This is a genomic window from Bradyrhizobium sp. JR4.3 (genome assembly GCF_040547695.1).
GTDB classification, from domain to species: Bacteria; Pseudomonadota; Alphaproteobacteria; order Rhizobiales; family Xanthobacteraceae; genus Bradyrhizobium; species Bradyrhizobium canariense.
In genome coordinates, this window is sequence record NZ_JBEPQF010000002.1 from 450,972 (window position 1) to 550,389 (window position 99,418).

General features: G+C 63.7%; 91 protein-coding genes, 1 other RNA gene and 2 pseudogenes (1 of these 94 running past the window's edge). 51 read left to right on the plus strand and 43 right to left on the minus strand.

The features are described from left to right. The 5 genes from ABIB91_RS05420 to ABIB91_RS05440 all read right to left on the minus strand — a co-directional run. On the minus strand, positions 1–602 hold the 5' portion of the coding sequence (locus ABIB91_RS05420; protein ID WP_354159975.1) for a TetR/AcrR family transcriptional regulator. Its footprint begins 7 nt before the window's first position; only the first 602 of its 609 coding nucleotides appear in the window; it begins with the start codon at positions 600–602; the stop codon falls past the left edge of the window. An 87-nt stretch (positions 603–689) separates the two neighbouring features. Further along, entirely contained in the window at positions 690–1,832 is a 1,143-nt protein-coding gene (locus tag ABIB91_RS05425) for an OpgC domain-containing protein (RefSeq protein ID WP_354159437.1), read from the minus strand. Positions 1,833–2,010: 178 nt separating this feature from the next. Then, a complete protein-coding gene (locus tag ABIB91_RS05430) occupies positions 2,011–2,466 on the minus strand; it encodes a hypothetical protein (RefSeq protein WP_354159435.1) in 456 nt (151 codons plus the stop codon). A 76-nt stretch (positions 2,467–2,542) separates the two neighbouring features. After that, positions 2,543–2,914, minus strand: a complete 372-nt coding sequence (locus tag ABIB91_RS05435; RefSeq protein ID WP_007599824.1) for an ElaB/YgaM/YqjD family protein — start codon at positions 2,912–2,914, stop codon at positions 2,543–2,545. A 78-nt stretch (positions 2,915–2,992) separates the two neighbouring features. After that, positions 2,993–4,105, minus strand: a complete 1,113-nt coding sequence (locus tag ABIB91_RS05440; protein ID WP_354159433.1) for an AI-2E family transporter — start codon at positions 4,103–4,105, stop codon at positions 2,993–2,995. Positions 4,106–4,314: 209 nt separating this feature from the next. Between ABIB91_RS05440 and ABIB91_RS05445 the strand changes: the two genes are divergently transcribed. Next, a complete protein-coding gene (locus ABIB91_RS05445; RefSeq protein ID WP_007599830.1) occupies positions 4,315–5,145 on the plus strand; it encodes a L,D-transpeptidase in 831 nt (276 codons plus the stop codon). 17 nt (positions 5,146–5,162) lie between these two features. Beyond that, a complete protein-coding gene (locus tag ABIB91_RS05450) occupies positions 5,163–5,816 on the plus strand; it encodes a DUF2865 domain-containing protein (RefSeq protein ID WP_354159431.1) in 654 nt (217 codons plus the stop codon). A gap of 164 nt (positions 5,817–5,980) precedes the next feature. Here ABIB91_RS05450 and ABIB91_RS05455 read toward each other — a convergent pair whose 3' ends face one another. Beyond that, positions 5,981–8,074, minus strand: a complete 2,094-nt coding sequence (locus ABIB91_RS05455) for a methyl-accepting chemotaxis protein (protein ID WP_219682894.1) — start codon at positions 8,072–8,074, stop codon at positions 5,981–5,983. A gap of 274 nt (positions 8,075–8,348) precedes the next feature. On the opposite strand from ABIB91_RS05455, the gene ABIB91_RS05460 reads away from it, so the two are divergent. Next, the gene (locus ABIB91_RS05460) at positions 8,349–8,504 is read left to right on the plus strand and encodes a Thivi_2564 family membrane protein (RefSeq protein WP_007599832.1); all 156 of its coding nucleotides are present in this window, start codon (positions 8,349–8,351) and stop codon (positions 8,502–8,504) included. A gap of 152 nt (positions 8,505–8,656) precedes the next feature. Here ABIB91_RS05460 and ABIB91_RS05465 read toward each other — a convergent pair whose 3' ends face one another. The 3 genes from ABIB91_RS05465 to cysD all read right to left on the minus strand — a co-directional run bounded on the left by ABIB91_RS05465 (position 8,657) and on the right by cysD (position 13,923). Then, a complete protein-coding gene (locus tag ABIB91_RS05465) occupies positions 8,657–10,822 on the minus strand; it encodes a malate synthase G (RefSeq protein WP_354159428.1) in 2,166 nt (721 codons plus the stop codon). A gap of 370 nt (positions 10,823–11,192) precedes the next feature. After that, a complete protein-coding gene (cysC, locus tag ABIB91_RS05470; RefSeq protein WP_354159426.1) occupies positions 11,193–13,109 on the minus strand; it encodes an adenylyl-sulfate kinase in 1,917 nt (638 codons plus the stop codon). Between the two features lie 19 nt (positions 13,110–13,128). Further along, on the minus strand, positions 13,129–13,923 hold the full coding sequence (cysD, locus tag ABIB91_RS05475; RefSeq protein WP_026232781.1) for a sulfate adenylyltransferase subunit CysD: 795 nt from the start codon (positions 13,921–13,923) through the stop codon (positions 13,129–13,131). A 245-nt stretch (positions 13,924–14,168) separates the two neighbouring features. On the opposite strand from cysD, the gene cysG reads away from it, so the two are divergent. The 12 genes from cysG (at position 14,169) to ABIB91_RS05535 (ending at position 25,398) form a co-directional block, all read left to right on the plus strand. After that, positions 14,169–15,605, plus strand: a complete 1,437-nt coding sequence (cysG, locus tag ABIB91_RS05480; protein ID WP_354159424.1) for a siroheme synthase CysG — start codon at positions 14,169–14,171, stop codon at positions 15,603–15,605. Then, the gene (locus ABIB91_RS05485; RefSeq protein WP_354159422.1) at positions 15,602–15,919 is read left to right on the plus strand and encodes a DUF2849 domain-containing protein; all 318 of its coding nucleotides are present in this window, start codon (positions 15,602–15,604) and stop codon (positions 15,917–15,919) included. The genes cysG and ABIB91_RS05485 overlap by 4 nt, the downstream gene beginning before the upstream one ends. 11 nt (positions 15,920–15,930) lie before the next feature. Continuing rightward, positions 15,931–17,586: a nitrite/sulfite reductase gene (locus tag ABIB91_RS05490; RefSeq protein ID WP_354159419.1), complete on the plus strand. Its 1,656-nt coding sequence runs from the start codon at positions 15,931–15,933 to the stop codon at positions 17,584–17,586. Beyond that, positions 17,573–18,088 carry a DUF934 domain-containing protein gene (locus ABIB91_RS05495; RefSeq protein WP_354159417.1) on the plus strand — a complete coding sequence of 172 codons (516 nt, stop codon included), beginning with the start codon at positions 17,573–17,575 and terminating at the stop codon, positions 18,086–18,088. The genes ABIB91_RS05490 and ABIB91_RS05495 overlap by 14 nt, the downstream gene beginning before the upstream one ends. Beyond that, positions 18,085–18,816, plus strand: a complete 732-nt coding sequence (locus ABIB91_RS05500) for a phosphoadenylyl-sulfate reductase (protein ID WP_354159415.1) — start codon at positions 18,085–18,087, stop codon at positions 18,814–18,816. The genes ABIB91_RS05495 and ABIB91_RS05500 overlap by 4 nt, the downstream gene beginning before the upstream one ends. A 108-nt stretch (positions 18,817–18,924) precedes the next feature. Then, positions 18,925–19,938 carry a sulfate ABC transporter substrate-binding protein gene (locus tag ABIB91_RS05505; protein ID WP_354159413.1) on the plus strand — a complete coding sequence of 338 codons (1,014 nt, stop codon included), beginning with the start codon at positions 18,925–18,927 and terminating at the stop codon, positions 19,936–19,938. 87 nt (positions 19,939–20,025) lie between these two features. Next, complete coding sequence (gene cysT / locus ABIB91_RS05510; protein WP_007599849.1) at positions 20,026–20,811, plus strand: sulfate ABC transporter permease subunit CysT; 786 nt, start codon at positions 20,026–20,028, stop codon at positions 20,809–20,811. Between the two features lie 10 nt (positions 20,812–20,821). Continuing rightward, positions 20,822–21,733, plus strand: a complete 912-nt coding sequence (cysW, locus tag ABIB91_RS05515) for a sulfate ABC transporter permease subunit CysW (protein ID WP_354159412.1) — start codon at positions 20,822–20,824, stop codon at positions 21,731–21,733. Further along, positions 21,723–22,760 carry a sulfate/molybdate ABC transporter ATP-binding protein gene (locus tag ABIB91_RS05520; protein ID WP_007599851.1) on the plus strand — a complete coding sequence of 346 codons (1,038 nt, stop codon included), beginning with the start codon at positions 21,723–21,725 and terminating at the stop codon, positions 22,758–22,760. The genes cysW and ABIB91_RS05520 overlap by 11 nt, the downstream gene beginning before the upstream one ends. Before the next feature lie 90 nt (positions 22,761–22,850). After that, on the plus strand, positions 22,851–23,354 hold the full coding sequence (locus ABIB91_RS05525; protein WP_219682889.1) for a CAP domain-containing protein: 504 nt from the start codon (positions 22,851–22,853) through the stop codon (positions 23,352–23,354). A gap of 78 nt (positions 23,355–23,432) precedes the next feature. Then, entirely contained in the window at positions 23,433–24,608 is a 1,176-nt protein-coding gene (locus tag ABIB91_RS05530; RefSeq protein ID WP_354159409.1) for a DUF3734 domain-containing protein, read from the plus strand. A gap of 1 nt (position 24,609) precedes the next feature. Continuing rightward, a complete protein-coding gene (locus ABIB91_RS05535; RefSeq protein ID WP_106941870.1) occupies positions 24,610–25,398 on the plus strand; it encodes a 3-hydroxybutyrate dehydrogenase in 789 nt (262 codons plus the stop codon). Positions 25,399–25,534: 136 nt separating this feature from the next. Here the strand turns inward: ABIB91_RS05535 and ABIB91_RS05540 are convergent, their stop codons facing one another. The 5 genes from ABIB91_RS05540 to ABIB91_RS05560 all read right to left on the minus strand — a co-directional run bounded on the left by ABIB91_RS05540 (position 25,535) and on the right by ABIB91_RS05560 (position 29,646). Then, positions 25,535–26,359, minus strand: coding sequence for a sulfite exporter TauE/SafE family protein (locus ABIB91_RS05540; protein WP_007599859.1), 825 nt, complete (start codon positions 26,357–26,359; stop codon positions 25,535–25,537). 230 nt (positions 26,360–26,589) lie between these two features. After that, positions 26,590–26,904 (minus strand): type II toxin-antitoxin system RelE/ParE family toxin, encoded by a 315-nt coding sequence (locus ABIB91_RS05545; protein WP_354159407.1) that lies wholly within the window; start codon positions 26,902–26,904, stop codon positions 26,590–26,592. After that, complete coding sequence (locus tag ABIB91_RS05550; protein WP_219682885.1) at positions 26,901–27,137, minus strand: hypothetical protein; 237 nt, start codon at positions 27,135–27,137, stop codon at positions 26,901–26,903. Before ABIB91_RS05550 ends, ABIB91_RS05545 begins: the two co-directional genes overlap by 4 nt. 53 nt (positions 27,138–27,190) lie before the next feature. Next, positions 27,191–28,558 (minus strand): flippase, encoded by a 1,368-nt coding sequence (locus ABIB91_RS05555; RefSeq protein WP_354159403.1) that lies wholly within the window; start codon positions 28,556–28,558, stop codon positions 27,191–27,193. A 251-nt stretch (positions 28,559–28,809) separates the two neighbouring features. Next, positions 28,810–29,646 (minus strand): protein-disulfide reductase DsbD domain-containing protein, encoded by an 837-nt coding sequence (locus ABIB91_RS05560; protein WP_354159401.1) that lies wholly within the window; start codon positions 29,644–29,646, stop codon positions 28,810–28,812. A gap of 142 nt (positions 29,647–29,788) precedes the next feature. Between ABIB91_RS05560 and ABIB91_RS05565 the strand changes: the two genes are divergently transcribed. After that, positions 29,789–30,433, plus strand: a complete 645-nt coding sequence (locus ABIB91_RS05565; RefSeq protein WP_354159399.1) for a YqgE/AlgH family protein — start codon at positions 29,789–29,791, stop codon at positions 30,431–30,433. Between the two features lie 154 nt (positions 30,434–30,587). On the opposite strand, the gene ABIB91_RS05570 is transcribed toward ABIB91_RS05565, so the two are convergent. Both ABIB91_RS05570 and ABIB91_RS05575 read right to left on the minus strand, forming a co-directional pair. Next, positions 30,588–31,475: a TauD/TfdA dioxygenase family protein gene (locus ABIB91_RS05570; RefSeq protein ID WP_007599867.1), complete on the minus strand. Its 888-nt coding sequence runs from the start codon at positions 31,473–31,475 to the stop codon at positions 30,588–30,590. A 190-nt stretch (positions 31,476–31,665) separates the two neighbouring features. Next, positions 31,666–32,445, minus strand: a complete 780-nt coding sequence (locus tag ABIB91_RS05575) for an SDR family NAD(P)-dependent oxidoreductase (protein WP_354159397.1) — start codon at positions 32,443–32,445, stop codon at positions 31,666–31,668. A 98-nt stretch (positions 32,446–32,543) separates the two neighbouring features. On the opposite strand from ABIB91_RS05575, the gene ABIB91_RS05580 reads away from it, so the two are divergent. Further along, positions 32,544–33,281 (plus strand): SDR family NAD(P)-dependent oxidoreductase, encoded by a 738-nt coding sequence (locus ABIB91_RS05580; protein ID WP_354159395.1) that lies wholly within the window; start codon positions 32,544–32,546, stop codon positions 33,279–33,281. A 73-nt stretch (positions 33,282–33,354) separates the two neighbouring features. Beyond that, positions 33,355–33,729 carry a CsbD family protein gene (locus ABIB91_RS05585; RefSeq protein WP_007599877.1) on the plus strand — a complete coding sequence of 125 codons (375 nt, stop codon included), beginning with the start codon at positions 33,355–33,357 and terminating at the stop codon, positions 33,727–33,729. 161 nt (positions 33,730–33,890) lie between these two features. On the opposite strand, the gene ABIB91_RS05590 is transcribed toward ABIB91_RS05585, so the two are convergent. Together ABIB91_RS05590 and ABIB91_RS05595 are read right to left on the minus strand one after the other, a co-directional pair. After that, on the minus strand, positions 33,891–35,573 hold the full coding sequence (locus tag ABIB91_RS05590) for an SGNH/GDSL hydrolase family protein (protein ID WP_354159393.1): 1,683 nt from the start codon (positions 35,571–35,573) through the stop codon (positions 33,891–33,893). Positions 35,574–35,744: 171 nt separating this feature from the next. Beyond that, a complete protein-coding gene (locus ABIB91_RS05595; RefSeq protein WP_354159391.1) occupies positions 35,745–37,142 on the minus strand; it encodes a lytic murein transglycosylase in 1,398 nt (465 codons plus the stop codon). 203 nt (positions 37,143–37,345) lie between these two features. Between ABIB91_RS05595 and ABIB91_RS05600 the strand changes: the two genes are divergently transcribed. Further along, positions 37,346–38,221: a UTP--glucose-1-phosphate uridylyltransferase gene (locus ABIB91_RS05600; RefSeq protein WP_007599884.1), complete on the plus strand. Its 876-nt coding sequence runs from the start codon at positions 37,346–37,348 to the stop codon at positions 38,219–38,221. A 171-nt stretch (positions 38,222–38,392) separates the two neighbouring features. Here the strand turns inward: ABIB91_RS05600 and ABIB91_RS05605 are convergent, their stop codons facing one another. Continuing rightward, positions 38,393–39,889, minus strand: a complete 1,497-nt coding sequence (locus ABIB91_RS05605; protein WP_354159389.1) for a sensor domain-containing diguanylate cyclase — start codon at positions 39,887–39,889, stop codon at positions 38,393–38,395. A 144-nt stretch (positions 39,890–40,033) separates the two neighbouring features. On the opposite strand from ABIB91_RS05605, the gene ABIB91_RS05610 reads away from it, so the two are divergent. Next, entirely contained in the window at positions 40,034–40,306 is a 273-nt protein-coding gene (locus tag ABIB91_RS05610; RefSeq protein ID WP_007599886.1) for a DUF7662 domain-containing protein, read from the plus strand. Between the two features lie 109 nt (positions 40,307–40,415). On the opposite strand, the gene ABIB91_RS05615 is transcribed toward ABIB91_RS05610, so the two are convergent. After that, positions 40,416–43,292, minus strand: coding sequence for an EAL domain-containing protein (locus ABIB91_RS05615; RefSeq protein WP_354159387.1), 2,877 nt, complete (start codon positions 43,290–43,292; stop codon positions 40,416–40,418). Positions 43,293–43,446: 154 nt separating this feature from the next. Next, positions 43,447–44,445, minus strand: a complete 999-nt coding sequence (locus ABIB91_RS05620; RefSeq protein ID WP_354159385.1) for an NAD(P)H-quinone oxidoreductase — start codon at positions 44,443–44,445, stop codon at positions 43,447–43,449. 111 nt (positions 44,446–44,556) lie between these two features. Here ABIB91_RS05620 and ABIB91_RS05625 point away from each other — a divergent pair, with 111 nt between their 5' ends. Both ABIB91_RS05625 and rcdA read left to right on the plus strand, forming a co-directional pair. Next, entirely contained in the window at positions 44,557–44,748 is a 192-nt protein-coding gene (locus tag ABIB91_RS05625; protein ID WP_354159383.1) for a DUF1192 domain-containing protein, read from the plus strand. Positions 44,749–45,324: 576 nt separating this feature from the next. Next, entirely contained in the window at positions 45,325–45,834 is a 510-nt protein-coding gene (rcdA, locus tag ABIB91_RS05630; protein WP_007599893.1) for a protease adaptor protein RcdA, read from the plus strand. 200 nt (positions 45,835–46,034) lie between these two features. Here the strand turns inward: rcdA and rpmE are convergent, their stop codons facing one another. Then, on the minus strand, positions 46,035–46,262 hold the full coding sequence (gene rpmE / locus ABIB91_RS05635) for a 50S ribosomal protein L31 (protein ID WP_007599895.1): 228 nt from the start codon (positions 46,260–46,262) through the stop codon (positions 46,035–46,037). A 212-nt stretch (positions 46,263–46,474) separates the two neighbouring features. Here rpmE and ABIB91_RS05640 point away from each other — a divergent pair, with 212 nt between their 5' ends. The 3 genes from ABIB91_RS05640 to ABIB91_RS05650 all read left to right on the plus strand — a co-directional run bounded on the left by ABIB91_RS05640 (position 46,475) and on the right by ABIB91_RS05650 (position 49,515). Next, entirely contained in the window at positions 46,475–48,301 is a 1,827-nt protein-coding gene (locus tag ABIB91_RS05640) for an ABC transporter ATP-binding protein/permease (RefSeq protein ID WP_354159380.1), read from the plus strand. A gap of 512 nt (positions 48,302–48,813) precedes the next feature. Then, positions 48,814–49,179: a GNAT family N-acetyltransferase gene (locus tag ABIB91_RS05645; RefSeq protein WP_157158624.1), complete on the plus strand. Its 366-nt coding sequence runs from the start codon at positions 48,814–48,816 to the stop codon at positions 49,177–49,179. Between the two features lie 162 nt (positions 49,180–49,341). Then, a complete protein-coding gene (locus tag ABIB91_RS05650; protein ID WP_354159378.1) occupies positions 49,342–49,515 on the plus strand; it encodes a hypothetical protein in 174 nt (57 codons plus the stop codon). Positions 49,516–49,846: 331 nt separating this feature from the next. On the opposite strand, the gene ABIB91_RS05655 is transcribed toward ABIB91_RS05650, so the two are convergent. The 4 genes from ABIB91_RS05655 to ABIB91_RS05670 all read right to left on the minus strand — a co-directional run bounded on the left by ABIB91_RS05655 (position 49,847) and on the right by ABIB91_RS05670 (position 52,678). Further along, positions 49,847–50,068, minus strand: coding sequence for a hypothetical protein (locus tag ABIB91_RS05655; protein ID WP_027570257.1), 222 nt, complete (start codon positions 50,066–50,068; stop codon positions 49,847–49,849). Between the two features lie 111 nt (positions 50,069–50,179). Further along, the gene (locus tag ABIB91_RS05660; protein ID WP_354159376.1) at positions 50,180–50,626 is read right to left on the minus strand and encodes a GNAT family N-acetyltransferase; all 447 of its coding nucleotides are present in this window, start codon (positions 50,624–50,626) and stop codon (positions 50,180–50,182) included. Continuing rightward, positions 50,626–51,654, minus strand: a complete 1,029-nt coding sequence (locus tag ABIB91_RS05665; protein ID WP_007599914.1) for a peptidoglycan -binding protein — start codon at positions 51,652–51,654, stop codon at positions 50,626–50,628. The genes ABIB91_RS05660 and ABIB91_RS05665 overlap by 1 nt, the downstream gene beginning before the upstream one ends. A gap of 4 nt (positions 51,655–51,658) precedes the next feature. After that, a complete protein-coding gene (locus ABIB91_RS05670; RefSeq protein WP_354159374.1) occupies positions 51,659–52,678 on the minus strand; it encodes a flagellar motor protein MotA in 1,020 nt (339 codons plus the stop codon). Positions 52,679–52,912: 234 nt separating this feature from the next. On the opposite strand from ABIB91_RS05670, the gene ABIB91_RS05675 reads away from it, so the two are divergent. The 4 genes and pseudogenes from ABIB91_RS05675 to ABIB91_RS05690 all read left to right on the plus strand — a co-directional run bounded on the left by ABIB91_RS05675 (position 52,913) and on the right by ABIB91_RS05690 (position 60,107). Then, positions 52,913–53,932: an SAM-dependent methyltransferase gene (locus ABIB91_RS05675; RefSeq protein ID WP_354159372.1), complete on the plus strand. Its 1,020-nt coding sequence runs from the start codon at positions 52,913–52,915 to the stop codon at positions 53,930–53,932. A gap of 231 nt (positions 53,933–54,163) precedes the next feature. After that, positions 54,164–55,357: an efflux RND transporter periplasmic adaptor subunit gene (locus ABIB91_RS05680; RefSeq protein ID WP_354159371.1), complete on the plus strand. Its 1,194-nt coding sequence runs from the start codon at positions 54,164–54,166 to the stop codon at positions 55,355–55,357. 161 nt (positions 55,358–55,518) lie between these two features. Continuing rightward, positions 55,519–58,671, plus strand: coding sequence for a multidrug efflux RND transporter permease subunit (locus ABIB91_RS05685; RefSeq protein WP_354159369.1), 3,153 nt, complete (start codon positions 55,519–55,521; stop codon positions 58,669–58,671). A gap of 298 nt (positions 58,672–58,969) precedes the next feature. Continuing rightward, positions 58,970–60,107 (plus strand): annotated as a pseudogene (locus ABIB91_RS05690) (AAA family ATPase). A gap of 33 nt (positions 60,108–60,140) precedes the next feature. Here ABIB91_RS05690 and ABIB91_RS05695 read toward each other — a convergent pair. The 8 genes from ABIB91_RS05695 to tkt all read right to left on the minus strand — a co-directional run bounded on the left by ABIB91_RS05695 (position 60,141) and on the right by tkt (position 69,697). Further along, a complete protein-coding gene (locus ABIB91_RS05695) occupies positions 60,141–60,926 on the minus strand; it encodes an inositol monophosphatase family protein (protein ID WP_007599929.1) in 786 nt (261 codons plus the stop codon). A gap of 85 nt (positions 60,927–61,011) precedes the next feature. Continuing rightward, positions 61,012–62,097 (minus strand): tetratricopeptide repeat protein, encoded by a 1,086-nt coding sequence (locus ABIB91_RS05700; RefSeq protein WP_354159367.1) that lies wholly within the window; start codon positions 62,095–62,097, stop codon positions 61,012–61,014. 8 nt (positions 62,098–62,105) lie between these two features. Next, on the minus strand, positions 62,106–62,795 hold the full coding sequence (locus ABIB91_RS05705; protein WP_354159366.1) for a thiamine phosphate synthase: 690 nt from the start codon (positions 62,793–62,795) through the stop codon (positions 62,106–62,108). Between the two features lie 3 nt (positions 62,796–62,798). Then, the gene (locus tag ABIB91_RS05710; RefSeq protein WP_354159365.1) at positions 62,799–63,824 is read right to left on the minus strand and encodes a class I fructose-bisphosphate aldolase; all 1,026 of its coding nucleotides are present in this window, start codon (positions 63,822–63,824) and stop codon (positions 62,799–62,801) included. Between the two features lie 253 nt (positions 63,825–64,077). After that, positions 64,078–65,145: a class II fructose-bisphosphate aldolase gene (fba, locus tag ABIB91_RS05715; RefSeq protein ID WP_007599942.1), complete on the minus strand. Its 1,068-nt coding sequence runs from the start codon at positions 65,143–65,145 to the stop codon at positions 64,078–64,080. Positions 65,146–65,212: 67 nt separating this feature from the next. After that, the gene (locus tag ABIB91_RS05720; protein WP_354159362.1) at positions 65,213–66,409 is read right to left on the minus strand and encodes a phosphoglycerate kinase; all 1,197 of its coding nucleotides are present in this window, start codon (positions 66,407–66,409) and stop codon (positions 65,213–65,215) included. 148 nt (positions 66,410–66,557) lie between these two features. Then, the gene (gene gap / locus ABIB91_RS05725; RefSeq protein ID WP_007599946.1) at positions 66,558–67,565 is read right to left on the minus strand and encodes a type I glyceraldehyde-3-phosphate dehydrogenase; all 1,008 of its coding nucleotides are present in this window, start codon (positions 67,563–67,565) and stop codon (positions 66,558–66,560) included. A 146-nt stretch (positions 67,566–67,711) separates the two neighbouring features. Beyond that, positions 67,712–69,697, minus strand: coding sequence for a transketolase (tkt, locus tag ABIB91_RS05730; RefSeq protein WP_354159360.1), 1,986 nt, complete (start codon positions 69,695–69,697; stop codon positions 67,712–67,714). Positions 69,698–69,984: 287 nt separating this feature from the next. Between tkt and ABIB91_RS05735 the strand changes: the two genes are divergently transcribed. The 5 genes from ABIB91_RS05735 (at position 69,985) to ABIB91_RS05755 (ending at position 72,503) form a co-directional block, all read left to right on the plus strand. Then, entirely contained in the window at positions 69,985–70,305 is a 321-nt protein-coding gene (locus tag ABIB91_RS05735; protein WP_026232773.1) for a DUF4164 domain-containing protein, read from the plus strand. Beyond that, the gene (locus ABIB91_RS05740) at positions 70,302–70,685 is read left to right on the plus strand and encodes a cell division protein ZapA (RefSeq protein ID WP_007599950.1); all 384 of its coding nucleotides are present in this window, start codon (positions 70,302–70,304) and stop codon (positions 70,683–70,685) included. The genes ABIB91_RS05735 and ABIB91_RS05740 overlap by 4 nt, the downstream gene beginning before the upstream one ends. 48 nt (positions 70,686–70,733) lie before the next feature. Then, positions 70,734–70,893, plus strand: a non-coding RNA gene (ssrS, locus tag ABIB91_RS05745) — 6S RNA. Between the two features lie 211 nt (positions 70,894–71,104). Further along, positions 71,105–71,701 carry a 5-formyltetrahydrofolate cyclo-ligase gene (locus tag ABIB91_RS05750; protein WP_354159357.1) on the plus strand — a complete coding sequence of 199 codons (597 nt, stop codon included), beginning with the start codon at positions 71,105–71,107 and terminating at the stop codon, positions 71,699–71,701. Next, positions 71,679–72,503, plus strand: coding sequence for a TIGR00282 family metallophosphoesterase (locus ABIB91_RS05755; protein ID WP_007599952.1), 825 nt, complete (start codon positions 71,679–71,681; stop codon positions 72,501–72,503). Before ABIB91_RS05750 ends, ABIB91_RS05755 begins: the two co-directional genes overlap by 23 nt. A gap of 158 nt (positions 72,504–72,661) precedes the next feature. On the opposite strand, the gene ABIB91_RS05760 is transcribed toward ABIB91_RS05755, so the two are convergent. From ABIB91_RS05760 to ABIB91_RS05780, 5 genes are all read right to left on the minus strand, one after another. After that, on the minus strand, positions 72,662–74,005 hold the full coding sequence (locus ABIB91_RS05760; protein ID WP_354159355.1) for a c-type cytochrome: 1,344 nt from the start codon (positions 74,003–74,005) through the stop codon (positions 72,662–72,664). After that, on the minus strand, positions 74,002–76,179 hold the full coding sequence (locus tag ABIB91_RS05765; RefSeq protein ID WP_354159353.1) for a xanthine dehydrogenase family protein molybdopterin-binding subunit: 2,178 nt from the start codon (positions 76,177–76,179) through the stop codon (positions 74,002–74,004). Before ABIB91_RS05765 ends, ABIB91_RS05760 begins: the two co-directional genes overlap by 4 nt. 8 nt (positions 76,180–76,187) lie before the next feature. Beyond that, positions 76,188–76,652 (minus strand): (2Fe-2S)-binding protein, encoded by a 465-nt coding sequence (locus ABIB91_RS05770; RefSeq protein ID WP_354159351.1) that lies wholly within the window; start codon positions 76,650–76,652, stop codon positions 76,188–76,190. A 448-nt stretch (positions 76,653–77,100) separates the two neighbouring features. Beyond that, a complete protein-coding gene (locus ABIB91_RS05775) occupies positions 77,101–78,990 on the minus strand; it encodes a sensor histidine kinase (protein WP_354159349.1) in 1,890 nt (629 codons plus the stop codon). A gap of 266 nt (positions 78,991–79,256) precedes the next feature. Continuing rightward, positions 79,257–79,592, minus strand: a complete 336-nt coding sequence (locus ABIB91_RS05780) for a hypothetical protein (protein ID WP_245285968.1) — start codon at positions 79,590–79,592, stop codon at positions 79,257–79,259. Between the two features lie 178 nt (positions 79,593–79,770). On the opposite strand from ABIB91_RS05780, the gene ABIB91_RS05785 reads away from it, so the two are divergent. Then, positions 79,771–80,034 carry a hypothetical protein gene (locus tag ABIB91_RS05785; RefSeq protein ID WP_007599963.1) on the plus strand — a complete coding sequence of 88 codons (264 nt, stop codon included), beginning with the start codon at positions 79,771–79,773 and terminating at the stop codon, positions 80,032–80,034. 109 nt (positions 80,035–80,143) lie between these two features. Then, complete coding sequence (locus tag ABIB91_RS05790; RefSeq protein WP_007599964.1) at positions 80,144–80,392, plus strand: hypothetical protein; 249 nt, start codon at positions 80,144–80,146, stop codon at positions 80,390–80,392. A 690-nt stretch (positions 80,393–81,082) separates the two neighbouring features. On the opposite strand, the gene ABIB91_RS05795 is transcribed toward ABIB91_RS05790, so the two are convergent. Further along, a complete protein-coding gene (locus ABIB91_RS05795; protein WP_354159346.1) occupies positions 81,083–82,507 on the minus strand; it encodes a methyl-accepting chemotaxis protein in 1,425 nt (474 codons plus the stop codon). A gap of 109 nt (positions 82,508–82,616) precedes the next feature. Continuing rightward, entirely contained in the window at positions 82,617–84,365 is a 1,749-nt protein-coding gene (locus ABIB91_RS05800; RefSeq protein WP_354159344.1) for a methyl-accepting chemotaxis protein, read from the minus strand. A 206-nt stretch (positions 84,366–84,571) separates the two neighbouring features. On the opposite strand from ABIB91_RS05800, the gene ABIB91_RS05805 reads away from it, so the two are divergent. The 9 genes and pseudogenes from ABIB91_RS05805 to ABIB91_RS05845 form a co-directional block, all read left to right on the plus strand. Continuing rightward, entirely contained in the window at positions 84,572–85,318 is a 747-nt protein-coding gene (locus ABIB91_RS05805) for a YebC/PmpR family DNA-binding transcriptional regulator (protein ID WP_007599968.1), read from the plus strand. 70 nt (positions 85,319–85,388) lie between these two features. Beyond that, complete coding sequence (gene ruvC / locus ABIB91_RS05810; RefSeq protein ID WP_007599969.1) at positions 85,389–85,916, plus strand: crossover junction endodeoxyribonuclease RuvC; 528 nt, start codon at positions 85,389–85,391, stop codon at positions 85,914–85,916. Continuing rightward, positions 85,913–86,530: a Holliday junction branch migration protein RuvA gene (ruvA, locus tag ABIB91_RS05815; protein WP_354159341.1), complete on the plus strand. Its 618-nt coding sequence runs from the start codon at positions 85,913–85,915 to the stop codon at positions 86,528–86,530. The genes ruvC and ruvA overlap by 4 nt, the downstream gene beginning before the upstream one ends. A 50-nt stretch (positions 86,531–86,580) precedes the next feature. Continuing rightward, the gene (locus ABIB91_RS05820) at positions 86,581–87,057 is read left to right on the plus strand and encodes a hypothetical protein (protein ID WP_354159339.1); all 477 of its coding nucleotides are present in this window, start codon (positions 86,581–86,583) and stop codon (positions 87,055–87,057) included. Continuing rightward, the gene (gene ruvB / locus ABIB91_RS05825; protein WP_354159337.1) at positions 87,054–88,106 is read left to right on the plus strand and encodes a Holliday junction branch migration DNA helicase RuvB; all 1,053 of its coding nucleotides are present in this window, start codon (positions 87,054–87,056) and stop codon (positions 88,104–88,106) included. Before ABIB91_RS05820 ends, ruvB begins: the two co-directional genes overlap by 4 nt. Before the next feature lie 129 nt (positions 88,107–88,235). Then, entirely contained in the window at positions 88,236–89,153 is a 918-nt protein-coding gene (locus ABIB91_RS05830; protein WP_354159335.1) for a metallophosphoesterase, read from the plus strand. A 50-nt stretch (positions 89,154–89,203) separates the two neighbouring features. Next, the gene (locus ABIB91_RS05835; protein ID WP_007599974.1) at positions 89,204–89,395 is read left to right on the plus strand and encodes a type II toxin-antitoxin system VapB family antitoxin; all 192 of its coding nucleotides are present in this window, start codon (positions 89,204–89,206) and stop codon (positions 89,393–89,395) included. Further along, a complete protein-coding gene (locus tag ABIB91_RS05840) occupies positions 89,392–89,763 on the plus strand; it encodes a type II toxin-antitoxin system VapC family toxin (protein WP_007599975.1) in 372 nt (123 codons plus the stop codon). Before ABIB91_RS05835 ends, ABIB91_RS05840 begins: the two co-directional genes overlap by 4 nt. Next, positions 89,760–89,852 (plus strand): annotated as a pseudogene (locus ABIB91_RS05845) (4-hydroxybenzoyl-CoA thioesterase); the annotation flags it as partial. The gene ABIB91_RS05840 and the pseudogene ABIB91_RS05845, both read left to right, overlap by 4 nt. Here the strand turns inward: ABIB91_RS05845 and ABIB91_RS05850 are convergent. Together ABIB91_RS05850 and ABIB91_RS05855 are read right to left on the minus strand one after the other, a co-directional pair. Beyond that, complete coding sequence (locus tag ABIB91_RS05850; RefSeq protein WP_354128646.1) at positions 89,831–91,477, minus strand: recombinase family protein; 1,647 nt, start codon at positions 91,475–91,477, stop codon at positions 89,831–89,833. The pseudogene ABIB91_RS05845 and the gene ABIB91_RS05850 sit on opposite strands and share 22 nt — an antisense overlap. Beyond that, complete coding sequence (locus tag ABIB91_RS05855; RefSeq protein ID WP_279683519.1) at positions 91,455–91,676, minus strand: hypothetical protein; 222 nt, start codon at positions 91,674–91,676, stop codon at positions 91,455–91,457. The genes ABIB91_RS05850 and ABIB91_RS05855 overlap by 23 nt, the downstream gene beginning before the upstream one ends. An 888-nt stretch (positions 91,677–92,564) precedes the next feature. Here ABIB91_RS05855 and ABIB91_RS05860 point away from each other — a divergent pair. The 6 genes from ABIB91_RS05860 to ABIB91_RS05885 all read left to right on the plus strand — a co-directional run bounded on the left by ABIB91_RS05860 (position 92,565) and on the right by ABIB91_RS05885 (position 99,172). Then, on the plus strand, positions 92,565–93,008 hold the full coding sequence (locus ABIB91_RS05860; protein ID WP_354159332.1) for a YbgC/FadM family acyl-CoA thioesterase: 444 nt from the start codon (positions 92,565–92,567) through the stop codon (positions 93,006–93,008). A gap of 193 nt (positions 93,009–93,201) precedes the next feature. Next, the gene (locus ABIB91_RS05865; RefSeq protein WP_354159330.1) at positions 93,202–93,423 is read left to right on the plus strand and encodes a hypothetical protein; all 222 of its coding nucleotides are present in this window, start codon (positions 93,202–93,204) and stop codon (positions 93,421–93,423) included. A 62-nt stretch (positions 93,424–93,485) separates the two neighbouring features. Beyond that, positions 93,486–93,686 carry a hypothetical protein gene (locus ABIB91_RS05870; protein ID WP_354159328.1) on the plus strand — a complete coding sequence of 67 codons (201 nt, stop codon included), beginning with the start codon at positions 93,486–93,488 and terminating at the stop codon, positions 93,684–93,686. A gap of 908 nt (positions 93,687–94,594) precedes the next feature. Continuing rightward, positions 94,595–95,755 (plus strand): anti-phage 6A-MBL system MBL-fold protein, encoded by a 1,161-nt coding sequence (gene mblB / locus ABIB91_RS05875; RefSeq protein ID WP_354159326.1) that lies wholly within the window; start codon positions 94,595–94,597, stop codon positions 95,753–95,755. Continuing rightward, positions 95,752–97,995, plus strand: coding sequence for an anti-phage 6A-MBL system cap2_3 protein (cap2-3, locus tag ABIB91_RS05880; protein ID WP_354159324.1), 2,244 nt, complete (start codon positions 95,752–95,754; stop codon positions 97,993–97,995). Before mblB ends, cap2-3 begins: the two co-directional genes overlap by 4 nt. A gap of 34 nt (positions 97,996–98,029) precedes the next feature. Next, complete coding sequence (locus tag ABIB91_RS05885; RefSeq protein ID WP_354128640.1) at positions 98,030–99,172, plus strand: patatin-like phospholipase family protein; 1,143 nt, start codon at positions 98,030–98,032, stop codon at positions 99,170–99,172. The last annotated feature ends 246 nt before the right edge of the window (positions 99,173–99,418 follow it).

The following is a 99,418-nucleotide window of genomic DNA, read 5'->3' on the forward strand; positions in this document are numbered from 1 at the left end:
TTCGGGCGCAGCACGAGGTCAACCAGAGTCCGCGCGTAGGCCGGCGTGATCGGCGCGATGCCGAAGACGTAGCGGTAGAACAGGCTGCCATAAATCGCGTCGTAGAGATCCTGGGGCGGCGCTTCCGCAAGAATGCTGCCGTCGTTCTGGCCTGCGGCGATCATCTCGATCAGTGCGTCGCGGCGGAATTGCAGGTAGCGGGCGTAGAACAGCTCCGCCGAGCCGGTCTTGGAGATGCATTCGGAGATGACGGCGAGCTGGACCTTGCCGAACTCGCCCTGGAGCGCTTCGGCGTAGGCCGCGGCATGGCGGCGTGCGCGCGCGGCGGGGCTGCCCGAGCTTGCAGGCGGCAGCGGCAGCATCTGCGCGGCATGGTGAAGGAAGGCGTCGATCAGCAAGGCTTCGCGGGACGGCCACCATTTGTAGATCGTCATCTTGGAGACGCTGGAGTGGCGCGCGATTGCGTCGATGGTGGTGGCGGCAAGGCCGGTGGTGGCCATCAGCGCATAGGCGCTTTGGAGAATGGCGTTGCTGGTCTCGATCGACCTCGGCCGGCCGCGCCGGGGCGCGCTGTCGGCTCCCTCACTCCCGCCATTCGCCATCACCACGCCGGCCTCCTCGCGCAATCCGCTGCCGCTCCGCATAGCCCAGCCGTGACGGCCGGCCTAGCGGAATCGGAAGGTGTCGAGCTAGGCCTGCTGCCGCAAGGCCGCGGGCAGGTCCTGCCGCTTCGACCAGCCGATGTAATATGCGACCGCGGCCATCGCCGCGAAGCCGGCCAGACTCACGGCGATCTGCATCACCACCAGATTGGCGCCGGTGATCAGGACGAGATGGCCGGCGAGGGACAGGAACACGCCGACGCAGAACACCGCGAGCCATTCCTCGCCGCATCTGATGACCGCCCGTAGCGATCTCCATTGCAGGGCGGGATGATCGGCCGGGACGAGATATGTCGCGAGGAAAGCGAGCGCGAGGAAGTGGACCACGCGATAGGGTGCGAGGTTTTCCTTGTCGGTCGGCGTGATATTGTCGAGCACGATGTTCGGCAAGTAGGCGGCAAGCTCCGGCGAGTGGCGCATCAGCGTGATCGCCATTGCGAATACGAGATAGGCGCCCGCAAGCACGCGCAGCCAGGACAGGCCATGCAGCGCGCGGCCCGACGCACCGGTCACGGCGAACCAGCCGCCCAGCACCATCAGCATCTGCCAGCAGAACGGGTTGAAGGTCCACTCCTGGTCCGGATAGACCCGGAAATTCCAGTCGAACCAGCGCGCCGCAACGTACAGCGCGACCGATGCCGCAAGCATCAGGTTCGGACGCCGCAACAGGCCCCACAGCGCGAACGGAAAGAAGGCCATCAGCGGGATCATCAGCTGTAACAGGTCGAGATTCAGCGGCTCCTCCTGGAGCACGAGGCCACGCACCAGGATGCGCAGCGGGTGCTCGAGAATTCCTGATATGTTGTATTCGTGGATGATCTCGGGCGCCTTCGATTGCGAGGCGACATAGGCGATGGTGTCGATATAGATCACGAACAGCACGACATAGGCGGCGTACAGCCGCCAGACGCGGCGAAAGATGCGCGTAGCCGCGACGACGTAGCCGCGCTCCAGTGCGATCCTGCCGTGAATGATCGCGACGCCATAGCCCACCACGAACACGAACAAGTCTGCGGCGCCGCTGAAGCCGAAATTGCGCAGCGTCAGCAAATTGACGACGTTGTTCGGGATGTGGTCGACGAAAACCGACCAGTTGGCGATGCCGAGCGTCAAATAGAGACGAGGGTCGTGATGGAATGCGGCGAGGTTCGCCTGGACGGACGGTTTCATCGAAAAAATGGCTTTTTGGAATCAGGGGCGCTGCTTTTAGCGGCAACCGCATGCCTATCCGAGTAGCGTTTGCGTGATGGCGCAGGCAACGGCGCAAAATCGGCGCGGGGCCACTGGTGCCGATTCGATAGATGCGTTCGCGGGACTTCTGACGAAATTTTCTAACCCGCCGTAGCTGCTACTCGGCAGGTTCGGCCGAGGCCTCGTCGGGTACGCCGGCGCGGCTCGCCATGATTCCGAGGGCGACACCGCCGATCGCCAGGATCGGCAACAGCCGCTTGATCCCGATGGCGCGAACGATCTGGAGACCGGTGGCGAGCAGCATGGGGTCCGCGAGCATGCTCGAGGCCGCCGACTTCGTGGCGCGCTCTGCCGCGACATAAGCTTGCTTGCGCAACTGCCGTTTGTAGACCCAATAGCTCACCGCCGCGGTCAGGGTCAGGAGAAAGAAAACGCCGGCACCGGCAAGGCAGGCCTGCACCGGACCATATTTATCGAGCACCGAGATGAACGCCGCCGCGCACAGGAAGCACGTGGTGATGAAGAGTGCGAACGCCGCGCCTGCCGCCAGCGAGGTCAGCCGCACAGCGCTGCCGGTGGATGCGCTGATCCCGTCGATGATGCGCTGAAACATGGTCTTGCTCCTCAGATCCCCACAAGCCGGCGCCGGCGGCGCCGCTGCGCCACCGTCTCGATACCCATTCGCGACCTCAGCGGCGCCAGGCCGCGCCGATCAGAAAGCCGATGCCGAGCGCGAGCCCGACGGTCGCGAGCGGCCGCTGGCTGATCGCGTCCTCCAGCGTCTCCTCGATCGAGCCGTAGGCTTCCTGTGCCGCGCCCATCATCGCGCTGCCGCGCTCCGACATGTCGTCGATCGCGGAATCCACGTTTTCGCGCGCTTGGCGATAGCCGCGGCGGGCCTGCTTGCCGGAGGAGTTGGCAAAAGTATTGAGCGCGTCGGTGATCTGATCGGTGAGGGCGGCGATATCGCTTTTCACGGCTGCTACATCCTTCTCGAGGCGTTCTCGGGTGGCTTTGTCGGTCCAGTCTCTCATCCCGGCTTCGGCATTGGTGGTGGACATCGGGGGCTCCGAGCTGTTGACGGTTGAGACAGCCGGGAAACGTTTCGTCGTCGGGTAAGTTCCGTTCACGGAAACCGGTCAGTCCTGCGGGAGCTGCGGCGAATCCTGCGGCAGCAGATGCTCCTTCAGGATCAGGGCGACGATCAGCAGCGGCGACGACAGGAACGCGCCCATCGGGCCCCACAGCCAAGTCCAGAACGCCAGCGCCAGCAGCACCGCGAGCGCATTGAGCGCCAGCCGCCGGCCAATGATGGTCGGCGTGACGAAATGTCCCTCCAGGAAGGTGATGCCGCCAAAGGCGAGCGCCGCCATCAGGCCGCCGCTGACGGTCGGGAAGGTGACCAGTCCCACCACGACCAGAATGGCGAACATGGCCACCGGTCCGATGATCGGAATGAAATTGAGGGTGGCCGCGAGCGCGCCGAGGCCAGCCGGATTGGGCATTCCGGTGAGGGCGCAGACGACGCCGGCGGCGACGCCGACGCCGACATTGATGAGAGTCACGGTCAAAAGATAGTTGCCGAGATGGACCTCGATCTCGTTGAGGATGCGAAGCGTGCGCAGCCGTGCCTCATGATCGCTGAAGGTCATGATCATCGCCCGTCGCAGGTCCCGCCAGCTGGCGATGAACAGGATCAGCGTGACGAAGAACAGCAGGAATTCGGTAAAGGTCGGTGACAGGAATTCGATCGTCGGCTGCACCCAATCGAATTTCGGCATCTGGAAGCTCGGCAATCCCTCCGAGCCGCCGAGCATCGTCTGCAGCTCTCGCCACAGCGCCAGCGGCCGGTCGAACACGTGGACCTTGTCTTTCAGCTGGGCGCCGAGTTCGGGCAGGCGCGAGCTCCATTCCATCGCCGGCGAGGCGATCAGCGCGACGATGAAGCCAACCACGGCGGTCACCGCGAACACGATCAAGACGGCGGCAAGCCCGCGCGGCACTTTCCGGTTCTCCAGAAAGGTCGCTGCCGGCGAGAGCATCGTGCCGGTGACGAACGCCATCACGACAGGCAGGAAGAACGCCTTACCGACATAGAGTACCGCGACGATTGCGATGAGGAGCAGCCCGGCGAGCGAGAAGGCGACGAGCTCTGTGCGGCGGATCACCGGGGGGAGTTCGCCGCGGCTCTCGGGAAGCGGAGTGCCTTCGCCGTTGCCGGGAATTATACGTTCACTGGGAAGGACGCGCACAATACCTCTCCGGCACGGAGTCTTCGGTCCTCGCGCCTGTGATCAGGGGAGAACGTCCAAGCGCCCTGCGGGTTCCATCGCGGCTTCGTGAAGAGGTGCTCGCTTGACTGTGACGTCGCTGCTGCATCCCGCAGCGGAACTTGTATCGGCTCGGCCGCGTTGATCGAACCAGCGCATCACCCTGATGCAGGCATCCAACGGGGCAGCACATGACGAAGTTCTCTGCAGTCCGACGCCGCATATCGCCGCGCCGCATCACCGCATTCGCGTTCGCAACCGCTTTGCTGGCAGTGCCGTTCGGCGCCGCAAGCGCACAGACGCTGGGCTACACCTATCCGCATCAGCCCTACCCGCAGGACCAGGGCTATTCGCAGGGTTATGCGAGCCAAGGGTATGCAAACCAAGGCTATGCGAACCAAGGCTATGCGAATCAGGGCTATGCAAGCCCGAACGCGCAGGCCGCCGACGAGGATGCCGCGCTGCCCGATCGCCTGCGCAGGCAGATTGTCAGCTTCGACCGCAGCGAGCCGGCCGGTACCATCGTCATCGATACCAACAATACTTATCTCTATTACGTGCTCGGCCAGGGCCGCGCCATCCGTTATGGCGTCGGCGTCGGGCGCGAGGGTTTTACCTGGTCGGGCGTGCAGAGCGTCAGCCGCAAGGCGGAATGGCCGGACTGGCATCCGCCGGCTGAGATGATTGCGCGACAACCTTATCTGCCTCGCTTCGTCGCTGGCGGCCCCGGCAATCCGCTCGGCGCGCGTGCGATGTATCTCGGGTCGAGCGAATACCGCATCCATGGCACCAACGATCCCACCACGATCGGCAAGTTCGTCTCGTCCGGCTGCATCCGCATGACCAATGAGGACGTCACCGACCTGTTCGGCCGCGTCAATGTCGGCGCCAAGGTCGTCGTGCTGCCGAAGAACGCGCCGCTGATGGCGAAAGGTAGCGATTCCGTGCGCAAGCGCCCGGCCGTGACGGCGCTGCCCTCGGGCCGGCAGGCGCTGAACGTTTCGAATTCGGCCGTGAACTAAGGATCGTGTGAGGTCACATGAAGAGACGTTCGATCGGCAAACTCGCCGGTGGCGCGGTGGCGTTCGTCGCCGTTGCCTCCGTCGGCCTCGCGCTGACGCCATCGGCCCATGCGGAGGACTTTTTCTCGGCGCTGTTCGGCGGCTTCCGCGGGCGACCGGCGCCCGAGATTCGCATGCCGTTCCAGACCGATGACACGCCACGCTACGACACGCCGCGTCCGCGGGCGTCCTATGGCGGCGGCACGGCCTATTGCGTGCGCGGCTGCGACGGACGTTATTTCCCGGCGCAGGGAAACGATTCCGAGAGCAAGGCGCAATCCTGCAAGAGCTTCTGCCCGGCCTCGGAGACTTCGCTGGTCCATGGCGGCAACATCGACGACGCGACGACGGAGAAGGGGAAATCCTATTCCGACCTGCCTAACGCGTTCCGCTATCGCAATGAGATTGTCGCAGGCTGCACCTGCAACGGCAAGGATCCGGTCGGGCTCGCTCAGGTCAAGGTCGACGACGATCCCACCCTGCGCAAGGGTGACATCGTCGCGGGCGCCGACGGCCTGGTGGTCGCCAGCCGCAATGCCAACGACCGCCGCGGTGTCGCGATGAATTTCTCCCCGCTGCCGGATTCGGTGCGCGCAAGATTCCGCCAAGTGCCGGTGGTGGCGAAGGAGTAAACATCCTCCAATGTCGTCCTGGCGAAAGCCAGGACCCATTACCCCGAATGCCGATGTTGCCCCACACCGCTAACCACCGGCCTGCCTATTGCGAACGCCGGTGGTTATGGGTCCTGGCTTTCGCCAGGACGACATCGAGGCCTGTGTGGATCTAGATACCCACCCTACGCTGCGCGAATCTTGCCGAGGAAGTCGCTGACCTCATGGCCGAGCTGGCGGCTCTGGCTCTCCAGCATCTCGGAGGCATGCTTCACGTTGTCAGCGGCGGCGGCAGCGGCGTCAGCATCGGATTTGACGCCGGTGATGTTGTCCGAGACGTTCTTGGTGCCCTGCGCCGCAAACTGAGTGCTGCGGGTGATCTCTTGCGTGGCCGCACCCTGCTCCTGCACGGCGGCAGCGATTGCGGTCGCGACCTCGTTCACTTCGCCGATGATGCCACCGATGGTCTGGATCGCGCTGATGGCGTCGCCCGCGACCTTCTGGATGTCGGCGATCTGCTCGGAGATCTCCTCGGTCGCCTTGGCCGTCTGGCTCGCCAGCGACTTCACCTCGGAGGCGACCACGGCAAAGCCACGCCCGGCTTCTCCGGCGCGGGCGGCCTCGATCGTGGCGTTGAGCGCGAGCAAATTGGTCTGCTGCGCAATGGTGTTGATCAGGCCCACGACCTCGCCGATGCGACCGGCCGACTTCTGAAGTCCCTGCACCGTGCCGTCGGTCTCGCGTGCCTGGGTCACGGCGCGGCTGGCGATACCCGCGGCATGCGCGGCCTGCTGGCTGATGTCGTTGATCGAGGCGCTCAGCTCCTCGGCTGCGGCGGCGACGCTGTCGACGCTCATGGAGGCGTCATTGGAGGCCTTGCCGGCGACCTGCACGCGGTCGTTGGTCTGCCGCGACACCGCGGAGAGATCGCCCGAGGTCTTGCGCATCTCGCCGGAGGCTTCGCTCAACTCGCCGAGCGTCTTGCGCACCGCGCCCTCGAACTCGCCGACATAGGTCTCGACGGCGCGCTGGCGCGCGGAGGCGCCCGCATTGCGTTCGCGCTCCTGCGCCTCGATCGTGAGCTTCTCGTTGGCCTGCTGCTTGAAGGTCTCCAGCGCGCCGGCAAGCGCGCCGATCTCGTCGTTGCGATCGAGATAGCCGCTGTCGACGGCAAGGTCGCCGCCGGCGACCTTCAGCATGGCGTCGCGGATGGTGTTGAGCGGAGTGATGACGCGGCGGCTGACCAGCATGATCGCGCCGACGGCAAGCCCCACGGCGAGCGCCAGCAGCGTAAGCTGTACGATCAGTGCGCGCTCTGCGGCGCCGCGCTGCTCCTGCGTGTGGATCTTGGCAGCATCGAGCGCACCTTCTGCCACTGCGACCGCGCTCGCCATCCGGCCGACCGTGAGCGGACTCCATTGGTTCGCCGTCATCTCGGGCTTCTCACCCTTGACCAGCGCGTCCGCGAGACGGTCGCGCAAGGCCAGATACTGCGGCTCGAAATAGGAGGTCTTGGCGGAGGCCATCGCGGAGGCGAGCCCCGCCGGCAACTGCATGCCGGCCGTCGACAACTCCAGCGCCTTCCACATCGCGCTCGTGCCGCCGACATGTTGGGTATAGGCGTAGCGGCCCTCCGGCGTGATCTTGCCGGCGGCCAGCCCGGTCGAGACGATCAGCGAAGCTTCGCCTGCTGTGTTGCGGAGCAGCCAGGCGTTCTGTTTGATCGACAGCAACTGGTCGATCGCGGCGTCCAGGTGATTGACGGTGGCGGCCAACGTGTTCGAGAGCTTGTCGAGCGTGTCGAGCAGGCCCTGCGTCGTTTCCATGTATTCCTTGGGCAGGCTGGCGCGGCGCTGGTCCTTCGGCTTGGCGACATCCTCCCAGAACTGCTTCTGCTCCTCGATCAGCAGCTTATAGAGGCGCGCGAGCTCCGGTACCAGAGTGCCCGATTGCGGAAAGTCCATGGCCGGCAGCAGCGCAAGCGCGCGCGCCATGGCGGGCATTTGGGCATCGCGCAGGGCGCGCAGATATTTCTCGATTTCGCCGTCCATCGGCTCGGTCGCGTTCAGCAGGCGGACCGTGGTCGAGCGGTCGGTGCGCAGATTGTGCATCGCCTTGAACAGATCGGCGGACGTGTCGGCGATCTGCGAGATGCGATTGGCGGTCTTCAGGCGATCCCAGGACTCGTAGGCGGTAAGGGAGAGCACGATCACCACGCAGACCGACGTGATCGCGATCACCGCCTTCAGCAGCGCGGATACGGTCAGACGATTCAGCATCGAAGTCCCCCCAATTCCCAATACAAAGTTCGTGAAGTCGCCCCGGCAACAACAGAAAAAGGGGCCCGTAAGACGAGGCAATCGCATGCCGTTTGCGGCTCACGGCCCAAACGGTTTCCGCATCTCAAAGGAAAAGGGTAAAGTTTTAGGCCGGCCGGCTGATCGTAGAAGTACGTATTTACTAGAAGTTGCAGAGGGTTGCGTCGATGGAACCAAGCCGGGAGTTGCGCGTTAGGAGAGGGTCAGCAATTTTGCCTAAAGGGGGGTCCTAGCGATGCTGGTCGGCGTACTCGTCACCTTTCTCGTCGTCATTCTCGTACTTTATCTCATCAACATGCTGCCGATGGACGGCCGCGCCAAGCAGATCGCGCGCGTCGTCGTCATCATCATCGGCATCGTGTCGCTACTGAAATATCTGGCCGTGTTCTAGCCGCGCTTTCGTAGCCCGGATGGAGCGCAGCGCAATCCGGGTCTTGCCCCAATCGATAGCGGCTTCGGATTACGCTCCACTCCATCCGGGCTGCTGCGCCAACAAAAAAGCCCCGGCGTGAGCCGGGGCTTTTGGTGCTCGCCTATTCGGGCCTATCCCGCCCCTTTGGCCTCGCGGCGGCGGGCGGTGAGGATGTATTCGGTGTAGCCATTCGGCTGCTCGCGCCCCTTGAAGATGAGGTCGCTAGCCGCCTTGAAGGCTGTGCCGTCGAAGCCGGGCGCCATCGGCTTGTAGATGGGATCGCCCGCGTTCTGCTTGTCGACCACGACCGCCATGCGCTTGAGCGATTCCATTACCTGGGCTTCGGTGATGACGCCCTGGTGCAGCCAGTTGGCGAGGTGCTGGCTGGAAATGCGCAAGGTGGCACGATCCTCCATCAAGCCGACGTCGTGGATGTCAGGCACCTTGGAGCAGCCGACGCCCTGGTCGATCCAGCGCACGACGTAACCGAGGATGCCCTGGCAGTTGTTGTCGATCTCCTGCTTAACGTCGTCGGGCGCCCAGTTCGACTTCGACACCGGGATGGTGAGGATGTCGGAAAGCTTTGCGCGTGGGCCGCCCTTGGCGAGCTCCTGCTGGCGCGCGGTGACGTTGACCTGGTGGTAGTGCAGCGCGTGCAGCGTCGCGGCGGTCGGCGAGGGCACCCAGGCGGTGGTGGCACCGGCCTGCGGATGGGCGAGCTTCTGCGCCAGCATGTCCGCCATCTTGTCCGGCGCGGCCCACATGCCTTTGCCGATCTGGGCATGGCCGGGCAGGCCACAGGTCAGGCCCATATCGACGTTCCAGTCCTCATAGGACTTGATCCAGGGCTGCGCCTTCATCTCGTTCTTGCGGATCATCGGACCCGCCTCCATCGAGGTGTGGATCTCGTCGCCGGTGCGGTCGAGGAAGCCGGTGTTGATGAACATGATGCGCTTGGAGGCGCGCTGAATGCAGGCCTTGAGGTTGACGGTGGTGCGCCGCTCCTCATCCATGATGCCGACCTTGAGCGTGTTCTCGGGCAGCGACAGCATCTTCTCGACGCGGTCGAAGATCTCGCAGGTCAGCGACACCTCGTCGGGGCCGTGCATCTTCGGCTTGACGATATAGGCAGATCCCGTGCGGCTGTTCTTGACCTTGGAGTTGCCTTTCAGATCATGGACAGCAAGAAGCCCGGAGACGGCTGCGTCGAGCAGGCCTTCCGGAATCTCCTCGCCCTTTTTGTCCAGCACCGCGTCGGTGAACATGTGGTGACCGCAATTGCGCATCAGGAGCAGGCTGCGACCGTGCAATTTCACTTCGCCCTTGCCGTCAGGCGTCTTGTAGCTGCGGTCGTCGTTGAGCGAGCGCGTCAGCGTCTTGCCGCCCTTCTCGAAATCGGCCGAGAGCGTGCCGTTCATCAGGCCGAGCGTGTTGCGATAGACCAGCACCTTGTCCTCGGCATCGACGGCCGCGACCGAGTCTTCCATGTCGAGAATCGTGGAGACCGCGGACTCCATGACCATGTCCGCGACGCCGGCCGGATCCTCCTTGCCGATCGCGCTGCTGCGGTCGATCTTCACCTCGACATGCAGGCCGTTGTTGGCGAGCAGCACCGCGCTCGGTGCGGCCGCATCGCCCTGGAAGCCCGCGAATTGCGCGGCGTTCTTCAGCGCCGTGGCATTGCCGCTCTTCAGCTTCACCGCGAGTTGGCCCGCGACCACGCTATAGGCGGTAACATCGGTATGGCTGCCGGTCGCCAGCGGCACGGCGGCATCGAGGAACGCTTTTGCTTTTGCGATGACCTTGTCGCCGCGCGCCTTGTTGTAGCCCTTGCCGCTCTCGGACGGATCGTGCGGGATCGCGTCGGTGCCGTAGAAGGCGTCATAGAGCGAACCCCAGCGCGCATTCGCCGCGTTCAGCGCGTAGCGTGCGTTGGTCAGGGGCACGACGAGCTGCGGGCCGCAGATCGTGCCGATCTCCTCGTCCACATTGGCGGTCTCGACCTTCTGCGTCGCGGGCTCCGGGACGAGATAGCCGATCTCCTTCAGGAAGGTGGTATAGGCGTTGAGGTCGAACGCCTTGCCCTTGTTGGCGCGGTGCCAGTCGTCGATCTTGGCCTGTAGCGTGTCGCGCACCGCCAGCAACGCGCGGTTCTTCGGCCCCAGCTCCTTGATGATGGCGGCGAGCCCGGCCCAGAACGCATCCGGCGCGATTCCGGTTTTCGGGGCCGCTTCCTTGGCGATGAAATCGAACAGGACGGGAGCGATCTTCAATCCGTGGGCGTCGACGCGTTTCATGATGGGCTTTCTTGTTGGAAATGGCTGTTTTTGGCTGCTTTTGACCCGACAGCAGCAAAATGCGCTCCAAGGAGCGGCTTTCGGGGTCTTATTAGCCCCAAAATCGGGGCCGTGAGAAGGCCCCCAAAAGTTGTCAAAATGTCAAGGCGAGGTGGGGAGCGCGGACGCGCCGTGCCCTTGATGCCCGCTGCTGAAGCATTCGGCGCGATCTCTCCCCGGCGTCGTCCTGGCGAAAGCCAGGACCCATTACCCCAGGGAGGAGTTAGGCGAAGACTCGTCCCGGTACTGCTGCCGTCCCAACCGATAAATCACGCGGTATGGGTCCTGGCCTTCGCCAGGACGACAGCACGGGTCGGGGCAGCAGCCCGGCTCAAATATTCGCGGCGAGGTCCACGAGTTCGTCGAACAGCACGCCGGTCGTCTTGAGCATCCGTTCGATCTCGTCCGCCGCCTCGGCAACCGTCCGCGTCGAGGTGTCGATCACGAGCTCAGCGGCTTGCGGCGCCTCGTAGTCGTTGCCGATGCCGGTGAACGACGCGAGCGTGCCGGCGCGGGCCTTTTTGTAGTGGCCCTTGGGATCGCGCTCCTCGCAAATTTCCGCAGGCGTCGCGACGTGGATCTCGCGGAACGAAGTGTCGGCGATGCGGCGCGCGGTGGCGCGGTCCTCGCGGGCGGGCGAGACCGCGGCGACAATGGCGATGTGGCCGTTGCGGGCGAGATGCGTCGCGACTTCGGCGAGACGGCGGATGTTCTCGCTGCGATCGGCGGCCGAGAAGCCGAGATCGCTGTTGAGCCCGGCGCGTAGCGTATCGCCGTCGAGCAGGATCGGCGAGCCGCCATTGCTGAACAGCCGCCGCTCCAGCGCTTTTGCGAGAGTCGACTTGCCGGAGGCGGGCAGGCCGGTGAGCCAGACCACGGCGCCATTGTGACGATAGCGCGCGGAGCGCTCGTCGGGCCGCAGCGCGGATTCCACCGGCACGATGTCGACGGGCAGAGCGCGCTGACCGGCGTCGACCGACAGCACGAGACCGCCGCCGGCGATGCGCCCGGACACCTCGATCACGAGACGGCCGGTGCGGGGATTTTCCGTGTAGGGATCGGTGGCAATCGGATTCGAAAGGGAAATGTCGATCTCGCCGACATGGTTGCGGCCGATTGCCTTGTTCTCGACGCTCGACAGCTCGCCGGGATCGACCGCCTTCTCGATCGCGACGACAGTGGCACGGCTTTCCTTCGGCCCGCAGCGAACCAGGAGCTGGTCGCCCTTGGCCAGCGGCTTGTCGTGCAGCCAGAAGATTCGCGCGCGCAGCCGTCGCGTCTCGCGCGGCGCGCTGTTCGTATGCGCGATGATGTCGCCGCGCTCGAGGAACAATTCGCGGTCGAGCGTGATGCCGACCGAGCGGCCCGCACCCTGGCGGTCTGCGACCGGCGTCACCGGCCAGCTCTCGACCGTCTTGATCCTGGCGATCTTGCCGGCCGGCATGATCACGATTTCGTCGCCGGCAACCAGGCTGCCGGATTCGATCCGGCCCGCAACAATGCGGCGATCGTCGAATTTGTAGATCGCCTGCACCGGCAGGCGCAGCGCCAGCGCTTCCAGCGGCCGCGCCGGCTCGAGCCGGTCGAGCGCCTCGACCACGGTCGGACCCTTGTACCAGTCGATGCGGTCGGTGCGCTCGGCGACGCCGTCGCCGTCACGGGCGGAAATCGGGATCACGGCCGTGGGCTTCACGCCGAGGCCTTGCAGATGCGCCGAGATCTCGTCGCTGATCTCCTTGAAGCGCTCTGCTGAAAAGTCGACGCGGTCCATCTTGTTGACGACGACAGCGACCTGCTTCACGCCGAGCAGATGCAGGAGATAGCCGTGCCGCCTTGTCTGGTCACGCACGCCTTCGAGCGCATCGATGATCAGCACTGCGCCGTCGGCCTGCGAGGCGCCGGTGATCATGTTGCGCAGGAATTCAGCGTGGCCAGGTGCGTCGATCAGCACGATGTCGCGCGAATTGGTGCGGAAGCGGATCTGCGTGGTGTCGATGGTGATGCCCTGGTCGCGCTCGGTCTGGAGCGCGTCGAGCAGGAACGACCATTCGAACGGCATGCCGCGCCGCGCGCTGACGGCCTTGAGCATCTCGAGCTTGCCGTCGGGCAGGCTGCCGGTCTCGTGCAGGAGGCGGCCGACCAGCGTCGACTTGCCGTGGTCGACATGGCCGACGATGACGATGCGGACCTGCGGACGCGTGGTGCCGTTCGGAGTGGCGGGCGATGCGGGGGTGACGATCATGTTCATACGACGCTCGCGTCCTTGATCAGAGATAGCCGGCGACGCGCAGGCGCTCGAAAGCGTCCTCGGTCTCGTGGTCGAGCGCGCGGCCGGAACGTTCCGGCACCTTGGTCTGCTCGAGTTCGATCAGGATCTCGTCGATAGTCGACGCGTTTGAGGCGACCGGATTGGTGATGTCCTGATCACCCAGCGAGCGATAGCGCTTGCCGTTTTGCGACAGATACAACGGGATGATCGGGATGTTCTCGCGCTTGGTGTAGGCCCAGATATCGGACTCGGTCCAATGCAGGATCGGATGGATGCGCAAATGCGCGCCCTGCGGCGGCGAGGCGTTAAAGTGGTCCCAGAACTCCGGCGGCTGGTCGCGCACGTCCCAATTGCCTTCGAGCCCGCGCGGCGAGAATACGCGCTCCTTGGCGCGCGTTGCCTCCTCGTCGCGGCGAATGCCGGCGATCAGGCCGTCAAAACCGTATTTGGCGAGCGCCATCTTGAGGCCCTCGGTCTTGCGCGCGGCGGAACGGGCAGCCGGCGGCAGCGTTGGGTCGACGGCATCAATCGGCGGGCAGGGCTCGACGCGCAGATCGAGATCCCATTCCTTGCCGTAGTGATCGCGGAAGCGATACATCTCCGGAAACTTCTTGCCGGTGTCGACATGCAGGGCCGGGAACGGCAGACGGCCGAAGAACGCCTTGCGCGCCAGCCAGATCATGACGTTGGAGTCCTTGCCGAGCGACCACAGCAGGGCAATCTTCTTGAGGCGGCCGAAGGCTTCGCGGAAGATATAGATGCTCTGGGCCTCGAGCTGGTCGAGATGGTCCATGCTCGGTGCCAGGTCGGCAGAAAATTCTTGCGCGGGCACGCGCTCGGCGAGAGCGAGGCTGCTCAGCCCGCCAGCAGTGGAATTGTCCTTGAGAAGATGCATCTCTGCCACTTTGCGTTTGGAGGCGAAAATTCTATAGTTGCGGTGCAAGAGAGAAGAAAAAATTTTCTCTTTGCGCGCTAGAAACGACACATATATAGAAAATAATTCCAGTCAACCCCGGATCTGGGGGGAGCGAGTATCGTATGCGGTTCTTGCCGGTGTTCCTCGATCTCAAGGCCGGTCCGGTGGTCCTCATCGGTGCGGGTGAGCTTCTGCGCGCCAAGCTGCGCGTTCTGGCCGCTGCCGGTGCGCGCATCCGCGTGCATGCGATCGACGGCAATCAGGACCTGGGTCTGAGCTCCGAGGACGCGGCGCGTATCAACATCGCGGCCGCCGACCCGCTGACCGCCGATCTCTCGGGCATCATCGCCGTCGTTTGCGCCGGCGCCGGCGATGTCGGCGTGGCGATGTCGGCCCGCGCCAAGGCACTCGGCCTGCCGGTCAATGTCATGGACGATCTCGAGCATTCGAGCTTCATCTTCCCGGCGATCGTCGATCGCGGCGATGTCGTCGTCGCCGTCGGCACCGGCGGCACGTCGCCGGTGGTGGCGCGGCGCGTGCGCGAAAAGATCGAGGCGCTGCTGCCGGCGCGCATCGGCGAGGTGGCCGAATTCATCGGCGGCTTCCGCAAATCCATCAACGAACGTATTGCCGAGTTTCCGCTGCGCCGCCGCTTCTGGGAGCGCATCATCGACGGCCCGATCGGCGCCGCCGTTCTGGCCGGCCGCAAAAGCGAGGCGGACGCTGCGCTCAAGGCGATCTCCGATCCATCCGCGTTCGCGCGGGCCGACAAGCCGGAAGGCTCGGTCGCGCTGGTCGGCGCCGGTCCGGGTGATCCGGATCTGCTCACCATCAAGGCGCTGCGCGCGCTCCAGGACGCCGATATCGTCTTCCATGACGAGCTGGTCTCGCCCGAGATTCTCGATCGCATCCGCCGCGACACCACGCGCGTGCCGGTCGGACGCCGCGTCGGCAAGCCCGGCATCGGGCAGGACGCCATCAACAAGCGCATGATTGAGGCCGCGCAATCCGGCCAGCGCGTGGTGCGGCTGAAGGGCGGGGATCCCTTCGTGTTCGGTCGCGGCGGCGAAGAAGTCGAAGCCCTGCGTGCCGCCGGCGTTGCCTATTCGATCATTCCCGGCATCACCGCAGGGCTCGGCGGCGCCGCCGATTTCGAGGTGCCGCTCACCTACCGTCATGAAGCCACCCGCATCACCTTCCTCACCGCGCACAAGGCGCGCGACGCGGAAGTCGTGGACTGGTCGACGCTGACCGACACCAGGATGACCGTCGTGGTCTACATGGGCATGACGGCTGCGCCGGCCATACGCGCCGGTCTCCTGGCCGCCGGCCGTTCGCCGGAGACGCCCGTCGGCGTGTTCGCCCGCGTCACGCGTCCCGATGCGCAAGGCGCGATCGGCACGCTGCGCGACCTGCCTGAGCTGGTCCGCCGGACCAACGGCGGTCCCGCCATTCTCATCATCGGCGACGTGGTCCGGCATGCCGGCTCGCTTCGCCGCGAAACCCCCGAGAAAACCCCAAAGCAAATCATCTCTGACCTATTGGATGCAGCCGAATGACCTCCCCGCTTGAACAGAAGAAGATCAAAATCGCCGGCCCCTCGGTCGTGACCGCCAATCGCACCTGGGACGGCATCGTGGTTTACCGCACCGGCGCCAAGAGCTGGTCCGCGGACCTGTCGGAAGCTGCGATCGTGCGCAACTCCGACGAGGCGAAAGCGTTGCTTGCCGAGTCCGTCGCCGATGACGTCGGCGCGATCGGTCCCTATATCGCACCGGTACAGGTCGGTGCCGACGGCAAGATCGAACCCGGCAATCTGCGCGAACAAATCCGCCGCACCGGCGTCACCATCGGACAGCCGGTTCAGGTTTAAGGCGCTTTCTTATGTATGCTTACGATGAAATCGACCGCACGCTCGTCAACGAGCGCGTCTCGGAATTCCGCGACCAGGTCAAGCGCCGCCTCTCCGGCGAGCTCACCGAGGACGAGTTCAAGATCCTGCGGCTGCAGAACGGCGTCTATCTGCAACTGCACGCCTACATGTTCCGGGTCGCGATCCCCTACGGGACGCTGGCGTCGAACCAGTTGCGGGCGCTCGCCCACGTCGCACGCAAATACGACCGCGGCTACGGCCATTTCACCACGCGGCAGAACATCCAGTTCAACTGGATCAAGCTTGCCGAGCTGCCGGATGCGCTGGCCGATCTCGCCGAAGTCGGCATCCACGCGATGCAGACCTCCGGCAACAATATGCGCAACGTCACCTCGGACCAGTGGGCCGGCGTCGCGCCCGGCGAGATCGAGGATCCCCGCATCTGGTCGGAGCTGATCCGCCAGCACACCACGCTGCATCCGGAATTCTCGTTCCTGCCGCGCAAGTTCAAGATCGCGATCACCGCGTCGGACCACGACCGCGCCGCGATCAAGATCCACGACATCGGCCTTCGCCTGATCAAGAACGAGAAGGGCGAGACCGGCTTCGAGGTGCTGGTCGGCGGCGGGCTCGGGCGCACGCCGTTCATCGGCAAGACCATCAAGCACTTCGTCCATGGCCGCGATATTCTCAGCTATATCGAGGCGATCCTGCGCGTCTACAACCAGTACGGTCGCCGCGACAACATCTACAAGGCGCGCATCAAGATCCTGGTGCACGAACTGGGCATCGAGAAGTTCTCGCGCGAGGTCGAGGAGGAGTGGCAGCACATCCGCAACTCCTCGCTCCAGATCGACGACGAGGTGGTCGAGGACATCCGCTCGCGCTTCACCTATCCTGCCTACGAGAAGCTGCCGCACATGCCGGACGAGCTGCGCCAGGCCGCGGCCGATCCCGATTTCGAGGCATGGCGCAAGAACTCAGTCGCTCCGCACAAGGTCCAGGGCTATTCCATCGTTACGATCTCGCTGAAGCCGATCGGCGCGCCTCCGGGCGATGCCACCGCCGAGCAGATGGATGCGCTCGCCGATCTCGCCGACAGATATTCCTTCGGTGAGATCCGCGTCGGCCACGAGCAGAACCTCGCTTTGCCGCATGTCGCCAAGCGCGACCTGCCGGCGCTGTGGAAGGCGCTCGACAAGCTCGGGCTGGCGACCCCGAACGTCAATCTGATCACCGACATCATCGCCTGTCCGGGCCTCGACTATTGCTCGCTGGCGAATGCGCGTTCGATCCCGATCGCGCAAGAGCTGACGCGGCGCTTCGCCAACCACGAGCTCGCCAATCTGATCGGCCGGCTGCACATCAACATCTCCGGCTGCATCAATGCCTGCGGCCATCACCATGTCGGCCATATCGGCATTCTCGGCGTCGAGAAGAACGGCGAGGAGGTCTACCAGATCACCATCGGTGGCCGCGCCGACGAGAGTGCCGCGCTCGGCAATCTGATCGGCCCCGGCGTCAAGTTCGACGAGGTGGCCGACGTGGTCGAGGACATCGTGGAAGCCTATCTGGCGCTGCGCGAGCGGCCCGAAGAGCTGTTCATGGACACGGTGAAGCGTCTCGGCGTCGAACCCTTCAAGGAGCGCGTCTATGCCACTCGTTAACGGCGGAAAGATCGCCGACGACAGCTTCGTCAAGCTCGCCGTCGACACGCCGCTGCCCGAGGGCGGCGACATCCTGGTGCCGGCCGAGCGCTTCGTCGGCGAGGCGGATGCGCTGCTCAAGCGGACCGGCAAGGTCGGTGTGATCTGGCCGAACAATCGCGACATCGCCGAACTGGTGCCCTATCTCGGCAGGATCGCCGTCGTCGCGCTGGTGTTCCCGACCTTCCGCGACGGACGCGCCTACAGCCAGGCGCGGCTGCTGCGCGAGCGTTACAATTACCGCGGCGAATTGCGTGCGACCGGCCAGATTCTGCGGGACCAGTTCGTGTTCATGCTGCGTGCGGGCTTCGATTCCTTCGACGTCAAGAAGCAGGCCGACGCGGAAGCCTTCATGCAGACCGCGAAGCGCTACTCGGTGTTCTACCAGCCCACCGGTGACGGCCGCATCACGGCGCTGCACCGGCGCATGCAACTGCGTCATTCCGAGGGTGTCGGCACGTGAACGCAATCGCGTCTCCAGTTTCGTCAATCTCCGCCTCTGCGCTGCCTTCCGCGGAGGAGCTCGATCGCGCCTTGCGCGATGCCTCGCCCGCCGAAATCATCGCCGCTGCGCTGAAGACGGTCGGGCGCGACAAGCTTGCGCTGGTGTCGTCCTTCGGCACGGAATCGGCGACGCTGCTGAAGGTCATGGCCGAGGTCGATCCGGCGATCCCGGTGATCTTCCTCGACACCGGCTGGCTGTTCGAGGAGACGCTGGCCTATCGCGACACGCTGATCGCGACGCTGGGCCTGAAGGACGTCCGCTCGATCAAACCTGCCGAAGAGACGCTGTCGCGCGAAGATCCCGACCGCGACCTCTGGTTCTCCGATCCCGACGCCTGCTGCCGTATCCGCAAGGTCGAGCCGCTGGCGCGGGCGCTGAAGCCGTTCGACGCATGGCTCAACGGCCGTAAGCGCTTCCAGGGCAGCTCGCGCGCTGATATCCCGGTGGTCGAAGACGACGGCGCGCGGTTGAAGTTCAATCCGTTCGCCAATGTTTCGCGCGAGGAACTCGAGGCGATCTTCGCCCGCGCCAAATTGCCGCGTCATCCCCTGGTCGCGTCGGGATTCCTGTCGGTTGGGTGTATGCCTTGCACGAGCAGAACGACTGAGGGCGAGGATGAGCGCGCCGGTCGCTGGCGCGGCCGGGCCAAGACGGAATGCGGCATCCACACGATGAAGACTTCGTAGCAAAGTTACGCTGCCCGGCTACGAACAAGAAAATCCGGTTCCGTTGACTTGAGCGCGTTTCGCCCCGAGTTATGCCTGCCATCGATGACGCCGACGTCATTGATGTGAATGGAGATGGACATGATGCGTCGTATCGTTCCGCTCGCGGCAGGACTGCTCGTAACAGGATTGTTGGCAAGCTCGGCTCTCGCCGCTGACATCAATTTGCTGAACGTCTCGTACGATCCGACGCGTGAGCTCTACGTCGAGTTCAACAAGGCGTTCGCGGCAGCCTATCAGAAGGAAACCGGCAAGAGCGTCGAGATCAAGCAATCGCATGGCGGCAGCGGTTCGCAGGCGCGCGCCGTGATCGACGGATTGCAGGCCGACGTGGTGACGCTTGCGCTCGCCTACGACATCGACGCCATCGCGGGCAAAGGCCTCACGACGGCTGACTGGCAGAAACGGTTGCCGCAAAACTCGTCGCCTTATACCTCGACCATCGTGTTCCTGGTGCGCAAGGGCAATCCCAAGGCCATCAAGGACTGGGACGATCTGCTCAAGCCGGGCGTCGCCGTGATCACACCGAACCCGAAGACGTCAGGCGGCGCGCGCTGGAATTATCTGGCGGCCTGGGGCTTTGCGCAGAAGAAATACGGCTCGGTGGACAAAGCCAAGGATTTCATCGGAAAGCTCTATCAGCAGGTGCCGGTGCTCGATACGGGTGCGCGCGGCGCGACCGTGACCTTCGTCGAGCGCGGCGTCGGCGACGTGCTGCTCGCCTGGGAGAACGAGGCCTATCTCGCGCTCAAGGAATTCGGCCCCGAAAAGTTCGAGATCGTCGCGCCGCCGCTGTCGATCCTCGCCGAGCCGCCGGTTACGATCGTCGACAAGGTCGCCGATAAAAAAGGCACCCGCAACGCTGCCGACGCCTACCTTCAGTACTGGTACACAAAGGAAGGTCAGGAGATCGCCGCGCGCAATTTCTATCGTCCTCGCGATGCCGAGATCGCGAAAAAATACGAAAACGCCTTCGCCAAGGTCGAACTATTCACGATCGACAACGTTTTCGGTGGTTGGACCAAGGCGCAGAAGGAACATTTTGCCGACGGTGGCGTCTTCGATCAGATTTACAAGAACTGATCGGGCGCCCTCGGAGGGGCTTTAGCAGGGGGCCTGGTGAGCGTAATCGCAGCACGACGCCGGACATTGCCGGGCTTCGGTCTCACCATGGGACTGACGCTTTCCTGGCTGACCCTGATCATCCTGATTCCGCTCGCTGGGCTGTTCCTGAAATCGCTCGAGCTCAGCCCCGAGCAGTTCTGGAACATCCTCTCCAGCCGGCGCACCCTGAATGCGCTACGCGTGTCCTTCGGGCTCGCCTTCGCGGCGGCCTGTGTCAATCTGGTGATGGGCAGCATCATCGTCTGGGCGCTGGTGCGTTACCGCTTTCCCGGCCGGCGGATCTTCGATGCCATCGTCGACGTGCCGTTCGCATTGCCGACGGCGGTTGCCGGCGTCGCGCTGACCGCCCTGTTCGCTGAGAAGGGCTGGCTGGGTGCGCCGCTTGCCGCGCTCGGCATCAAGGTGGCGTTTACGCCGGTCGGCATCTTCGTCGCCATGATCTTCATCGGCATCCCCTTCGTGGTGCGTACGGTGCAGCCGGTGCTCCAGGATATCGACCCCGAGATTGAGGAAGCCGCGGGCAGTCTCGGCGCCAGCCGCTGGCAGACCATCATTCGCGTGATCCTGCCCTCGCTGGGGCCGGCGCTGCTCACGGGCCTCGCGCTCGCCTTCGCCCGCGCCGTCGGCGAATACGGCTCGGTGATCTTCATCGCCGGCAATCTGCCCAACGTCTCCGAGATCGCGCCGCTCCTGATCGTGATCCGGCTATCGGAGTTTCGCTATGCCGATGCGACCGCGATCGCCGTCGTCATGCTCGTCGTCTCCTTCGTCATCATCTTCGCCGTCAACCGGCTCCAGCGCTGGGCGCAGAGCCGGATACCTGTGCGCTGAGGAGGATGCGATGACGATGCAGATCGCAGATTCCGTCTCACTTTCGGCTCCGGACGCCAGGGCACGCGCGCATGCCGCGGCCGCACGCAACAATCTCCGCACCGAGCCAAAGGCGGTCCGCATCGTCATCATCGCGCTGGCGATGACCTTTCTCTCAGTCTTCGTCGTGCTGCCGCTGGTTGTGGTGTTCGCGCAGGCCTTCTCGAGGGGTATCCTTGCTTATCTCGCCGCTCTGACCGACCCGGAGGCGCTGTCCGCGATCAAGTTGACGCTGTTGGTTGCTGCAATTTCCGTCAGCCTCAACCTCGTGTTCGGTCTCGTCGCGGCGTGGGCAATCGCGAAGTTCGAGTTCAGGGGCAAGACCTTCCTGATCACGCTGATCGATTTGCCGTTCTCGGTCAGCCCGGTGATCTCGGGTCTCGTCTTCGTGCTGCTGTTCGGCGCGCAGGGCTATTTCGGCGGCTGGCTGCGCGATCACGACATCCAGATACTGTTCGCGGTGCCCGGTATCGCGCTTGCGACCACCTTCGTGACCTTCCCCTTCGTGGCACGTGCGTTGATCCCGCTGATGCAGGAGCAGGGCACGCAGGAGGAGGAGGCCGCCATCTCGCTCGGCGCCTCGGGCCTGCAGACCTTCTTCCGCGTCACGCTGCCCAACATCAAATGGGGCGTGCTCTACGGCGTCCTGCTCTGCAACGCGCGCGCGATGGGCGAGTTCGGCGCGGTCTCCGTCGTCTCCGGCCATATCCGCGGCGAGACCAACACCATGCCGCTGCTGGTCGAGATTCTCTACAACGAATACCAGTTCGTCGCGGCGTTCGCGATCGCCTCGCTGCTGGCGATGCTGGCGCTGATCACGCTGATCGCCAAGACCGTTCTGGAAAATCACCTCGACGAAGGACATGACGCAAGTGAGCATTGAAGTCAGGAATCTCGTCAAGAAGTTCGGCAGTTTCAAAGCCCTCGACGGCGTCGACCTCAAGGTCAATGACGGCGAGCTGCTCGCGCTGCTCGGGCCGTCTGGCTCGGGCAAAACAACGCTGCTGCGGATCATCGCCGGGCTCGACTGGCCCGATTCCGGCGAGGTGTCCTTCAACGGCGAGGATGCGTTGGCGCAGGGCGCGCGCGAGCGGCACGTCGGATTCGTATTTCAGCACTACGCGCTGTTCCGCCACATGACGGTGTTCGAGAACGTGGCCTTCGGGCTGCGCGTGCAGCCGCGCGCGATCCGCAAGGACGAAGCGACCATCCGCGCGCGCGTCAAGGAGCTGCTCGATCTCGTGCAGCTCGACTGGCTCGCCGACCGTTATCCGAGCCAGCTCTCCGGCGGCCAGCGCCAGCGCATCGCGCTGGCCCGCGCGCTCGCGATCGAGCCGCGCATCCTGCTGCTCGACGAACCCTTCGGCGCGCTTGATGCCAAGGTGCGCAAGGAGCTGCGCAAATGGTTGCGTTCGCTGCACCACGAGATCAACGTCACCTCGATCTTCGTCACCCATGATCAGGAGGAGGCGCTCGAAGTCGCCAACCGCGTGGTGGTGATGGACAAGGGCAAGATCGAGCAGATCGGCTCGCCCGATGACGTCTATGAGAGCCCGGCGACCGCCTTCGTCCACAGCTTCATCGGCGAATCCATCGAGCTTCCGGTCCTGATCGCCGAGGGCGTCGTCAGGCTTGGCGACCGGCCGCTTCGGCTCGCGGCAGACGGGCATGCGCCTGGCGCGTCAAGACTGTTCGTGCGGCGACACGACATGTTGGTTGGCCCGCCCGGCAGCGGTGCCTTTGAGGGCGCCGTGCGGCATGTCCGGAATTTCGGTCCCGTGCAGCGAGCCGAGGTGGCACTATCAGGCGGAGAAACCATCGAGATTGACGCTCCCCGCGACAGGGAACTGCGCGCCGGCGACACGATCGGCCTGGAGCCCCGCCGCTACCGGATCTTTGCGGGCACCTGAGCGCGCTCAACGGGTCAATTTTTCCTCAATATTCACCTTTCAGCCACGGTTGGTATGCAACAACGGCGCCTGATTTGGGGGCTCCTGTTCATGCGCGTCGCGGCCGCGATACTCATCCTTTTGCTGCTCGCCGGCTGTGCCGGCAACGAGGCACCGGTCCAGCAGCCCTCGATGTATGCCGATATGGCTGTCCCGGGCGCAAAGCTCGATGCGCAGGCGGCAGCGATCATGATCTCGCAATACCGCCAGAACAACGGGCTCGGCACCGTCGTGATCGATCCTGCCCTGATGAGTCTCGCCGAATCTCAGTCCCAGGCCATGGCTGCCGCCAACAAGATGGACCACGACGTCCGCGCGCCGCTGGCCAAGCGCCTCAGCGCCGGCGGCTATCCGGCGACCGTTGCGGTCGAGAACGTCTCGGCCGGCTATCATACGCTGGCGGAAGCGTTTTCCGGCTGGCGCGACTCGCCCCCGCACCGCGCCAACATGCTCAAGAGCGGTGTCACAAAATTGGGCATCGCGGCGGGCTATGCTCCCGGCACCAAATACAAGGTGTTCTGGACCATGATCCTGGCCTCGACGGACGCCCGATAAGCCAGACTTGATCCCGGGATGCATTGACGCCGCGGCAGACTGTCGCCACGGTCGCTCGCCATCTGCTAGTGTTCCCGCATGATTGATCATAGTCCAGAAGTCGCAACAATCCCCGCGAACGCGCAACGTGTCCTGGTCCTCCAGGGCGGCGGCGCGCTCGGCTCCTATCAGGCCGGCGCCTTTCAGTCGCTCTGCCATGCCGGCTTCGAGCCGGACTGGGTCGCCGGCATCTCGATCGGCGCGGTCAATGCCGCGATCATCGCCGGCAACGAAGGGCAGACGCGCGTCAAGCGGCTCAAGGAATTCTGGGAGATGGTCTCCGCGCCCGTGCCGTGGAAGCCGATGGGCAAGAGCGACCACAGCCGCGAGCTGTTCAACTCGACCAGCGCCGCATTGATCGCGACCTTCGGCGTGCCCGGCTTCTTCACGCCGCGCATCCCGCCCGCGCCGCTCTGGCCGCCCGGCAGCCCGCAGGCCGAGAGCTATTACGACACTGCACCGCTGAAGAAGACGCTGGAGCGTCTGGTCGATTTCGACCGCATCAATGATCTGAAGACGCGGCTGTCGGTCGGTGCCGTCGGCGTCACTTCCGGCAACTTCAAATATTTCGACAATTTCGAGTTCAGGAAGCGCGGCAAGAAAATCGGCCCCGAGCACATCATGGCCTCCGGCGCGCTGCCGCCCGGCTTTCCGTCCGTTGTGATCGAGGGCGAGCATTATTGGGATGGCGGCATCGCCTCCAACACGCCGCTCGACTACGTGCTGGACGCCGAGACCGACCGCGATCTTCTGATCTTCCAGATCGACCTTTTCAGCGCCCGCGGCGATCTGCCGACCTCGCTGCTCGAGGCGACCGAGCGCGAGAAGGACATCCGCTTCTCGAGCCGCACGCGGATGAACACCGACAAGAACAAGCAGGTGCACAACGCCCGCAGGGCCGTGCGCGACCTGATTTCCAAATTGCCCGATTATCTCAAGAACGACCCTTCCGTGGAATTCCTTGCCAAGGTATCGCGCGAAAGCACTGTGACTGTGGTGCACCTGATCTACCGCAGCAAGAACTACGAATCCTCGTCCAAGGATTACGATTTCTCGCATGTCGCTATGGTCGAGCATTGGGAAGCCGGCGTGCGTGACGTGCATCTGTCGATGCGCCACAAGGACTGGCTCGAGCGGCCGCAATCCGGCGAGACCATGGTGACCTACGATCTCACGGGGGACGTCACTGCGCCCCCGCCAAAAAGGAGCGAGTAATATGGGAAGTCTGTCAGGCAAGAACGCCGTCGTGACCGGGTCGACCAGCGGCATCGGGCTCGCCTATGCGCGCGCCTTCGCCGCCGCCGGCGCCAACGTCGTCATCAACGGCTTCGGCTCGCCGGAGGACATCGAGAAGGAGCGCGCCAAGATCGAGTCCGATTTCGGCGTGAAGGCGGTCTATTCGCCCGCCGACATGACCAAGCCGGCCGAAATCGCCGGGATGATCGCGCTCGGCGAGAAGAGTTTTGGTTCGGTCGACATCCTCGTCAACAATGCCGGCATCCAGTTCGTCTCGCCGATCGAGGAATTTCCGCCGGAGAAATGGGACCAGATCATCGCGATCAACCTGTCCTCGGCCTTCCATGCCATTCGCGCCGCCGTCCCGGGCATGAAGAAGAAGGGCTGGGGCCGCATCATCAATACCGCTTCCGCGCACTCGCTGGTCGCCTCGCCCTTCAAGTCGGCCTATGTGTCGGCCAAGCACGGCATCGCCGGCCTGACCAAGACCGTGGCGCTGGAGGTCGCGACCAGCAAGATCACCTGCAACTGCATCAGCCCCGGCTATGTCTGGACGCCGCTGGTGGAGAAGCAGATCCCCGACACCATGAAGGCCCGCAACCTCACGCGCGAACAGGTCATCAACGACGTGCTGCTCGACGCGCAGCCGACCAAGGAGTTCGTCACCTCCGAGCAGGTCGCAGCCCTCGCGCTGTTCCTGTGCGGCGACGATGCGGCGCAGATCACCGGCACCAACCTGTCGATCGACGGCGGCTGGACCGCGGAGTAGTTCGGCGGTGCCGTAGGGTGGGCAAAGGCGCGTCAGCGCCGTGCCCACCATTGTTTGTTCGAATGAGGAAAAAAGTGGTGGGCACGCTTCGCTTTGCCCACCCTACAAGATGATATCGGACGACGCCGTTCTCCGTTCAGTGCGTCCAGGCCAGCGCCGTCTCGAATGCCGAGGACAGGTGCAGCTCCGCGAACATGATCTTGCCGGCGACCACGAACAGCACGCAGGCAAGTGTCAGGCGCAGCACCGTCTCGGGCACGCGCGTCGCGCTAAAGCTGCCGACGACGATGCCGGGCAGCGAGCCCAACAGCAGCACGCCCATCAGCGCCCAATCCACGTCGCCAAGCGCCCAGTGCCCCATTCCGGCGATCAGCGTCAGCGGGACCGCATGGGCGATGTCGGAGCCGACGATGGTCGCCACCGGCAGTCGCGGATAGAGCAGCAGCAGAACGGTGACGCCGACCGCGCCGGCGCCGACCGATGAAATCGAAACCAGCACGCCGAGCACGATTCCGGTGACGACGGTCGCGATCGCCGTGGTGCGGTCATCGACCTGCTCCAGGCGCCGGCGATAGCGCTCCATGATCGATCTGCGGAAGATCAGCGAGGTCGCGGTCAGCAGCAGTGCGAAGCAGAGCACGAGGTTGACGAGATTGCGCTCGGAATCGCTCTTGAGGTCGAGCTTCCACAGCACGAGCAGCGTCAGCGCGCTCGCCGGAAGGCTGCCGCAGGCGAGCCGCAGCACCGCCGGCCAGTGCACGCTGCGCGACCAGCCATGCACCACGCTGCCGCCGGTCTTGGTGGCGGCGGCATAGAGCAGGTCGGTGCCGACCGCGGTCGATGGATGAATCCCGAACAGCAGGATCAGCAGCGGCGTCATCAGCGAACCGCCGCCGACGCCGGTCATCCCGACCAGCAGGCCGACGCCGAAACCGGAGGCGACGTAGAGTGGATCGATCATGTCCAGGGAATCTTAGGTCTATCTCGTCAGTTGGGCAATATGACGTAGAATAAACTTTCCCTGCGGCGCAACCGCTTGCACCGAATAAGAAAAATCCTCCTGCAGGCGGGCGGAGCGGAGGCGTTTTCTCCAATTCATCGCCCTCTCGCGAAACGGACATTTCGGTTAGACGTCAAAACCGGAATCCAGAGCCTCGGTTCTCATTCAATCAGAACCGATAACGCTCTAGACTAGGCATACTGCCTTCCGGGCTCATTCAGCCCCGCGACCGGTCCCCGTGACGTGTGGCGGATGTGGACGATATGGATGACGTCGCCACGGACACGGTAAAATATCCGGAATGGGTAGCGGACGACCGCTGCGACACGAACCTCGGAACGGTGCGCAACGCGTAGCGCCGAGAAAGGCGCGACACAGACACGTTCCACGACGTCAACGAATCTCTGGCCGACAGCTTCCGCGATCACAGGGCTGGCGTTGCCGGCATAATAGGTCGCGATGTCCGCGAGATCAGCAAGCGCCCCTCGCGTCCAGACGATCTTCATCCCCGCGCAAATTTCGCGAAGGCCTCCGCAACCTCGGCATCCGTAGCGACCTCACCGCGATCTATCGACGCCAAGGCCGCGTCGATGCTCCGCAATTCCTCTTGCGTCGCAAGATACTCGCCGCCGAGCAGCTCACTCTCGATTTCGCTGGCAATGGCAACCAACTCCTTCTGGGCCTCTTCAGGCCAAGTCTGGGCACGTTCCAGAAGGTTTCGCAGATCGCTTGCAGCCATGGATCCGATTATATCAGGCGGCGGATGGCTTTCCAATCGCCTTGAGCCGATGGCTAGCGTCCGAACGCCAGCACGTGCAGGCCGAGCCGCTGTCGCACGATCCAGAACAGCAGCACCGTCTCGAAACTGAGCGAGATCGAGGTCGCGGCCGCAGCACCGTGGCCGCCGAAGCGCGGCACCAGCGCGATGCAGAGCACCAGGTTCATCGTAAACGCCAGCGCATAGGCCAGCGCGCAGATCTTCTGCTGGCCGAGCATGTTGAGCAGCCGTTCGACCGGGCCGATCGCGGAACGGACCACGAGGCCGATCGCGGCGACGAACATGATGTCGTAGCCGACCACAAATTGTGGCCCGAACAGCCAGAGCAGCGGCTTGCCGAGCGCGAGCAGCACGATGGTCGCCGCCAGCGACGGCCAGAACGTCCACTTGATGGCATGCGCCACGTAGGCCGACAGCCGCGCCTTGTCGCCCGCAGCGTTGTATTCGGCGAAGCGATGCGCGGTTGTCGCCGACATCGCGTAGTGGATGAAGGAGACCAGCGCCAGCGTCTTCACCACGGCGAAATAGACGCCGACCTCCTCGGAGGGGCGGAACTGCTGCAGCACCAGCACGTCGGTGTAGGACAGCAGCAGGTAGAAGCTTTCGACCAGCAGGATCGGCAGCGACACGGCGAGCCAGCCGCCGATGTCGTAGGCCTTGGGGCCCGGCTCGATATGACCGCCGAGCTTGCGGTTCAGCACCACCATCTGCCCGGTCATCGCGATCCACACCGCGCCCGCGCTCGCGATCATCGCGGCGACCGCGCCGAGATGATAGCCGAGCAGGAAGGCGCAGGCCGTGATGCCGATGATCAGCGCCTGGCGGATGATGAATTGCGGCATCAGGCCGAGCTGCATCCAGTCATGCGAGCGCGCGATGCCGTCCTGGGTGTTGGCGACGACGAAGGCGGGCAGCGTCATGCAGCCGATATAGAGCGGCAGCTCTTCGGCCGGATCGATCCAGGGTGACAGCAATTTGACGAGAGCGGCGAGGCCGAGCGACACCAGTGCAGAAACGGCAAAGGTCAGCCAGCGGCTGCCCGAGAGAAAGCCGCGCAGCAGCGCATGCTCGCCACGGGCGCGGTATTCCGGAATGATTTTTTGCGCGGAGGCCGAAATGCCAAAGTCCATCATGCTGCCGAGCAGCAGCACCCAGGTCCAGACATAGACATAGACGCCGTAGTCCGACGTCCCCATCCAGCGCGCGAGCAGGACCTGCGAGAAATAGGCAAGACCGGCGCTGATCACGCGGATGACGAAGATGGTGCCGGCCAGCCGCCGCGTCAGCGATGCCTCGCTCGACCCGCCCGTCAATTTGTCGCGCAGCCGCGCGATGAGGCCGGCAGGTCCGGTCGTTGCGGGTTCTGCATCCATCACGGCCAATTCGAAGGGTCCCCGAGGCGCACACGCGCATGCCGCGGAAGGCTTCTGCGCTAGCCTTGGGGATTAGCAACCATTCGTTAAGATTCGGTTGGGTGGAATGTGTTGCAACCCCAACGTCGTCCTGGGCGTAAGCCAGGACCCATAACCCCAGGGAGAGGTTTGGCGAAGATTCGAGGTTAGCAGTTTCGCGCCACCACTACGCCTTGGGGTAATGGGTCCTGGATCTACGCTCCGCTTGTCCAGGACGACAATCACTCCAAATTGGTATTGAACTCGTACGACTTCTCCGGTCCGACCAGCGTGAACTTCAGCGCTGCGCCGTCGGGCTTGGCGCCCGGCGGCAGTCCGTCGAGCTCGAAAGAAAATCGCTTCACGCCCGGTGGGCTGGGCTCGACCGGTGCCGGGATGGGCAGCGCCCAATCAGGCGTCGGGCCTTCCACGTAGAGATTGACGGTGCGCGCATCGGGCGCGACCACGTCGACCACGACATTCTTGGGCCCGTCACGCTTGACGTCGCGGATGGTGAGCGGGTTGGGATCGCCGATGGTGGCAGGCTTGGGCACGGTGTCGAGCGCTGCACGCAGATTGGCATCCTCGGTCGAGGCGACGCTGTTGAAGCCGAGCTCGGCGCGGGCCTCGACGGGAATGCACAGCTTTTCGCACACCGCATAATTGATTTCGGCGCGCAGCGTCACCGGCTTGTCGGCCGCCTTGGCGATGATGCGCAGGGGCAGCACGATCTGGTTGTGATAGCCGATCGAATGGCCGCCCGCGCCGTCGTCGAATTTCTGCGGGGCCGGCCACATCACCGTCACCGCTTCGACATTGTCGGATTTCGAGAAATCGAAGCGCGGCGGAACGCCGGAATCGCCCGGCATGCGCCAATAGGTCTTCCAGCCGGGCTGGATCTGGAAGGCGATACCGCCGAGCAGGACGGCGCCGCTGCGCGATCCCGCCAGCAACCGCACCGCGGAATGTCCGTCGCGTTGCCATGGCGATGAATCGTCGGCATGGGCATCAAGCGCCAGCGACGCGAGCAGGGTTGTCGCGACGCCAACCGCCGCACGCAGGGGAACTCTTGTCAGCATGGTACGTCTTTACAGGGTGACCCCGCGGCAAACCATTGAATTGCTTGTGATGGATGCACTTGAATCAAGTCCCTGCAAGCCTTGATTTGACAGCCGGTCGGCCCGACATCAGGATAGGAATTGAAACCGGAGTGCTTCACCGATGGCTCCCACAGGCAAAAGGACAGGCGAAGGCACCCGCAAGCCCGGCCCCGCGCTCCCCAACTCGGCGGGTTATCTCGACGGCCAGTTGTTGATCGCCATGCCCGTGATGGGTGACGAGCGGTTTGAGCGCTCGGTGATCTACCTCTGCGCCCACTCCGCCGAAGGCGCGATGGGCATCATCGTCAACCACCCGGCCGGCAGCATCGACTTCCCCGAGTTGTTGGAGCAACTCGGCATCATCAAGAAGGGCGAGCACATCAAGCTGCCGGAGAATGCCGAAAGCATGAAGGTGCTACGCGGCGGTCCGGTCGATACCGGCCGCGGCTTCGTGCTGCACTCCAGCGATTTCTACATCGAGAACGCGACGCTCCGGATCGACGACGGCGTCTGCCTCACCGCGACCGTCGACATCCTGCGTGCGATCGCCAACGGCTCCGGTCCCAAGCACGCCATCCTCGCGCTCGGCTATGCCGGCTGGGCGCCGGGCCAGCTCGAGACCGAAATCCAGAGCAATGGCTGGCTGCATTGCGACGCGGATTCGGATTTGATCTTTGGCGACGACGTCGACGAAAAATACGGACGCGCGCTGCGCAAGATCGGCATCGATCCCGGCATGCTCTCGAACGAGGCGGGCCACGCGTAGCGCCATTCTCGCTGCCGTGTATCGCCCTCCGCTGTCATGCCCCGGCTTGACCGGGGCATCCAGTACGCCGGGGCGTATCGGCTCTATCGCAGCTGTCTCGGAGTACTGGATCGCCCGGTCAAGCCGGGCGATGACACCGACTGCTGAGTAGCGCCTACTCCGCCGCCTGCTGCTGCACCGTCGGCTCGGTGCCCGCGACCGTCGCGCGGCGCATGTCGCGGGGCTGCGACTGGTCGTAGCGGCGGACGCGGTGCATGGTCTGGCGGTTGTCCCACATCACGAGGTCATGCAGCTTCCATTTGTGGACGTAGACGAACTCGCTTTGCGTCGCGTGCTCGTTGAGATCGCGCAGCAGCAGCCTGCCCTCGGGGACGCTCATGCCGACGATCTTGCCCGCATGCGATGAGAGATAGAGCGACTTGCGGCGATGCACGGGATGGGTGCGCACGAGACGTTGCAGCACCGGCTTGAACATCTGCTTCTCGTCATCGGTGTATTCGGTGAAGCCGAGCGATCCCCGCGAATACATCAGCGAGTGCTCGCAGACGAGGTCCTCGATTTCGGCCTTGGTCTCGTCGTCGAGCGCATCATAGGCCGCGCGCATGTCCGCGAATTCGGTGTTGCCGCCCTTCGGGTTCACCACGCGCGCCGACAGCAGCGAGAATTTTGCCGGGATGGGGCGGAACGAGCTGTCGGAATGCCACAGGCAGTTGCCGAGATTGAACAGATGCGCGCGGCTGTCCTTCGCCAGCGGCTTGCCGTCCTTGCCGAGATTGGAGACGTCGTTCAGGCCCGTCTGGAGCCGGTAGTCCTTTTCCTTCGTCACGGTGCCGCCGCGCGCGTCCTCGCGCTGGCCGAAATTCAGCGCAAAGGCCATCTGCTGTTCGTCGGTGATGTCCTGATCGTGGAACACCAGCACCGCATATTTGTCCATGGCGGCTTCGACCTCGCGCGCCTCATCTGGTGTGAGAGGCTGTCGCAGATCGAGGCCGGAAACCTCGCCGACAAAATGTGTCTGAAGTTGCCGGATGGCGATCGTCATGGCGTTTTCTCCCGGGCGTGCAAGCGGTTGGTCCCGCTCTGTCGAGGAAAAAGTTACTCCCGTAACGGGCGATGTCAACGCTCGGTGCGCATAGCTGCCTGTAGCCCGGATGGTGCGAAGCGCAATCCGGGGCATCGTGCCGCGGAAGGACCTTCCCGGATTGCGCTGCGCTCCATCCGGGCTACAGCTCTCACGCGTTGCGCGCCATCAGGCCGCCGTCGACGGGGATGACCGCGCCGGTGAGGAAGGACGCCGCCGGCAGGCACAGGCTCAGCGTCATGTGCGCGACCTCCTCCGGATCGCCGTAGCGGCCGAGTGCCGTGCGGCGCTTGGCGTAGATGGTCTTGTGCTCTTCCGAGATCCGGTCGGTGATGGCGGTGCGGACCGGCCCCGGGCAGATGCAATTGACGGTAATGCCTTCGCGGCCGAGCTCCACCGCGAGCGAGCGGGTGAGGCTGGCGACGCCGCCCTTCGCCGCCGAATAGGGGCTGTGCAATGCGGTGGCGCCGAGCGCCTCGGTCGAGGCGATGTTGACGATGCGCGGGCTGTTCGACTTGCGCAAGTGAGGCAGCGCGGCGCGGATGATGCGCGGATGCGCCGTCAGCATCACCGCGATACCCCTGGTCCAGGCGTCCTCATAGGCTTCGTCGTCGATCGCGACGCGCACGGAGATGCCGGCATTGTTGACGATGATGTCGAGCCCACCGAAACGCGTCGCCACGTCGCCGACCACGCGCTTGATCTCATCGCCGTCGGCAACGTCGAGCTTCCAGGCTTTCGCGACGCCGCCGTTTGCGGCGATCTCCTTCGCCACGGCCAGCGCCCCCTGCTCGTCATAATCTGTGGCGGCGACGTTCGCGCCCTCGGCAGCGAACACGCGTGCCGTCGCGCGTCCCATGCCGCTGGCCGCGCCGGTGACGAGAACGGTCAGGCCCTTCACGGACCGGCTGAGCTGTTTGAACTCGGACATGCTGTTTCCTCGCGGCGTCTTGTTTCTTGTTATGAGATGGACAAGGCTGGCATCGATCCGCAGACAGGTCAAACAAGCAGAACAAAAGGGAGGCCCCGATGACGAACGAACTCGATTTCCCAGGCAAGCAGGTGCTGGTCGTCGGCGGATCCAGCGGCATCGGCAACGGCATCGCGCAAGCCTTTCGCGTCAGGGGCGCGCAAGTAGCGGTCTGCGGCACGCGGGCTCACGCGAAGGAATATTCGCAAGCGGAGGGCTCGGATCTCACCGGTCTTTCCTACGCGCAGCTCGACGTCGGCAATGCCGGAGCGGTCGAAGCGTTCAAGCCGTCGTTCGAACGGCTCGATATCCTGGTGCTCGCGCAGGGCGCGGTGCTCTATCGCCGTGGCGAGTTCGAGATGGCGGGCTTCCGCAACGTCGTCGAGGTCAATCTGATGAGCCTGATGGCCTGCGCCACGCGCTTTCATTCCATGCTGCGGGACTCGCGGGGATCGCTGATCATGGTGTCCTCGACCGCGGCCTATCATTCCACCATGGGCAATCCTGCTTACAACGCGTCGAAGACGGGCGCGGTCGGATTGACGCGGACGCTGGGCGAGGCCTGGGCCGAAGACGGCATCCGCGTCAACGGCATCGCGCCCGGTCTGGTCGACACCAAGATGACGAAGGTGACGACCGACAATCCCAAGCGGCTCGAAGGTGCACTTTCGCGCATTCCGCTGCGGCGATTGGGCACGCCGGCTGACATGGCGGGCGCGGCGCTGTTCCTGGCATCGCCGCTGTCGTCCTACATCATCGGCCAGACATTGGTCGTCGACGGCGGGCTCATTCTTTGAGTCCAATTTCAAGTCACATGGAACTGCGCCGCTCCTGATCGGTTACTTGGGCTGACCCCCGAGGAGGAGCATCATGGATAAAGATCGGATTGTCGGATCGGCCAAGGAATTCGCCGGACGCGCGGAAGGCGCTGTCGGTGATCTCGCAGGCGATGCGCAGACACAGGCGTCGGGCAAGGCGCGGGAAGCCGCAGGCTCCGTGCAGAATCTCTACGGCCAAGCCAAGGATGCCGTCCGTGACGCGACGGACACCGCGGCCAGCTATGCCAAGGACGCCTATGACAAGCCGGCCGAAACCTTGCGCGACGGTTCGCAGGCGATTGCCCAGAAGGTGCAGGACAACCCGCTCGGCGCGCTGCTGGTCGCCGGCGGTATCGGCTTCGCCCTCGCGTTGCTGATGGCACGGCCTTCGCGCCGCCCGCCGCCGCGCTGGCGCTATTACGGCTAAAGCCAACGCACGATAAGCATCAGGCCCCGGACGCAACACGGCGTGTAACGCCGCGTTGCTGAGCCGGGGCCCATTCTTTTTGGACGTGCTGGTCCCGGCTCTGCGCAGCAGCGTTTCACGCTGCAGAGCGTCCGGGACACGAAGACCTCAGCTTAGAAAAATTATCGGAACACTTCCGCCGATCGCCCGACATTGCCAGGCGGCCGCGGGATCGCGGGGTTGGGAGTCGGATTGCGCGGCGCTGGCGCCAATTGACGCGGCGGGGGCGGCGGCGAGCCAAAGCCGAAGAAATCGCGCATCGATGGCGCTGCCTGTGCCGGTTGCTGCGGCGCCGGTGGCTTCTTCGGCGCAAGCTTTGGCGGGGCGATCGCTGCGGCCGCACCCGGCGTACCGCCATCGGGTGTCGTCGTGGCGACCGGCGTATCGCCCTTGGCCTGCTCGCGGCCGACTTCGCGGCGCGGCCAGGCATAATCGTCGGCGCGGCCGGCAGGCGCAGCCAGTGGCTCGCCCTTCACCATCGTCTTCGCAGCGAGCGCATCGACGGCGGCAGGACGCGAGCCCGGCCCACCCAGCAATTGATCGGTCGAGATCGAGGCCGCAACCAGCGGCACGATCGGGCCGGCCAGCGGCCGCGGTGCGGGCTTGCCGGGCTCGGCGCTGGTATCGGGTGTCGCCGGCTCGCTCGGCAGCGCGATCGGGCCGGAGCGGCCTGCGAGCAGGCGCGTGATCTCGCGCTCGACATAATGCGCGAGCTTGCGCGCGCCGGGTTTTGTGAAATAGACGCCGTCGCCGCTGCGGAGCTGACGGATCTGGCCTTCGAAGTCCGGGCCCTTCTGAAGGAAGCGGCCGGCTTCGTCTACAAAGCCGTCCCAGACGTCGACATAGGTGATGCCGGCCTTGGCCGCGCCTTCGCGATAGAGCGAATCCAGGAACAGCATGTCCGCGGTGCCCTTGGGACCGCGGATGGCGGGCAGGCCGACCCAGAGCACCGGCACGCCTTTGGCCTTGAGGGCGTTGGCGAGCTCCTCGATCTTCTTGCCGTAGAGCTCGACCCAGCGCTCGTCGCGGAATTCGTAGACACCGTTCGGATTGCGCGCCGTCTTTTCGGGCGCGGCCGCAGGCGTGTCGGCGTTATCGGCATCATCCTGCGGCAGGTCGGTGTCGGCGGGCTTGTCGTCCGGCTTGGCGGCCGTGTCGGGTTTGGCATCGCCCGGCTTGTCACCCGGCTTTCCTTGCGGCTTGGCGCGGGCGCCCTTGTCGTTCTTCTTGTCCTTGTCCGAGGCCTTGTCGGATTTCTCGGCCACCGGCTCGCGGATCGAGATGCGGTCGTTGAGGCCGAGCATGACGACGATGATTTCAGGCTTCTCGGTCTCGAGAATGCCCTTGGCCGCAGCCACCCAATCAGAGGGCTCGCCCTTCGGCTGGTACTTGATCAGACCGGATGTGGTCTTGTGCTTGCGGATCACGCCCATGTCGGGCTGCTCGGTGTAGGCGTCTTCCAGGCCGTAGGCGAGCCAGTCGGCCATGGCGTCACCGATCACCAGCACGTTCTTGTCGGGCGTGGTGTCACGCTTGGCTGGCGCCGGCGCGCGCGAAAAATCCTGGCGCGGCGCCTGCTGCTGTTGCTGCTGGAACGGCGCGAAGAAATCTCCGCCGAACCAGCCGCCGCCTCCGCCATTGCGCGGCGGCGGGGCCGCGCGCTGCGGTGGACCGCCGAAGCCGGGGAAGTTGAAGAACTGCGCCGAGGCCGGGCCGGCAACCGATACCAGAATCGCAAGCGCCGTCCCCAGCGCGATCAACGGGCCGGTCTCGGTCAGCGCCTTGAGCAGGGACTTCTTCGACATGCGATCTCGGGCACGCGCAATGGGGGATCGGGACACGCTCGATATAATAACGGAATCGGGCGCCAAACGGGCAGATTCTGTTGCAGATTTTTGACCCATACGCCGAGGAACAGGCGCCGCCGTCAAGGCTGCCTGCCAAAATCCCCGTTCAGGGTTACTTTCGACGCGATTTTACCGCCCGCGCAGCCGGTCCAGCACGTCGGAGGAGGCAAAACCGTCGGCGGGGACCCCGATCGAGGCCTGGAAGTTGCGCAGGGCCTCCCGGGTCTGGCCGCCGAACTGGCCGTCCGGGGTGCCTTTGTAGAAGCCGCGCTGGGCCAGCAGCTGCTGGAGTTCCAGCCGCTCGGTGCGGGACAGCTCCCGTTCCTGCCGCGGCCAAGGCTGCACGAAGGGCTGGCCGCCGCGGAGGCGATCGGCGAAATGGCCGATCGCCAGCGCATAGGCCTCGGCCGGATTGTACTTCATGATGACCCGGAAGTTCTGCAGCATCAGGAAGCCCGGCCCTTGGGCACCGGCCGGCGCAAGCAGATAGGCCTTCTCGGCTGGATGCGGGAAGGGCTGGTTGGTCGGGCGCTTGAGGCCGAGCTTTTCCCATTGCGCCATCGTCATCGCCTTGGCGCGATCGGCCAGCATGTAGTTGAAGCCTTGGGGCACCACGACCTCGTAGCCCCAGGTCTGGCCGGCCTGCCAGCCGTCCTTCTTCAGATTGTTGGCGGTCGACGCGATCAGGTCGGAAGGATTGTCGACGACGTCACGCCGGCCGTCGCCGTCGCCGTCCACGGCAAAGCGCTTGAACGCGGTCGGCATGAACTGCGTCGGGCCGAAGGCGCCGGCCCAGGAGCCGCGCAACTGTTCGGGCCTGAGATCGCCGCGGTTGAGGATCTCCAGCGCCGAGAGGAATTCGTCCTTGAAGTAAGCTTGGCGGCGCCCGATGCAGGCGAGCGTCGCGGTCGATTGCAGCACGCTGCGATCGCCCATCTGCGTCGAGTAGTTGGACTCGATGCCCCAGATCGAGGCGATGATATAGCGGTCGACGCCGGTGGCTTTTTCAGTGGCGTCGAACTGCGCTTTGTACTTGGCGAGAACCTCGCGGCCCTTGGCGAGGCGGTTGTCGTTCACGAGGATGTCGAGATAATCCCAGATCGACTTGGTGAACTCGGGCTGCGAGTCCATCAGGTCCATGATGCGCAGATCGGGCGCGAGGCCTGCCGTGAAGCGCTGGAAATTTTCCTGCGTGATGTTGCGCCGTGCGGCATCGGGCCACATGCCTGCGACGCAATTGTTGAAGTTACCGGCGGCCTCGCGGATCGCGGCGGCTGTCATCAGCGGATGGCCGGAGGCGCCGTCCTCGCCGGTCCAGGGTTGAACTCCCGTTTGAGCGCCGCTGGACCCGGGCGCTGCTTGCGAAGTCGCCGGGTTCGGGCCTGAGAAAATACCGCCGAACAGATTGGACAGACCGTTCTGAGCCTGCGCGCCGGCGGGAAGCGGGAACAGCAGGGCGGCCGCAATCATCGTCGCACCGGTCACGGACCCGCCCCGTTTCGCCAGCCCTGCCATTGATTGCATCATGTCCACACCTGTCCGGCCAAAATCTGCCCTCAGGAGGCCTGGTTACGGTTGCCAACAGCTTAACAAAGGTGAAATTTTGATGGTGGCCTTTTTCTTAACTCTGTGAGGATGAGGCCCCACATCCGCCTTTGTTGGCGGCTGCAAACAAGCTAGCAAGATGCCATTGCTCCCTTCACGTGTTCCTCAGGTATTCGATCAATCCCATGAAAATCCGCAAAGCCGTATTTCCCGTTGCCGGCCTCGGCACCCGCGTCCTGCCCGCCACCAAGGCGATGCCGAAGGAAATGCTGACGATCGTCGACAAGCCGCTGATCCAGTACGTCTATGACGAGGCAAGGGAAGCCGGCATCGAGCACTTCATCTTCGTCACCGGCCGCAACAAAAGTGTCATCGAAGATCATTTCGATCGGATGTTCGAGCTCGATGCGACGCTGGCCGCGCGCGGCAAGAAGACCGAGCAGGACGTTCTGGCGCAGAACCAGCCCGAAGCCGGCGCCGTCAGCTTCACCCGCCAGCAGGCGCCGCTCGGCCTCGGTCACGCGGTCTGGTGCGCGCGCGACATCGTCGGCAACGAACCGTTCGCGGTCGTACTGCCGGACGAACTCGTGCTCAATTCGCCCGGCTGCCTGAAGCAGATGATCGACACCGCCAGTAAGCTCGGCGAAAAATCCAACGTCATCGCGGTCGAGCCGGTGCCCGATCATCTGACCCATCAATACGGCATCTGCGGCGTCGGCAAACGCACCGGCAAGATGTTCGAGGTCGATGGCATGGTCGAGAAGCCGGCCAAGGGCACCGCGCCCTCCAACCTTTCGATCACCGGCCGCTACATCCTGCAGCCGGAGATCTTCAAGATCCTGGAGACCCAGGAGCGCGGCGCCGGCGGCGAGATCCAGCTCACCGACGCCATGATCGGCCTTGCCAGATCGCAAAAATTCTACGGCGTCGAGTTCGAGGGCGAGCGCCACGATTGCGGCTCCAAGCCCGGCTTCCTCCGCGCCAACATTGCCTACGGCCTGAAGCGGCCGGAGCTGCGTGACGGGCTCATTGCGGAAATGAAGAAGTATTTGGGGCAGTAGTCTCTGTCGTCCCGGCCTAGTGCGCAATTGCGCACGGGGGGCCGGGACCCATACCCCCAGGGAGCAGTTTGGCGAAGACTCGTCGTTCGGTACTTCTATCGGTTTGCGATCGATAGACCTCGCGGTATGGGTCCCGGCCTTCGCCGGGACGACACGCTCCAACGCCGAGACTCACGCCACCAGCGACAGCTTCGGCAGGCTCGCGACCACCGACTGGTTGCGGCCGCCGGCTTTTGCGGCGTAGAGGGCCTTGTCGGCGGCGGCGACCAGCAGCGGCCAGTCCATGCCGGTGGTGGGAACGAGGCTCGCGATGCCGCAGGACACCGTCGAACTCGTGTGGTCGTCGGACCAGCCCTGCACCTTCGCGCGGATCTTCTCGGCGACATGGAGGGCGTCCGTGACCGAGGTGCCCGGCAGCAGCACGGCGAATTCCTCGCCGCCATAGCGTGCGGCGCAGTCGCTGGCGCGGCTCACCGAATCGGAAATGCAGATGGCGATGCCGACCAGCACCTGGTCGCCGGCCTGATGGCCGAAGGTGTCGTTGTAAGCCTTGAAATGATCGGCATCGATCATCAAGAGCGCGATCGGCGTCTGCTGCCGCATCGCGCGGCGCCATTCGACGTCGATCACCTGGTCGAACTTGCGGCGGTTCTTCAGGCCGGTGAGCGCGTCGGTCGTCGCCATCTCCTCGAGCTTGCGCTCGGCCTCGGCGCGCCGGCCGATCTCGCGCGCGAGCACCAGCGTCGATGCCAGCATGAACACGCTGAGCGCCAGCACCACGGCGCCGATGCGGTAGGCTTCCTTCTGCCAGAGCTCGAACACGGCGTTCAGTGGCTTGCCTGCCACCACGAATAGCGGGCTGCTCCCACTACTACGGACATAGAGCCGCGGCGTGCCGTCGATCGGCCCCTGTCCGGCGAATGCGCCGCCGACCTTCAGATTTTCGGCCTTCCAGACCGGCCGGTTGGCCAGATTCGTGCCGATCACGTCGAGATCAAACGGCCGCCGCATCATGACGGTACGGTCGCGCCTGAGCACGGTGATGGTGTCGTCGGCATCGAGGCTCAGCCGCTCGAACAATTCGTGGAAATAGCTGAAGCGGATCGATCCGGCGACGACGCCGAGGAAGCCCCCGTCGGTGTCGCTGATACGCCGGCTCAGCACGATCGAATAGGCGCCGCGGAACAGCATCGGACGGCTGATGAAGAGGCCTGCGTCCGGATTGTCGCGATGAGCCTTGAAGTAATCCTCGTCGCTGCGGTTCTCGGCAACGGGATCGAGCGTGGAGGCGTCGATGGTTAGCCGGCCGTCGGCGTCGAACACCTGGATCGCGCCGAAATGCCTCGCCGTGGTCGCATGGTCGAACAGGATGAGGTGACGGATCGGCTTCGAGACCGTGCCGATTTCCGGCAGCAGCATGTTGCTGGCGACCGCCTTGAGGGCCAGGTCGTAGATCTCGATGTTGCGGCTGACGTCGGACTCGATGGTCGTCGCCAGGTTTTCCAACGTCTGGCGGGCGAGCGCCTCCTCGCCGCGGCGCATGTCCAGCATGACGTTGACGCAAATGGCGGAAAAGCCGATCACCGTCACCACGGACGAGATGATCAGCAGTTTCGCCGAAAGCCGCCATGGCCGCCGGGCCGTGACGTCGCGCCATCGAGACAACATCATTTGCTCCCGACATTAGTGAATGCGCCCGAAAGCTTGAGCAGTGTTTAAGCCGGGACGGCGCTGCCGGAATGAGTTAAAAATTGGTTTCCGCGGCTGACGTTTTTGGGCAAAGCGGGGCTTCGACCAGCGAAGAGGACAGCGGTGAACGACTACGACGCGTTGCGCGATTATCTGATGCGGCAGAAGCAGGCGGAATTCGTGCTGACCTATGAACAGATCGAAGAGATCATCGGCGCGGCCCTGCCGCGCGCGGCGAATCGTGCCTCATGGTGGGACAGCCTGCGCAGCCCGGACATCCAGATGCCCCAGCGCGAAGCCTGCCTCGCCGCGGGTTTCAAGGCGATGCGAATGCCGGACGGTGCGAGCGTGCGGTTCACGAAGCTGAAGAGCGACCGGCGGCGGCCAGTATCGTAGGGTGGGCAAAGCGAAGCGTGCCCACCACCTCTGTTGCAATGTTGGATTGATGGTGGGCACGGCGCAAGTTCGCCTTTGCCCACCCTACGGGACCGGACTCGCGTTGAGATCAGCTCGCCGCTTCCAGGCGCACTTCCGTGAGCAGGCGCATCGCGGCGTCGGCGTCCATGGGTTCGCCGAAGGCAAACCCCTGCGCGTATTCGCAGCCCATCTGGTAGAGCTCGACCGCGTCGGAATCGGTCTCGGCACCTTCGGCGACCACGTCCATGCCGAGGTCGTGCGCGAGCGCGATGATGGACTTCAGGATCACCGGGCGGGTGCCGCGGTTGGTGGTGCGCACGAAGGACTGGTCGATCTTGATGGTGTCGAACGGGAAGCGCTGCAGATAGGCCAGCGACGAATGGCCGGTGCCGAAATCGTCGAGCGACAGCCCGGTGCCGAGCTCGCGGATCCGCGTCAGCATCTGCGCCGCGTGCTCCGGATTCTCCATCACCAGCGATTCCGTCAATTCCAGCTTCAGCGTGCCGCGCGCGACCGAGGAGCGCGACAGCACGGTGCGGATGTCGTGGATCAGATCGTGGCGCAGCAATTGCCGCGAGGAGACGTTGACGGATGCGAAGATCGGCTCGCGCGAGCGCATCGCACGCTGCCAGATCGAGAGCTGCTTGGCGGTCTGGTCGAGCACGAACATGCCGAGGTCGATGATCAGGCCGGTCTCTTCCGCGATGGTGATGAATTCCGACGGTGCCATGCGTCCGAGCTTGGGATGATCCCAGCGCACCAGCGCCTCGAAGCCGGCGACGGAACGGTCTTCGAGCCGTACGATCGGCTGATATAGAATCGTGAGCTCCTGCCGCTCGATGGCGCGGCGCAGTTCGCTCTCCAGCGTCAGCCGATCGGTTTTTCGCGCGCGCATCGCGGACTTGTAGACGTCGATGCGGTCGCCGCCGATACGCTTGGAGTGATACATCGCAAGCTCGGCGTCCTTGATGATCTCGTCCGTGAGCTGAACTTGCGGATCGGACAAGGCAAGGCCGATCGAGGCCGTGAGAAAGATCTCGCGTTCGTTGAAGGCGATCGGCGCGCGGATGGTCTTGCGGATGGTCTCGGCAAAGGCGGTGATGCGGGCGGGGTCCTGCTCCGAGAGCAGGATCAGGCCGAACTGGTCGCCGGCGAGCCGCGCCAGCGTATCCTGCGGCTTCAGGATGCGGGTGAGGCGGCGGGCCAGCGTCAGCAGGATGGAATCGCCGACCGCGATGCCGACGGAATCGTTGACCTGCTTGAAACGATCGAGGTCGATCACCATCAGCGTCGGCCGCAGCATCGGCATGGTCTTGGCGAAATGCGCGACGGCGCCGAGCCGGTCCATGAACAGCTTGCGGTTGGGCAGGCCGGTGAGATTGTCATGCACGGAATCGTGCAGCAGGCGCTCCTCGGCATTGCGCAGCTCGGTGACGTCGGTGAGGGTACCGACCACGCGCGAGACCTCGCCGTCGGAGCCGACCACCGGGCGCGCCTTCAGCGCGAACCACATGAAGTGACCGTCCGGCGTACGCAGGCGGAAATCCTGCACCAGGCGGCCGCGGCGCTGGTCGAGCACGCTGTCGAGCGCGGCGCGGAAACGGTCCTGGTCGAGCGGGTGCAGCACTTCCAGCCAGGAGGCGGCCGGGCCTTCCAGCGTGCCGCGCTTGAGGCCGAGCAGGGCCTCGGTCTCGGGGCTGGTGAAGACCTTGTCGGCGGACACGTCCCAGTCCCAGATCAAATCGCCGGAACCAGCCAGCGCCAGCGCGCGGCGCTCGATGTCGGAGACGACACCGGTGGTGGCGCCGCCGCCCGCGAACGCATGCTGCATCACCGTGAAGCCGATCAGCATCACGATCAGCACGAGGCCGCCGAGCAGGGCAGGGCCGACGATGTCGTTGGTGACGGAGCCTGCGACCGTCATGCCGGCCGCGACCACCCAGACCACCAGCAGGAACCAGGTCGGGATCAGCAGCACCGCGCGGTCGAAGCCGTGGGTGGAGAGATAGACGATCAGCGCGAAGCCGGCGAAGGCGATCAGCACCAGCGAGATGCGCGCGATGCCGGAGGCCACCGCGGGGTCGAACAGGGCCAGCGCAACCAGCGAGCCCAGGAACGCGAGCCAGCCCACCGTGATGTGGGAATACCGCACGTGCCAGCGACTGAGATTGAGATAGGCGAACAGGAACACCAGCAGCGTCGCGGCCAGGATCGCCTCACCCGCCGCGCGCCAGATGCGCTCGGCGTTGTTCGACATGTCGAGCACCTTGCCCCAGAAGCCGAAATCGACGCCGATATAGACCAGCACCGCCCAGGCCAGCGCCGCGGCGGCCGGGAACATGATGCTGCCCTTGACCACGAACAGGATGGTCAGCACCAGCGCCAGCAAGCCGGAGATGCCGATCACGATGCCCTGGTACAGCGTGAACGAGTTGACCTTGTCCTTGTAGGATTCCGGCTCCCACAGATAGAGCTGCGGCAGCTTGTCGGTGCGCAGCTCCGCGACGAAGGTGACGACGGCGCCGGGATCGAGGGTGACGCGGAAAACGTCGGCGGTCGGGCTCTCCTGCCGCTCCGGCCGGTCGCCGGTCGAGGGCGTGATGGTCGCGATGCGGGACAGCCCGAGGTCGGGCCAGAGTAGCCCCGAGGAGACGATGCGGTAATGCGGGGCGACGATCAGGCGGTCGAGCTGGTCGTCGGTGTTGTTGGCGAGCGCGAACACCACCCAGTTCTGGCCGCCTTCGCGGGCGCGCACCTCGATGCGGCGGACGATGCCGTCGGTGCCGGGCGCGGTGGAAACCTGGATGCGGTCGGCGTCGCTGCGCTGATGCTCGAGCACGCCGGTGAGGTCGATTGCGGGCGCGTCACCGCGGACGCTGACAGCGTCGAGTGCGCGCGCCGGGAACGCGCAGACGAGAATCATGAGGCCCAGCGCTATGGGCGCGAGGCACCTGATCAGACGCAAGGTCAGTTCTCCGCGTTCGACGCAAACTCTTCGGTGCAGGCTCTTCGGTGCACGGCGTTTTCCGAACGGAACAAAGTGGTTCGGTGCGTCGCGATAGATGCCACGAAAGCGAGGAAAATCAAAGGGTTTCCGGCTAGCCCTGTGGGCCGCTGGCCTAGACCTCCAACACAATTTTGCCAATATGTGCCGAGGTTTCCATCCGCCGATGCGCGTCGGATGCCTTTTCCAGCGGGAAAGTGCTGTCCATCAGCGGCTTGACCCGGCCTTCGCGCAAAAGCGGCATCACTTTCGCCTCGATCGCGGCCACCATCGCCGCCTTGTCCGCATTACTACGGGGGCGCAGCGTCGAGCCGGTGTGGGTCAGGCGCTTCACCATCACCTTGGCGATGTTGACGGTGACCTTGGGCCCGTTGAGGGTTGCGATCTGCACGATGCGGCCGTCGAGCGCGGCGGCGTCATAGTTGCGATCGACATAGTCGCCGGCGACCATGTCGAGGATCAGATTGGCGCCGGCATTGTTCGTCTCCGCCTTGACCACGGCGACGAAGTCTTCGTCCTTGTAGTTGATGGCGCGATCGGCGCCGAGCTTGAGGCAGGCATCGATCTTGTCCTGCGATCCGACGGTGACGATCACCTTCGCGCCGAACGCTTTTGCGAGCTGGATCGCCATGGTGCCGATGCCCGAGGAGCCGCCATGGATCAGCAGCGTCTCGCCGGCCTTCAGGCCGCCGCGCTCGAACACATTGTGCCAGACCGTCATCAGGGTTTCCGGCAGTGCGCCGGCTTCCTTGATCGACAGCGACGGCGGCACGCTCATCGCCTGACCGTCCTGGGCGATGCAGTACTGCGCATAACCGCCACCGGCGACCAGCGACATCACCTTGTCGCCGATCTTGTGCCGCTTGGCGTTGCTGCCGACGGCCACCACTTCGCCGGCGATCTCGAGGCCGGGCAGGTCGCTGGCGCCGGGCGGCGGCGGATAGGCGCCGGAGCGCTGCGCGACGTCGGGCCGGTTGACGCCGGCGGCCTGCACCTTGACCAGGATCTCGTCCGGACCGGGCTGCGGCAGCGCCCGTTGTTCCGGCACCAGCACTTCCGGTCCGCCGGGTTTCGAGATGGCGACCACGGTCATTTGCGCGGGCAGCTTGTCCATGATGTGTCCTTGAGCAAAGGTGCGGGATGGAACGAGGCCATTGCTTAGCCAGCGCGGTGCAGGCTGGCAACCGCCTCAACCGCTTGTGAGGCGAACGCAGGAGGAACCAGGATGGCGATGGAAGACGACGACCGCCCGCGCAAGAAGATCAGCCATGACATCGGACAGGATCTCTCACTCTTGTCAGTGGAGGAACTGACCGAACGCATCGCGCTGCTCAAGGCCGAGATCACAAGATTGGAAGAAGCCACAACAAAGAAGCGCGCCTCGCGCGATGCGGCCAACAGCGTTTTCAAGTCGTAGGGTCCGACGCTGGAGCGGGGCTGGCCTCACACACGGTCCTCATCCTGAGGAGCGCGGCACGCGCGTCTCGAAGGATGGCCGCGGGCGAGAGCAGGGCCTGCATGGTCCCGGCGATGCGAAGCATCGTCCGGAGACGCGCGCGAAGAGCGCGCTCCTCACCATGAGGGTCTGGTTTCGGCCTTCGCTGCGGATGCGCGTGAAGAATTCGTTCCACCGCCCACTCGGCCACTGACCGACATAGCTAACGAACCCTCAAAATAACCACTCGTTTACTCCACATTAAGCTTTCGAGTTTATGACTGGGAACTGTCCTTGTTTGGACACCGAGTGGCTCCTGTCCACTCTGTTTGACGCCTCCCTGTTATCAACTTTCAAAGCCGCCGGTTTTCCGGCGGCTCTTTTTTGCGCCCAGCTCCGCCTTTTTGCATCTCGCCGCGGTTGAATTCCGGGCAAAGACCCGCGGAAACCATATCCGCGCTTGTCACTGGACTCGGCGTCGCGCCCGCGCAATGATTTGTTCATCATAAGCCGGCGCCAAAGCCGGGCAGTCAGACAGTTGCGTAAGGGGCGTTAACCATGGAACGTTTGCAAGCCGAAGGTGCTCTCGTTCAACTCAGCGAGCGGTTCACCAATTCTGCGGCGTTCGGCGTCCTGTTCCGCGAGGGCATGGACCTGGTCGAAGAGACCGCCGCCTATCTCGATGGCGCCGGCCGCACCGAGGCCAAGGCGCTCGATCGCGCCGTCAGCCTCACCTATGCGACCGAGAGCATGCGTCTGACCACCCGCCTGATGCAACTCGCCTCGTGGCTGCTGCTGCACCGCGCAGTGAAGGAAGGCGAGATGACGCTGGGCCAGGCCAACCGCGAAAAAACCAAGGTCAAGCTCTCCGCCGCCGATCCCGGCTCAACCGACAGCATCGAGAAGCTGCCGTCGCAGCTCCAGGATTTGATCCATCGCTCGATGAGCCTCCAGACCCGCGTGCGCCGCTTGGACACCACGATCCACACGCCGCCGGTCGATCATTCCTCGATCGGCAACCCGCTGGTACCGCATCTCAACGCGCTGAAGGCAGCGTTCGAGCGGTAAGCGCAGGTGCGGTAGGGTGGGCAAAGGCGCGCAGCGCCGTGCCCACCATTTTCTCGCAGAATCGCAATCAAGATTGGTGGGCGCGCTACGCTTTGCCCACCCTACGAGTTCTCGGCCTGATCGAGAGCACATCGCCCCAAAAACAAAAAACGCCCCCGGCTCTCCGGGGGCGTTTTCGTCTCCAGCCTCGAGGGGCCGGATCAATCCTTCTTGAGAAAGCCCGAAAACTTCTTCTGGAAGCGCGAGACGCGGCCGCCGCGATCCATCAGCTGCGCGTTGCCGCCGGTCCAGGCCGGGTGCGACTTGGGGTCGATGTCGAGGTTCAGCGTATCGCCTTCCTTGCCCCAGGTGGAGCGGGTCAGGTACTCGGTTCCGTCGGTCATCACGACCTTAATCGTATGATAGTTCGGGTGAATTTCGGCTTTCATGGCAATTCCTCGGCGCCCCGGCGCCTCACTTGAGTGGCTATCGAATGACGGATTTGGCGCGGTCTATACCCCACGAGGCCCTGTAAAACAAGCCGTTGCAGGGCCTTAGTAGGGGACCGGGCGGCCCCCTAAGGGACATCCCGGATTTGCCACTCCCGCTCGCGCGGCCTATCTGGAGCAGACTACCTCTCTTTGTCTTTTGGTCGGATCTCATGAGCGCAGTTGAACGGCTTGAAACCGGGCCCGCGGAAGCCCCGTCGATCGAGGCCGACCTGATCGAGGCGCCGGCGAAGAGCCGCGCCAAGCTGCGGCCGCTGCTGGCGCTTGCGCCTTATGTGGCGCGCTATCGCGGCCGGGCGGCGCTGGCCTTTGTCGCGCTGACGATCGCGGCGCTGACCACCCTGCTGGTGCCGGTCGCGGTGCGCAGGATGATCGATTTCGGCCTGACGCCCGAGGGCATCGAGCTGATCAACAGCTACTTCTCGGTGATGATCGCGGTCGTCGCCGTCCTCGCGCTCGCAAGCGCCGCGCGCTACTACCTCGTGATGACGATCGGCGAGCGCATCGTCGCCGATCTCAGGCGCGACGTCTTCGCCCATCTGCTGTCGCTGTCGCCGGCCTTCTTCGATTCCGCGCGCAGCGGCGAGCTGGTGTCGCGCCTCACCGCCGACACCACCCAGATCAAATCCTCCGTCGGCGCCTCGGTCTCGATCGCGCTGCGCAACCTGATGATGTTCTTCGGGGCCGCGGCGATGATGGTGATCACCAGCCCGCGGCTGTCAGGCTTCGTGCTGCTCGCGATTCCCCTGATCGTGCTGCCGTTGGTCGCCTTCGGGCGTTGGGTGCGGCGGCTGTCGCGCAATGCGCAGGACACGCTGGCCGAGGCCTCCGCCTATGCGAGCGAGCTCGTCGGTGCGATCCGCACCGTGCAGGCCTATACCAGCGAGAGTCTCGCCGAGAAGCGCTTCGGCGGCGAGGTCGAGCAGGCCTATGAAGCCGCGCGCACGTCCACGCAGGCGCGCGCCGTGCTCACCGCCATCATCATCTTCATCGTGTTCGCAAGCGTGGTCGCGATCCTCTGGATCGGCTCGCACGACGTGCTCACAGGCACCATCACGCCGGGCCGGCTCGGCCAGTTCGTGCTCTATGCGGCTTTCGCCGCGGCCGGCCTCGGCCAGCTCAGCGAGGTCTGGGGCGAGATCTCGGCGGCATCAGGCGCAGCCGAGCGCCTGTTCGAGATCCTGCATGTGCAGCCCGACATCACCGCGCCCGCGTCGCCGCGCGCGCTGCCGGTGCCGGCGCGCGGCGAAGTCGGCTTCGACCACGTCAGCTTCGCCTATCCGGCGCGGCGCGACGTCAATGTGCTCGATGCCGTCTCGTTCACCGTGCGCCCCGGCGAGAAGGTCGCCATCGTCGGTCCGTCCGGCGCCGGCAAGAGCACGATATTTCATCTGCTGTTGCGCTTCTACGATCCGCGCAGCGGCGCGATCTCGCTCGACGGCGTGCCGGTCAAATCCGCCGATCCGCGTGAATTCCGTTCGCGCATCGCGCTGGTGCCGCAAGAATCCAACGTGTTCGCGGCAAGCGCCCGCGACAACATCCGCTTCGGCCGGCCCGATGCCACCGATGCCGAGGTCGAGCGCGCCGCCGAGCTCGCGCATGCCGCCGAGTTCATCCGCCGCCTGCCCGAAGGTTTCGACACCCCGCTCGGCGAGCGCGGCGTGACGCTATCAGGCGGCCAGCGCCAGCGCATCGCGATCGCGCGCGCGATCCTGCGCGATGCACCGCTGCTGCTGCTCGACGAAGCCACCTCCGCGCTCGATGCCGAAAGCGAGACGCTGGTGCAGACCGCGCTGGAAGAGCTGATGCGCCACCGCACCACCCTCGTGATCGCGCACCGCCTCGCCACCGTGCTCTCCTGCGACCGCATCCTGGTGATGGACCAGGGCAGAATCGTCGAACAGGGCACGCATGCGGAGCTGGTCGCCGCGAACGGGCTCTATGCCAGGCTGGCGAGGTTGCAGTTCGAGGGGGCGTGAGGCGAGGCAGTCCGGACTGCCGCCCCACTCAAGGTGTCATCACCCGCGAAAGCGGGTGATCCAGTACTCCGAGACGGAAGTGATCAACCGATAAGCCGCGGCGTACTGGATTCCCCGCCTTCGCGGGGAATGACAGCGGAGGTTTTGGAAGCCGCTTCGCGCCACATCGGCTTCCTCGAACAGCACGAGCGGATCTTCCGCATCGCAAGATTGGTCGGGCTGTGTGCTTTGCCGGTGCCGGTGCTGCGACTGCGCTCGGACCAGCGAACCAGGCGGCTTCGTTTCCGCTGGCTTGCCCTTGTCGGACGCGAAGGGGACGGAGTGCCCGCCTCATCGAGGCCCGCTGCTAGGCCAGTATGAGACATCGGAGGCGGCGATGTGGTATCCGAAATCAATGCATGGAGCCAAGCCTCGTGACTTGTGTTCTCAGACCGCCAACAGTTGAGGAGCTACCTACGCTCTCGGCCTTGTGCCTTAGGTCGAAAGCTGTATGGGGCTACGGCAACGACTTCATGGAGGCCTGTCGGAGCGAACTCACCATCGAAGCATGCGAACTCCAATCCAGTTCAATTGCAGTGGCGGAAGAGAACGGCAAGATCGTCGGCGTCGCCCAAGTCAGGGTCACTGGAAGCTGGGCTGATTTGTTGAAGTTGTTCGTCGAGCCGACGATGCTTCGCGGTGGCTTGGGAATGAAGTTGTTTCATTGGGCTGCCAGCGAAGCAACAGCGATGGGTGCTCACCGCATGGCGATCGAGGCCGACCCAGATGCCGCGCCATTCTATCGACGCATGGGGGCGAAGGACTCCGGCTTTGCTCCGTCCGGCTCGATACCTGGCAGAATGCTTCCCAAGCTGATCAAGGAGCTGGGATCGATGTGAAATCGCTCGGCCTTCGGTGGCCCCGAACGGTTGGTCACGACGTTCGCGCTCAGGGTAGACGGGACTTGGCCGCTCGACCGACAAACCGCGCTCACCACCCTTAGCGGACACCAGCCTCACACGGCTCCTTAACTGAAGTGCCGTCGTGATTTGGAAACGTGCATGATTGTTCTCATCTGCCCAATCCTGTTCATCCTCCTCATCCTGTTCGCCATTCGGCAGCAAAAGCGCGGCCTTGCGGGGTGGAAGGCGGCTCTGCTTGTTGTCGCAGGTAGCGGGGTCATCGTTTTGTTGAGTTTCGGATTGCTGATCGTAGGCTTCCGCAACTTCGGATAGGACAGCCCGCGCCCCTGAGCCGAGTGGATGAACCTTGCAGTTCCCCCAGATGAGGCGCCTAATCACGTATCGCCGGCCAAAGGCTCGTCCGTAGGCGTCGGTGCCTGAGAGATGATTTGTGCTCCCGCCTCAACGGGAGTGCGCCTCATGGCCCAGCCATTCAGCAAGGAAACCCTCGAACTTTTGGAGCGGGCGCGGCGAGCGATCGATGAGTCGATGCGGCTTCGCGAAGACAGCCATCGCGCGATCCGCCAAGCCGAAAGCTGGCATTTCGAACTTGAACTCCGCTTGAGCCGAGAGCGCCTTGCGGCGAATGGGCGAACAGCGCCGCTTATCGACACTTCGGCGACAGCGCCGGCACGTTCGGCCACGGCCAGTTCTTCCAGCTCCCGTCCTCATCAACGCAGGCCGATGGCCCAAGGCCGTTCGTCGGAGCACTCGTCGTCTTGACCGGCGTGGCGAGACGCTGGTCGACATAGCTCGTCGAGACATATCCGGCGACGATGACGCCGAGCAGGACCGAAGATCCCTTGGCCAGATCGCTCAGTTTCATCGGTCATCTCCATCCGCTTGCCGGCGCAACTCCCGGGCACAACGACTAGCTGACCTCCCGGGATCCCGACGTGACGGGCGTCACGCCCGCCAGAATCAAACTCGTCAGAATCTAAGGTTGCCACATCATCTTCAGCACCGGCCGGCCCGAGGTCGGGTTCACCTCGTCGCCGGCATGCGCAAAGCCGTTGCGCTCGTAGAAGCGGATGGCGCGGCTGTTGTCCTTGTTGACGAGCAGCGTCACTCCTGTCGGCGACAGGCGCTTGGCCTCGTCCACCAGCAGCCGCGCCGCGTCCGAGCCCCAATGCGCGGGATCGACCACGAGCTGGTCGAGATAGCCGGCGCCGTCGATGGTGACGAAGCCGGTCAGTGCGCCGTCCTGCTCCGCGACCACGATCGAGGCTTTCGGCACCAGATCCTTGCGCCAGCGCTCGCGCCACCAGTCCAGGCGTGCCGCGAAGTCGATCTGCGGATAGGCCTGCTGCCAGGTGCGATGCCAGAGCTCGATCGAGGCGGCCTCGTCCTCGGGAAGGTAAGGGCGAAGATGGAGGGCGCTCACTACCGCTCCGTCAGCTTCAGCTCGATGCGGCGGTTGCGCTTGTAGGCTTCCTCGGTGTTGGCGGTGTCGAGCGGCTGGAATTCGCCGAAGCCGGCGGCGACCAGGCGCTGGGCGGGCACGCCGAGCGAGATCAGGTATTGCACCACCGAGATCGAGCGGGCGGCCGAGAGGTCCCAGTTCGACTTGAAGTTCGGACCGTTGACCGGACGTACGTCGGTGTGGCCGTCGACGCGCAGCACCCAGGGGATCTCGTTCGGGATCTTCTTGTCGAGATCGATCAGCGCGGTCGCGAGCGTGTCGAGCTCGGCGCGGCCTTCGGGCAGCAGCACCGCCTGTCCGGTGTCGAAGAACACTTCGGACTGGAATACGAAGCGGTCGCCGACGATGCGGATGTCGGGGCGGTTGCCGAGGATGGCGCGCAGGCGGCCGAAGAATTCCGAGCGGTAGCGCGACAATTCCTGCACGCGCTGCGCCAGGGCGACATTCAGGCGAGAGCCCAGATCGGCAATTCGGTTTTGCGATTCCTTGTCGCGCTTCTCGGAGACGTCGAGCGCTTCTTCCAGCGCCGCCAATTGCCGCCGCAGCGCGCTGATCTGCTGGTTCAGCACCTCGATCTGCGCCAGCGCGCGGGCCGAAACCGCTTTCTCGGAGTCCAGCGCCTTGCCGAGCTCGGAGGATTTGCCTTGCGCGTCATTGCCCGCGGCGGCCAGCCCCTCATAGAGGCCCTTGATGCGGTCGCGCTCGCTCTCGGCCGAGGCGAGGCCGGCTTTCAGCGACGAGACCTGGTCGTCCAGCGTGAGCTTGCCGAGCTTCTCCAGCGACAGCAGCTCGTTGAGCTGCGCGATCTTGGCGTTGAGCAGCTCCAGCGCCTTGTCCTTGCCGGTGACCTCCTGCGAGAGGAAGAACTGCACCACCAGGAACACCGACAGCAGGAACACGATCGACAGCACCAGCGTCGACAGCGCGTCGACGAATCCGGGCCAGTAGTTGAAGGAGGTATCGCCGCGGCGGCCGCGCGCCAGTGCCATGTCGCTACCCCTTCTCGGGCTGACGCGCGATGCGCTCCAGCAGGCGCCGGATCTCGCGGTTCTGCTCGCCCTGGCCGTCGGCCCATTCGCGGATCATCTGCTGCTCGGTCCGCATATGCGAGACCAGCGCCTGGATGGCTTCGGCGAGGCTTGCCATCGCCGCGGTGGTGCCGCGGCTGCCGCTGCCTTCCTCGAGCACCGTGCGCAAGCGCTCGACGACGGCCTGAAGCTCGCCGCTGGCAATGCCGCCGCCACCGGCGGCGACAGCCATCTCGCCGCTGCCATATTCGCGCACGGTGGTGGCAAGCCAGTCTTCGAGATCGGTGTAGAAACGGTTCTGCGCCTGGCTCGATTGCAGGTCGAGGAAGCCCAGGATCAGCGAGCCGGCGAGACCGAACAGCGAGCTCGAGAACGAGATGCCCATGCCGCCGAGCGGGGCGGCCAGCCCCTCCTTCAGCGTGTCGAACAGGGCGCCGGAATCGCCCCCGACCTTGAGCCCGTCGATCACCTTGCCGACCGAGCCGACCGTCTCGATCAGGCCCCAGAAGGTGCCGAGCAGTCCCAGGAAGACCAGAAGCCCGGTCATGTAGCGGGAGATGTCGCGGGCTTCGTCGAGGCGGGTCGCGATCGAATCGAGCAGGTGCCGCATGGTGGTCTGGGTGATCGACATCCGCCCGGTGCGCTCGCCGCCGAGGATCATCGCCATCGGCGCCAGCAGCTTGGGGTGGCGGGCGGGCGCAAGGCCGGGGTCGGCGATGCGGAAATTGTTGACCCAGGACACTTCGGGATACAGCCGGATCACCTGGCGGAAGGCCAGGATGATGCCGATGAACAGCACGCCGCCGATCAGCGCATTGAGCCCGGGATTGGCGAAGAAGGCCTGGATGATCTGCTTGTAGAGCACCACCCCCACCAGGGTGCAGAGCACCAGGAAGACCAGCATCCGCACCAGGAAGACGCTGGGCGAGGATAGCTTGGTATATTCGATGTCGAGGGAGGAGCGGGGCGAGGCGCCTGGCGGCATGGCCGGTATCATCCGTTAACTTGCTTGCGGGGCGCACTATGGCACAGCGCCCGCCCAAAAAAAGCGCCGGATGCGCCGATTTCGGGGAGAGCTGGGGAACCCAACGCTGAAACCGGGCTTTGGTAAGGACGTACTTACCAAATCGTCGGCATTCCACAGGTTCAAGTCGCACTTTCCCCCTTGGCGCCCAAGACTTGCCGTCCAAGATCTGCCGCCCAAAGACGGAGTCGTCGCATGAGCGTCGTGTCCGCGATCATCGGGACTGCCGAACGGGTGCCTTTGCCTGATGTCGTGATCCGCGCGGCGATCCAGCGCCTGTGCTCGCGCACGGTGACGCGGCTGTCCGCGCTGGGCGGGCCGGACGATGCCGCCTTCGCCGGGCGGATGATGCTGCGGCCGATCGCCGAGGACGCGGATGCCGGGCACGAGGGGGTGCCAGCTTCGTTCTTTGCGAAGGTGCTCGGTCCCAACCGCAAATACTCCTGCTGCTTCTACAAGACCGGCGCGACCACCTTGCGGGAGGCCGAGGAGGAGGCGCTGCGCCAGACCGCCGAGCATGCCGCTCTCGCCGACGGCCAGACCATCCTCGAGCTCGGCTGCGGCTGGGGCTCGCTGTCGCTGTGGATGGCGCGGCAGTTTCCGCACGCCAAGGTCACCGCGGTGTCGAGCTCACAGGCGCAGCGCGCCCATATCGAGGAAGAGGCGCGGCTGCGCGGTCTCCTCAACCTGCGCGTGGTCTGCGCGGACATCAACGTGTTCGCGCCCGACGGGCAATTCGACCGCATCGTGTCGGTCGAGATGTTCGAGCACGTGATGAACTGGCGCAAGCTGATGACGCGCCTGCGCGCGTGGCTCGCGCCGGAGGGGCGGTTCTTCATGCACATCGTCGCCCATCGCTCCGGCTCTCACCTGTTCGACCGGGCCGATCGCGACGACTGGATCGCGCAGCGCGTCTCCACGGGCGGGCTGATGCCGAGCCACCACCTCGTCAGGCAATTCGACGATATCTTCACGGTCGAGAAGGAATGGTGCTGGAGCGGCACGCATTATCAGCGCACCGCCAACGACTGGCTCGTCAATTTCGACGCGCATCGCGATGCCATCGAGGCGGCCTTGCGCAACGTCCATGGCGAGGAGACGGCCCCGCGAATGCGGCGCTGGCGCTGGTTCTTTCTCGCGACCTCGGGCCTGTTCGGCTACGCCGACGGAACCGAGTGGGGCGTCAGCCACTACCGGATGAGGGCGGCGGCGTAATTGCGATGTTCCGTCGCAGCATGCGGCGGTGGAACCGGACTCACAATCGGGTGAGGCGCGAAAAGCGTACTGAAGTCAGCACCATAGACCGTGTGACATTGGGCCGCCCGCAAGGTGCGTTGCGTCGCAGCACGTCCCCTCTATTTTGGCGGCATCAGCCGCGTGTCACGGCCCAGAACGGGCCTCGCGCGGACCGTGATCAGTTTCAACAATATCGGGGCACTTAACTTCATGTCAGGACTTCGCGCGCGATCGGCATGCGTTGCAATGATGCTCGCGGCCTTTACGCCGCTGTTGGCAGGCTGCGACGAATCCAGTTCCGCCATTTCAGCCGCCCAGCCCAACGACCCCGACGTCAGCATCGTCATCGTCAAGCCGCAGCCGCGCGCCGTTGTGCGCGAGCTGCCGGGCCGCATTGCGCCGACGCGCGTCTCCGACGTGCGGCCGCGCGTGTCCGGCATCGTGGTCGAGCGTCTGTTCCGACAGGGCAGCGAGGTGAAGGCCGGTGATCCGCTGTACCGTATCGATCCGCGTCCGTTCGAGGTCGAGGTGATGGCCAACGACGCCGCGGTCGCCAAGGCCGAGGCCGCGTTGATGCAGTCGCAGCAGCAGGCGCGCCGCATCGCCACGCTCACCAGCCAGCGCGCCGCGCCCGAAGCCGAGAACGAGAAGGCGATCGCGGCCGAGCGCCAGGCTCATGCCGAGGTCGAGGGCCGCAAGGCCGATCTCGCGCGCGCCAAGCTCAATCTCGACTATGCCACCGTACGCGCGCCGATCGACGGCGTCGTCGGTGCGGCCCTGGTCAGCGAGGGCGCGCTCGCGGTCCAGAACGAGACCAATCTGGCCACGATCCAGCAGCTCGATCCGATCTATGCGGATTTCACCCAGTCGGTGAACGAGCTCAACCAGCTCCGCCGCGCCTTCGAGAGCGGTGACCTCGAGCGCATCGCGCCTGACGCCGCCAAGGTGCATCTCGTGCTCGACGACAACACCCTCTACTCCCTCGACGGCAAGTTGCTGTTTTCGGATGCCAAGGTCGACGCCAATACCGGTCAGGTGACGTTGCGCGGCGAGTTCCGCAACCCCAAGCGCGAATTGCTGCCGGGCATGTATGTCCGCGTCCGCATCGACCAGGGCCTCGATAGCGATGCGATCGCGGTGCCGCAGCAGGCGATCCAGCGCAATGGCGGCGGCGGCAGTGAGGTGTTCGTCGTCAAGGACGACAACCACATCGCGGTACAGCCGGTGCGCACCGGCTCGGTGCAGGACGGAATCTGGTTCGTCACCGACGGGCTGAAGGCCGGCGACAAGGTCGTGGTCGAAGGCTTCCAGAAGTTCGCCGCCGGCGACAGGGTCAAGCCGCAATCCTGGTCGGAAGCGGATGCGACCGCCGACAACCGGCACGCCCAGAAGCTGATGCGGTAACGTTCGGGCGTCGCGACTGTCTTGATCCCTCATCCTGAGGAGCCCGCAAAGCGGGCGTCTCGAAGGATGGCCACGGGCGAGAGCCGGGCCTTCATGGTTCGAGACGCGCTTCGCGCTCCTCACCATGAGGGACTAGTGAAACAACGAGGTTAAAAGCGGTAATGGCGAGCTTCTTCATCGACAGGCCGATCTTCGCCTGGGTCGTCGCGCTGTTCATCTGTCTGGTCGGCGCAATTTCGATTCCGCTGTTGCCGATCGCGCAATATCCGATCATCGCGCCGCCCTCGATCTCGATCTCGACCAGCTATCCCGGCGCCTCGCCCGAAAACCTCTACAACAGCGTCACGCGGCTGATCGAGGAGGAGCTCAACGGCGCCTCCGGCATCCTCAATTTCGAATCGACCAGCGACTCGCTCGGCCAAGTTGAGATCATCGCCAATTTCGTGCCGGGCACCGATACCAGCGCCGCCTCGGTCGAGGTGCAGAACCGCATCAAGCGCGTCGAGGCGCGGCTGCCGCGCGCGGTGATCCAGCAGGGCATTCTGATCGAGGAAGCCTCCAGCGCGGTGCTCCAGATCATCACGCTGAACTCGACCGACGGCAGCCTGGACGAGGTTGGCCTCGGCGACTTCATGATCCGTAACGTGCTCGGCGAGATCCGCCGCATCCCCGGCGTCGGCCGCGCCACGCTGTATTCGACCGAACGCAGCCTGCGCGTCTGGGTCGATCCGGCCAAGCTGGTCGGCTATGGCCTGACCGCCGACGACGTCAACAAGGCCATTGCCGCGCAGAACGCGCAGGTCGCTTCCGGCAGCATCGGCGCCGAACCGTCGACCTCGACCCAGCGCACCTCCGCGCTGGTGCTGGTCAAGGGCCAGCTCTCGTCCCCGGATGAATTCGGCACCATCATCCTGCGCGCCAATGCCGACGGCTCGACCGTGCGGCTGCGCGATGTCGCGCGCATCGAGGTCGGTGGCCTCAGCTACCAGTTCAACACCCGTCTCGACGGCAAGCCGACCGCCGGCCTCTCCGTGCTGATGTCGCCGACCGGCAATGCGCTGGCGACCGCGAGCGCCGTCGAAGAGAAGATGAAGGAACTGTCGCGCTTCTTCCCGGCCAATATCGGCTACGAGATTCCCTACAACATCACGCCCGTGGTCGAGGCCTCGATCAAGAAGGTGCTGTCGACGCTGGTCGAAGCCATCGTGCTGGTGTTTGTGGTGATGTTCCTGTTTCTGCAGAACATCCGCTACACCATCATTCCGACCATCGTGGTGCCGGTAGCGCTGCTGGGCGCCTGTACCACGCTGCTGCTCGCCGGCTACTCCATCAACATGCTCTCGATGTTCGGCATGGTGCTCGCGGTCGGCATCCTGGTCGACGATGCCATCGTCGTGGTCGAGAACGTCGAGCGCATCATGGCCGAGGAGGGGCTACCGCCGAAGGAAGCGACGCGCAAAGCGATGTCGCAGATCACCGGCGCCATCATCGGCATCACGCTGGTCTTGATGGCCGTGTTCGTGCCGATGGCGTTCTTCCCGGGCTCAGTCGGCATCATCTACCGCCAGTTCTCCGTGACCATGGTCGCCGCGATCGGCTTCTCCGCCTTCCTGGCACTGTCGCTGACGCCGGCGCTGTGTGCGACGCTGCTCAAGCCCGTCGCTGCCGGCCACGGTCACGCCAGGAAGGGCGTGTTCGGCTGGTTCAACCGGATGCTCGAGGGCGGCAAGGAGGGCTATTCCCGCACCGTCGGTTTCTCGCTGAAGCGCACCGGCCGCTTGATGCTGGTCTATGTCGCGCTGCTCGCCGGCCTGTCCTGGGCCTTCGTTAACCTCCCCGGCGGCTTCCTGCCCGTCGACGACCAGGGCTTCGTCACCACCGACGTGCAGACGCCGTCGGATTCGTCCTACGGCCGGACCGAGGCGGTGATCGAGAAGGTGGAAAAATATTTGGCGCAACGGCCGGGCGTCGACAACGTCACCTTTCTTACCGGCTTCAGCTTCTCCGGCCAGGGCATGAACACCGCGCAGGCCTTCATCACCTTGAAGGACTGGTCGGAGCGCGGGCCGAAGGATTCGGCAGCGGCGATCGTTGCCGACATCAACCGCGATCTGTCGTCGTCGATCCGCGACGCAAAAATCTCCGCGCTGCAGCCGCCGCCGATCGACAATCTCGGCAATTCCTCGGGCTTCTCGTTCCGGCTCCAGGACCGCGGCCAGAAGGGCTATCCGGCCTTGATGCGCGCCGCCGATCAGTTGATCGCGGAGGCCAATGCAAGCGCTGTGCTTCAGAAGGTCTATGTCGAAGGCCTGCCCGAGGCCGGCGTGGTCAACCTCGTGATTGACCGCGAGAAGGCCGGCGCCTTCGGCGTCACCTTCGAGGACATCAACAACACGATCTCGACCAATCTCGGCTCGAACTACATCAACGACTTCCCGAACCGCGGCCGCATGCAGCGCGTCGTGGTGCAGGCCGATGCCCGCGACCGCATGCGGACCGAGGACATCCTCAATTACAACGTCAAGAACAGCCGCGGCCAGCTCGTGCCGTTCTCGTCGTTTGCCACCGTGGAATGGGCGCGCGGACCGACGCAGATCGCCGGCTTCAATTATTATCCGGCGGTGCGCATCTCGGGCGAGGCGAAACCCGGCTTCACCTCGGGCGATGCCATCGCCGAGATGGAACGGCTCGCAGGCAAGCTGCCGCGCGGCTTCGGCTATGAATGGACCGGGCAGTCGCTCCAGGAGAAACTGTCGGGTTCGCAGGCGCCGTTCCTGCTCGGGCTCTCGGTGTTCGTGGTGTTCCTGTGCCTGGCCGCCCTTTACGAGAGCTGGACCATTCCGCTCGCGGTGCTGCTCACCGTGCCGCTCGGCATCGTCGGCGCGGTGGTCGCGGCGATGCTGCGCGGCCTGCCCAACGACGTCTATTTCACCGTCGGCCTGATCACCATCATTGGCCTTGCGGCCAAGGACGCGATTCTCATCATCGAATTCGCCAAGGATCTGCGGAAAGAAGGCAAGCCGCTGGTGGACGCCACCATCGAGGCCTGCCGCCTGCGCTTCCGCCCGATCCTGATGACCGGCCTCGCCTTCATCTGCGGCGTGCTGCCGATGGCCATCGCCCATGGCGCCGGCGGCGCCAGCCAGCAGGCACTCGGCAGCATCGTGATGGGCGGCATGATCGCGGTGGTGATCCTGGCGCTGCTGATGGTCCCGGTGTTCTTCGTCTCGGTGCAACGCGTGCTGGGCGGGGATCGGGAGAAGGTGGCGAAGGAGGCCGAGATGTACGGGCCGCCCGCGCCGGCCAAGCTGTAAGGTGAGGTGTCATGCCCCGCCTAGTGCGCAATTGCGCACGGGGGGCGGGGCATCCAGTACGCCGCGGCCTTTCCGTACCCAACAGATGTCTCTGGAATACTGGATCATCCGCCTTCGCGGATGATGACAGTCGGGTTTGGAGCGGCCGCCTTCGCCCGCTGGTGAGAGTCGGCCACTCAACGCCGGATCGCTCGGCTTGATTTCTCGGAGGCCTCAATCCAGACTGCATCCCTGGATTGAACAACGTATTCGCACCACGCCGCGAATACCCTGGCATCCCGCCGATTGAGAGCACGTCATGCGTCCGACCGAAATTGCGATCTCGAACTATCGCTCCATTCGGCGGCTCTCCATACCCATCCATCCCTTGTCGGTGTTTGTCGGTGAAAATGGCGTCGGCAAATCCAATCTCTACAAGTCCTTGTCGCTGCTGCGCGACGCGGCGACCGGTCAAATTACCCGCACGATCGCCGATGAAGGCGGATTGAATTCGGTCTGCTGGTCCGGCATTCGCAAAAAAGGCGAAGACGGGCGGCTGCGGCTGTCGGCGACATTCGACAGCATGAGGTATTCCATCGAGCTCGGGTTTCCGAGCCCGCTTCAGGCCGCGTTTTCCGGCGAGCCGATGATCAAGGCTGAAACGATCGAAACGACACGCGGCAAACGCAGGGTCAAGCTGATGGAGCGGATCAATTCGCTCATCAGCGTCCGTGGCGAGAGCGGCGCCTGGAACGCTCACAAGGATGCGGTGCTGCCGTCAGAGACCGCGCTTGCGGCTTTTTCCGATGGCAAGTCCGGAAATCGACCTGATCAGAAATGCGATGCTGGGCTGGCGATTCTATCATGACTTCCGCACCGATCCGGCGTCACCGATACGAAAGCCTTGTCTCGCGATCGCGACGCCCTCGCTCAGCGCCGATGGAATCGATTTGGCGGCCACCCTGGCGACCCTCTATGTCATTCGGGAAGACGCCAACGACCTGCAGGACGCGATCCAGGATGCATTCCCGGGTGCCGAACTCCGCGCATGGGAAGAAAATGGCAGGTGTGAATTCGATCTGCAATTGCCGGATATGCCGCGGCCGTTCAGGGCGCATGAACTATCCGATGGGACGCTGAAATACATCTGCCTGCTCGCGGTGTTCATGGGCTATCGGCTGCCGCCGTTCATTGCGCTGAACGAACCCGAGACCAGCCTGCATCCGTCGCTGCTGGCGCCGCTGGCCCGGCTCATCGCCAAGGCATCACGCCGCGCCGACATCTGGATCGTCACCCATTCGGAACAGTTGATGGACGCGCTGCGAAGCGAGAGTTCGGTCCCGCTCCGCCGGGTGATCAAGTCGAAGGGCGCCACGGCGATCGAGGGCCTGACCATCGGCGGTGAATATCGCGACGACGAGGACGACGAGGAATCCGACGAGGACGACGATTCTTAACCGTCGTAGATCGCGCCGTCGTGCTACTGCGGCCTACTTCCGCAAAATCTTCGCCAATTCCCCGTGCACGAACTCATTCCCGCACACGACATTGCCCGTCACCAGGGCATCGCCCGGCGTGTCGATGTCGGTGATCGTGCCGCCGGCCTCGCGCAGCATGATCATGCCTGCCGCGATGTCCCAGGATTGCAAATTGCGCTCCCAATAGCCGTCGAGGCGGCCCGCGGCGACGAAGGCGAGGTCGAGCGAGGCGGCGCCAAAGCGGCGCAGGCCGGCGACGCGCTCCTGCATCGCGGTCATCTCGCGGCGGAATTCCTCGTGGTCGCCGCGGCCGATATGAGGCAGGCCGCAGGCCACCACGCATTCGTTGAGCTGGCGGCGGCCGGCCACGCGCAGGCGCTGGTCGTTGAGGAAGGCGCCCTTGCCGCGCTCGGCGATGTAGAGCTCGTCATTGGCGGGGTTGTAGATCACACCGGCGATGATCGTGCCTTCGCGCGACAGCCCGATCGAGATCGCGAATTGCGGGATGCCGTGCAGGAAGTTGGTGGTGCCGTCGAGCGGATCGACGATCCAGGTGTGGCTCTTGTCGGAGCCCTCGCGCGTGCCGCCTTCCTCGCCGATGAAGCCGTAACCGGGCCGCGCCTTTGCGAGGTCCTGGTAGAGGATCTCCTCGGCGCGCTTGTCGGCCAGCGAGACGAAATTCGCCGGTCCCTTCAGCGAGACCTGGAGATGCTCGATCTCGCCGAGATCGCGCTTGAGGCTGCGGCCGGCGCGGCGCGCGGCCTTGACCATGACGTTGATAGTTGCGGAATACAGCATGAGCTTCCGGTCTTGATCGGGGGAAATGGCGCGAAATCGCGCCTGTTTGAGGGATGGGGTGCCCTGCGGGGGCCTCAACGTCAAGTCATTTGGCCCCGAGCCATTTCCTGGCGGCGGCTTCGGCCTTGGCCCGGTCCTCGGCCGGCAAATCGGACAATTGCTTGTCCAGCTCCGGATCGCCCTTGCCGGCGGTCTTGGCCACCAGATGCCATTTGAAGCCCTCGACCTTGTCCACGGCCGTGCCCATGCCGTTGATCAGCACCCAGGCCAGCCGGTTCTGCGCGATCGCGCTGCCCTGGCGGGACGCCTTGCGGAGCAGGGCGACGGCCGCCGGCTGGTTCTTCGGAGTGCCGGTGCCGTTGAACAGTGCGATGGCGTATTCGACCTCGGCATCGACATTGTCGGTCAGCGTGGCGACCTGGAGCAGACGCACCGCCCGTTCCAGATCCTTCGGCACGCCAGTGCCTTCCTTGTAGAAGGTCGCGAGCGCGTATTGCGCCTCGGGTAGACCGGCATCAGCCGCTTGGCGCAGCAGCTCGGCGGAGCGCTTGACGTCCTGCGGCAGGGTCTGGCCGTCGAGATAGAGCAGCGCGAGGTTATAGGCCGCCTTGGGCTCGCCGAACTTGGCGGCGGACGCCATCAGCTTGACCGCCTCGTTTTTGTCGACCGGGCCGCCGCGGCCGGACATTCTGAGCATGGCGAGCGCGAACATCGCCTCGCGGTCGCCGGCGTCGGAGGCGCGCTTGTACCATTGCAGCGCCTTGGCGTAGTCGCGCCGGATTCCCATGGCATTGGAATAGAGCTCACCCAGCATGGTCATCGCCTTGGCATCGCCGGTTTCGGCACGGGCGGTGGCGAGTTCGAAGGCGGTCTTGTACTGGCCGCGCTGATAGGCGCCGTACACCAGATCGACGTTGGGATTGTCGGTCGGAGGCGCAGGGATCACGGTCGCGGCCGGAGCCTGCTTTGGGGAGGCTGAAGGTTTGGGCGACGCCGAGGGTTTGGCCGCTTCCTTCTTCTTGGTGATGGTGTGCGGCGTGGCCTTCGGCTTGTCCTTGGTTTTCTCGGCCGAAGGGCTTGGCGTTGCCACGGGCGGCGTGATCTGGAGCTGCGCGGCCGCGGGCACTGTGAGCAGCAGCGTGGCCAGGATGGTGATGCGCGGGAGCTTCATGACGGGCGCTAGCCGTGCTCCTGACCCGCAGGATTTTGGCCCGCAAGCGCCGTCGCATGAGCATTCTTGATCGCAGCGTCGATCTCGACCAGCGCGGCCTTGGGTCCGCGCGGATCGGCCCAGATCAAGTCGTCCACCAGCACGAAATCGGCGCCGCTGGCGGCGAATTCGCGGGCCTCCTCCAACGACAGGGCAAAGCCGACGCAGGGCGGCTCGAACAGCTCGGCCCACCAGTCCAGCCGTTCGGCGATCGCTTGCGACGACGGCCGCTGGCCCTTTGCGTCGGGCTCGCCGAACAGAACGTAATCGGCGCCGATCTCGCCCGCATCCATGGAATGGTGCCGCGTCGTCAGCCCGCCGACGCCGGCGATGCGATCGGGCTTCAGCGATGGCAGCGCCTCCTTCAGCGCGGCGATGCCGGGCAGGTGCGCGCCGTCGGCACCGCCGCGTGCGACGAGCTCAGGATGGCCGTCGACGAGCAGCGCCGCGCCCGCTTTCTGAACCGGCGGCGCGAGTGCCTTGACCCGCGAGATCATGGTGCGCTGATCGGTTTCCTTCAGCCGCAGCAGCACGGCCGCGACGTCGGCGGCGGCAAGCAGGCCGGGCAGCTCGGCCAGAAGCAAAGCGGGATCGTCGACGACGGGCGTCGCGAGATAAAGGCGCGGCGCCGGGCGCGGCGGAGGAGATTTGTTCGACAAGATCTAGGCCGCTTTCTGTTCCAGGCTGCTTTGCCATTCGCCTTTGGAGGCGAGGCCATTCATTCGCGCGCGGTGACTGAATGCGCTTTGTCCGGCCGCGACGTTCTCGGCTTTGCCCGACCAGGCCTTCTGCGGCGCGGCCTGCAGTGCGCGACCGTAGGAGAAGGTCAGGCCCCAGGGCAGGGGCCCGCGCTTGTGCATGGAGTTGAGATGCGCCGTTGCCTCTTCATCCGACTGGCCGCCGGAGAGGAAGGCGATGCCGGGTACCGCCGCGGGCACGCACGCCCTAAGCAGCCGTATCGTCTTCTCCGCGACCTCCTCGATGGAAGCCTGCTTCGGGCATTTTTTGCCGGAGATGGCCATGTTCGGCTTCAGCACCATGCCCTCGAGCGCGACGCGCTGCACGCGCAATTCCTGAAACGTCTTGTTGAGCACACGGCTCGTCACCTCATAGCAGCGATCGATGTCGTGATCGCCGTCCATCAACACTTCGGGCTCGACGATCGGCACGATCTGCGCGGCCTGGCATAGCGCTGCGTAGCGCGCCAGCGCGTGGGCGTTGACGCTGATCGCGGTCATTGAGGGGATGCCGCTGCCGATGTCGATCACCGCGCGCCATTTGGCGAAGCGGGCGCCGCGCTCGTAATATTTCTTCAAGCGCTCTGCGAGCTTGTCGAGCCCGACGGTGACGAGCTCTCCCGGGCACATCGGCAGGGGCTGCGTGCCCTCGTCGACCTTGATGCCGGGAATGGCGCCGGTCTGTTCGATCAGCTTGACCAGGGGCGTGCCGTCCTTCGCGTCCTGCCAGATCGTCTCGTCATAGAGGATGACGCCGGAGATATAGCGGCTCATGGCTTCGTTCGAGCGGAACAGCATCTCGCGATAGTCGCGGCGGTTCTCCTCGGTCGATTCCACGCCGATTGCGTCGAAACGCTTCTTGATGGTGCCGGAGGATTCGTCGGCGGCAAGGATGCCCTTGCCGGGCGCGACCAGAGCGGTCGCGATCCTGTTGAGCTCAGTCAGATTCATCGAGATGTCCTCCCAAAACGATTCTGCCCTTGCCGGTGAAAATAGACCGTTCTCGGGCAAATGCCGAGTTAACGTTCGTCGCAGGGTAAGGGGGAGGGCTTGTTCACCTCTCCCCGCCTGCGGGGAGAGGTCGGATCGCCCTTGCGATCCGGGTGAGGGGGTACAGGTCCCGCAGTCATCTCATCTGCGGAGAGAGCCCCTCACCCCAACCCTCTCTCCGCGAAGGGCGGGAGAGGAGGAGGATAGAGCAGCTTCACGCCACCTTCGGGGCGAGCTCGCCCTTGGCGTAGCGCTTGGCCATCTCGGCCGTGGTCAGCACCTTCTTGATCTTGGAGGCTTGGCCTGCGGTATTGAATTCCTGGAGCCGCTGCTTGCACAGCTTGGTCATCGCTTCCATCGCGGGCTTCAGGTATTTGCGCGGATCGAACTCTTCCGGATTGTCCTTGAGCACTTTCCGGATTTGGCCGGTCATCGCCATGCGGTTGTCGGTGTCGATGTTGATCTTGCGCACGCCGTTCTTGATGCCGCGCTGGATCTCGGCGACAGGCACGCCCCAGGTCGGCTTCATCTTGCCGCCATAGGCGTTGATGATGTCCTGGAGGTCCTGCGGCACCGACGAGGAGCCGTGCATGACGAGATGCATGTTCGGCAGCTTGCGGTGGATCTCCTCGATCACGTTCATGGCGAGGATGTCGCCGTCGGGCTTGCGGGTGAATTTGTAGGCGCCGTGAGACGTCCCCATCGCGATCGCGAGCGCGTCGACCTGGGTCTCCTGGACGAACTTCACGGCTTCATCCGGATTGGTCAGGAGCTGGTCGTGGCTGAGCTTGCCCTCGGCGCCGTGGCCGTCTTCCTTGTCGCCCATGCCGGTTTCGAGCGAGCCGAGCACGCCGAGTTCGCCCTCGACCGAGATGCCGCCGAGATGGGCCATGTCGGTCACGGTCTTGGTCACCCCGACATTGTAGCCCCAGTCGCCGGGGGTCTTGCCGTCAGCCTTGAGCGAGCCGTCCATCATGACCGAGGTGAAGCCGGCCTGAATCGCGGTCATGCAGGTCGCCGGCTCGTTGCCGTGGTCGAGATGCACGCAGACCGGGATATGCGGATAGATCTCGGTCACCGCGTCCATCATGTGCTTGAGCATGACGTCGTTGGCGTAGGAGCGCGCACCGCGCGAAGCCTGGATGATGACGGGCGCGTCGACCTGGTTGGCCGCGTCCATGATCGCCAGCGCCTGCTCCATGTTGTTGATGTTGAAGGCCGGGACGCCGTAATCGTTCTCCGCCGCATGGTCGAGCAATTGACGCAACGTGATCCGAGCCATCTGTGTTTTTCTCCCGTTTGGGCCTGCAAGGCCACTGCTTGAAGGCGGCTGACGACTTGCCGACCGATTACTTGGTGCGCAGAACTTCGACGCCGGGCAGGGGCTTGCCTTCCATCCATTCAAGAAATGCGCCACCGGCGGTCGAGACATAGGTGAACTGACCGGCCACATGGGCCTGGTTGAGGGCCGCCACGGTGTCGCCGCCGCCCGCGATCGAAATCAGCTTCTTGGCCTTGGTGCGCTCGGCGGCGTGCTTGGCGGCGGACATCGTGCCGCGGTCGAACGGCTGCATCTCGAAGGCACCGAGCGGTCCGTTCCAGACCAGCGTCGCCGCATCGTCGATCGCGGCATGGACCCGTGCGATCGATTGCGGACCGACGTCGAGGATCATGCCGTCGGCCGGGATAGCGTCGAGGCCATAGGCGTGCGACGGCGCGTTGGCCGCGAAATGATAGGCGACGGTGGCGTCGACCGGCAGGATGATGGCGCAATTGGCGGCTTCCGCCTTTTCCATGATGCGCAGCGCGGTCGCGGCGAGATCCTTCTCGGCCAGCGACTTGCCGATACCGACACCCTGGGCGTGCAGGAAGGTGTTGGCCATGCCGCCGCCGATCACCAGCGCGTCGACCTTGGTCACGAGGTTTTCGAGCAGGTCGATCTTGGTCGAGACCTTGGCGCCGCCGATGATGGCGATGACGGGCTTGGTCGGTGAGCCCAGCGCCTTCTCCAGCGCGACCAATTCGGCCTGCATGGTGCGGCCGGCATAGGCGGGCAGCTTGTGGCCGAGGCCTTCGGTCGAGGCGTGGGCGCGGTGCGCGGCCGAGAACGCGTCATTGACCCAGATGTCGCCGAGTTTTGCGAGCTCCGCGACAAAGGCCGGATCGTTCTTCTCTTCCTCTTTGTGGAAGCGGGTGTTTTCGAGACAGAGGATGTCGCCGTCCTTCAGGCCGGCAACGGCCTTGGCCGCGGGTTCGCCGATGCAATCGTCGGCGAAGCCGACGGGCTTCTTCACGACTTTCGACAGCGCCTCGGCAACGGGCTTGAGCGAGTCCTTGGCATCGCGCCCTTTCGGCCGGCCGAAATGCGCGAGCAGGATGACCTTGCCGCCCTTGTCGGAGATTTCGGTGATGGTCGGCGCGACGCGCTCGAGCCGGGTCGCGTCGCTGACGCGACCGTTCTCCATGGGCACGTTGAGATCGACGCGCAGCAGGACGCGTTTGCCCTTCACGTCGACGTCGTCGAGGGTGCGGAATTTGTTGGTCATCGGAGGCCCTTATCCCGGGCGCACCGCGGCGCGGAGTGCCGCCGTGCAGAACCGGGACCCAAATTGCGGCGAGTCCCGCGGTTGAATGGGCCCCGGCTCTGCGACGCAGCGCTTCACGCTGCATCGCGTCCGGGACACGAGAGCGGAGTTAGATCACCTTCGCCATCGCGACGGCGGTGTCCGCCATGCGATTCGAGAAGCCCCACTCGTTGTCGTACCAGGACATCACGCGCACCAGCGTGCCGTTCTGCACCTTGGTCTGGTCCATGTGGAACGTCGAGGAGTGCGGGTCGTGGTTGAAGTCGATCGAGACGTTCGGCGCCGTGGTGTAGCCGAGGATGCCCTTGAGCTGCTGCTCGGAGGCACGTTTCATCGCCTCGTTGATTTCCTTCGGATCGGTGGCGCGCTTGGCCACGATCTTGAGGTCGACGACCGAGACGTTCGGGGTCGGCACGCGGATCGCGACGCCGTCGAGCTTGCCCTTAAGTTCCGGCAGCACGAGGCCAATCGCCTTGGCGGCGCCGGTCGAGGTCGGGATCATCGACATCGCAGCCGCACGGCCGCGGTAGAGATCCTTGTGCATGGTGTCGAGCGTCGGCTGGTCGCCGGTATAGGCGTGGATCGTGGTCATGAAGCCGGTCTCGATGCCGACGAGGTCGTTCAGCACCTTGGCGATCGGCGCAAGACAGTTGGTGGTGCAGGAGCCGTTGGAGACGACCAGATGTTCCCGGGTCAGCGTGTCGTGGTTGACGCCGAAGACGATGGTGGCGTCGGCGCCGTCGGCCGGCGCAGAAACGAGAACGCGCTTGGCGCCGGCGGTCAGATGCGCGGAGGCCTTGTCCTTCGAGGTGAAGATGCCGGTGCATTCCATCGCGATGTCGATGCCGAGATCCTTCCAGGGCAGCTTCGAGGGATCGCGCTCGGCGGTCACCTTGATCTTGTTGCCGCCGAGGCTGATCGTGTCGCCATCGACGGTCACGGTGCCGGGGAAGCGGCCGTGGACGCTGTCGAAGCGAAGCAGATGCGCGTTGGTCTCGACCGGGCCGAGGTCGTTGATGCCGACGACCTCGATGTCCTTGCGGCCGGACTCGGCGATGGCCCGCAGGATGTTGCGGCCGATGCGGCCAAAACCGTTGATTCCGACGCGGACTGCCATGTTTCGTCTCCTTCAATGACCGTTGTCATCCCGCACAACGCGCTAGCGCGCCTGCGAGCGTTTTTTTAGGGCGGACGCCCGGTTCGGCCGGGCGGGGCTTGATCATATGGGAGTTAGGTAGTCCTTTTTTTCGGCAATCTCAACTCTCAGGAAACGCGTTTCAGAACGGCGTTAACCGCGGCCTCGGCGGTAATGCCAAAGTGCTGGAATACCTTGTTGAGAGGGGCGCTGGCGCCGAACGAGTGCATGCCGATAAATTCGCCATCCTGGCCGATCACGGCGTCCCAGCCCCAGCGCACGGCGGCCTCGATCGCGACCTTGATGGGGGCGTTGCCGATGATCTCGTCGCGGCGCTCCTTTGGTTGCGCTAACAGGAGCTCGAGCGAGGGAACCGAAACCACCCGGGTCGGAATGCCGCGCTCGGCGAGCTGCTTCTGGGCGGCCACGGCCATCTCCACTTCGGAGCCGGAGGCGAACAGCGTCGCCTTGGCTTCGCCCTGGGCGGCCACCAGCTCGTAGGCACCAAACCGGCAGGGGCTCTCGTTCGGTGCGGTGGTGCGCAGCTGCGGCAGGTTCTGACGGGTCAGCGCCAGCACCGTCGGGCCGTCGATGCGGTTGAGCGCGAGCTCCCAGCACTCGGCAACCTCGATGGAATCGCACGGGCGGAACACGCGCATGTTGGGAATGGCGCGAAGTGCCGAGAGATGCTCGACCGGCTGGTGGGTCGGGCCGTCCTCCCCGAGGCCGATAGAATCATGGGTCATCACATAAACGACCCCGGTCCCCATCAACGCGGCGAGCCGCATTGCCGGCCGCGCATAATCGGTGAACACCAGGAAGGTCGCGCCGTTCGGCGCAAAACCGCCGTGCAGGAAGATGCCGTTCATCGCCGCGCACATGCCGTGCTCGCGGATGCCGTAGTGGATGAAGCGGCCCTTCGGCGTCTTGGCCGAGAACGCGGTTGCCGACTTCGCCTTGTTGTTGTTCGAGCCGGTGAGGTCGGCCGAGCCCGCCAGAAATTCCATCGGCATCGCGCCGGCAATCACTTCGATCACGGCTTCGGAGGATTTGCGGGTCGCCGCATTCATCGGCTTTTCCAAGAGCTCCTTCTTGTAGCCTTTGAACGCCTTCGCGAGCGCGGCCGGGCGCTCGTGACGGAGCCGTCGCTCGAACTCGGCGCGCTTGCGGCTGCCGAGTTCGCCGAGCCTTGCCTCCCATTCCTGTCGTGCCGCCGCGCCACGGCTGCCGGCCCCGCGCCAGGCCTTCAGCACGTCGTCGGGCACCGAGAACGGCTCCAGCGAAATGCCGAGATTTTCCTTGGCGGCCTTGAGTTCGTCGGCACCGAGCGCTTCGCCGTGCACCTTGTTGGTGCCGGCCTTGTGCGGCGCGCCGAAGCCGATGGTGGTGCGGCAGGCGATCAGCGTCGGCTTGTTTGATTTCTGAGCGCGCGTGATCGCGGCTGATATCGCAGCCTGGTCATGACCGTCGATCTTCTCGGCCGCCCAGCCGCACGCCTTGAACCGCTTCACCTGGTCCACGGAATCGGAAAGCGAGGTCGGGCCGTCGATCGAGATGCCGTTGTCGTCGTAGAGCACGATCAGCTTGTTGAGCTTCCAGTGCCCGGCCAACGCGATCGCTTCCTGCGACACGCCTTCCATCAAATCGCCGTCGGAAGCGATCACATAGGTATGGTGATCGACGATCTTCTTGCCGAACTCGGCGGCGAGCATCTTCTCGGCGAGCGCCATGCCGACAGCGGTGGAAATGCCCTGGCCGAGCGGACCGGTGGTGGTCTCGATGCCCTTGGTGTGGCCGTGCTCGGGATGTCCGGGTGTCAGCGAGCCCAGCTGGCGGAAATTCTTGAGCTGGTCCATCGTCATCTCGGGGCTGCCGATCAGATACAGCAGCGAATAGATCAGCATCGAGCCGTGCCCGGCCGAGAGCACGAAGCGGTCCCGGTCCGGCCAGTCCAGCGCGGCGACGTCGAATTTCAGGAATTGCGTGAACAGCACGGTCGCCATGTCGGCGGCGCCCATCGGCAGGCCCGGATGACCCGATTTCGCCTTCTCGACGCCGTCCATGGCAAGGCCGCGGATCGCATTGGCCATACGGTTGTGATCGACCTGCGTCATGTCTGAAAATCCGTCTGAAATGAGGCGCTTGTGGCTGGATTTGGCCGCGCCGGAAGGAGCCTTTCGGCCGCTGGGGTCGCGGCTGGGATAGCATCTCGGTTCCGACAGGCCAAGGCAATCAAACGCCGGTTTGGCCGCAAAAGTTGCTTAGCAGTGCATAGTTTCGTGGCGGCGTTGCGCTTGGCTAGCTTGCCACGTAAATTTCTGCTTCTAACCGCTTGCCGAACCGAGTCTTTTGCCGGACGGCAAGCCCCCGGGGATAGGCCACAGGTTCCGCCGCTGACTGCATGAACGATCGCGTATCCAACAGCTCTGCCATGACCGAGTCCTCGGCCGTCGAGATCGAGATCGCGACCCGCAGGCTCATGGCGGCGCTCGACTCGCTCGAAAGCGCGGTGGAGCGGCGGCGCGATGCCGATCGCGACGAGAACGAGCTCGCGGCGCGGATTCAGGCATTGGGCGCGGACCGCTCGCGGCTTGCCGACGAGCTCGACGGCGCGCTGGTGAAGGCGCGCAAGCTCGAGCGCTCCAGCCGCGAGATCTCTGATCGGCTGGATTCCGCGATCGTCACGATACGTTCGGTGCTCGATACCGGAGAGGACGGATGAGCCACATCAACGTCACCATCAACGGCCGGCAATACCGCATGGCCTGCGAGGAGGGCCAGGAGGTGCGGCTGCTCAAGCTCGCCGAAAGCCTGGAGACGCGGATTCAGTCGCTGCGCGGAAAGTTCGGCGAGATCGGTGATGCCAGGCTCACCGTGATGGCGGCGCTGACCGTCTGCGACGAATTGGTCGATGCCGGCAATCGCATCCGCACCATGGAGCAGGAGCTGACCGAGTTGCGGGATTTCCGCAACGCCGCCGTCGAGCGCGCCCGTTTGACCCAGACCGCGGTCGTGAACGCACTGAACTCCGCGGCCGAGCGCATCGAGAAATCGACCCAGGTCCTGAACCGGACCGTCGGCAACGGGATCGCCATCGGTTGACCCTTCACCGGGCTGGCGATTCGTCAGCATCGTTGTTACATTGCCCGAGCGGGGCTGCGACGCGCGTCAGGAGCCATTATCCCCGGGGCCTTATCGATCCTTTAGGGAACTGTCCCTGGCCGGGCCCGTGGGCTCGGACATATGGTGCCCACCTACTTTCGTAGGGAACTCCGGGATCGAGTGCTTCAACGGCGTTCGCGGCTTCGCACTTTTGTTTGCTTGGTTTGTGCCTGTTGAAACGACTGCGGCCAATTCAACAGGTTGTCATGCCCCGGCTTGACCGGGGCATCCAGTACGCCGCGGCGTCGAAATTTGATTACTGGCGTCTCTGGAATACTGGATCGCCCGCCCCAGTGCGCAAGGGCGCACAAGGCGGGCGATGACAGCGGAGCAAGACTTCGCCTTCGGAGCAAACGCGCATGACCAACACCAAAGCCGAACTCCGTGCCAAAGCCCTCGCGGCGCGCGATGCGCTGAGCGAAAAGAAACGCACCGCCGCCGCCGCCAATCTCGCCAAGCGCGGGCTGCCGTTCCAGCTCCTGCCTGGCAGCATCGTATCAGGCTATTCGCCGATCCGCAGCGAGATCGATCCGATGCCGCTACTGAAGACGCTCGCAGAGCAGGGTGCCAGGCTCGCGCTGCCTTGCGTCACCGCGCGCGGCCAGTCGCTGATCTTCCGCATCTTCAATCCGAACGATCGCCTGATGCTCGGCCCGCTCGGCATTCCCGAGCCGTCGCCTGGGGCCGCTGAAGTCATTCCCGACATCATGCTGACGCCGCTCGCTGCCTTCGATCGTCTCGGCCATCGCATCGGTTATGGCGCGGGGCACTACGACCACACCTTCGCGCATCTGCGAAAAGCCAAGACCATCGTCGGCATCGGGCTCGCTTTTGCAGCGCAGGAGATCAAGGCGGTTCCGGCACTATCCCACGACGTCGCGCTGGATTATGTGCTAACGGAATCCGACGTATTCGATTTCCGGAGTTCTGAAGTTGCGCATTCTCTTCGTGGGTGATGTCGTCGGCCGTGCCGGGCGCAATGCCATCGCCGAATATCTGCCCGGCATGGTCAAGGACTGGTCGCTCGATTTCGTCGTCGTCAACGGCGAGAATTCCGCCGGCGGCTTCGGCATCACGGAAGCGATCTATCAGGAGTTTCTCGATGCCGGCGCCGACGCGGTGACGCTCGGCAATCACTCATGGGACCAGCGCGAAGCACTCGTATTCATCGAGCGCGCCGAGCGTTTGGTGCGGCCGGCGAACTATCCGCGCGGTACGCCCGGCCGCGGCGCCGCATTGGTCGAGACCAAGAACGGCAAGCATGCGCTCGTCGTCAACGCTTTGGGCCGCGTCTTCATGACCCCGTTCGACGATCCCTTCGCAGCGCTGGAGCGCGAGCTCGGCGCCTGCCCGCTCGGCATCGCCGCGGACGCCATCGTCGTCGACTTCCATTGCGAGGCGAGCAGCGAGAAGCAGGGCATCGGCTTCTTCTGCGACGGCCGCGCCAGCCTCGTCGTCGGCACCCACACCCATGTGCCGACCGCCGACCACCAGATCCTGTCAGGCGGCACCGCCTACATGACCGATGCCGGCATGACCGGCGACTACGATTCCATCATCGGCATGCAGAAGGAAGAGCCGCTGCGGAGGTTCACCTCCGGAATCCCGTCAGGCCGCTTCGAGCCGGCGGCGGGCGCGGCGACGCTCAGCGGCGTCGCCGTGGAGACCGATGACGCGACAGGGCTCGCACTGCGGATTGCACCGGTGCGCGCGGGCGGCCGGCTGGAGCCGGCGACGCCGAAATTCTGGTTGAGCTGAGTTCTCGCGTAGCTCGCCACACACTCAGTGTCGTCCTGGCGAAAGCCAGGACCCATTACCACCGGCCGTGGTAATGGGCAGGCTCGCGGTCGAGGGCATCGCGCCAAACAGACAGTTGGGGTAATGGGTCCTGGCTTTCGCCAGGACGACAATGGGGCCTACTCCGCCGTCTGCTCCCTCAACCCCGCCACATCCTTCGCGGTCAGCTTGGACCCCTTCGTCCCGAACCGCGCCGTGACATAGTTCGCCACCGCCGCGATCTCGTCGTCGCTATACGCGTCACCGAACGCCGGCATCGACAGCGCGCCGTCGGGCGTGTGGCGCTTGGTGCCGGACAGCACAATCTGCGCCACGTTGGTGGCGGCGGGGTCGTTGACGGCCCAGGTGCCGGTCAGCGTCGCCATCGGCGAGACCGGGCTCTCGCCGCTCCAGCCGTGACAGCTGGCGCAGGCGCTGGCGAACATTTTCTTGCCGCGCGCGTCCGCCGTAACGCCGTCCTTGTGCGAGGCGGGCGCAATGGGTGCGATGGTTGCGGGCAGGTCGGGCGAGGGCTGCGGCGGCACGCTGCGCAAATAAGCGACGATGCTGCTTATGTCCTCAGGCGCGAACTGGCTGAAACTGTGGTCGACCGCTTCACCCATCGGACCCGACGCCGAGCCGTGGCCCGGCGCATGGCCGAGCGACAGATAGGAGATCAGGTCCTCGTCGCGCCAGCTGCCGAGACCAGTGGCCTTGTCGGAGGAGATGTTGAAGGCGCGCCAGCCGGCCGTGATCGCGCCTGCAAATTTCTTGCGGTTGTCCAGCGCAAAGCCGAGATTGCGCGGCGTATGGCATTCGCCGCAATGTGCCAGCGCCTCCACGAGATACGCGCCGCGATTCCACTCCGGGCTCTTCGACGTATCGGGCGCAAAGCGCGTGTCGGGATTGAACACGGCCGACCAGACAGTCATCGCCCAGCGCTGGTTGAACGGGAACGACAGCGTGTTCTCCGGCGGCTTCGCGCGCACCGCCGGCAGGCTGAACAGATAGGCCTTCACCGCCAGCACGTCCTCGTCCGTCATATAGGTGTAGGACGTGTAGGGCATCGCCGGATAGAGCCGGGCGCCATCATGGCGCTTGCCGCGCTGGACGGCGTTGAGAAAATCCTGGTCGCTGTAATTGCCGATGCCGGTGTCCTTGTCCGGCGTGATGTTGGTGGAATAGAGCGTGCCGAACGGCAGCTTGAAACCGAGCCCGCCGGAATAGTCCTTCTCGCCGGGCTTGGTGTGGCACACCATGCAGTCGGCCGCCTTTGCGAGATATTCGCCGCGTTCGACCAGGCTCGCCTTTTCGAACTTCGCCGGCACGCCGGCCGGCTTGCCGGCGCGGTAATCCGCCAGCGCCACCTTGGTGCCGCCGGCGAAGTCGAGCGGACCGGGGCCGCGGATGATCCAGACGGCGAGCGCCGCCACGACAGTTGCGATCACGACGATGCCAGTGAGGATACGCATCTTGCCGCTCATGCCTTTTTCCCCGCAGCCAGCAGTTTCCGATCGATCGGCAGGCGCCGCAGCGCGACGCCGGTTGCCGCGTAAATGGCGTTGCGCAGCGCCGGCGGTCCGGCATTGACGCCGGCCTCGCCGATGCCGCCGGGCGCCTCGCCGCTCTTGACCACGACGACCTCGATCTTCGGCATCTCGTTGATGCGCATCATGCGATAGTCGTGGAAATTCGACTGCTGCACGCGGCCCTTCTCGATGGTGATCTCGCCGTAGAGCGCGGCGGTGAGGCCGAACACCAGGCCGCCCTCGATCTGCGCTTTCACCGTGTCGGGGTTGACCGCGATGCCGGTGTCCACCACCGAGACGATGCGGCGGAGCGTGATCTCGCCGATATCGTCGATCTCCGCTTCGACCACGGTGGCGAGGAAGCTCGCAAATGACGGCTGCACGCAGACGCCGCGACCGACGCGCGGGGGCAGCGGTTGGCCCCAGCCGGATTTCTCGGCGGCGAGATTGAGCACCGCGAGCATGCGCGGATTCTTGGTCAGCATCGCGCGGCGGAATTCGACCGGATCCTTGCCGGCCTTGCGCGCGAGCTCGTCCATCGCGCATTCGACCGCGAACACGTTGTTGTTCGGACCGACCCCGCGCCAGAAGCCGGTGGGCACCGCCGGCGGTTCGGCGCGGACATATTCGACATGGAAGTTGGCGAAGTCGTAGGGCGCATCCACGGCGGCATCGACGGCGTCGATGTCGATACCCTTCTGGAACGCCGGCGGCAGCCAGCGCGCCAGCACGGCTGAGCCGGCGACCTTGTACTTCCAGGCCGCGACCTTGCCGTCGACCAGCGATGCCGTGACCTGGTCGCGATAGACCGGGCGGTAGACGTCGTGCTGGATGTCCTCCTCACGGGTCCATATCACCTTGACCGGATAGTCGACCTGTTTTGCGATCTTCACGGCGGCCACCACCATGTCCGGCTCGAGCTTGCGGCCGAAGCCGCCACCGAGCAGATGCTGGTTGACGATCACCTTGTCGACCGGGAGGCCCGCGGCCTTCGCCGCCTCCGACTGCACGCGCGTCATGATCTGCGTGCCGGTCCAGATCTCGCAGGCTTCAGGCCTGACGTGAACGGTGGCGTTGATCGGCTCCATCGAGGCATGCGCAAGGAACGGCAGTTCGAAGCTCGCCTCGAACCTGTCGCCGCTTGCGAGGCCCTTGGCGATGTCGCCGACCGATTTCGCGACCACGCCGTCCTTCTCGCTGGCGGCGCGCAGATGCTGCCAGATATCCTTTGTGCTGAGCTTCGCGTTCGGTCCCTCGTTCCACTCGATCTTGAGCGCATCGAGGCCCTTCTTCGCGGCCCACATGTGATCGCCGATCACGGCGACCGTGTCCTCGAGCACCACGATTTTGCGCACCCCCGGGATTTTCACCGCCGCGCTGTCGTCGACCTTGCCGACCTTGCCGCCAAAGACCGGGCAATTGGCGATCGCGGCGATCTTCATGCCGGGCAGGATCGCGTCGATGCCGTAGACGGCCTTGCCGTTGACCTTGTCCGGCGTGTCGAGCCGCTTCAAGGGCTGGCCGATGATCACGAAATCCTTGGGATCCCTAAGCGGCACGTCTTTCGGCGGCGACTGGCCCTGTGCGGCCAGTGCCAGTTCGCCATAGCCGAGCTTGCGGCCACTTGCGGCATGCACGACCTCGCCTTTCGACGTCGTGCAGCTTGCGGGCTCGACCTGCCATTGCGTCGCTGCGGCCTGCACCAGCATCGCTCGCGCGCTGGCGCCGGCCGAGCGCAAGGGTTTCCACCAGGCACGGATCGAGGTCGAACCGCCGGTCGCCTGCAGGCCAAAGGCGGGATTGGCGTAGAGCTGGTCGTTGGGCGGCGCGTGCAGCACCGCGACCTTTGCCCAATCGGCATCGAGCTCTTCGGCCAGGATCATCGAAATCGAGGTATAGACGCCCTGGCCCATCTCGACCTGCGGCATCAGGAGCACGGTGCGGCCGGTCTCCTCGATTCGGATAAAGGCGTTCGGCGCGAACTTGCCGTCAGTGGTGTCGCGCGGCTGCTCCGGCTCGTTGACGGCGGCGCGCAGCGGCAGGTGGAAGGCGAGCAGGAAGCCGGTGGCGAGACCGCCAGTTAGAGCTGAGCGGCGGGAAACGGCAGGAAAAGTCTTGTCGGTGATCATGGCGGACCTCACGACTGACGGCCGGAGGCGGCCAGCTTGATGGCCTCGCGGATCCGCACATAAGTGCCGCAGCGGCAGATGTTGCCGGCCATCGCGGCGTCGATGTCGGAATCGTCCGGGCTGGGCGTTGCCGCCAGCAGTGCCGCGGCCGCCATGATCTGACCGGACTGGCAATAGCCGCACTGGATCACTTCGGCATCGAGCCAGGCCTTCTGCACCTTTGCGCCGGCCGGTGTGCTGCCGACATGCTCGATCGTGGTGATGGCGCGGTTCGCGACCGCGCTGACCGGCAAGACGCAGGAGCGTACTGCCTTGCCATCGACGTGCACCGTGCAGGCGCCGCACTGAGCGATGCCGCAGCCGAACTTGGTGCCCGTCATCCCAAGGACGTCACGCAGGACCCACAGCAGCGGCATGTCAGGTGGCGCGTCGAACGATTTCGTTTCGCCATTGATGGTGAGAACAGTTGCCATATGCATCCCCTTGCTCGCGCGATCGCTTACGGCGATCTAGTCAGCGAATTTGCGCGCACAATAATCATATCGATGCGAAACGATGAAGCGTCGACATTTCCGGCAATGCATATTTGCGCAGCGAGCGGGTCAGGCCATGACGTTCACGAATTTGTGCGGCGGTCGCTGCAGTGATTTTGGGCTAATTGATATGATAATCGTCATGTTTTGACGCTTTTGCTTCACATGCGCCGTTGATCGCCGCAGATGATCGTGCGAATGCGCAAAATCATGCGATGACGAAAGTCGTGCGATTGTGGAAGTCAGACGGCGACGCGGACTTCTGACGCGATCAATTGCAGCAACTCATTGTTGTGCCCTCTCCCCTTGTGAGAGAGGACAGCGACGCCGGTAGACGCAGGCTCACTCGGGTGAGGGGTCTCTGTCCGCGTATGGGCGCCGTTGTGGATCAACCGACAAAGGGGAGCCTGATCGTGAACGAGGCACCGCCGTGCTCCCGATTACTCGCTGATATGAATCCGTTGTGCGCTTCGATAATGGTGCGCGCAATGGACAAGCCCATGCCCATGCCTTCCGCTTTGCTGGTGTAAAACGGCTCGAAAACCTGTTTCAATTTGTCTTCTGGAATGCCGGGTCCGCGATCTGATACGGATAGCTCGGCAAACTGATCGGCGCGCGCAGTCCGGATGCTGATAGTGCGGCTTTCGTGAGACGTGTCCTTCATAGCCTCGACCCCGTTCAGTACAAGGTTCAAAATGACTTGTTGAAGCTGAATGCGGTCGCCGAGGATCGGTAGCGCATCGGACGTGATCACGTTGACCATTTCGAATTTTCGGCTGACGGTTAGCGCCGAAAGAAATCTGACCGTCTCTTGCGCTACCTCGTTGAGGTCCAGTTGCTTCAATTCGAACGGCGCCTTTTTTAGCAAGCTGCGCATCCTGCGAATGACCTCGGTGGCACGCCGGTCATCCTGTAAAATATCGTTCACAATTTCCCTGAGTTCAACAACATCGGAAAGTGCAGCGATATCGGGACGCTGCGATTGCAGGATCGCGGCTGCGGTTTCGGCGTTCGTCAGAATAGACCCAAGCGGCTGGTTGATCTCGTGAGCAATTGAGGCGGTCAGTTCGCCAGCGGTCGCGAAGCGGTTGACGTGGGCCAGTTCAGTCATGCGCTGTCGCGACTGCACTTCGGCGAATTGACGACGACGGTGCTCAAACAGCAAAAGTGCGATCATTCCCGCTTGCACGAGGACAAGCGCGATGGTGAACGCGATTTGCAACCAATATCGCTCCCACAACGTGGGCTCCCGGAAGTAAACCGTGCTGTCAGGCGGCAGTCTGCTTTGGGAAATTCCCCAGCGCTGCAGTTGTCGCCAGTCAAACATAGGCGGGGCCAGCTGGACAAAGGTCGGCTTGATATCGGCAACATTTTCGCCGTTAAGGATGCGAAGCGCGACTTCCGCCGCCTGCTTGCTTTGTCTGGCGACGACCTGCATTGGTCCACCGACGATGCCCTCTCCAAAAAAACTTTCGTCGTGAAAAAAGATGGGTGCATTGGCTACGCTGTAAAATCGGGTAAACGCAGTGTTACCCTCATGCGCCACTCCCGCCGCATCGACATTCAATCCGATCCAGAAAATCGCACTGTGCGGCGGAAGGTTGGCCGCATCCTTGAGCATGTCTTCGAAGGAAAGTTCATTATACCATCGAAACTGGACACGATCCGCGAAGCGCGCGGTGGACTTGCCGACCTCGTTACGCCACCAAGTTTCGCTCGGCGAAGCACCGACTACGATGGCAATCGTAGTCGTTTGAGGTAGGACCTGCAGGATATTTTCAAAGAAAACAGCATCGTCGTTCGTGATTGCCACGACGGTGTCGTACTTGGTCAATTTATCGAAGTCCACGCGGCGTCGCTCTACCAGAGTGTACAGCATCGGCGTAGTTGGAAAGAGGTCCTTGCGGTGCGCCTGCACGAAATTGGCGGCAGGCGCACCGATCGCGACGATCAGGTCGGGCGGCTGGTCTATATTGAGGGAACGAAGATACTCGACAAAGGGGGCGTCTGACTTGTCGCTGCTTCGCCGGGCATTCAGCAGGGATTGGTCTTGAAATTCAATGGATGCCCGTCGGCTTAGCTCGGCGCGAAGGGCTTCCGAATAATCAGTCCAAGGTCTGAACCTCAGACCGAATGAATGGAGCATCAGTACTCGCTTTGCCTGTGGATCAGCTGCCGCACTTTGGCCTGTCGTCGCGATCAACAATGCGATGGTCAACGCAGCGGTGAAGCTCCGCACGCGACAGGTTCGCCATGAGCGAGACAGCCAGAAAAGCATCGCACTCCGAGCCCCGATCCAAGTGGAGTACCGTATCCGCTCGATCAGATTATCAACAAGCGGAGACAAGGGAAACTACGGGGCAATTCTGACACGAACAGTCCGCAAGATTTCATAGCGGGGCGTCGCGCGGTCCCCGCGATACGCCACGTCGCCCAGAGTACCTGCAGACGGATGGCGCAGGGTCGCCATCGTCGGACGGTCACCGCCAGCGCTTGCTTGCGCGCACAGAGGGCCAAGTTGCGCTATCGCCGCGTCGCCACGGATTAATAGGCGCAAATATAGTTCCCGTAAGCATCGTAGCAACTGCGGCGGTACGCAGCAGTGCCAAGGGCAGCCGCGCCGACCGCTGCCGCTCCTACACCGTAGCCTCGATAGCCGTAGCCGCGATAGCCGCCACGATAGCCGTAGCCACGGTAGCCTGCGCCGCGCACTGCAACAGCGCCGCCGCCCCGCGGTCCTCGAACCGCGACCGCACCGCCGCGGTAACCGCCGCCGCCCCGATAGGCACCTCCGCCGCGCCGAGCCTCGGCGTCATCGGGGATCAAGCAGACGATGAGCAAAACGAAAGCGGCAAGAGGAGCGAGAATATAGCGGAGCATGATGGAACCCTTCCATGAATTCATTGAGCCCCGCTCGCGAGATTGCGGCTCACTGTGCGCGTGAGGTTGATGTAGATCAATCGAACCCGCGCACTGCCACGCCTACGCTATGTTCAGCCGCACCTGAGGCGGCTTCCGTCACCTTTCGGTGACGCAAGTGCGAAGAGGGAGGTCCGCCATGCATCCGAGGAAGCTTCTTTCGATCAAGTCAGCGACGGTCGCGGGCATTGCCGCCAGCGGCCTGCTTGGGCTTGCAACCCTGTCGCTTAGTCCAACCCCAGCCAAGGCGGTGATTTACTGCCAGTACGTAGAATATCCGGCGGGTTGCGTTGCCCGGGCAGGCGTCGTGCTCAGGCCGCGCCCGGTGGCGCGCGCCGCCGTCCGCCACAACGCCGGTGGCAATGCGAATGGTGGCGTCAATCGCGTTGGAGCCGGGCGGTAAAGGCCGGTTTCGCAAGCCAGCAAGATAGCCGTCATCGTTTCGTCCCGGTGGCGGCTTTTCTTGGTCTGGCGGGGATAGGCCACCGGTACCGCCAGGGCGGCATTACGGCATGAAACACACTTGGTACGTCACTTTTGAAGTGCCGCCGGACGGCACATTGTCACGACGGCGACATCCGCGCCTAACCAACACGTTTGAAAGCGAAGCAGCAGCCAAGGATTTTGCGCGAACCAAATTCAACGACGGACTGATCGTCACTGCAGGGACTATCATCCCTCACTTTCCGAGAGTGTCGATCCCATCGACCGAAATCCCAACGTGGCTTGAAGCACCGAAACAAGTTGATCCAGATCAATAGCTAGGCCACGGACGCTGGTGACATGCTCTGACGGGGCAGCAACCGGGAGCCTGAACATGAATGAACGTTCGGAGCCGAAACAGGTCTGTCGTCGCAACGCACTCACCTTCCTTGGATACGCAGGGGTGTTTGGGCTTGTGGCTTCGTCCTCAATTTTTGCGGCCTCAGAGGCTGTTGCTCAAACCACCGCGCCAGCCGCCGCGCCTACTACGCCGCCAGCGGACGCGCCTAAGTCGGGTACGGAACGCCGCCAGGAGCGGCGCAGCGGGCGAACAGAGCGGCGGCAGGAGCGCCGCGCCGGCCGCACGGAGCGGCGGCAAGCACGGCGTACGGGACGCGACGAGCGACGGGACGCTCGCGACGGCACCCCGGCCGCCACGACGACCACCGAGCAAAAGAAGTAGTCCGTTCATTGCCAAGCACAGCTACCGGGCCACCTCAGCGTAGGCCCGGAAGGCCGTACAGCGCGCGGCCTATCGAAATCGGCTTCTCTCGGAAGGGGAGAAGAGGGGCTGAAGATTTCGGAATAATAGCAGTATGCACCTGTTTTGCCCGACGGCGCAACCGCTTTGCGAGCGCCTAAGCCCACGGATTTATCGGGCACTTAAGCCATTGATTCCGCTCGCCCCGGCTACTGTGCATGGGGTTGTTTTTCAGGTTTTTTTGACCCAAGGGCCGCTGGAGCGGTCCTCAGCTCTGCCGAAAGCCCATCCGGAAGGCGCCCCAGTGCTTGCCGCGGATCATGATCGGTGAGGACAGGTCCTTCATCAGCACGAACTGACCGCCGCCCATGTCGCGGCGATAGGTCTGCAGCAAGAACGGCTTGGTGTTGGCGGCGACCTTCTGCACCGCGCGATCGGTGAACAGGCGGCGGTTGCGGCAATTGGCATTATTCCAGACCGGATCCTTGCCCTGCGGCAGACGGTAGTTCGGGTTGTGCGTTGGCAGATAGCCGCCCTTGGCCCAGGCGACGCAGAACACGATGCGGGAATCGGATTTCTGGATCGGATCCTGGATCGCGGGCAGCACGCGGTCGGTGAAGTCGACGTAGTTGGTATTGTACTGCTTGGGATCGGTGCCGGGGATTTCCCGGTAATTCTCGTCCATGAACTGGTCGAGCGTGATCTCGCCGCGGCCGATGGCGGCTTCGAACTCGTCGGAGATCCGCTTGGCGGTCTCGACCACGATTCGGATCAGCGGCGCATCCGACGTCTCGACGCCGCTGTCGGCGATCAGCGCGATCAGGCCTTCGGACGTGTCGAGCAGTTTGGTCACGCGCTGATCGGCGTTCTTGAGATCGCGCGAGGAGAGGTCGACGCCCTTGGCGAGCTCGTTGAGCTCGCTGATGACGGTGTCGCAATGTCCGAGATTGGAGGTCGCCGCGCGCGTGACGCTGCCGATCTCCGCCTCCACGGAGGCGAAGCCCTGCTGGACCCGCGAGATGATGCCGGAGATCCGCTGGGCGCCTTCGCCGGCCGTCTTCGCGCGCTGCGAGGCGTCGCTGCTCTCGCCGATCAGGCCTTCGATCTGGCCGTCGAGATCGCGCACGGTGTCGGAGATCTGGTGTGTGGCCTGGCGGGTGGCTTCCGCGAGGTTCTTGACCTCGCTTGCGACCACCGCGAAGCCGCGGCCGGCATTACCGGCGCGTGCCGCCTCGATGGTGGCGTTGAGCGCGAGCAGGTTGGTCTGCTTCGCGATCGCCTCGATCGAGCCGGACACTTTTGCCACCTGCGCCAGCGCGGAGCCGACGGCGCTGAGCCGCGCCTCGATCCGCTCCACCGCCGCGACGAGCTCGGAGATATGGCTGACCGCGGCATCGACCGCGCCGCGCGACTGCGCGATCTCGCCGACCGCCGCTGACGTGGTCGTCTGCACCGCCTGCGACGCATTGGCGATGTCGTGATTGGCCGAGACCATCGTCTCGGCGGTTTCCTGGAGGTGATGGAACCGCTCCGACTGGTTCGCGACGCGGCTTGCGACTTCCTGGACGTTGCCGGCGATGTCAGCGAGTTCCACGCCGAGGCCGCCGATGCGGTCGGCGAGCTGATCGATCAGCCGTTCGGAAAGTGTTCGGTTGGAGCCGGTGTCCAGTACTGCAAGTTGTACGACGGACATGTCTTGAGAGTCCTCCAGTCAGAGCCGTTCGCCGGCTCTCCGCGGCATTCCCATTCCAATTCCGGTCTTAAGAGGTGATTCGCGCGTTGGCGTCTTGCCTGAGCGCGCACTAGAGCTTGTAGGCCGTCCTGAATCCGCCCCAGTGCCGGCCCTGCACGCGGATCGGAACGTCGATCTCGCGCATCATCACCGTATTGCCGTTGCCCATGTCGCGCGCATAGCTCTGCACCAGATACGAGCGCAGGTTGCGCGCGGCGGCCAACCCCGCCGGATCGTTGAACATCCGCCGGTTGCGGCTATTGGCCGTGTTCCAGGCGGCATCGCCCGGCCGCTGCGGATGCGAGTAGATTCTGTTGTGCACCGGCAGGAACCCGTTGCGATCGACCATGGCGCAGAACGCCAGGCGCGGGTCCTTTGCCAAAAAGGCTTCCTGGAACGCCGGCAGCGCGCGGTCGGCCCAGTCGAGATATTTGGTGCGGTACTGCTGTGGATTGGTTCCGGCGATCTCGACATAATCGGTGTCGAAGAGCTCGTCGATCTTCACCTCGCCGCGGGCAACCGCCTGCTCGAAGATTCCGGTCAGCGCGTTACCGGCCTCCATGGCGCGGGTGACGAACTCCGTATTTTCCTCGTGGATCGACCAGAGCCTGTCCTCGATCTTCTCGCGGAGCTCGGCATTGGGACTAACGAATTGCGCGCGGGCGCCAGCCTTGGATTGCTCGACTACGCGCAGGCGGCAGGCGCCGACGCCTTCGAGGGTGCCTTCGATCAGGGCTTGCGATGCAAGGCGGCCCGCGTCCGCGCCGCCGATCAGCACGCCGTCCATCGCTATCTCGTAGACCGGCAGCACCCCGCGGGCGGTTTCGAGCTTGAGATGGCAGGGCAGCCGTTCGGTCTTGCGGCGGTCGTCGTGCTCGCTCTGGCGCAGCAGCACGGCGCAGCGCGATTTCAATTTCTGTGCGAAGGCGGTCACGGCCTTGCCTGCGCTGGCGACGTTCTCGCCGTGGCTCTCGGCCGCCTTGGTCGCGGCATCGATCTCGGCCGCGCTTTCGCCGACCGAGATGATGAACTCCGACGCGCTTGTCGCGTTGCCGGAGACTTCGCTGGTGGTGGCGTTCTGTTCGGCGACCGCGCCGTTGACGGTCTCGAAGACCGGGCGGATGGCCTCGATCGCCTGCGAGATGCGGTGCACCGCATCCGCGGAGCCGGCGGCGTCGCGCTGCAGCGCGTCGATCTTTTTGGTGATCTCCTCCGTCGCGCCCTGGGTCTGCACCGCGAGTGCCTTGACCTCGGTGGCGACGACCGCAAAGCCTCTTCCCGCAGCGCCCGCGCGCGCGGCCTCGATGGTCGAGTTGAGCGCGAGCAGCGTCGTCTGCCGTGCGATCTGTGCGATCAGATTGACGACGTTGCCGATGGCGGCCGAGGATTCGCGCAAGCGATCGACATTGGCGCGGGCTTCCTGTGCCGCGGCGCTGGCCTCGTCGGCGAGCTTGCCGGCCTCGCGAACCTGGGCCCCGATGCCCAGCGCCGACTGGGTGAATTTGTCGGCGGCATGGGCGAAGGTGGAGGCGTTCGATTGCGCGGCGTTGGTCCGGCCGGTCAGGGCGTCGGTACGGTCGCGAATGGCGGCAAGCGTCGTGGCGGTCGCCTCGGCACCGCCGGCCACCGAATTGGCGGCGCGCTCGAGCTGGCGAATCATCGCGCCCAGCTCGAGTTCCAGCAGTTCCAGGATTTCTTTGGCCGAATCGCTTTCGACGGCCACGGCAGACTCGGAATGGGCCGCCGGCTGCGCAGCCTGCGGGGCGGCCGCAGTTGCAGCCATGTCCGGCAGACGCTTCCGAAATAGTCCGAACGCCATCAGCTCTCTCTTGTCGGGGGACGGTCGGGCGCTATTTTCGCAAGCTGGAATGAAATCAGGGTTAACGATGCCTGACATCTAGGCACGGGCCCGTACGGTGTTACCTTAAAGTCGTAGAGCCTCTTTCTTTCCAGTGGGGTGGCGGCCTATAAGGCCGCGCTTCCCACGCTCACCTTGGCGCACGATTCCCCTAGAGAAGATCACGCATGGCCGGACATTCCCAATTCAAGAACATCATGCACCGCAAGGGGCGGCAGGATGCCCAGAAGTCGAAACTGTTCGGCAAGCTGGCGCGGGAAATCACCGTCGCGGCCAAGCTGGGGACGCCCGACCCCAACATGAACCCGCGCCTGCGTGCGGCCATCACCGCGGCGCGCCAGGAGAACATGCCGAAGGACAATATCGAGCGCGCCGTAAAGAAGGCGCTCGGCAATGACGGCGAGAATTACGACGAAATCCGCTACGAGGGTTACGGCCCCGGCGGCGTTGCCGTTATCGTCGAGGCGCTGACCGACAACCGTAACCGCGCGGCTTCCGACATCCGCTCCTTCTTCACCAAGTCCGGCGGCAATCTCGGTGAAACCGGCTCGGTGTCCTTCATGTTCGATCGCACCGGCATCGTCGAATACGACCGCAGCGTCGCCTCCGACGATGCCGTGCTGGATGCCGCGATCGAGGCCGGCGCCGACGACGTGATCTCGAGCGAAGGCGGCCACGAGATCTACGCCTCGACCGAAGGCTATCGCGACGTCGCCAAGGCGCTGGAGGCCAAGTTCGGCGAGCCGCGCAAGGCCGCGCTGATCTGGAAGCCGCAGAACACGGTCGCGGTCGACGACGAGACCGGCGAGAAGCTGCTCAAGCTGATAGACCTGCTGAACGAGCACGACGACGTCCAGCACGTCTACGCCAATTTCGAGGTGTCGGACGCGCTGCTGGCGAAGATGGGCGGGTAGGGGCCACTTCCCCTGTTACTTCCGTTCTGTTTCTGTTTCCCCCACGGCAGCCAGCCGCTATCACTGGCCCATGACGACGCTCCCGATTCGTGGCCCCGTTCGCATCATCGGCATCGACCCTGGCTTGCGCCGTACCGGTTGGGGCGTGATCGAGGCCGAGGGCAACCGCCTGATCTACGTCGCCTGCGGCTCGGTAGAACCGCCGGACGATTTGCCGTTGGCGAGCCGGCTGCTCGCGATCCATGAGGGGCTCGCCGCCGTCCTGTCCGGTCACAAGCCGATGGAGGCCGCGGTCGAGCAGACTTTCGTCAACAAGGACGGCGTCGCGACGCTGAAGCTCGGCCAGGCCCGCGGCGTCGCCATGCTCGCGCCCGCGATGTTCGGCATCAGTGTTGCCGAATACGCGCCGAACCAGGTGAAAAAGACGGTGGTCGGCGCCGGCCACGCCGACAAGCAGCAGATCGCGATGATGCTCAAGATTTTGCTGCCCAAGGCCGATCCGCCGTCCGCGGACGCCGCCGACGCGCTCGCCATCGCCATCACCCACGCCCATCATCGCCAGAGCACCGCACTGCGGCTGAAGGTGGCAGGCTTATGATCGGCAAGCTCAAGGGCCTGATCGATTCCTACGGCGAGGATTTCGTCATCCTTGATGTTGGCGGTGTCGGTTATCAGGTGCATTGCTCGACGCGCACGCTGCAGCATCTGCCCTCGCCGGGCGAGGCCGCCGTGCTGTCGATCGAGACCTATGTTCGCGAGGATCAGATCAAACTGTTCGGCTTCCGCAGCGACCAGGAGCGCGAATGGTTTCGCCTGCTCCAGACCGTGCAGGGCGTCGGCGCCAAGGTCGCGCTCGCCGTGCTCGGCACGCTGCAGCCGTCCGACCTCGCCAACGCCATCGCGTTGCGCGACAAGGCCGCGGTGGCGCGCACGCCCGGCGTCGGTCCCAAGGTCGCCGAGCGCATCGTCACCGAATTGAAGGACAAGGCGCCGGCCTTCTCCAATGTCGATCCGGCGGTCGTGCACCTCGCCGGCGCTGTCGATGACCAGCGCGCCCCGCGGCCGGTGGCGGATGCGATCTCCGCGCTGGTCAATCTCGGCTATGGCCAGCCGCAGGCTGCAGCCGCCATCGCATCGGCCTCGCGCAGCGCGGGCGAGAGCGCCGAGACCGCGCAGCTCATCCGGCTGGGCCTGAAGGAGCTGTCGAAGTGAATGCGGCCAGCGCCAATCCCGTCGCCGGTCTTTTTCGCCGCCTTTCGCGCGTGGCCGGCATCGTCGTGATCTTCTCCGTTGTGGGGCCGCTGACGGTCGCCACGCTGGTTTCGGTGATGGTGGCGACGCTCGGGGCCGCGGTGCTGCAGATGTTTCTTGCGCTCGTCGAGCTGGAAGCACTGCGCACCCTGGTTTCGATCGCGATCGTGCTGCTGGCCATCGCCACGGTTCTCGCCTCGTTCCTTCCTGCAGTCGCCGCCGGCTTGATCTTCGCGCTGGCTGCGGTCTACGCCGACCTCAACATGATCTGGATGGCGTGGCTCGCCGCGGCCGTGGCCGCCGCCGGATTCGTCGGGTTTGGCATGTTCGTTGTGCCCTCCGAAACCTCGGCGGTGATCTTGCCGAGTGTCCGTTCCGCGCCTGAGGCGCTCAAGCTTTCCGCCATGCTCGCCATCGTCGCTGTCATCCCGGCGAGCCTGTGCTGGTGGCTCGCGAAACCACTGCATCGTGTTATCCTGCCCGCATGAGCACTCCCCCTCGCATGGTCACGCCCGAGCGCCGCAGCGATGATGTCGGCGACACTGCGCTGCGCCCGCAATCGCTGTCCGACTTCGTCGGCCAGCAGCAGGCGCGCAAGAATCTGTCCATCTTCATCGAGGCGGCGCGCAAGCGCGGCGAGGCGCTCGATCACGTGCTGTTCGTCGGCCCGCCGGGCCTCGGCAAGACCACGCTGGCGCAGATCGTGGCCAAGGAGCTCGGCGTCGGCTTTCGCGCCACATCAGGCCCGGTGATCGCCAAGGCCGGCGATCTCGCAGCACTCCTCACAAATCTCGAAGAGCGCGATGTGCTGTTCATCGACGAGATCCATCGCCTGAGCCCGGCGGTGGAAGAAGTGCTCTATCCCGCGATGGAGGATTTCCAGCTCGACCTCATCATCGGCGAGGGCCCGGCGGCGCGTTCGGTCAAGATCGAGCTGTCGAAATTCACCCTCGTCGGCGCCACCACGCGCGCCGGCCTGCTCACCAATCCCTTGCGGGACCGCTTCGGCATTCCGGTCCGGTTGAATTTCTACACCATCGAGGAGCTTGAGAGCATCGTCACCCGTGGTGCCCGCGTGCTCAACGTCGGCATGAGCGCGGATGGCGCCAACGAGATCGCGCGACGCGCGCGTGGCACGCCGCGTATCGCCGGCCGGCTGTTACGCCGCGTGCGCGATTTTGCTTCGGCGGCCGATGCCGACAGGATCGATCGCAAGATTGCCGACCACGCGCTGAGCGCGCTCGAGGTTGACGCCGCCGGCCTCGATGCCATGGACCGCCGTTACCTCACGACCATCGCGCAGAACTATGGCGGCGGCCCGGTCGGCGTCGAGACGATGGCCGCCGCTCTGTCGGAGCCGCGCGATGCGATCGAAGACATCATCGAGCCTTATCTGATCCAGTGTGGCTATCTGCAGCGGACCCCGCGCGGCCGCCTGCTCACCTCGCACGCCTTCCGCCATCTCGGCATCAGCGAGCCCTCGCGCGATGCGGCGGCACAGATCGGCCTGTTCGGCACCGACGAGAGCGACGACTGATCTACGCAACTGCAGACTGCTCGCGCCGTCATGAATTTCCGGTGATCTCGTGCAGAGGGTCTGCACAAACCCACCCCATTTCCGCTCCAATAGGATCGCATCAAGAAGCCGCATCACGATCGGGCTGCCATGATCACGCGCCGTCATTTCTTCCGTTCCATCGGCGGCCTGTCCGCCCTCGGCGTATCGACCGCGGCCTATGGCGTCGGCGTCGAGCCGGTCCTGCGGCTTCGTGTCACCCGCTATCATCCGACGCCGCGGCAATGGCCCGCGGACTTTCCGCTGAAGATCGCCGTGATCGCCGACATCCATGCCTGCGATCCCTGGATGTCGCTGGAGCGGATCGATTCCATCGTCGAGCGCACCAACGCACTGAACGCGGATATCATCGTGCTGCTCGGCGACTATGTCGCCGGCTTGCATCAGGTCACGCGCATCATTCCGGCGAACGAATGGGCCAAGGTGCTGGCCGGTCTGAAAGCGCCGCTCGGCGTCCATGCCGTCATGGGCAATCATGATTATTGGGCGGACAGGACCGTGCAGCAGGTGGGGCACGGGCCGACGGTCGCGCATCGCGCGCTGGAGGCGGCCGGCATTCCTGTCTACGAGAACGACGTCGTGCGGCTCGCCAAGGACGGCCGCGCGTTCTGGCTCGCTGGCCTCGGCGATCAGCTCGCCTTTCTGCCGGCGCGCCGCCTCCGGAGCACGGGGCGCTTCGGCGCTGACGATCTCGACGCGACGCTTGCCAAGGCCACCGACGATGCGCCGATCATCCTGCTCGCGCATGAGCCCAATATCGCGCCGCGCGTGCCCGCCCGCGTCGCGCTGCAACTGTCCGGCCACACCCATGGCGGCCAGATCCGCCTGCTCGGCTGGTCGCCGGCAGTTTCGCGGCAGCATGGCCTGCGGCTCGCCTATGGTCACTTCCGGCTCAAATGCGACCTCATCGTTTCCGGCGGCCTCGGTTGCAGCCTTATGCCGGTCCGCGTCGGCGTGCCGCCGGAGATCGTCGAGGTGACGCTGGGGCGGGGGCCGGTGGTGATCTAAGGCATGGAATTCTGCATCAAATGATGCTATATTCGATGTAGAGGTGCCCCATGAGAACGACGATCGCGATAGACGACGAGCTTTTTGCCAAGGCGCAGGAATTTGCTGGCGTCAGCGAAAAGGCAGCCGTCGTTAGGGAAGCCTTGATAGCCTTCGTTGAACGGGAGGCCGCACGCCGTCTCGCGCGGATGGGAGGTACCGAACCCAACGCCAAGGCTCCGCCGCGCCGCCGGCCCAAGTGAAAGTCCTGGCGGACACGTCGATCTGGATCGACCACTTCCGCCGCACGGATGGACGGCTTGCTGGCCTCCTCGATCACGGTGACATCGTTATTCATCCGTTCGTGATCGGCGAATTGCTCCTGGGGCGCGTGTCGAAGGCTTCTGACATGCTTGATGAACTGAACCTCCTCCCTAAGGCGACGATCGCCAGCAATAGCGAAGTCTTAGAGTTTATCGTTAAGCGAAAGTTGTCCGGATTGGGCATTGGGTGTGTCGATGCCCACTTGCTCGCATCGACGATGTTGACAGTCGAGGCAACAATCTGGACACGTGACAAGCGATTGCTTGCGGCAGCTCGGTCGTTGAAATTGGCTGCCGATATCCAATGAGTACGCCGATGTCTCATCTCGACGGCGAGATCCGCGACGGCCGCCACCGCATGCAGGTCCGCGTCTATTACGAGGACACGGATTTCTCAGACTGGACGTTGTCGTAACAGATAAACGTGCTGATGTTCCCTGTTTTGGGACAGTTTTCTGGGAAAAGCTGCGGGCTGAAAAGGGCTGCGGCGTTCAAGTACGGGGTGTACTCGTAGGGCATCCGCTTGCGCACCGGATGCACTATAATGCAGTCGAGCAGGTTACGGAAAGCGACACGGGTCTCGATCGCCTTCGGATTTGTCTTGAGCGCGGTGACCAGTCTCTTTGCCTCCGAACAATATCGGTCACCAAACCTCGGATGATCGAACGGGATCACGTTTTCGCCACCGTTGCGGAGCAACCGCAGGCGCTCCTCGACAGTTTCCCGCTCCGCGTCACATTCATCTATCCGCTTGACTAACTCATCCGGCTTGCGACGGCTGTTCGCGATCGCATATGACAAGCGTTCGATCTCAGTGTTCAGCACATGGCACCGACGCTCTAGGTTAGAGCGTTCGCTGTTCTTTTGCTGATCGCTCTTGCGCTCCTCCTTCCAGGCACGCATCGCCTCTTCCATGGCTTTCGGAGAAAGCAATCTTACTTCCATTTTTTCCGCAACATCGTTCAGTAGAGCGTCCATATCAAAGCTGCGGGTATGCTCGCAGGTGCTTCGCTGATGCGCGTTGGCGCATGCGGCGCGTGGTCCGCCATTCCGGGAGGACTGAGCGATTCGCATATGGCCATAGCAAACGCCGCACCGAAGCACTCCTGCAAGCGGATGCTCGTTGTTGCGCGGGACCACGGGTCGGCGCCGCGGCTTGCCGGTCGGTCCGAACATGTGGATAGCGCGCTCACTGCGAACCTTCTGCGCTCTATCCCAGAGGGTTTGGGGAACGATCCGCAGATCGGCGTTTTTGACGATGATGTGGCGTTCTTCCGGATTGCGGCGCTTCTGCTTCTTCTGCGTTTCCGGATTGAGAATTGTTGAGCGAACATTCCAATGTATTTCGCCGATATACAGTTCGTTGCCGATAATGCCGCGACCATGGCGGCCGCCAGTGATGCACTGATGATTCCAGGTGGTACGACCTGCCTTGTTCTTATGACGAGTGGCCCCAGGCGAGGGAACGCCTTCGCGAGTGAGATCGGCGGCGATATCTCGCGTTGAACGGCCCGACGTATACTCAATGAAGATACGGCGCACGATCTTCGCTTCGCTCTCATCGATCATCCGCTCGCCAGGCGCGCCCGACCTTGGCCGATAACCATAGGCGTATGAGCCGGGAATTCTTCCGTTGCTGACAGCGTTATCGTGCCCGCGCCGAACCTTGTCGGCGAGCTGTGGCTTGTAGATCGTATTGTAGAGACTTGCGATGCTGATGTCAGTCGCCGTCGCATAAACGCCTTTCTGATCCATCAGCTCGACGCGGTTGAACTCAAACACCTGCTTGAGCCGCTGGATTGTGGCGGGGTCGCGCGACAAGCGGTCGAAATGCTCGACGATGATCACGTCGAAGTCTTGCTTTCGCACACCTTCGAGCAAACGCTGATAGCCATCGCGCTTGTCTTCGGTAAGGCCAGACTTTGCAGCGTCGACAAATTCACCAACGACATCAAGGCTATTGCGTGCGGCGACCTTCCGGCAGAGTAATAGCTGACCATCAATCGAGGTCACTTTTTGCATGTCGCTCGAGTAGCGGGCGTATATCGCGGCCCTCTTTTTTTGTGATGGTGTCGCCATCCCGTTCCTCTATCGACTGCCCCGAAACGCCTTGTTCATCCCGCGCAAGCTGCCGTCCAATGGCACGCGCCAGCTCAAGCCAAATTTCCTCATTGTTGGGATTGTCCCAACTTTGCAGGTGAGAAGGATCAAGCGGTCGCATGATCGCCTTTTGGCCCCGAGGCGATCGGATTCGGGTACGCATTACAGCGAAGCCTTCACAAGCTACCGTAAATTTCTAGCGCGCGCTATGGATAGGCGACAGGGATCACGTGCGGCGTTCGCGTGCTCCGTTCGGAGGCTCGATCGAAGCCCCTGCATTCGGCTTTCGCCCGATGCGGATCGCCATCCGGCAGCAGCCTCAGTCGGCAAGCGCCATGACCTGACAAGAGTCATGACAGGGCGACGGATGACTTTTGCTCCTGCAGCGCTCATGGAAGTCTCAATTGGCAATGGCGAGTCTATTCATGTTGACTGTTGCAGTCGTGAATGAAAATGAGATTCTTCGAATGTCGGGCGCGAGCGCGTCGCTGCGAAGGTAATCGTAGGCCGGAGGGAATTTGCTAAGCAAAGCGGAGTAGAAATACTTGTGTCTGAGGGGGCGAGACATCCGATTCATCCGGTTCATAGCTTGGCGATGCCGTTTTCGCAGTCATTACACGACGAACGTCATTGAATCGGACGCAAGGCACGTCGGAGTCGCACCGACCCACTGGCGTGCGACTCTGGGACCGGATGGATCTAACTGCTTGCGCGCGCCTGCGACGCAAATCCTCTGCCAACTCCTGGCAACCATCGGAGCCGTCATCTGCCCCGCTGCGGGAGACGAGGCCAAAGCAGCTGACTGCTATCGGACCTGCCCTAACCTTCCAGATATCATATCGAACAACGTACCAACACTGCGGGCGAGAACCGCTTCGGCGCTTGCCCGCCCGATGCGCACAGCGCGAACGAGAGGGCGCTGCAATGCCTAAGATTTTGATGATTGCTTGGAAAGGCGCGTCCGTGCAAGAGAACGAGTTCTCGAAAACCCAACAAGGGAAATCGCACTGTGACAGCCTCTCTTGACGGCGAAATTCGCGATGGACGCCATCAGATGCAGGTCCGCGTCTATTTCGAAGATACGGATTCCGGCAAAATTGTGTATCACGCGAATTTTATACGCTTCATGGAACGCGGCAGGACGAATTACTTGCGCCTGCTCGGAACGAGTCAGCACGCGCTGCTCCAAGAGGCGCGGAACGATGCGCCCGGCTTTGCCTTTGTAGTCCGGTCGATGACAATCGACTTTCTAAGGCCGGCAGTCTTGGACGACGTGCTTGACGTCGTTACTCTCCCGCAAGAGGTGAGAGGCGCGTCAATTACCTTACTGCAGGAATGCAGGCGCGCAGAGGATCTCTTGGTCACGGCGCGTGTACGTGTGGCGTTTATCTCAGGCGGAAGAGCGCAGCGTATCCCGAAGGCGCTGCGGCTTGCTATGCAAGGGCATAAATGAAATCTGCTCCTAATTCAAGCCTCGGCCGTCCGGCGACAAACGAAGAGGTGCGTCGCGCCGCGGATCGGAGGCGCATAACTCCTGTGCTCTGTAGCGTGCAAATCGGACAGACCGGATGCGCTGTTGGCAAGCTCGCAGCACGCCGTGCCCGTGCTCACTTGGCCCCGTGTGCAAAGAAAAGACGAAGGTCGGCGTGAAGCCGCGCCAGCGCCCGGCCCGGGACCTTTCCAAACGTCTGGATGCCGCGCTCGTCGCGGATGAATTTGGCAGCACCGGTGGTCATACCCGCCGCCAGCAGCGCATTAATGCGTGCTTGAACTTCGGGCACATACCGAATCTCTCCGGCATCAAATCGCTGGCAAAACTGACATCTGAGCGAGTTCACGCATGGGACCAGCGGATAGGGGTCAACTGATGGAGAGTTGCGCCTCAATGTAGCTGTGCTAGTACGCCCACTCTCGAATCGAGGAGCTAAGAGTGGCGAAGAAGGCAAAGAAGACAGCTACGAAGAAGAAACCTGTGCGTCGAGAATACTCGAAGGCTGACGTGAAGGAGCTGCGCGCTCATTCGAAAGCGAAGACTCCGGTTGCGAAAATTGCGAAGCTCACAAAGCGCTCCGAAGGCTCACTTCGCCAAAAGGCGCTCAAGCTTGGAATCCGGCTCGGTCACCAGCGCTAGAAGGCGGCATCATGACGCGCTTCAATAGAGTGTTCTCGACCAGAACGTTGTTGCAGATCATCTGCGTTCTTGTCGCTGTTGTCACAATGAAGTTGTTGGGCGCTCATTATGACTGCAGCTGGGCAGCCGCAGTTGCGGTTGACAAGAACACCTTGGCAGGCTGAGCAGAAAAGAAGTACGCCTAGTGGCGAGCTATCACGCGGCGTTCAACCGTACGAAGTAACGGCGCCTTCAGAACCGCAGGGCGAAGAGGACCAATCAAAAATCTAGTGCGGGCGATTTCCCCATATGTGCGGCAGGACTCGAACCAGCAACCAGGCCGTTACGAGCGGCAAAATAACGAATAGCTTCGTTGATTTTACTGCCTTTCCGGTTGATTTTGGTCTCATTGGTGTGGTTTGTCGAGTTCGTTTCTGGTGCGAAACTGTGCAGTTCTTCCAATCGAAGCTTGGACTTAGGGCGTTGCGCTCTGTTAGTGATAACGTGGGAAGGCATCTTGATGCCGGCGACGAGGCGAATTCTTTATGCCATCTTGCCGGCTGATCGCCGCGGCCTGTCCAGGTCAGCGTCTCGGTCCGCGCGCTATCGGTAGCGAGCAAAAAAGGGTTCAACGCCAGGGTGAAGGGATAGTCCAGACCACGAACGCCGGATCGGCGGCGGCGAAAGCCGAAGTGGTACGAGAATCCGTGGGGCCGCAAGGCCTGTGCCGGTTCGAGTCCGGCCGCCCGCACTAGATTCATCATTGGATATCTGCCACTTTCCGCGCCACTCGCGTGGCTTGCATCCACGAATCGATTTATATTTTTTGGGTAGCCGCAGCCGACCGTCCCGTGAGAGACGTAGCCCTTTTCGCGCTGCTGGATTGCCTGAAAATCTAATTGTAGTGCCAGCTCGGCCGAGGAGACGCGATGTTTGCAGACGTGAAAGGACCTTCTTTCATTTTTTGGCCTGTCGGGTGCGGCGACAGCACGACGATTGTCATCAGCAAGACCGAGGTGCTCCAGATCGACCTGAATGATAAGATCATGGCTGACGACGACGACAACGAGCACATCCCGTTAGTTGATGAACTCGTGGCACAGCTCCCCCAGCGCGACGGGAAGCCTTACTTGTCTTGCTTCGTGCTTACGCATCCGGACCAGGATCACTGCCGCGGCTTCGCCGATCTACTCAAGAGAGTTGTGATCGGGGACCTATGGCATAGCCCCCACATCTTCCGGGAGTACGAGGACGAAAAAGTCCTGTGTGACGATGCAGAGGCTTTTCGCAAGGAAGCTCATCGCCGTGCGGCAAAAACCATTAAGGTGGGCGGCGATCCCGGGGCCGGAAATCGCGTAAGAGTTATCGGTTATAGCTCACTGTTCGAGCCTGGCGAGAAGTACCACAATCTTCCTGAGCAGTTTCACACTCGCCCAGGGTCTGAGATCACGACACTCGATGGCGCAGCTGTCAGCGACCGTTTCCATGCCTTCATCCATGCGCCGTTTAAGGAAGGTGAAGCTGACGCCCGCAACGAGACCAGCGTGGCAATGCGCGTGATTATTGGCTCTCAAGATCACCCGATGTACGGCCTCTTCTTGGGAGACGTCTCCTACCCGACCCTGATGCAGATCTTCCAGCAGACTCACGACCATGACAATGATGCCATGCTGAACTGGAACGTGCTGCTTGCTCCGCATCACTGCTCGAAGAAGGTTATGTACGAAGACGAAGCACTTCAGCAGGACGCAATGGACGAACTCCAGGCGCCCCAGCTCAAGATTGGTTACATCGTCGCTAGCTCGCCGGAATTCCCGGCGTCAAACTCCCCTGGCGACAATCCGCCCCATGTTAAGGCAAGAAACCGCTATGAGGAGATCGTCAACACAGCCTTCTTATGTACCGGCGAATATAGCACGCCCGAAAACTTGCGGCCGATCATCTTCACCGTGAATGAAAACGGTGTCTTTCTCGACGATGACGATTGCGAGGTATCTGATAGCGCGCGCGAAACGTTGGCAGCCGCCGTGGCCGGAGCCCGCGGGCACGCAGCACCTCCAACCGCCAAAGTTGGTTTCGGTCACGAATGAAATCTGACGGGCAGGCTTGGGCGCTCGAGCAATTAGCCGACATTGTTCAAGCCTCCTCTGGATTACTTGAGGTCATCGAGATCGTCGAGCCGACCGCCCAAGGCGAAGCGGTTTCTATCTCCCTATCGGTGGACTGCTTAGGGTATCCGCGAAAACAAGGCGGCATTCCACTTAAGGCGCGGGAGCGGTTGCTTCTTAAGCTACCAGCCAATTTCCCCTTAGAGTTACCGCGCTTGCACTTTGCGCATACGCGTTATCGCGACTTTTCGCATGTACAATGGGGCAGCTATATTTGCCTCTATCAAGCGACCGATAGTGAATGGCAACCGGAAGATGGTCTCTTCGGTTTCATGCAGCGCGTCGATGACTGGCTTCGAGCCGCCGCAGCGAATGAGTTAGACCCGGCCGGGATGCCGCTGCACCCGCCCGTCACCTATACAGTCAGCGCGCTGAAGGTAGTCCCCACGCAAAATGCTCCCGTGCCTGATCCGACGTTTTGGGCTGGGTATGCCAAGATCACGCGTGAGAATGAGAACCGTATCGAACTCGGCCAATGGATCGAACACTCTGGCACTCTACCCGAAGGCCGGTTGGCTGCTGTCGTGCTATTGCCGACAGGGATGCCGCACGAATATCCCGACACACTCTCGGGGCTTCTGAAGGAGCTCAAAGCTCGTGATGTTCCCATCGAGATCATTCGGTTGATGATACAACTCGGCGTGCTTAGGGGTGACAGCGGCAAGCCGCTCATCTTCGTTCTGGGCGCTGCCATGCGAGGCATCGCGGGCGGGGAACGCCTACAGCATCTAGCCTGCTGGCAAATCGACGCGAAGCGCGTGGATCAGATGCGCGAAGCTATCAGGGCTTCTACGGACGATAACCCGATTGATGTAGCCGAGTTCTACATTTGGGCCGAAACGGCCAAGATCGATTGGTGCAGCGTCTTTGAGGACCGACCCGAGATTGTCACCAGAAGGGACGCCGAAAGCGCATCAGCATGGTGGGCTGGCCGTCACGCCGTTCTGTTTGGTTGCGGAGCTATCGGAAGCGCGGTCGCCATGCTCCTTGCTCGCGCTGGCGTCGCCAAACTGCAGCTATATGACAAAGATTCAGTCAAGCCAGGCTTATTGGTCAGGCAGTTGTTTGACCGATATCAGATCGGCGTCAACAAAGCGAAAGCAACGGCCGAAAACGTTCGCTTTGCGAATCCGTCAGTTGAGGCCCTACAATCGAGCGCCGATGTCATCAGATTGCTTGAAATCCCCGAGAGTCTGGCAGACATCCTGGCTGCGGACGTCATCATAAACGCGACAGCTTCGACAATGGTCGCGACCTCTCTAGAGAGGCAATTCCGGGATTGGCCCAAATCCCACCCACCGATTATCTCCATGGCTCTTGGGCACAAAGCCGACCAGGCATTGATGACGATGGGAGTTCATGGCGCTCCCGGCATCACGCTCGATATTGATCGCCGAGCAAAGATCGCCTTGTCCAATCTTGCCAAAGGAAAGCAGGTCCTTGACGAGTTCTGGCCTATAAGCCCCGACCGAACGCGTTTGTTTCAGCCAGAACCTGGATGCTCGAGTCCCACCTTCCGCGGCTCGGCTACCGACGTCATGGCGCTCACCGCTCAGATGACAAACGTCGCGAGTCGATGGTTGGCAGATCCATCGCCTGCCGTTTCGCGCGCTCGGTCCTTTGATCTGACAGGGCAACGCGCAGGCGGTCTCCGTGAGTTCGAGTTCGACTGGCCAAGCGACGTCATTCTTCCCGACGGTCGTAACGATTACCAAGTCCGCGTAAGTCAAGCAGCTCTTTCCGGAATGCGTTCGTGGATGCGCAGATCAGAGCGGGTTAATGGTCGGCGCGTCGAGACCGGTGGCATTCTGTTTGGCCATACCGATGAATTCCTGAAAATTATCTGGGTTGATGAGATCAGTGGCCCGCCCCCTGACAGCACACAGTCTGCCGCCGCGTTTATTTGTGGAACGGCGGGGGTTTCTGAAATGAACGCGGAAAAGATTAAAAGAACCAGGAAATCCGTCGCCTTTGTCGGAATGTGGCACACGCATCCGGGGGGAATACCACTTCCCAGCCATACGGATTATAGCGCGATGGTAAACCTCCTTACAGGGGACGAATTCCAAGCCAAGCGCTTTCTGATGATAATCATCGGGGCCGACTCATCGCGGCCCCTCATATCGGGGACCGTTTTTGAGCGCGCCGACTACCGACCTTAGTCCGCTACAGAAGCGGCCGTTCATCGGACTCGCCATGTCCGGCGGTGGAGCGCGAGCGATGGCGTTCCATTTGGGATGTTTGCGCGCACTTCATGACCGGGGCCTCCTCGACAAAGTGAGAGTGGTCTCCACCGTCTCCGGGGGCAGCGTAATCGGTGCGTGTTACGCTTACAGTTCGGATGATTTCACAACATTCGACAAGAAGCTGGTCGAGCTACTCCAAAGAGGCATTCAGCGGATGATCGTGAAGGAGATGCTGCTAAGCTCTCAACTTACGAAAATCCTCCTAACGTTGGTCATAAGTGGACTGCCAACCCTCGCGCTGTGGTGCCTATCGTCACTCCTTGCGTTGCTGCGAATCTTCACGGGGATTACGACGAGACGGCTCGAGCATAGCCTGACAACGTTTCGGCAATCCCTGCCCGTTTGGGGCAGTCTCACCACGGCGTTCGAATTGGCTTTGACTAGGCTTTTTGGATCGAAGACCGTCCGCGACGTTGCGCGCCCAGGACTGCATGTTGTCATAAATGCCTGTGACTTGAAGACAGGCACGGCGTTCCGATTCGGCTCACAAAGGTCAGGAGGTTGGCGATATGGCCAGATTGCCGGAGCAACCCCGACCGTCGCGAAGGCCGTGGCGGCGTCTGCCGCCTTCCCGATCATTCTCCCGCCGTTGATTGAAACGTTCGAGTTCACCAAAGCTGGACGCACACAAAGCCAAACCGTTGTCCTAACTGATGGCGGAGTGTTTGATAATCTGGGTGTGGCCGTACTGGAGCCTGGTCGCGATGGCGACATCACTGACACTTATCCCGTGACACACATCATCAGCCTCAACGCGGGCCCAGGCCAGCTAGATGGAGGAGACCATCCATTCTGGTGGGCTAGCCGCGTCGCAAAGTCCTTTGAAGCTGTGCATCGCAAATCACAAGACCACGTCTATTCCCGGCTTCATCGCCACGTAGAAACGGGTGAATTAGACGGGTTCGGAATGGTCTACCTCGGCCAACAAGATCACCGGTTGCCCCACCGTCCGGCCGATCTGGTAAGTCGCGACGAAGTGCGTCAGTACCCGACAGACTTTGCGCCCATCGCGGCGAAAGACCTTGGTCTGTTGACCAAACGAGGTGAACAGCTCACCCACATCATCATCGATCGTTACATGCCTCACCTCTGACTTGTCCTGTTGTTTACGGACATTTCGGCTCGTGCCTACAATGTACGCTGGACCTAAGGAATGACCACTTTGCGAGACGAATTTCGCCGTCAGTTGCCATTGGCTATCGGAAGCCTAACTCCCGTCGAGCAGGCGGCTATTGCGGTAGAGGTGCGGAATCCGAGGCAAAGCGGCCACCGATTCCGACGGAAGGCGGCCAGCGATTCCGATCGAAAGCGGCCACCCAATCCGAACGAAGGCGGCCAC

What these genes read in the sequence shown, in the direction of transcription:
- ABIB91_RS05765 (WP_354159353.1), bottom strand. Translation starts at nt 76,179, where the DNA reads ATGATCACCGACAAGACTTTTCCTGCCGTTTCCCGCCGCTCAGCTCTA.
- ABIB91_RS05545 (WP_354159407.1), bottom strand. Translation starts at nt 26,904, where the DNA reads ATGAAGATCGTCTGGACGCGAGGGGCGCTTGCTGATCTCGCGGACATC.
- cysW (WP_354159412.1), top strand. Translation starts at nt 20,822, where the DNA reads ATGACGATGCAGATCGCAGATTCCGTCTCACTTTCGGCTCCGGACGCC.
- ABIB91_RS05565 (WP_354159399.1), top strand. Translation starts at nt 29,789, where the DNA reads ATGGCTCCCACAGGCAAAAGGACAGGCGAAGGCACCCGCAAGCCCGGC.
- ABIB91_RS05740 (WP_007599950.1), top strand. Translation starts at nt 70,302, where the DNA reads ATGAGCCACATCAACGTCACCATCAACGGCCGGCAATACCGCATGGCC.
- cap2-3 (WP_354159324.1), top strand. Translation starts at nt 95,752, where the DNA reads ATGAAATCTGACGGGCAGGCTTGGGCGCTCGAGCAATTAGCCGACATT.
- ABIB91_RS05700 (WP_354159367.1), bottom strand. Translation starts at nt 62,097, where the DNA reads ATGAAGCTCCCGCGCATCACCATCCTGGCCACGCTGCTGCTCACAGTG.
- ABIB91_RS05600 (WP_007599884.1), top strand. Translation starts at nt 37,346, where the DNA reads ATGAAAATCCGCAAAGCCGTATTTCCCGTTGCCGGCCTCGGCACCCGC.
- rcdA (WP_007599893.1), top strand. Translation starts at nt 45,325, where the DNA reads ATGGAACGTTTGCAAGCCGAAGGTGCTCTCGTTCAACTCAGCGAGCGG.
- ABIB91_RS05775 (WP_354159349.1), bottom strand. Translation starts at nt 78,990, where the DNA reads ATGCTTTTCTGGCTGTCTCGCTCATGGCGAACCTGTCGCGTGCGGAGC.
- ABIB91_RS05710 (WP_354159365.1), bottom strand. Translation starts at nt 63,824, where the DNA reads ATGAATCTGACTGAGCTCAACAGGATCGCGACCGCTCTGGTCGCGCCC.
- ABIB91_RS05735 (WP_026232773.1), top strand. Translation starts at nt 69,985, where the DNA reads ATGAACGATCGCGTATCCAACAGCTCTGCCATGACCGAGTCCTCGGCC.
- ABIB91_RS05535 (WP_106941870.1), top strand. Translation starts at nt 24,610, where the DNA reads ATGGGAAGTCTGTCAGGCAAGAACGCCGTCGTGACCGGGTCGACCAGC.
- ABIB91_RS05465 (WP_354159428.1), bottom strand. Translation starts at nt 10,822, where the DNA reads ATGAAACGCGTCGACGCCCACGGATTGAAGATCGCTCCCGTCCTGTTC.
- ABIB91_RS05785 (WP_007599963.1), top strand. Translation starts at nt 79,771, where the DNA reads ATGCATCCGAGGAAGCTTCTTTCGATCAAGTCAGCGACGGTCGCGGGC.
- ruvB (WP_354159337.1), top strand. Translation starts at nt 87,054, where the DNA reads ATGAGCACTCCCCCTCGCATGGTCACGCCCGAGCGCCGCAGCGATGAT.
- ABIB91_RS05550 (WP_219682885.1), bottom strand. Translation starts at nt 27,137, where the DNA reads ATGGCTGCAAGCGATCTGCGAAACCTTCTGGAACGTGCCCAGACTTGG.
- ABIB91_RS05720 (WP_354159362.1), bottom strand. Translation starts at nt 66,409, where the DNA reads ATGACCAACAAATTCCGCACCCTCGACGACGTCGACGTGAAGGGCAAA.
- tkt (WP_354159360.1), bottom strand. Translation starts at nt 69,697, where the DNA reads ATGACGCAGGTCGATCACAACCGTATGGCCAATGCGATCCGCGGCCTT.
- ABIB91_RS05665 (WP_007599914.1), bottom strand. Translation starts at nt 51,654, where the DNA reads ATGGCACTGGCGCGCGGCCGCCGCGGCGATACCTCCTTCAACTACTGG.
- ABIB91_RS05505 (WP_354159413.1), top strand. Translation starts at nt 18,925, where the DNA reads ATGGAGATGGACATGATGCGTCGTATCGTTCCGCTCGCGGCAGGACTG.
- ABIB91_RS05625 (WP_354159383.1), top strand. Translation starts at nt 44,557, where the DNA reads ATGGCGATGGAAGACGACGACCGCCCGCGCAAGAAGATCAGCCATGAC.
- ABIB91_RS05485 (WP_354159422.1), top strand. Translation starts at nt 15,602, where the DNA reads ATGACCTCCCCGCTTGAACAGAAGAAGATCAAAATCGCCGGCCCCTCG.
- ABIB91_RS05770 (WP_354159351.1), bottom strand. Translation starts at nt 76,652, where the DNA reads ATGGCAACTGTTCTCACCATCAATGGCGAAACGAAATCGTTCGACGCG.
- cysG (WP_354159424.1), top strand. Translation starts at nt 14,169, where the DNA reads ATGCGGTTCTTGCCGGTGTTCCTCGATCTCAAGGCCGGTCCGGTGGTC.
- ABIB91_RS05525 (WP_219682889.1), top strand. Translation starts at nt 22,851, where the DNA reads ATGCGCGTCGCGGCCGCGATACTCATCCTTTTGCTGCTCGCCGGCTGT.
- ABIB91_RS05830 (WP_354159335.1), top strand. Translation starts at nt 88,236, where the DNA reads ATGATCACGCGCCGTCATTTCTTCCGTTCCATCGGCGGCCTGTCCGCC.
- ABIB91_RS05695 (WP_007599929.1), bottom strand. Translation starts at nt 60,926, where the DNA reads ATGCTGTATTCCGCAACTATCAACGTCATGGTCAAGGCCGCGCGCCGC.
- ABIB91_RS05800 (WP_354159344.1), bottom strand. Translation starts at nt 84,365, where the DNA reads ATGGCGTTCGGACTATTTCGGAAGCGTCTGCCGGACATGGCTGCAACT.
- ABIB91_RS05670 (WP_354159374.1), bottom strand. Translation starts at nt 52,678, where the DNA reads ATGCCGCCAGGCGCCTCGCCCCGCTCCTCCCTCGACATCGAATATACC.
- ABIB91_RS05575 (WP_354159397.1), bottom strand. Translation starts at nt 32,445, where the DNA reads ATGTCCGAGTTCAAACAGCTCAGCCGGTCCGTGAAGGGCCTGACCGTT.
- ABIB91_RS05680 (WP_354159371.1), top strand. Translation starts at nt 54,164, where the DNA reads ATGTCAGGACTTCGCGCGCGATCGGCATGCGTTGCAATGATGCTCGCG.
- ABIB91_RS05570 (WP_007599867.1), bottom strand. Translation starts at nt 31,475, where the DNA reads ATGACGATCGCCATCCGGCAACTTCAGACACATTTTGTCGGCGAGGTT.
- ABIB91_RS05590 (WP_354159393.1), bottom strand. Translation starts at nt 35,573, where the DNA reads ATGTCGAAGAAGTCCCTGCTCAAGGCGCTGACCGAGACCGGCCCGTTG.
- ABIB91_RS05620 (WP_354159385.1), bottom strand. Translation starts at nt 44,445, where the DNA reads ATGGACAAGCTGCCCGCGCAAATGACCGTGGTCGCCATCTCGAAACCC.
- ABIB91_RS05460 (WP_007599832.1), top strand. Translation starts at nt 8,349, where the DNA reads ATGCTGGTCGGCGTACTCGTCACCTTTCTCGTCGTCATTCTCGTACTT.
- cysD (WP_026232781.1), bottom strand. Translation starts at nt 13,923, where the DNA reads ATGGACCATCTCGACCAGCTCGAGGCCCAGAGCATCTATATCTTCCGC.
- ABIB91_RS05450 (WP_354159431.1), top strand. Translation starts at nt 5,163, where the DNA reads ATGAAGAGACGTTCGATCGGCAAACTCGCCGGTGGCGCGGTGGCGTTC.
- ABIB91_RS05430 (WP_354159435.1), bottom strand. Translation starts at nt 2,466, where the DNA reads ATGTTTCAGCGCATCATCGACGGGATCAGCGCATCCACCGGCAGCGCT.
- ABIB91_RS05455 (WP_219682894.1), bottom strand. Translation starts at nt 8,074, where the DNA reads ATGCTGAATCGTCTGACCGTATCCGCGCTGCTGAAGGCGGTGATCGCG.
- mblB (WP_354159326.1), top strand. Translation starts at nt 94,595, where the DNA reads ATGTTTGCAGACGTGAAAGGACCTTCTTTCATTTTTTGGCCTGTCGGG.
- ABIB91_RS05675 (WP_354159372.1), top strand. Translation starts at nt 52,913, where the DNA reads ATGAGCGTCGTGTCCGCGATCATCGGGACTGCCGAACGGGTGCCTTTG.
- ABIB91_RS05425 (WP_354159437.1), bottom strand. Translation starts at nt 1,832, where the DNA reads ATGAAACCGTCCGTCCAGGCGAACCTCGCCGCATTCCATCACGACCCT.
- ABIB91_RS05640 (WP_354159380.1), top strand. Translation starts at nt 46,475, where the DNA reads ATGAGCGCAGTTGAACGGCTTGAAACCGGGCCCGCGGAAGCCCCGTCG.
- ABIB91_RS05560 (WP_354159401.1), bottom strand. Translation starts at nt 29,646, where the DNA reads ATGCTGACAAGAGTTCCCCTGCGTGCGGCGGTTGGCGTCGCGACAACC.
- ruvC (WP_007599969.1), top strand. Translation starts at nt 85,389, where the DNA reads ATGACGACGCTCCCGATTCGTGGCCCCGTTCGCATCATCGGCATCGAC.
- fba (WP_007599942.1), bottom strand. Translation starts at nt 65,145, where the DNA reads ATGGCTCGGATCACGTTGCGTCAATTGCTCGACCATGCGGCGGAGAAC.
- ABIB91_RS05885 (WP_354128640.1), top strand. Translation starts at nt 98,030, where the DNA reads ATGTCCGGCGGTGGAGCGCGAGCGATGGCGTTCCATTTGGGATGTTTG.
- ABIB91_RS05855 (WP_279683519.1), bottom strand. Translation starts at nt 91,676, where the DNA reads ATGCGACCGCTTGATCCTTCTCACCTGCAAAGTTGGGACAATCCCAAC.
- gap (WP_007599946.1), bottom strand. Translation starts at nt 67,565, where the DNA reads ATGGCAGTCCGCGTCGGAATCAACGGTTTTGGCCGCATCGGCCGCAAC.
- ABIB91_RS05580 (WP_354159395.1), top strand. Translation starts at nt 32,544, where the DNA reads ATGACGAACGAACTCGATTTCCCAGGCAAGCAGGTGCTGGTCGTCGGC.
- ABIB91_RS05530 (WP_354159409.1), top strand. Translation starts at nt 23,433, where the DNA reads ATGATTGATCATAGTCCAGAAGTCGCAACAATCCCCGCGAACGCGCAA.
- ABIB91_RS05685 (WP_354159369.1), top strand. Translation starts at nt 55,519, where the DNA reads ATGGCGAGCTTCTTCATCGACAGGCCGATCTTCGCCTGGGTCGTCGCG.
- cysT (WP_007599849.1), top strand. Translation starts at nt 20,026, where the DNA reads ATGGGACTGACGCTTTCCTGGCTGACCCTGATCATCCTGATTCCGCTC.
- ABIB91_RS05650 (WP_354159378.1), top strand. Translation starts at nt 49,342, where the DNA reads ATGATTGTTCTCATCTGCCCAATCCTGTTCATCCTCCTCATCCTGTTC.
- ABIB91_RS05435 (WP_007599824.1), bottom strand. Translation starts at nt 2,914, where the DNA reads ATGTCCACCACCAATGCCGAAGCCGGGATGAGAGACTGGACCGACAAA.
- cysC (WP_354159426.1), bottom strand. Translation starts at nt 13,109, where the DNA reads ATGAACATGATCGTCACCCCCGCATCGCCCGCCACTCCGAACGGCACC.
- ABIB91_RS05540 (WP_007599859.1), bottom strand. Translation starts at nt 26,359, where the DNA reads ATGATCGATCCACTCTACGTCGCCTCCGGTTTCGGCGTCGGCCTGCTG.
- ABIB91_RS05445 (WP_007599830.1), top strand. Translation starts at nt 4,315, where the DNA reads ATGACGAAGTTCTCTGCAGTCCGACGCCGCATATCGCCGCGCCGCATC.
- ABIB91_RS05780 (WP_245285968.1), bottom strand. Translation starts at nt 79,592, where the DNA reads ATGCTCCGCTATATTCTCGCTCCTCTTGCCGCTTTCGTTTTGCTCATC.
- ABIB91_RS05495 (WP_354159417.1), top strand. Translation starts at nt 17,573, where the DNA reads ATGCCACTCGTTAACGGCGGAAAGATCGCCGACGACAGCTTCGTCAAG.
- ABIB91_RS05795 (WP_354159346.1), bottom strand. Translation starts at nt 82,507, where the DNA reads ATGTCCGTCGTACAACTTGCAGTACTGGACACCGGCTCCAACCGAACA.
- ABIB91_RS05835 (WP_007599974.1), top strand. Translation starts at nt 89,204, where the DNA reads ATGAGAACGACGATCGCGATAGACGACGAGCTTTTTGCCAAGGCGCAG.
- ABIB91_RS05750 (WP_354159357.1), top strand. Translation starts at nt 71,105, where the DNA reads ATGACCAACACCAAAGCCGAACTCCGTGCCAAAGCCCTCGCGGCGCGC.
- ABIB91_RS05760 (WP_354159355.1), bottom strand. Translation starts at nt 74,005, where the DNA reads ATGAGCGGCAAGATGCGTATCCTCACTGGCATCGTCGTGATCGCAACT.
- rpmE (WP_007599895.1), bottom strand. Translation starts at nt 46,262, where the DNA reads ATGAAAGCCGAAATTCACCCGAACTATCATACGATTAAGGTCGTGATG.
- ABIB91_RS05645 (WP_157158624.1), top strand. Translation starts at nt 48,814, where the DNA reads ATGGAGGCCTGTCGGAGCGAACTCACCATCGAAGCATGCGAACTCCAA.
- ABIB91_RS05595 (WP_354159391.1), bottom strand. Translation starts at nt 37,142, where the DNA reads ATGATGCAATCAATGGCAGGGCTGGCGAAACGGGGCGGGTCCGTGACC.
- ABIB91_RS05805 (WP_007599968.1), top strand. Translation starts at nt 84,572, where the DNA reads ATGGCCGGACATTCCCAATTCAAGAACATCATGCACCGCAAGGGGCGG.
- ruvA (WP_354159341.1), top strand. Translation starts at nt 85,913, where the DNA reads ATGATCGGCAAGCTCAAGGGCCTGATCGATTCCTACGGCGAGGATTTC.
- ABIB91_RS05790 (WP_007599964.1), top strand. Translation starts at nt 80,144, where the DNA reads ATGAAACACACTTGGTACGTCACTTTTGAAGTGCCGCCGGACGGCACA.
- ABIB91_RS05490 (WP_354159419.1), top strand. Translation starts at nt 15,931, where the DNA reads ATGTATGCTTACGATGAAATCGACCGCACGCTCGTCAACGAGCGCGTC.
- ABIB91_RS05585 (WP_007599877.1), top strand. Translation starts at nt 33,355, where the DNA reads ATGGATAAAGATCGGATTGTCGGATCGGCCAAGGAATTCGCCGGACGC.
- ABIB91_RS05655 (WP_027570257.1), bottom strand. Translation starts at nt 50,068, where the DNA reads ATGAAACTGAGCGATCTGGCCAAGGGATCTTCGGTCCTGCTCGGCGTC.
- ABIB91_RS05850 (WP_354128646.1), bottom strand. Translation starts at nt 91,477, where the DNA reads ATGCAAAAAGTGACCTCGATTGATGGTCAGCTATTACTCTGCCGGAAG.
- ABIB91_RS05605 (WP_354159389.1), bottom strand. Translation starts at nt 39,889, where the DNA reads ATGTTGTCTCGATGGCGCGACGTCACGGCCCGGCGGCCATGGCGGCTT.